Below are 115,343 nucleotides of genomic sequence, written 5' to 3' on the forward strand. Positions count from 1 at the left end.
TAGGTGCTGGCGATTACGATTATCTTGAGTTGCAACAATTGCAAACCGCTGTCAGCGGTGGCCTAGGCATGGGCGCTTCATTACGTAGTAAAGTCGATGATAAAGGCAAAATCAGTGCATGGTTGACTCTAACCACCAAATCATTGAATGAAAAATACGATGCGATTGAATTGCTTAAGCTTGCGTTTGAAAAACTGCGCTTTGATGAAAAAGATCGCATTGTTGAGCTGTTACAACAGCGTGCAACGCGCTGGAAATCACGTCTGTCGGGCTCTGGCCATAGCTATGCAATGCAAGTGGCATCACGTAATGCCAGTGCATTAGCTCAACGTGATTATCATAATACGGGCTTGGGTGCACTCAACTGGTTAAGCGATTTGGTCGACCAAATAGAACAGGATGAGCAGGCCTATACCGCCTTGATCGATGCATTAAAACAGATTCACCTTGCACTTTTGCAAGCCCCGAAACAGTTTTTACTGGTTTGTGAAGAGCAGTTTTCTGAAACGCTGGTCGAGAAAATTCAGACGGTATGGGATCATCTTGACGTAGACACGCAAGCGGCGCAAGTTGAACAGTTTACGCACTCGAATGATGATCAGGATGAAGCTTGGCTGATTCAAACCAACGTACAGTTCTGTGCAACGTCATACCCAGCGGTTGAAGTCACTCACCCAGATGCAGCGCCTTTAATGGTACTTGCAGGTTACTTACGTAATGGTTTCTTGCACAGTGCGATTCGAGAGAAAGGTGGTGCATATGGTGGCGGTGCAAGCTATGACGGTAATGCATGCGCATTTCGTTTTTATAGCTACCGGGACCCACGCCTAACCGAGACCTTTAAAAACTTCGAGGCGAGTATTGAATGGTTGCTGAATACACCTCAGCAAGCGCATCAGTTGGAAGAGGCGATATTGGGGCTGGTCTCGAGTATGGATAAACCAGGCTCACCTGCTGGCGAAGCAATTACGGCTTGCTATGCCTTGCTTCATGGCCGTACACCTGCTTTTAGAAAAACCCTGCGCACACGTTTACTGCATGTCACATTAGAAGATTTGCAACGCGTGGCACGCGAATATCTGATTCAGCAAAAACCAACCAAAGCAGTGGTGGCTCCGGTAGCGAAACGACAGGAACTTGAGCAGCTTGGTTTTACAGTTAAACAAGTGAACTAAAAGAAAAACGGAGAGCGTATATGTCGTTCAATTTTGTTGAACGAACACCGTTACAACTCAGTATGCTGAGCATATTGGGTTGTCTGGGGGTGTCGGCAGCCTATGCAGCAGATGTAAAGAGTACATTTCCACCCAAAGCGGTTGCTTCTACGACAGTAGAAGCATCGCCTAGTCCAGCAAGTGCCAAGGCGTGTGTTGGATTAGATTCAAATGCAGACCGCTTAGCCTGTTATGATGCGCTGTTTAAAACGCCTATCGATACCAATAACATGCTGGCGGCTCAGGCAGCCGCACCTCTGGCTCCAGAAAAAAAGTCAACTCCAGAAACTCTTCCTGAAAAAATTCAGGAAAAGGTTGGGAATGTATTTTCTTTAGATGCCGGTCCGATCGATCCAACGGTTTCTTTGTTGGATAAACGCTGGGAGCTGTCTGAAAAAGCCAAGCTTGGAACGTGGAATATTCGTGGCTACAAACCGGTGTATTTGCTTCCAGTATTTTGGACCAGCAAAAAAAATGAGTTTCCATCAAGCCCTAACCCAAATAACACCGTTACTCAGGATCAAAACTTAAAGTCGCTAGAGTCGAAGTTTCAGTTATCGCTTAAAACCAAAGCGTGGGAAAACATCTTTGGCAATAATGGTGATTTATGGCTTGGCTACACTCAGTCATCACGTTGGCAAGTCTTTAACGGTGAAGAATCGCGTCCTTTTCGTGAAACCAATTACGAACCTGAAGCGAGTTTGATGTTTCGTACCAATTATCGGGTATTTGGTCTAGATGGACGATTGCTTGGTGTCACACTGAATCATCAGTCGAATGGTCGTTCTGATCCATTATCTCGTAGCTGGAATCGTGTGATATTTAATGTGGGTTTTGAGCGCGACAATTTTGCTTTAATGTTGCGTCCATGGATTCGCATTGAAGAAGCTGCTAAAGATGACAATAATCCCGATATCGAAGATTATGTGGGCCGTGGTGATCTAACGGCATTTTATCGCTGGAAACAAAATGACTTTTCGTTAATGTTGCGTCATTCTTTAAAAGATGGTGATAAATCGCATGGGGCCGTGCAGTTTGACTGGGCTTTCCCAATTACCGGTAAATTGCGTGGCAATTTCCAACTATTTAACGGTTATGGTGAAAGTCTGATTGATTATAACCACCGTGCGACTTATGTCGGTCTTGGCGTTTCATTGCTAGATTGGTTTTAATTTGATTTTGAATAAGAAGAGGAAGCATGATGCTTCCTCTTTTTTATCCAATTTGAATATCGGCATTTGGATGTTTCAGGCGACTTTTACGTGGTGTGGCAATCAGGTAGGCCAGCGTGAGTGGGCCTAAACGTCCTGCAAACATCAATAAAGTCAATACAAATAAACTGCTGTTGTTGAGTTCGCCGGTAATGCCTCTCGAAAGACCAACCGTACATGCCGCAGAGACAATTTCGAAAAATAGATCCAGAAAGTTCTTATGTGGCTCTAAAATTAAGATTGTAAAAAAGCCGACAAAAATCAGAATTAAAGTAATAATGGCAACAGCCAAAGCCTTAAATGTACTTTCATAAGAAATCGAATGATTAAAAATGCGTACTTCATCGTGGCGTTTTAAAAAGGCAATCACGCTAAAAAGTAAAATAACTGCCGTACCGACTTTAATACCACCTGCTGTACTGAGTGAACCGCCACCAATAAACATCATAAACATGGTCAGTAAGGTAGAGCTATTGGTCATTGAGCCAATATCAATGGTATTAAAGCCTGAAGAACGTGGGACGGTTGCCTGAAACCATGCATTGATTGCCTGTTCGCCGAAACTCATGTTGTACAAGGTGAGGGGATTATTGGCTTCCAAAAGCCAAATCATCAGAAAGCCAACAAGATTAAGCACTCCAATACTCACAATAATAATTTTGCTATTAGGGCTGAGTTTTCGCCAGCGTTTGTGCTGCTTGATATCCATTAAAACCAAAAAACCCATTCCGCCTAAAATATATAAAAAACTGATGGTGAGGCAGACGATATAATGGTCATAAAAGTTGATTAGATTGTTAGGAAATAAAGAAAAACCCGCATTGTTAAAAGCTGAAACACTATAAAACATGGCGTAGTACAGCGCGTGTAAAAAACCAAATTGCGATGTCCAGACCACAGTCAAGATCACGGTGCCAATAAACTCAAAAATAAGGGTATAAATAAACACGGCTTGTGCCACAAACGTTACTTTAGACAAGCTGGTATGGCCGATTGAATCTTGCGCCATGATTTGCTGTTTAAGACCCAACTGAGGCGCCAAACTAAGTGCGGCCAAGATGGCAAAGGTCATGAAGCCTAAACCACCAATCTGGATCAAAAACAGTAAAATAATTTGTCCCGTAGTGGTTAATGCGTGCCCGATGTTAATGACTGACAGACCAGTAATGGTCACTGCCGAGGTTGAGGTAAACAGGGCATCCATCCAGCTCAGGTGGCCGTTGTTGGCTACAGGCAGCTTAAGTAAAAAAGTACCAAGAATAATAAAACTTAAGAACCCTAAAGCCAGTAGAGAGGGTGGACTTAAATTAAATGATTTTTGCTTAAGTTTTTGTTTTTTCATGAGGCAAAAACCGTACTGAAAGTTTTTTAAGTTGATCGATGTGTCCTTCAACAATCAAGATATCCTTAGATTGCACTGGGCAAGTCGGGTCAGGTTCGTAAATAATATCTTTACCGCGTTTGAGCAAAATCGTTTTAACATGACTCATATCATTGATTAGCCCCAAAAGATGAATGCCATTTAAGTGCTTAGGAATTTCAACTTTTACAATATAGTGATCATCATCGAGTGCCATATAGCGGCTGACCATCGGGTAGTTCAATGCTTGAGCAATTCGGACGCCCATATCCTCTTCGGGATGAATAATTTTATCGACATGTAAATGCGACAAAATCATGCTATGTGCTTTGGTTTTGGCTTTTACCCAAATTTTGGGCACGCCCATATTTTTTAAATGCAGCACACATAAAATACTGGCTTCGATGTCTTCGCCAATTGCAACAATGACTGTTTCACAACTTTGAATATTTAACTCTTCAAGTACATGTTCGTCACTGGCATCGGCGATCACTGCATGGGTAAGTTGATCACTTAAATCTTCAACGTTTCGCTTGATGGAGTCGATGCCAATCACATCATGATTCAATTTCACCAGTTCGGTTGCAACAGTTGCACCGAAACTTCCCAGTCCAATTACTGCAAATTGCGCCATATAAAAAACCTTATTGCTATTTTTCGGCTATAGTTTCATAAAAATCAGTGTAGTAGTTTTTGTTTGGGTTTAAAGCACATAAATGTTACGAAACAGAGTATAGAAGTCGGTCATAAAAAAACCAGCACATACGGCTGGTTTTTTTATAGCTAGATCGCTTTATTTAAGAAAGCGTTTATAGCCGGCATTGTGAGTAATTTCTTCGTATGGATAATTGATTTGTTCGAGCGTCTGAATCAATACGTCAGGATTTTCCTGCACATCAGTTGCCTGTAATCCAACCAGTACGCGACCTTCCGCTGCGCCGTGGTTTCGATAATGAAACAGACTGATATTATGTGATGGACCTAAACGTTCCAAGAAGGTCAATAGTGCACCCGGGCGCTCAGGGAATTCAACACGAAATAAACGTTCATTGGCAATGTTGGCATGACCGCCAATTAAATAGCGAATATGGAGTTTAGCTACTTCATCGTCAGACAAATCATCCACATCATATTGGCTTTTGAGTAATTCATGAATGTCATGACGCTCTTTTTCACCCGATTTTAAGCTAATGCCGACAAAAACCTGAGCGGCATCACTGTCACTGGCACGGTAGTTAAACTCAGTAATATTACGACCATGGAGTGCGCGGCAGAAATTTAAAAATGCACCTTTTTGCTCTGGAATGCTCACCGCAAAAATTGCTTCTTTACGTTCTCCAAGTTCGGTACGCTCTGCGATATAGCGCAGACGGTCAAAATTCATATTGGCGCCGCAAACAATCGAGACAATATTTTTATGACTTAAATTATGTTGCTCGATATATTTTTTGATGCCTGCCAGCGCCATTGCACCTGATGGCTCAACGATACTGCGGCACTCGTCATAAGTATCTTTAATGGCTGCACATATTTCATCAGTATTGACCAAGACCACATCACGCTCAACGATTGGGCCAGAGTTGTCAGATTTTTGCAATTGAATCACTTCAAAGGGTTTTTCACCAATTTGTGCAACTGCGGTTCCATCTGCAAACAGCCCCACCTGTGGAAGCACCACACGCGCATTGTGTTCAAATGCCGCTTTCAAACATGCAGATTCATCATATTCAACTGGAATGACTTTAACATGGGGGGCTACATCGCCCAAATACGCCGCAACACCTGCAATCAGGCCGCCACCGCCCACCGCCACAAACACATATTCGACATCTCGCCACTGGCGCAAAATTTCATTGCCAATCGTTCCTTGACCTGCCATGACCAGCTCGTCGTCATAAGGAGGAATAAACGTCATGCCTTCATCTTGAGCACGCTGAATGGCGTATTTATTGGCAACATCGAACGAATCGCCATGCAACACCACATCGCCACCCAAACGTTTAACCGCTTGAACCTTAATGTCTGGCGTTGTTTTTGGCATCACGATAATGGCGCGAATTCCCAGTTTTTGACCAGATAGCGCCACGCCTTGTGCATGATTGCCTGCCGAAGCCGTAATCACACCGCGTTCAAGCTGTGATTTGGGTAACTGGCTGATACGGTTATAAGCACCTCGTAACTTAAACGAAAAAACGGGCTGTAAGTCTTCACGTTTAAAGCGAATATTGTTGTTTAGTTTTTCACTAATTCGTGGCGCTGCTTCGAGTGGAGTTTCGATTGCAACGTCATAGACCGTTGCTTGTAAAATTTGTCGAACCAAACGAGACAGCATGTTAATTTTCCATGTAACAGTTTAAAATAGCCGCTTATTGTAACAAACCCCTGCACATTTGCGTTTTAAAATTGCGCAAAAGGTGAAAAAAAGTTGAGTGATGTCATGAGTCTATATGCTACCCAAGATGAGAAAAAACAAGCAGCAGCGAAAGCTGCTTTAAAACACTTACCTAAAGGGGGCATTTTAGGAGTGGGAACCGGAAGTACAGTCAATTTTCTGATTGAACTTTTACCTGAACTACAGCTTGAAGCAGCGGTTGCCAGCTCGGAAGCCACAGCTAAACGCCTAAAAGAATTGGGCATTGAAGTACTCGACATGAACCATGTGGGCGGTTTAGACGCATATGTCGATGGTGCCGACGAAATTGATCGTCACATGCACATGATTAAAGGTGGCGGTGCCGCGCTCACACGTGAAAAAATTGTGGCCTCAATTGCAAAGAAATTTGTATGTATCGTAGATGATTCAAAATGGGTTGAACAGTTGGGTCGTGAGTTCCCGTTGCCTGTTGAAGTGATCCCTATGGCGCGCTCTGCTGTTGCGCGTAAACTGGTGAGTCTTGGCGGCGATCCTGTTTACCGTGAAGGTGTAGTCACAGATAATGGTAATGTGATTTTGGATGTATACAACCTGAATATCCTCAATGCGATTGAGCTTGAGAAAACCATTAATGATATTCCAGGTGTGGTGACCAATGGTATTTTTGCCCTAAATGCTGCAACCATTGCAATTGTTGCAACAAATAACGGCATTGAAGAGCGCACAGCGTCTTAATAATGACTGATCTTCCCGAGATCAAAATTGTCAAACACGTAAGGGCAAAACGCTTGCGCTTACGTGTTGAACCAGACGCGGTGCGACTCACTGTTCCCGTTTTTTGTACTCAAAAACAGATTCAAGCGTTTTTAGCGCAATCACAAACATGGCTTGAAAAAACGTGGCAGCAGCAAATGCAGCAACGAAATGCTGCTATTTCCAGTTCATCTGAAGCCCTGACTTTTTTTAATGATTCGACCTATCGAATCGTTGAGCATGAGGCGATCAAACTCTATCGTTTCGATCACGACAACCAGCAATTACTCATTAACGCGGCCCATCGGGCATACGCCTTAAAAGAGGCCACCTTTAATTACGCCAAACAAGTTTTGCCTGACTACTTAATGCAGATCAGCCGCGAGACTACACTTTCTTTCAATGGATGTACGATCCGTCGACCTAAAACACGATGGGGCAGTTGCACCGCTCAAAAAGACATCATGCTGCATGCTGGCTTGGTGCTCATGGATATTGCTGTTGTGCGGTATGTGTGTATTCACGAATTAGCACACACGCTTCATTTTAATCATGGTCCCGAGTTTTGGACAGAAGTACAACATCATGACCAAGCCTTTCAAAAACATCGACAACGCCTGAAACAGACGCAGTTGCCACATTGGTGGTACAGCGCATAACGTAATTTGCTTGGTGGATTGCCAGTAATAAATACGGATTCACTTCAATCATTCCAATAAAAAATCACAGTGCGTTCGATAAATAGTTTTGAAAATCAGTACATCCTGTCATACTAGGCAACATTCTGTTGAACTTTGAGGTAAGACACGTGATTTCTGTCGGAATTGTAGGTGGAACTGGTTATACGGGCGTTGAATTGCTGCGCTTATTGCTTCGTCATCCACAGGTAACTGTTCGTGTGTTAACGTCACGTACAGAGGCAGGAAAGCGCGTTTCAGAGATGTTTCCAAGTTTACGAGGACATACTGACCTTGAATTTTCCGACCTTAATGAAGATCTTTTAAAACAATGCGATGTGGTCTTTTTTGCGACACCGCATGGTGTAGCCATGAAGCATGCCAAAGTATTGGTTGAGTCGGGCGTAAAAGTGATTGATCTTGCCGCTGACTTTCGTTTGCAAAATCTTGAGCAATTCGAAAAGTGGTATGGCCTACAGCACGAATGTCCAGATGTTTTAAAGTCATCGGTCTATGGTTTACCTGAATTAAACCGTGAAAAAATTAAGACGGCGCAGGTGGTGGGTAATCCTGGATGTTATCCGACTACGGTACAGTTAGGTTTGGCGCCACTTTTACAAGCCGATGTAGCACTGATTAAGCCATCAAGTATTATTGTGGATGCCAAATCTGGTGTTTCTGGAGCAGGGCGTAAAGCCAGCCTAGGCATGATTTACACTGAAAATGCAGATAACTTCAAAGCGTATGGAGTTGCAGGGCATCGTCATCATCCAGAAATTGTGGAAGCGCTTGAAAATATCTCAGGGCAAACTGGCGTATTCGATCAGCTTTTGTTTGTACCGCATTTGGTGCCAATGATCCGTGGCATGCTTAGCACCATTTACGTCGACCTGACCGAAGAAGGTGCAAACAGTGATTTGCAATCTTTATACGAAGTGTATTATGCACACGAACGATTTGTCGATGTGATGCCAGCCAATAGCTCGCCAGAAACCCGAAGTGTTCGTGGTTCGAATGAGCTTAGAATTGCGCTGTACAAGCCTCAGCCAAATAAATTGATCATATTGTCGGTACAAGACAATTTAGTCAAAGGGGCTGCTGGCCAAGCAGTACAAAATATGAATTTAATGTTCAACTTCGATGAAGCAACCGGTCTGGACGGGATTGGTTTGCTGCCATAAAAACAGCTTAAGACTTCACACACATTTAATTTTCGATTTAAATGTGTGTCAGGCACTATCTTTAAATCGAGATTGCGATGCAAGACACCGAACACGTGGCGACTTTGTCTGATCAACGATCACCCAAAAAGCCATTTTTGAAAACAAACTTACCTCTGGCGATTGCGGCAGTTGTTTTGATTGCAGGAAGCTTTACCTTGGGGTATACAGTAGGTAACCGCCAGGGCTTGACTGTTGTTGGATACGACGCCGATGCAGCTCAACTGGTGGATGTGGTTCAAAAGCAAAAAACATCACTTGATTCAGTCAATAAGAGCTTGAATGCGGCGGTGCAAGAGCGCGATGTTGCAGTAGACAATGCCAATAATTTGTATCAAGCATTAACACAAGCGAAAAATGACAATGCACAAATGATGAATATGAGTGCATTTTATCGTGAAGTGTTGCGTTTGAGAGGTGGATTGCCTCTGACGATTCAAAATATTGCGGTGAAACCTTTGCCTGAAAATGCCTATGAATATCAGGTAGATTTGGTTCAGGTGAGTCCGGGTAAACAACGTGCGATCGGCAGTATCGAATTGCGCTTGATTCAAGGTACTGAAGTGTTGGTCGTTCCAATGAACGACAAAAACTTCAATTTTTATGATTATGAGCGTTTAACAGGGCGCTGGACAATGCCTAATGGATTTACACCGCAATTTATTGAGGTGCGAATTACAGATAATGGCGCGCCAGTAGTTAAACGGTTTAGCTGGCAGCGAGGGAAACCTGTCGAGTCATCTTCGGCCTTTGTGGGCGAGATCCCACAAGCTGAAGCAAATGCAAATTAATTGTGAATACAAAAGTCTATGCGAACATACAAGCGCCAAATTAGTTTAAATGAAGTCAAAGCATCCTTTTATCAGACAGGATATGTTGACTGGCACATCAATCCACGCTTGGGTGATTCGCAAACCGATGCACCCGATGGTGATCTTGCTGTCAAGACTGCTCCCCCAGAATTAAAGCGTCCACCCCTTTATGCTGTCGTTTTAATGAACGATGACTACACCCCAATGGACTTTGTAATTGAAATTTTACAACAATACTTTGCATTGAATCTTGACCAAGCCACTCAAGTAATGCTAACAGTACATTATGAGGGAAAAGGTGTTGCTGGCGTATATCCAAGAGACATCGCGGAAACGAAAGCAAACCAAGTTAATAACTATGCTCGGTCTCAAGGTCATCCATTACTTTGTCAGATTGAGCCCAAAGATTAAGGGGGTCGTATGCTCAGTCGTCAATTAGAGGTGTCCTTACGTTTGGCTGTAAGCATGGCTCGTCAAAAAAGGCATGAGTTTCTCACTGTAGAACACTTATTGCTGGCTTTGCTCGATAATGATTCAGCAGTCAATGCACTTAAAGCATGTGGCGCAGACATCGTGTCATTACGTAAAGAACTAGAAGAATATGTGGAGCAACATACACCAAAACTTGGGGAAAATAGCGAGCAAGCACCGCACCCCACTGAAAGTTTTGATCGTATTTTGCAGCGCGCGATTTTCCATGTGCAATCAAGCGGTGGAGATCGTACAGTCGAAGGTGCCGACGTGCTGGTTGCGATGTATTCCGAGCGCGATTCCTTTGCGGTTTATTTGCTCAAACGTCATCAAATTAATCGTTTGACCCTGACTCAGTATTTATCTCACGGTACACGTAAAGATGAATCGCAGTCTGAAGAAGAAGTAGAAGACATCGAAGGTGAAAGTTCAGCTTCGTCTAATGCAGGCCCTCTAGAGCAATTTACGCTTAATCTGAACAATGAAGCGCTCAAAGGCAAAACCGATCCGCTGATTGGTCGCGAAAAAGAAATTGAACGCACGGCTCAAATCTTATGTCGTCGTCGCAAAAATAATCCACTTCTAGTGGGTGATCCGGGTGTGGGTAAAACCTCAATTGCAGAAGGATTGGCATGGCTAATTGTAAATGGTAAAGCACCTAAGCCACTAGCTAATGCTGAAGTGTACAGTCTAGATATCGGTGCGTTAGTCGCGGGTACTAAGTACCGTGGTGATTTTGAAAAACGCCTTAAACAGCTACTCAATGCACTCAAGAAAAATCCAAATGCAATTTTGTTTATCGATGAAATTCACATGATTATCGGGGCTGGCTCAAGCATGGGCAGCACCATGGATGCTTCGAATCTCATCAAACCAGCGTTAGCAAATGGAACTTTGCGTTGCATTGGTTCGACCACTTTCCAAGAATATCGTCAGGTATTTGAAAAAGATCATGCTTTATCGCGTCGTTTCCAAAAAATCGATGTAAACGAGCCAAGTATCCAAGAAACGATTGATATTTTACGTGGCCTAAAAACGAAGTTTGAAGACTTTCATCATGTGGAGTATGACGATAAGGCCTTGGTTGCTGCCGTAGAGCTTTCTTCGAAATTTATCAATGATCGTTTCTTGCCAGACAAAGCAATCGATGTGATTGATGAAGCCGGAGCGCAGCGCCGTCTGAAAGCAGAACTTGATGACAGCTTGATTACGGTCGAGAACATCGAAGATATTGTTTCTAAAATTGCGCGAATTCCGCCTAAAACGGTATCGAAAGATGACAAAGCAGTGCTTGAATATCTGGAGCGCGATTTAAAACGCGTGGTATTTGGTCAAGACGAAGCCATTACTGCACTTGCTTCTGCTATTAAACTATCGCGTGCAGGTCTGAAAGCACCAGATAAGCCTGTCGGTAATTTTGTATTTGCTGGCCCAACCGGGGTGGGTAAAACCGAAGTCACCAAACAGCTTGCAAAACTTTTAGGTGTCGAACTGGTTCGCTTTGATATGTCGGAGTATATGGAGCGTCACGCGGTATCTCGTTTAATCGGTGCGCCTCCTGGATATGTCGGTTATGATCAAGGTGGTTTACTGACAGATGCAATTCATAAAAATCCGCACTGTGTATTGCTACTCGATGAAATTGAAAAAGCGCATCCGGATGTCTTTAATCTGTTGCTTCAAGTGATGGATCATGGTTCTTTAACCGACAACAACGGACGCAAATCTGATTTTAGAAACGTGATTATCGTGCTCACAACGAATATTGGTGCTGAAAGTATTTCACGTAACAGTATTGGTTTTACCGAGCAAGACAACAGCAACGATAACCAAGAGGCCATGAAGCGCGCATTCTCTCCAGAGTTCCGTAACCGTCTTGATGGTGTGATTCAGTTTAAAGCATTACCAACCACTGTGATTGAGTCAGTAGTAGATAAGTTTCTTACTGAGCTTCAAGCGCAACTCGATGATAAGAGAGTGGTACTTGAGGTGGATCAGTCTGCACGTGACTGGCTCGCGGCCAACGGGTATGATCGCTTAATGGGTGCACGTCCTATGCAGCGTTTAATCCAAGAGCATTTGAAAAAGCCACTGGCTGAAATGATTCTATTTGGTGAACTGGCCGATCATGGCGGTAACGTTGCGGTATCAGTTAAAAAAGAAGACGGTAAAGAAGTTGGATTACAGCTTTCCGTATTTGAGGACCAAACGGCAGAACCTGCATAAATGTTATTAGAAGACTTCTCTGCAACCCGAATACTCAGTGTATTCGGGTTGTTTTTTGTGACTGCGGTTGCAGAAATTCTTGGTTGTTATTTCCCTTATCTGATTTTAAAAGAGGGCAAGTCGGCTTGGCTCTGGATTCCAATGGCCTTGAGTTTGGCTCTTTTCGTTTGGTTGCTGACGTTGCATCCCGCAGCGTCAGGGCGTATTTATGCGGCTTATGGTGGAATCTATATTTTCACTGCACTCATGTGGCTGAGGTTTGTAGATCAAGTTGCTCTAACGCGTTGGGATCTATTGGGTGGAGCAGTGGTTTTACTTGGTGCAAGCCTGATTATTTTGCAACCAAAATAGCGCTCAATTAAATTTTATGCAAAAAAAAAGCCTGATATTGGAGATCAGGCTTTTTTAAAATTTATGCTTAAGATCGCTTTAAATTTTCATTCAATAAAAATTCCATCAATGCTTTTTGTGCATGCAATCGGTTTTCAGCTTCGTCCCATACCACAGAGCTTTTATGATCGAGCATGTGTTCAGAAATTTCTTCACCACGATGTGCCGGAAGGCAATGCATAAATAGACAATCTGGATGAGCAAGTTCCATCAGTTTTTCATTGACTTGAAATGCGGCAAAAGCTGCTTCACGTAACTTTTGTTCTTCTTCTTGTCCCATGCTGGCCCACACGTCGGTCACGATCAAATCTGCATTTACAGCCGCATCTTCAGCATTATTAAATACTTCAACACAGTGCGCAAATTCAGCCATAAATTCAGGTTTTGGTTCATAACCTTTAGGTGCACCAACCTTTAATTTAAAGCCCATCATGTGCGCAGCTTCAATATATGAATTACACATGTTATTGCCGTCGCCAATCCATGCAACGGTTTTGCCTTGAATACTTCCACGATGTTCTTGATAGGTTTGAAGATCTGCAAGTAGCTGACATGGATGATGATCATCTGTCAGACCATTGATCACAGGGACAGAAGAGTAAGATGCAAAGCGCTGCACAACATCGTGACCAAAGGTGCGAATCATGACAATATCAAGCATGCTTGAAATAACGCGTGCAGAATCTTCGATCGGTTCACCACGGCCTAGTTGTGTATCACGTGGTGAAAGAAAAATTGCACTTCCACCAAATTGAGCTATTCCTGCTTCAAATGAAATTCGAGTTCGTGTGCTTGATTTCTCAAAAATCATTCCCAACACTTTACCTTTAAATGGCTGAAACAGTTCATTATTGTGTTGCTGGCGTTTTAGTTCGCTTGCTCGATCAAGGAGATTCTTTAATTCAGTAGAAGAAAGATCGCGTAAAGTAAGAAAGTGCCGTAGAGCCATGGTTACTCCACAATAATTGTTTTATAACAATTAGTTGCTGGTTGGTGAACGAAAAAAACAATCGAGTAATATACTATATGATACAAAAAATGCAAAAAAATTAGTTTAATTTGTGCGCGTTTAAAAAAAGATCAACGCAATAATTGATGTGTTCGTGAATGTCCTCACAATCGGTCGTTAAAGGAACCCCCATAATAATCTTCCATTCAATATTTCGAAGGATACCAAAGTACATCATGGCTGAATTTAAGGGTTTTTTGCACTCAATCTGTCCTTTTTCTGCTGCATATTGCAGTGCATCAGCAATGCATTTTTGAATATATTCTGGACCTTTTTGGTGCAAGTACAGGGCTAGATCTGGATTACGCTGTGACTGCTCGATTAATAAACGCATAAAAGCAGAATTTTCTGTGCAGGTAATTTTGGCAAAGAAGTTATATAAGGTGCTGGTTAAAAAGGAACGAAGATCATCCTGTTGAGCGTCGTAAGAGGCACAGATATTTTTGAAAAACAGTTCGCGACGATAATCACAAATCGCAGTAAACAAACCTTCTTTACTACCAAAGTATTTATAAATCGAGGCTTTCGATCCACCTGCATGATTTACGACATCATCTAAGGACACCGCATCATACCCTTTTTCAAGAAACAGTTCTGTTGCACTAAGTAATAAAGCCAGCCAGCGCTCATGCCCCCGACGTGTTAAGGGGAGATCGCACTTTGTCGGGCAGGTTTGTCGTGTCATCTGTTTAGACATAAAAAAGGAGGGTAATACTAATCGTGTATTTAAGTATAACAAATTGTTTGATGTTGTGCTTTTGGGGCTGGTGCAGGGGCTGAGAGGTTTTTAAAGTGAGAGCCCACATGTGACTCTCACTTTAAAGTATTTAGATTTCAGATTCTTCTTCTACGTCGTCTTCAGCCGCAATACCGAGCTCTTTGAGCTTTCGGGTGAGGGTGTTTCGACCCCAGCCAAGTAACTCAGCAGCATGGCGTTTTCGACCACGAGTTTGTTGCAGTGCCGCGTTAATGAGTGTTCTTTCGAACATTGGCGTGGCAATATCCAAAATTTTCATCTCACCATTTTTGAGCTTTTGAATCGCCCATTGGCCTAGTAGCTCATCCCAGTGATGTAGAGAAATGCGATCAAAGTTTGGTGTCGCAATATTTGTATCTGCTGATTTCTGGATCGGGATTTGTTTGAGTTCAGAAGGTAAATCTTCCGGATAAACTTCTCGACCAGTAATCATGACCGTCAACCAGCGGCACGTATTTTCGAGCTGACGCACATTACCTGGCCATGGCAGTTGCTGCATATAGTCAGTTGTTTCGGTACGCAAAATCTTGGGACTCACCCCAAGCTCTTTTCCAGCTCGGGCAAGAAAGTGCTGCGCTAGCATTGGAATGTCTTCGCTGCGGTGGGCCAGCTTAGGAATATGAATACGAATCACGTTTAAACGATGATACAAGTCTTCACGGAAGCGTCCTTCATTCACCAGTTTTTCTAGATCTTGATGCGTTGCTGCAACAATACGTACATCGACCTTAACTGGAATATGGCCACCTACACGATAAAACTCGCCATCTGCAAGTACGCGAAGTAGTCGTGTTTGCGTTTCAAATGGCATATCGCCAATTTCATCTAAAAATAACGTACCACCATTGGCCTGTTCAAAGCGGCCTTGACGCTGTGTATTGGCACCAGTGAAAGCACCTTTTTCATGACCGAACAACTCGGTTTCAATTAAGTCCTTTGGAATGGCGGCCATGTTGAGCGCAATAAAGGGTTTGCTGCTACGTGGCGAATGCTTATGCAGTGCATGTGCAACCAGTTCTTTTCCGGTTCCCGATTCGCCATTGATCAACACAGTGATATGCGACTGAGAAAGGCGCCCAATTGCTCTGAATACTTCCTGCATGGCAGGCGATTCGCCAATGATTTCAGTTGATTGAGCAACCGATGCTGACTTGCTGGCTTCTTGTTGTTGTAATTTATTGATATGCAAGATGGCACGATTGACCAGTGCAAGAGCTTCATCGATATCAAATGGCTTAGGTAAGTATTCAAAAGCACCCGTTTGATAGCTAGACACAGCCGATTCAAGATCTGAATGCGCTGTCATAATAATCACAGGTAAATCTGGATTGCTGTTTTTGACTTTACCTAGAAAAGTAAGGCCATCGATACCTGGCATACGGATATCGGTTAAGATCACATCCGGTGCATCGTCGAGTAATTGGTCAAGCGCAGTCTGAGCTTCTTCAAAACTGGTGACATCAAAACCTTCTTCTTTAAAGGTTTTCTCTAAGACCCAGCGCATGGCGCGATCGTCGTCAATTACCCATATTTTATTTCGCGACATGGTCTGTCTCCCAAGGTAGATATAAGCTAAATACAGTTTTTCCGGGTACAGATTGGCATTCAATCATCCCGTTGTGTTGATGCATAATATTTTGAGCAATACTCAAGCCCAGTCCTGTGCCTTTGGCGCGCCCAGTAACCAGTGGGTAAAATACAGATTCAATAATATCTTGCGGAATACCCGGGCCATTGTCTTCTATATCAATTCGAATGGCTGAGCGATTTAATACCCCATTAATGGTCACTAGTCGTTGAATACGCGTACGTAAAGATAAATGTGGCGCTTCTTCAACGAAAAATTCCTTATTTTCTGTCATGGCTTGAATGGCATTTACACTAATATTCAGCATGACTTGAATGAGTTGATCGCGATCTGCTTTGACATCTGGCAGTGAAAGATCGTAGTCGCGCGTAATCTTAATTTTCTTTTTGGTTTGATTGACTATCAGTGAGCGCACACGCTCTAAAGGTTCGTGCACATTGACATCTTCATAACTTGGTAGCTGTCTCGAACCCAGCATGGTATCGGCCAGATTTCGAAGACGATCCACTTCGCTGATAATAATATCGGTAAACTCTTCGTATTTCGGATCGTTAAGACTACGTGCCAGAAGTTGAGTTGCGCCGCGAATACCACCAAGCGGATTTTTGATTTCGTGAGCAACGCCACGAATCAGTTGCCGTGCAACTTGATGTTGCTGAATAAAGTTTTCTTCTTTAGAAATTTTCAGCATCCGATCAATCGGATTTAACTCGATCAATAGCAATGGATGATACGGTTTGCCGGTATTGAGCTGTGAAACGGTGTAGTCGACATGAATGTCTTTGAAATTGACATTAATTACCGCTTCACGCCGCGTATAATGCTGCCCAGAATTCAGGGTGTTTAAAAGCGCCTCGTAGGTATTAAAGGTATCATCAGGTGCATGCATTAAGTTAATGGCAGGTTGACCGGCAGCCCTTAATAGGCTGATGTCGAATAGTGCTTCACAGGATGAGTTCAAATAAAACACATTCAGATTGCTATCGACCAATAAAATAGCAGTGGTCATATTGTCCACTAAAAGTCGGTAGTCGATAGTCGGTTGGTGATCCATTAGCGGAAGTATCCTGTTTTAAAATGGCGCAATGGCATCTTGTTAAAAAATATCTGTCCTTGTTATGAGATATATCCGAAGCAAAATGCACGCCAACTTTGCCAATTAAAGTGCAATAGCAATATTTTTGAGTTAAAAATGTGCTACATGGTCTATTAGTGAATTTTTTTAACACATTCTTAGCGTGATGATCTGTAATTATGCCTTTAATTGGTGCATTTTGATGAAAATATAAATTTTTATGAATTATTTTGGTGCGCTAATGAATCGTTAATGAATCGACCTGTTTTTCTTTTCAGAAACATCATACAATACGCGGATTCTAGTGGAGTGCAGATTCATGAAATCCCCCAAAGTCGGTTTTGTATCTTTAGGTTGTCCTAAGGCATTGGTAGATTCTGAACGAATTTTAACTCAGTTGCGTACTGAAGGTTATGAAGTAGCATCAAATTACGATGGTGCAGATTTAGTTGTTGTGAATACCTGTGGTTTCATTGAATCTGCAGTACAAGAGTCATTAGATGCGATTGGCGAAGCCATGAATGAAAATGGCCGTGTAATTGTGACAGGATGCTTGGGTAAAGACGAAGACAAAATCCGTCAAATGCACCCAAATGTGCTTAAAGTCACTGGTGCAGCAGCCTATCAAGATGTGATGGAAGCGGTACACGAGTATGTGCCTGCGCCGCCTAAACATAACCCGTTTATCGATTTAGTTCCAGAGCAAGGTATTCGTCTTACACCAAAGCATTATGCGTACTTGAAGATTTCAGAAGGCTGTAATCATCGTTGTACCTTTTGTATCATTCCAAGTATGCGTGGTGATTTAGTATCGCGTCCAGTTGGATCGGTGCTTGAAGAGGCCGCAGCGCTTAAGCGTTCTGGCGTTAAAGAAGTTTTGGTGATCTCACAAGATACGTCTGCTTATGGTGTCGATACCAAATACAAGCTTGATTTCTGGAACGGTCAACCTGTAAAAACCAAATTTTACGACATGTGTGAAGCCTTGGGTCAGATGGGTATCTGGGTACGCTTACATTATGTTTATCCGTATCCGCATGTCGATGCCGTAATTGATTTGATGGCTCAAGGCAAAATTTTGCCGTATTTAGATATTCCTTTTCAGCACGCCAGTCCGCGCATCTTAAAATTGATGAAGCGACCAGCCCATAGTGAAAATACTTTAGAGCGTTTAAAAGTATGGCGTGAAAAATGCCCGGATCTCGTCATTCGATCAACCTTTGTAGTCGGTTTCCCGGGTGAAACTGAAGAAGATTTCCAAATTTTATTAGAATGGCTTAAAGAGGCCCAGCTCGATCGCGTAGGTTGCTTTACCTATTCACCTGTTGAAGGTGCGACAGCAAACGATTTGCCAGATCATGTTCCAGAAGAGATTAAACAAGATCGTTACGAGCGTTTTATGCAAGTTCAGCAAGAAATTTCGGCTGCCAAATTGCAAAAGCGTATCGGTCAAACCATGACTGTTTTGGTGGATGATCTTGAAGATGAATTTCCAGTAGCAGTGGCTCGCTCTTATGCTGATGCACCTGAAATCGATGGAAACGTATTTGTCGAAGATATTGATAAGTCCATGATTCAGCCTGGCCAGTTGCTGGAAGTGGAAATTACCGACGCTGACGAATATGACTTATATGCCAAGCTGATCAAGATCAAAGCAGCTTAGTTGCGCGTTAACAAACAGAATTCAATTTAAACATCGCATTTTGGAGCATAATTATGGCTGATACGAACAGTCCTCGTTATTCACGAATTTTGTTAAAGCTGTCGGGCGAAGCATTGTCAGGCAATAAAGATATGGGAATCGATGCTCAAGTGCTCGATCAAATGTCTTTATCGATTGCACACTTGGTCGGCTTGGGTGTGCAGGTTGGTATCGTGGTTGGTGGTGGTAACCTATACCGTGGCAGTCAATTGCAAAAAGATGGTTTGGTAGGCCGTGTAACTGGCGATCAAATGGGCATGCTGGCGACGGTCATGAATGGTCTAGCGATGCGCGATGCACTAGTACGCCGTAACATTAAAACTCGTTTGATGTCTGCTTTGTCGATTGGTACTGTGGTAGAACCATACTCAAGTCGTGATGCAATTCGTTATTTGGGTCAGGGTGAAGTCTGTGTATTTGTAGCAGGTACCGGAAATCCATTTTTTACAACGGATACAGCTGCATGTTTGCGCGGTATTGAGATTGAAGCTAATCTTATTTTAAAAGCCACAAAAGTTGATGGTGTTTATAATAAAGATCCAAGTAAATACGATGATGCTGTTAAGTACGATCAATTGAGCTTTGATCAGGTGCTTGACGAAAAACTCGGTGTAATGGATTTGACTGCGATTTGCTTATGCCGTGATCATAATGTGCCGTTACAAGTATTCGATATGAATAAGCCAGGTGCATTATTGTCGGTTATCATGGGTGAAAAAGAAGGAACCCACGTCACCAACAGATGACGGCGCCTTTAAAGCTCTTTATACTAGCCCACTAATTTAGTTTTACACTTTTTGAATGAATAAGTAAGGAAGATCATATGATTAACGATCTCAAACAAGACAGCGAACAGCGTATGCAAAAAACTCTAGAATCGCTAGAGCAAGGTTTTGCAAAAGTTCGTACAGGTCGTGCACATCCATCAATTTTAAATGGTGTCATGGTTCCTTACTATGGTTCAGATGTGCCTCTTAATCAGGTTGCAAACGTGGGTGTTGAAGATTCACGTACGCTTATTGTTCAGCCATTTGAACGTACGATGGTATCTGCAATTGACAAAGCGATTCGTGAAAGCGACTTGGGTTTAAACCCAATCACTGCAGACGCGATTCGTGTGCCGTTACCCGCTTTGACTGAAGAAACACGTCGTGACATGCAAAAAGTTGCACGTACAGAAGCTGAAAATGCCAAAGTCGCGATCCGTAATATTCGTCGTGATGTACTTGGTGATATCAAAGCATTGTTGAAAGAAAAAGAAATTTCTGAAGATGATGAGCGCCGTGCAGGTGATGATATTCAAAAAATTACCGATAAATATGTTGCTGAAGTTGATAAGCGTTTGGCAGCAAAAGAAGCAGAATTGATGAAGGTCTAAGTTTTTATGACCTTATTAGAAGAGCACCATCTTCCAAAACATGTTGCCATCATTATGGATGGCAACAACCGTTTTGCCAAAAAAAATCAAATGCAAAAAGGAGATGGTCATCGAGAGGGTAAAAATAGTTTAGACCCGATTGTTGAGCATTGCCGTTCAAGAGGAATTCAGGCCTTAACGGTCTTTGCTTTTTCGAGTGAAAATTGGAATCGTCCGCAAATTGAAGTCGATTTGCTGATGAAGCTTCTCGAGGAGGCGATTCATGAGCAATTGCCTCGCATGCGTAAATTCAATATTCAGTTGCAGTTTATTGGTGATCGTTCGCGGTTATCTCCTCATTTACGTGATCTTATGCGAAGTGCAGAGCAAGAAACAGCAAGTTTTAGCTCCATGACGCTAACCATTGCTGTGAGCTATGGTGGGATGTGGGACATTGCAGAGGCGGCAAAACAAATTGCCAGTGATGTACACACGGGTCATCTGGATATTGGGCAAATTGACGCTTCCTTATTTGGTCAGTATGTTAGTCTGAACGAGCTTCCACCAGTCGATTTATTGATTCGAACTGGAGGCGATTATCGTTTGTCTAACTTTTTGCTTTGGCAGGCTGCCTACGCAGAGCTTTACTTTACAGAAACATTGTGGCCAGAGTTTTCAACTCAAGAGTTCGACCACGCATTAGATGTTTTTGCTGGCCGTGAACGCCGTTTTGGTAAAACATCAGAGCAAATCCAACAAGATAAAATTGAGAATTAATAATGTTAGAGCGGATCCTAACCGCGTTGGTGTTAGTGGCAGTGGTGCTGATCTGCATGTTTGCTACCCAATCGCATTATCCTATGTTTGGATTGATGATCTTAGCGGCAGGTGTTGCAGGCTATGAGTGGTTCAAGCTTATGCCAAGAACCACACCACATGTGGTCAAGCCTAAAGCATGGTGCTATGGTGCTGTAGTTGCACTGATTGCAGGGCTGGCGTTATTTTATAATGACGTGGCACTCTTACTATGGTCGGCATCCATTTTGACATGGTTGGTGAGTAGCTTCTGGGTGAAATCTTATCCGGAGTACGATGGCTGGTACAACGCGACATTGTATATACTTGGTCTAATTCTGGTGAGTGCTGCTGTCACTGCGATCTTTGAGGTATGGAAAGCATCTCCGTGGTGGTTGATGTATCTATTTCTTCTAGTTTGGGGTGCAGATACTGGTGCTTACTTTGTTGGGCGTAAATTTGGTAAGCGAAAACTTGCACCAACGGTCAGTCCAAATAAATCAATCGAGGGGTTGATTGGTGGTGTAGTGATCACGGTTGTCGTGATTATTGTGGTTGAGTTCTTTTATCTAGATCTATCCCTTGCACAACATATTCTTTTTCTGATTCTATCTTTATTGACTGTATTTGCCTCTGTTTTAGGTGATTTGTTTGAATCCATGATTAAGCGTCGAGCGGGAATCAAGGATTCAGGACGTATTTTGCCAGGTCATGGTGGTGTACTCGACCGAATTGATTCATTGTTGGCTGCTGCTCCTGTTTTTGCTGCAGGAATTTATCTATTGAAGCTCATTGGTGTAGATTTATAAATGACACAATCTGTTTGTATATTGGGTGTGACCGGTTCGATTGGACAAAGCACTTTAAGAGTTTTAGAGCAGCATCCAGATCAATATTCAGTGTATGCCGTTACCGCATATAGTCGAATTGATGAACTACTGGCGATATGCAAACGGGTAAATCCTCAAGTTGTGGTGATTCCTGCTGAAAAATTTGTTCAGCTTAAGCAGCTTTTTATCGATGCTCAACTTGAACACATTGAGATTCGGGTCGGATCTGAAGGTTTGATCAGTGTGACTTCTGCTCCGGACGTAGACATTGTGATGGCGGCGATTGTAGGTGCGGCGGGTTTGCTGCCAACACTCGCAGCAGTTAAGGCAGGTAAGCGTGTATTGCTTGCAAACAAAGAATCGCTGGTGATGTCTGGTGATATCATGATGCAGGCTGCTCGCGAACATCGTGCCTTGTTGTTGCCTGTCGATTCAGAACACAATGCGATTTTTCAGTCTTTACCACATAATTACTTGAGTCTGTCCCCAACAGGATCTCCTCAGCTTGGTGTATCTCAAATTTTATTGACTGCATCGGGTGGGCCATTTCTGGATTATCCAGATGATTTGTTGTCACAAGTAACTCCGCAACAAGCATGTAAACATCCAAACTGGTCAATGGGACAAAAAATTTCTGTTGATTCCGCTACACTCATGAATAAAGGGCTTGAATTAATCGAAGCCTGTCATTTGTTTTCAATTTCTGAACATTTTGTTACAGTTGTCGTTCATCCACAAAGTATTATTCACTCCATGGTTCAATATGTAGATGGTTCTACGTTAGCGCAAATGGGGAATCCAGATATGTGTACACCAATTGCGCATGCACTGGCGTGGCCTGAGCGTATAGCAACAGATGTCCCAGCTCTGGATGTCTTTGCTCACGCGCAGTTGAATTTTAGACAGCCTGATACACAAAAGTTTCCTTCCTTAACGCTTGCCAGAGAAGCGATGCGATCTGGTGGTTTGGCGCCATGTATACTTAATGCAGCCAATGAAATTGCAGTTGAGGCATTTTTAAATCATAAAATAAAATTCACTTCGATACCGGAAGTGGTTGAGCATGTGCTGAATCACGTGCAAAATGATAAGGCAACCAGTATTGAGCATGTTCTAGAGATCGATGCTGTAGCACGACAGGTTGCAGGTCGTTACATCCAACAGATCAGAGGCTAGAAAGATGAGTGTATTGTATATTGTCATCGCTGCAATATTGCTGCTAGGTCCTCTTATTGCGATACATGAGTTTGGTCATTACTGGGTGGCCCGAAAACTTGGCGTGAAAGTGTTGGTCTATTCAATTGGTTTTGGGCCAACATTACTTAAATGGACGTCTAAAAAATCGGGCATACAGTATCAGCTTTCGGCGTTGCCGCTCGGTGGATATGTCAAGATGCTTGATGAGCGTGAAGGTAATGTTGCCGAGGCTGACTTGCCGTATGCGTTTAATCGTCAATCGCCATGGAAACGGATTGCAATTGTCGCGGCAGGCCCTTTGATTAACCTACTGTTTGCTGTGGTTTTGTTTTGGATTCTCTTTTTACCTTCACAAGAACAGCTCAATACGCGAATTGGGAAAGTTATTCCCAATACACCTGCAGCCGAAATGGGATTAAAAGCAGGTGATCAAGTTGTATCTGTCGATGGTAAAGAAACACCTACTTGGGAGCGTCTAAATTTTGCACTGGTTGATCGTGCAGGTGAAACGGGTCAAATCCGTGTCATGGTCAATGATCAAGGTACAGATAAAACGGTAAATTTGCCGATACAAGATTTTTTGAAAAATCAGAGCCAATCAGCGCTTGATGTACTTGGTTTTCTGCCGTATCGTCCCGCCATGCCAGCAGTCATTCATCAGTTGAGTGAGGATGGTGCTGCAATACGTCAGGGGATGAAGGTTGGAGATCGTATTTTAAGTATAAACGGCTTAAAGATGAACGATTGGTTCGATGTGGTCGATATTGTTCAAAAATCACCTGAGAAATTGCTTAATATAGATGTCTTACGCGAGGGGCAGCTTGTTCATTTACAAGTGATGCCACAAGGTAAACGTGACAGTATGGGTAATGTTACAGGAATGCTGGGTGTTCAAAGTAATCCTGGTAAGGTAACGATTCCTGCTGAATATAAGCAGTTAATTCAATATACTCCTATCCAGGCAATGGGTATGGCTGTTGATAAGACCGTGCAAATCTCTGGCATGATATTGAATTCCATTGTGAAAATGGTTCGTGGTTTGATTGGTCTTGAGAATTTATCGGGTCCGATTACAATTGCTAAAGTTGCAGGTCAAAGCGCAGAAATGGGCTGGCAAACATTTATCTCTTTTATGGCTCTCATGAGTGTGAGTTTGGGGATTTTAAACTTGCTGCCGATTCCTATGCTGGATGGAGGACATTTGGTTTATTACTTTATTGAAGCCATACGCGGTAAACCTGTTTCCGAACAAATACAAATGTTCGGTCTAAAAATTGGTATGGTACTGCTCGGTAGCATGATGCTTTTAGCGCTTTTTAATGATTTTATGCGTCTATAAACGCTGATATGGAAAAATTAACTTACTGGAAAAAACTGGCATGCGGCACACACATTTATTAATGCCTTTGGCACTTGTTAGTGCTATGGCAGCGGTACAACAAGCATATGCAGCAAATGGTTTCATTGCACGCGAAGTAAAAATAGAAGGCTTAGTCCGTCTTACACCTTCAAATGTTTACAATATGTTACCGATTAACAGTGGGGATCGTGTTGATGATCCTACGATTGCCGATGCCATTCGTACATTGTATGCAACGGGTCTTTTCGATGACATCAAAACCTATAAGCAAAACGATGTCCTCACCTTTAGAGTGGTTGAACGGCCAGTCATCTCTAAAATTGAATTTAAAGGCAATAAGCTCATTCCTAAAGAGGCCTTGACTGAAGGTCTGAAAAAAATGGGTGTGGTTGAAGGTGATGTGCTTAAAAGCTCAGCACTGCAGACCATTGAAACGGAACTTGAGCAGCAATATGCCCAGCAAGGTCGCTATGATGCAGACATCAAAGTTGAGACCATCGCGCAGCCAAATAACCGTGTTGCTTTAAAGCTGGATTTCTATGAAGGAAAGCCTGCTAAAGTTGTCGAAATCAATCTGATTGGTAATACTGTATTTAGTGACAGTGATATCAAGCAAGCCTTTGCCATTAAAGAGAGCGGCTGGTCTTCAATTGTTACGCGTAATGATCGTTATGCACGTGAGAAAATGGCGGCAAGTCTTGAATCACTGCGCGCGCTTTATTTAAACAAAGGGTATATTAATTTCAATATTAATAACTCTCAGTTAAATATCAGCGAAGACAAGAAAAAAATTTTTGTTGAAGTATCTGTTACCGAAGGCAGTCAGTTTAAATTTGGTCAAACCAAGTTTCTTGGCGATGCGCTTTATCAGCCACAAGAGTTAGAAGCTCTCAAAATCTATAAAGACGGTGATACTTACTCGCAAGAGAAAGTAAATGCTGTTAAGCAATTGCTTTTGCGTAAATACGGTAATGCTGGTTATTACTTTGCAGAAGTGAATGTTGTTCCGCAAATCAATAATGAAACCGGTGTGGTTGATCTTAATTACTATATCAACCCGGGTCAGCAGGTTAAAGTTCGTCGTATCAATATTACGGGGAATACTAAAACCGCTGATGATGTATTGCGCCGCGAAATGCGTCAGATGGAAGGCGCACTTGCAAGTAACGAAAAAATTGACCTTTCAAAAGTGCGTCTGGAGCGTACAGGCTTCTTCAAAACAGTTGATATTAAGCCAGTTCGTGTACCAAACTCACCAGATGAAGTTGATCTTAATGTCAATGTAGAAGAGCAGCATTCAGGTTCTACAACCTTAGCTGTAGGTTATTCTCAAAGTGCAGGTATTACCTTCCAAGCAGGTTTAAGTCAAACCAACTTGCTCGGTACGGGGAATCGTTTTGCACTTGACTTGACTCGTTCGCAAACTCAAGACTATTACAACTTAAGTGTTACAGACCCTTACTTTACCATTGATGGTGTAAGTCGTGGTTACAACCTTTACTACCGTAAAACCAAACTCAACGACGAATACACTGTTAATAACTATGTCACGGATAGTTTTGGTGGTAGTTTGTCATTTGGTTATCCAATTGATGAAAATCAAAGCTTAAGTGCATCTTTGGGTATTGATTCGACTAAAGTAAAAACTGGCCCGTATGTCTCTACTTATGTACGTGATTACTTATTGGCGAATGGCGGAAAAACGACAGGTACATCGACATATTGTACTGTTGATCTGACCGAAGCGAATAACTTTACGTGTCCTGCAGGATCGACGGTTACTTATGACTCTCAATTTGAGGGTGACTATCTCACTTATATCCTCAACTTAGGATGGTCATACAACACGCTGAATCGTCCGATTTTACCAACCTCAGGTACGTCACATCGTGTCAACCTTGAAGTAGGTTTGCCGGGTAGTGACGTCGATTACCAGAAGTTATCATACGATACGCAAGCCTATTTCCCACTAGGAAAAGACTTTGTACTCAGAGGCTACGGTAAACTTGGTTATGGCAATGATTTACCATTCTATAAAAACTTCTTTGCTGGTGGTTACGGTTCGGTACGTGGTTTCGAAAGTAGCACATTAGGTCCGCGTTATCCGGGTGTTGTTTATCAAGAATCTGGTAAGACTGATCCTGATTGGGAAGCAGTCGGTGGTAATGCACTGGTGCAGTTTGGTACAGAGCTTGCACTCCCTGTACCGTTTAAAGGTGACTGGGCGCGTCAGTTCAGACCAGTGATCTTTGCTGAAGGCGGTCAAGTTTTTGACACCAAATGTGATCTTCCATCTGGGAAATATTCGATTAATGGTGTAGATGCCAAGAAGTATTGTGAAGATAACTACGGCTTCGATCTGGGTAACCTCAGATATAGTGTGGGTGTAGGCTTTACGTGGATTACGATGATTGGTCCATTATCTTTGAGTTATGCATACCCACTTAACAAAAAAGATGGTGACGATACACAATCGATCCAATTTGAAATTGGCCGTACTTTCTAAAGTACGGTTCACTTTTGATCTGTATGTTTTCCTGATTAAGGAACAGTTATGAATAAAATGAACAAAATTTTACTGGTTCTCGGTATTGCATCATCGGGTCTTACACATGCTGCTAGTATTGGAGTGGTTGATCTGGCTCGCGTAGTCGATAACAGCACCTATCTAAAACAGCAAAATGCAAATTTGAACCAGTCGGTAAAGCCAAGTACAACGCGTTTAGAACAGTTGGGTAAAGAGCTTGATGCGCTTCGCCAAAAAGCTGAAACTGAAGGGCGGAGTATGAAAGAAGCTGATATTCAAAAGCTGAATCAACAGTATCAGGCCAAATTAAGTGAGTTCAATTCAACCCAGCAAAGCTTGCAGACCAAAGTTCAGGGTGGGTTGCAGAATATGAACAACACCTTTGAAGCACGTGTCAAACAAGCGGCTGAGCAACTCAGAAAAGAGAATAATCTGGATTATGTATTGAATAAAAATGCAGTGATCGCATCGGATACAAAAGATGATTTAACTGACAAAATGATTCAAAAAGTGAATGCAATTAAATAATCCATGAAAGTTCATCAATATTCTTTAGAAACATTGGCTCATCTTGTACAAGGTGAGCTTTTTGGTGATGCAGCACTGAAATTGTCGGGTTTGGCAAGCCTTGAGCATGCAGATAACCAACACATTGCCTTTGTGAATGGAGAAAAGTATCTTGATGCTGCAATTTCCACACAGGCCGGTGCACTCATTGTTCAGCAAGAGTTGAAAGAAAAGCTGACACAGCATCAGAATTTTATTGTTGTGGATAATCCCTATCTGGCATTTGCTAAATTGACGCATGTTTTTGAAAAAAAGCATACGCAAACTGGAATTGAAGCGACGGTTCAAATACATCCATCAGTCGTTGTTCCTGAAAATGTCTATATCGGCCATTATGTAGTCATTGGTGAAGACTGCAAGATTGGTGAAAATACCGTTATTCTTTCTCATACTGTGTTGGCAGATAATGTATCTGTTGGTCATAATTGTATGATCGATTCACATGTTTCTTTGCTTGAAGGCACCACAATTTTGGATCGTGTACGTATCCATGCCAATACCGTGATTGGCGGGGAAGGATTTGGTTTTGCACCATATCAGGGTCGATGGCACCGTATTGTGCAATTAGGCAAAGTTCGAATCGGTAATGATGTGCGTATTGGTTCAAATTGCTGTATCGATCGCGGGGCACTTGATGACACTATTATTGAAGATGGCGTGATTATTGATAATCTTGTGCAAATCGCTCATAACGTGCATATCGGTGCGAATACTGCAATTGCAGCCAATTGCGGGATTGCAGGCAGTACCACAATTGGCAAAAACTGTATCCTTGCGGGTGCCTGTGGTGTGGTAGGTCACATCAACATTGCAGATAATGTGACGTTAACGGGAATGTCAATGGTCACAAAAAGTATTTCTGAAGCCGGAACTTATTCTTCAGGTACAGGTCTTTTGGACAATCATCATTGGAAACGTACAATTGTTCGCTTTAGACAATTAGCAGATGTGCCATTGACCCAAGTCATGAAACGACTCGATCATATACAAGCTCAAATTGAGTCTCTTGAATCAACTTTTAAATTGCGTAAATAGAATATGATGACTGAGTCAAACACTCCTGCGTTTACGATCCCTGAATTGCCAATGGACATTCAAAAAATTCGTGAATACTTACCGCACCGCTATCCATTTCTTTTGGTCGACCGTGTAACTGAAGTCGGTGAAAATAATATTGTAGGTTATAAAAACGTTTCGATTAACGAAGAGTTTTTTCAAGGCCATTTTCCAAACTATCCAATTATGCCTGGTGTTTTGATTGTAGAAGCACTGGCACAGGTAGCAGGTATTTTGGGTTTCATTATGAATAATGAAACACCAAAGCCGGGTTCTTTGTTTCTGTTTGCAGGCGCAGAGAAAGTACGTTTTAAAAAGCAAGTGGTTGCAGGTGACCAGCTGGTGTTAAAAGCTGAGCTTGTGATGCAAAAGCGTGGTATTTACAAGTACAATTGTATTGCGACAGTTGATGGTAAAGTCGCAACAACCGCTGAAATTATAGTTTCACATTTAAGAACAGAGCAGGCATGAGCAATAACGACCTAATTCATTCTACCGCTATTATTGATCCATCTGCTGTAATTGCAGCAGATGCTCAAATTGGGCCGTATTGTGTAATTGGTCCCAACGTCACGATTGGGGCTGGAACAAAACTTCATTCGCATGTCGTTGTTGGTGGTTTCACCCGAATTGGTGAGCATAATGAAATTTTTCAGTTTGCAAGCGTCGGTGAAGTGTGTCAAGACCTTAAATATCAAGGTGAAGAGACTTGGTTGGAAATCGGCGATCATAACCTGATTCGTGAGCATTCTAGTCTGCATCGCGGTACAGTACAGGATAATAGCTTAACCAAAATTGGTAGCCACAACCTGTTGATGGTGAATACGCATATTGCCCATGATTGCCAAATTGGTGACCATAATATCTTCGCAAATAACGTGGGCGTTGCAGGTCATGTGCAAATTGGCAGCCATGTGGTTGTGGGTGGAAACTCAGGTATTCACCAGTTCTGTAAGATTGACTCGTATAGCATGGTAGGTGGTGCATCTTTAATTTTAAAGGATGTTCCAGCTTATGTTATGGTCTCTGGAAATCCAGCACATGCATTCGGTATGAATGTTGAAGGTATGCGTCGTAAAGGCTGGTCAAAGCATGTGATTCAATCTTTACGTGAAGCTTACAAGCTGATTTATAAGTCAGGATTGACCACTGAGCAGGCCATTGAAAAAATTCGTACCGATATCTTACCCGAAACGCCTGAAGTTGAACTTTTAATCGACTCAGTAACTTCTTCAAAGCGTGGTATTGTGCGTTAAGTCGTTAATAAAAAAAGACACTATCAAGTGTCTTTTTTTTTTGCCTACTTGAAGTATTTTACTTCTTCGGCTTGAGGATAGGTTTTTAATAGTTTGGCCTTGAGTTGGTTGGCTGCTGTCGTGTTGTGTTCAACATCTTTGGCGATACTATACAGCTGGTAAAGTGAACGTGGCGCCTTGCTTGAGGTTGGATAGCGTTTTACGACAATATCATAATTCTTTTTAGCTTCTGAATAGTTCACCGGATCTGTAGCCAAGTTAAATTCTGCTAACCAGAAATAGGCATTCCCTGTATAGATGCTATTGGGGTGATTCTTGATAAAATTTTGCATGGGTGCAATCGCTTTTTTTGCACCGCCTTGTTTATAGGCATCTAAAGCAACTGTGTAAGCGGCCTTTTCAAGTTCTACTGGATCTTGTTGATTAGCAGTAGGGGTAGCGTTATTGCCAGCTGCAGCTGAATTTGAGGCAGTGGTAGGTGCAATAGTGGTATTTGTAGGGGATGCTGTGTTTGTTGGAGAGTTGGCAGGAGGTGCTGTATTCGACTGCGCATCCGGATCAGCAGCACTGCTATCAGGATCAAGTTTCTGATTCAATAACTCCAGTCGTTGATCAAGATCGGTATAGCGATTTTGTAAGTCATTCTTTAGTTTTTCAATTTCGTTGTCTTGTTCTTCTAATTTACCGCGTAAGCTACGAATCTCGTTTTCAAGCTGCTGGTTTTTTTGCATGAGCTCCCAGTTAATATTGATGGGTGCAGCAGGAGATGTACCAGATAAAGAACTACCAGTGTTTTGACTCAGACCGCGCGATTCAATGGGAATATTTGCATATGTTTGTGCGCCAATAGAAAGAAGAACGGCTGTAAAAAGCAAATGCTTGTTGAGCATAAGAGAATTCCATTTAAAAACTTAGAAAAATGCGCTATGCATAAGACGAGCAGAGTCATCTTAAATACTGTTGTCATTTCATGTAGTCATTAAAGCATTGGTATATAGAAATGCAAGATGTACTTACAAACTTGTAGCATTTTAATAAGTGAAAGCATGAAACGATTCAATTGGTTTAAATTTTGCCTTTAAAATGAATGAGCTGATGATGAATTCGCCACTTGAAACTGATTTTGACTTAAAACCTTAATTAGTACTTGCAAGGCTTATAAAAATCTCTATACTCTGTTCTTGCAATGGTAGCCCTGCTGGTGGCTTCGCAATTGTACTCTGTGAACCCCGCCAGGACCGGAAGGTAGCAACGGTAGCAGATCTATAATGTGCCGAGGTTTTGCTAGTAGGGTTACCACCATTCTAATCTTCTGCTGTGTAATTTATCGCTTTCAAAATAATATCCATATCAAAACCTCTATATTGTAAGAACCGAATTTGCTTTGCTTTTTGTTTAGGATCTTTCTCCACAGTATCACCAAACTTCTTTCTTTTTAATTGATATGCCTGTTCAAACCAGTCGATATCATTGAATTCGTCATTAATTAATTCACGATCAAGCGCTTTCTTCTTTAAAGCGTGTTTAATTTGATTAGGACCTTTACCTTTGCGCATTTGACTGGCCAGAACCATTTCTGCAACACGCTGATCACTTTGATAGTTTTGATCTGATAACTCCTCTACCAATTGTATGACTTCGGCTTGATCAAGCGCGTACAGATTGAGTTTCTCAATTAATTCAGCTTTGCTGTATTCTTTTCGCGTTAGAAGTGCAAATGCTAAAGAGCGAAGGCGAGTGCCTGTTAGGGTGGGATTATCGGGTTTCTTTTTTTGGAAATACATATTCAAACTCATGAAAAAACGCCCCAGAGGGCGTTTGATAGTGTCGTGGCTTAACTTTCAATAAAGTCGGGCTGTTCTTCTGGCTCATCATCATGCGCAGCGGCTGGATCTGTATTTTTGGTCAGCAATTGTTCGCGAATAGCGCGTTCAATTTCTGCCGAAATACTTGGATTTTCCTCAAAATAACGAATCACGTTATTTTTACCTTGTCCAATTTTGTTGCCTTGATATGAATACCAAGCACCTGCTTTTTGAACAATATTTTGTTGAACTGCGAGATCGACAAGTTCACCTAACTGGTTAACACCTTTGCCGTACAGGATCTGGAAAATAGCTTCGCGAAAAGGAGGGGCCATTTTGTTCTTAACCACTTTTACTTTGGTTTCAGAACCGACGATTTCGTCACCTTCTTTTACTTGGCCAATACGACGGATATCCAATCGAACAGATGCATAAAATTTAAGTGCATTACCGCCCGTTGTGGTTTCAGGGCTTCCAAACATTACACCAATCTTCATACGAATTTGGTTAATGAAGATCACCATGCAATTAGAGCGTTTGGCATTACCCGTAATTTTACGTAGCGCTTGACTCATCAAGCGGGCTTGCAAGCCCATATGTGAGTCGCCCATTTCACCTTCAATTTCAGCTTTTGGGGTCAATGCGGCAACCGAGTCGACCACGATTAGATCAATCGCACCCGAGCGAACCAGCATATCCGCGATTTCTAGGGCTTGTTCACCATTGTCTGGCTGAGAAACCAAAAGATTTTCAATATCAACACCGAGCTTGCGTGCGTATTGAGGATCTAGTGCATGTTCTGCATCGATAAATGCACATGTACCGCCAGATTTTTGACATTGAGCAATTGCCTGTAATGTCATGGTGGTTTTACCTGAGGATTCAGGACCGTAAATTTCAACAATACGACCCTTCGGTAAACCTCCAATGCCAAGCGCAATATCAAGCGTGAGCGAACCTGTAGAAACAGCTTCAACGGCTTGCACGGTATTGTCGCCTAAGCGCATAACTGTGTTTTTACCAAACTGTTTTTCAATCTGGCTTAAGGCAGCTTGTAATGCCTTACTTTTATTATCATCCATCTCACAACCTCAAAACTGTGTAATATCACTTTCATTCAAAGTGGATGTATTGAATTTCAACCTCGTTCCACTGATGTATAGTGACAGATTTGCTCTTTCTCTTCTATGTCGATAATGTGCTAGTACGACACATTATGACGCTCAAAACGCAAATGAGTTTACTCATCATTGTATGACCACGATTGATCGAACTGCTGATCGTTATCTTGCTTGAACCGATTGATTTGTCTTCTATCTTTTTTGGATGGACGATGATCTGGTCGTGCTAAATTATGCAATTTTCTTTGCGAAGCAATCAACTCTCTTCGTGCAATACTGACAGGCGTTTCTTCGTACAATTGTTGTGCAACTGGAGCAGGGCCACGCATGCTCGATAGTGCTTTAACCACAACAGTTTTACGCTCGATTCCCTGCTGAATGGTAAGCTCCATTCCGATACGCACATCTTTAGAAACTTTTACGCGTTCATTGTTGTGGTGAACCTTGCCACCTTCAATTGCAGCTTTTGCTATTGAACGTGTTTTAAAGAAACGAGCTGCCCATAACCATTTATCGACTCGCATTGAATCGATACTTTTTTCTTCATGTTGCTGTTTTGACATCAAAATCCTTACAAAAGCCACAAAGCAGTTTGATTTTGCCTTTTTACTTTTAGGCACGCTACAGGTTCTAAATATAAGGGCTTTCTGAACAGTTTCAATAGTTCCATTAATTTTTTACACATTCAGTTTTATATTGTTCAAGCGAAACACAATGCTGTAAAGAGTGGGTAAAATAAAATATTTTTAGTTGTAATGAAAGATTAAAAAAGCCACATTAGTGGCTTATTTGGGGCTAATCACATAAAAATAGAGGACTAGAAATAGTAAAACGATTGAGGTCATGAATAGATAAGTATTTGCCGTATTGAAACTCTTTAAAAATTTAATTAAGTTCATGTTAGTTTGATCCAGATTATATTAATTAGTGCTGTAGCGATTCATATTTTAATTTAATTTGAATTTTTTGTCTCATATTATTGCTTATTTGTTATGCATTTGTGTAATTAGTTGATTTTTTAATTAAAACTTAATTTTTAATGTAAATTTTTTAAATATTTTTATTAAAAAAACAAATCTTCTTTCAGATTATTTGAAATAAAATAATTTAAATTCTAAATAAATAGAGAAGATCTAGTTATGTTTGTTATATCTGATCCGGTGTCTCATGATCCATTGTTGTTGAAAATTCTTGATATTTTAGTTCATGCCTCGGAAATACTGGTTCAAGAGTTTGATACTTATGCATCGGGGAAAGTGTTTAAGATTGATCGGAAAGAGGATACTTCTCCAGTCACTCAGGCGGATCTTCGCGTCAATCAGTATATGACTGAGGAGTTGGCAAAACTTGAGCCGTTCTATCCTGTACTTTCTGAAGAAAGTGAAAGTGTGCAGCGATCCGAATGGAAAAGTTTCTGGATGCTTGATCCACTCGATGGGACAAAAGAGTTTTTACATAAACGGCAAGAATTTACGATCAATTTAAGTTTGGTGTGTGGTGATAAAACAAACTTTTCAGCTTTGGTTGTGCCTTGTAAAGGTGTTGTTTATTTAGGATATCTCGATCAACATCCCTATAAATACGAGTTTCAGTCCAAACGCTGGTGGCGTTATCAAGCAGATAGCGATCAGCATTCAAATGTAATTCGAGTTGGCTTAAGTCATAACAATAAAAATGATCAGTATCAGCAACTCATGACGTATCTGGAGCAACACTATACTGTTGAGCGTTTGGAAGCGGGCAGTGCTTACAAATTTTGCTTAATGCTTGAAGGTGAGATTGATCTTTATCCACGTTTTCATCCCACTTCTGAGTGGGATACTAGCGCGGGTCAGGGGCTTTTAGAAAGTATAGGCGGAGGGTTGGTCTCTTTGAAAGGATTGCCTTTTAAGTATAACGTTCGCGATACCTTATTGAATAAAGGCTTCTTAGCATTTGCCAGCCCTAAGTATGAAAAGCTTGCCAAAGACCTGTTGAGTCATATGGACAATTATAATTGAGTGTTTTTTGTTGCGTGGTATAGTGATAACGTAATAAAGAATTAATGATTTTGATCATGACACTTAAATTGCTTCCTCCCAGCATGTTCCGAGCTTTAGATCTACTTCCAGATCCAAACATACCTGTGACTTTGTTTACCCGCCATTCGCTGAGAGAGTTGGTGAATGGGCAAGGGCTGGCTGGATATGATCTACAGTTAACTGATCAAGGACGTGAGTTAGCCAAAGCGTGGGGGGCTTACTTGATTGAAAACACTGGTCGAACCATTCAGCATTGTATTTCAAGTCCCATTCAGCGCTGTGTTGATACTGCTGCATTGATCATTGAGGGTGCCGATGCGGTGGCACGTTGCCCAAATACCCATACGATTGAAATTGTCGAGCAAGGTTTGCTGGTGGAGCCAGGAAGTTTTGTGCTTGATATCAAACAAGCTGCACCTTTCTTTAGACAGCAGGGTGCGCTTGGTTTTATAAATAGTTTTGTAAATAACGCGCTACCCGGTATGAAACATCCGATTACGGGTGTATTCGATGTGCTTGAGTTGATTTATAACACGCACCCTTCTGCACCTTATGGTTTAAGTCTTGCGGTCAGTCACGATACAATTATTGCAGCGATTGTCGCAGTCATGGCTGGGCGCCAACAAATTGATCAAGAAGATTGGCCTGCCATGATGGAAGGTTTATTTGTATGGTTTGAAGGAGATGATTTTGCTGGGAGCGAGCTAAACTGGTTGTGGCGTGGTGAACGACATCATTTGAGGGTTGCTGATTTCTTAAATCGACATGAGTAATGACAAAATCAGATAAGCTAAATAGCAGATATAAAAAAAGCCCCATCGGGCTTTTTTTATGAATTACTTAGTTAGAAGCAAGTGCTTTAACTTGAGCATTCAAGCGGCTCTTGTGACGAGCTGCTTTGTTTTTGTGGATGATGCCTTTGTCAGCCATACGGTCGATTACAGGAACAGCTTTTTTATAAGCTTCTGTAGCAACAGTATAATCACCAGCTGCAATTGCATTTACAGTACGTTTGATGTATGTACGAACCATAGAACGCAAGCTTGCGTTGTGTTTGCGCGCTTTAACGTTTTGACGCGCACGTTTTTTTGCCTGAGCAGAGTTTGCCACTCTTGCACTCCTTGAAATTTGATTGGTCTGGGCGGGCTGAAGCTTTACTTAAAAAATAAAACAATCACCAGCCCGTAAACAAGTGCCATATTTTGATGAATCCCTGTCGGTAAGTCAAGCCTTGAGACGTTTTTGCTACGTTTTTGATGCTGATTAATGCCAAAGAAAACGTTAAATTAGCTATAAAAATAATTCGGTAGTAAAAAACATGTCTAATTTAAAAAATAAAGCACTGGTTTTTGGTTCGACGGGTTTGGTTGGAAGCGCATTACTTGAACAGCTACAAACTTCAGCATTCTTCGATGCGATCACCGTTATTGTACGGCACAAAAATGACGCATTGAATGATACTCCTCGTGTTGAACAATATGTGCTCGATGATTTTTTATTATTAAATGATGAAGATTTGTCTGGATATACCCATGTTTTTAGCTGTTTAGGCACAACTTTAAAAAAAGCAGGATCTAAACAAAAATTCTATGCGGTGGATTACGAGATCAATGCACATGTAGCAGATTTGCTACAGAATCAGCAAACACACTTTCTATTTATCAGTGCATTAGGTGCAAACGTATCTTCTATGTTTTTTTATAACCGCGTGAAGGGGGAGCTCGAAGAATATATTAAATCGCTTGGGCTATATCGAGTATCGATTTTCCAGCCGTCACTTTTAATGGGCATGAGAGACGAACAGCGTTTACTTGAAGGACTTGGACAGCGCGCATTTACTGTTTTTGAGCATTTTGTGAAGAAGCCATTTTTATATAAGCCGGTTCATGCAGATCAAGTGGCTAAAGCAATGCTAACTGCGTCAAAGCAGCAAATACAACCTTTACAGATATATGATAATTTGCAGATTCAAACAATGACATAAATGGAGAATAAAATGACAACAGTGGTACCGTTTGTGACCTGTGATTTACTTGATGATCATCCAGACAAAAATATTCAAGTACTGGTGCCATCGTTAGACGGTAAGAGTTTTAAAAGTTATGGTGCACGCCAAACCTTTGGGGGAGAAATTGTTACAGTGAAATGCTTCGAGGATAACTCCCGGGTAAAAGAGCTGTTAGCAACGCCTGGGCATGGAAAGGTGCTAGTGGTAGATGGCGGTGCATCGATGCGCTGTGCATTAATGGGTGATATGATTGCCGCATCTGCTGTAGAACATGGCTGGCATGGGGTTGTGATCTACGGGTGTGTCCGTGATGTTGACGTACTACGAACACTTGATCTGGGTGTGCATGCATTGGCTGCAATTCCTCAAAAAAGTCATCGCAAAGGGATAGGCGAAACACATATTCCTGTTTATTTTGGAAATGTGACATTTCAGTCTGGCCATTATCTCTACGCCGACAACAATGGAATAATTGTGACAGAAGAACCACTTCATCAATTTTAATAAAGGTTGTTTTATGCTGATTCATCAAGTTAAAGTTTTACAATCCGTTGCTGCCAGTATTATTGAAGGCGGGCGCGGAGTGACTGGAACTGCATTTCCAAAGCAGCCAGAAAAACCGATTAAACTCTATGAGTTTGAAGGATCGCCCTTTTCTCGACGTGTTCGAGAAGTTCTTACCTTATTAAATCTGGATGTTGAAGTCTATCCATGTCCTAAAGGTGGGCAAAAGTATAGGAAACTTGTAAAAGAAAAAGGCGGTAAGACTCAATTTCCTTTCTTAATTGATGAAAATACGGGTGATCAGTTGTATGAGTCAGAGCTGATTATTCAGCATCTATTTAAGCATTATGGACAAACAGGCAAAACACCTGAGAAATATGCTCATTATCCGAAATTGCCTGTTGCAGGGATACTGGCAACGCTTGTCAATACAGCACGTGGTGTATGGGTCAATAAGAAAATTATTGATCGGGCAGCGCCAGAGCAGTTACTTGAGTTGTGGAGTTTTGAGGCGAGTCCTTACTCTCGTTTGGTTCGAGAGACGCTAACAGAATTGGAGTTACCTTATCGTTTGCATAATGTCTCTAAAGAGCGTTGGCAAGATATGGGGCCGGCTGTTTTACGATTGAAACCTGGTAAATATTGCCCACTGAAAGGTGGGAAGCGTGAAAAGCAATTGCCACTCATGCAGGGGAAAATGCAAGTGCCGTATTTGTATGATCCAAATACGCAAACCAAATTATTTGAGTCGGCGCTTATTGTTCAATACTTGAAAAAACAGTATGGACATTCTTAAACACCCAATCTAATCAATTTGGACATAATGCATGAGATTGCCAGAATGCGTGTTACGTGTTCTGGCATGACGAAATCGGGTAAAATTGAACATCCTGATTGAAGCTGAGACAAGACATGTTTAAAAAAATCACGGACTGGATGGGCGGCTCAAAAAACAATCTAGAAGCCCAGTATATGAAAGATCATGACATCTCATATCATCCTGAACAGGGCTACTGTGTAAACGGCATAGTGGTAAACACGCTTTCAGAACGACTCGAATATTTTTCGAATCGCCGTCTGAATCGTTTCGATGATTTGGCAGCGCTTTACCTTGCAAGTATTGTGATTAATGAAAAAATCGATCTTGAAATTGCTACTGGAAACTATGTGCAGCGGCTACAAAATAACGAGAATAACTTACGAGAATTCAAGGCAATTATTGAAAAATTGAATCATTATTATCGAGAGTTTAAACGAGATAAGTAAGGCATAGATCAATTCGGACATGCTAAGATACAGCGCATGTCTACTAGATATGCGACCTCAATGTTCCAACACGAAATTTCACAACTCAAATTACAGCAATTAAAAACAGGCGAGAAACGCTGGATCGGTTCACTCTTGGGTTCATCTGGATCACTTCTATTCAAAGAAATGTCTGCCCAAATCTCCTCACTGATTGTGGTGGTTGCAAAGAATAGCCAGCATCTTGCACAACTTGAAAGTGAATTGGAATTTTATGGCATAAAACCGGTTATTTTTCCAGATTGGGAAATTCTTCCATACGATCGTCTTTCACCGCATCAGGATATTGTGTCTGAACGTCTAGCAATATTGGCCAATATGCCGCAGCAGGGCGTATTATTGATTTCAGCTTCAACGCTCGCACAAAAAATTGCACCAATTTCTTGGATTGTGGGGGAGCATTTTGACATTCAGGTTGGGCAGAAATTTGACTTAGAAAAAGAAAAATTAAGATTGATTCAGGCAGGATATCATTTAGTCGATACTGTATATGACCATGGTGAATTTGCAGTTCGGGGTAGTATTATGGACATTTACGCCTCTGGACAATCACAGCCCATTCGTATCGATTTGTTTGATAATGAAATTGAGACATTAAAGTTTTTCGATCCTGAAACCCAGCGTACGACAGAAAGTTTAAAGCAATTTCGTGTTTTACCTGCTAAAGAGTTTCCGTTAAAAGAAGGTCGATCTGTTTTTCGTGAGCGTTATGCAGAAGCATTTCCAACTGCAAATCCGAAGAAAAATCCGATTTATCAAGATGTTTTAGACGGTATTGCATCGCCTGGTGTTGAGTTTTATCTACCCCTATTTTTTAGTAAAGAAAGTGTACAACAGGGTAGTTACTTTACTTCATACTTACCTAAAAATTGCATTGTCATTACAAATGATACATTGGATGAGATTTTAATCTCATTTTGGAAAGATGTGTCACAGCGTTATGAAAGCCGCCGACACAATATCGATCACCCAATTTTGGCGCCAGAAGAATTATTTTTAACGCCTAATATAGTGTTAGAGCAACTCAATCAACTGCCTCGTATCGAAGTGTCAACTGCACCAGCTCCATCTCGTGCAGGTGCAATTAACTTACCAACAGCAGAACCTGTACGATTACCTGTCGATCCAAAAAAACAGCAACCTTTTGAAGTCGTAAAAAACTATATCGATTCGGCTGGTCATCCAGTTTTACTTGTTGCAGAAAGTGCCGGTCGCCGTGAAACCCTAAAGGATGCGCTACGTCCAAGTTTGGGTGATATCCCAACAATCGACAGCTTTCAAGATTTTCTAAAGCAGCAGCATCCTATTTCAATTACCAGTGCGCCTCTTGATCGTGGTTTGGTGATCGTTGATCAACTGTCGGTTATTTCTGAAAATCAACTTTATGAGCATCGAGTCGTTCAGCGTCGTCGAAAACGCCAGCAAGATGTCTCTGAAGAGTTTCTGATCCGCAGTTTAACAGAACTTAGTATAGGTGCCCCGGTTGTACATATCGATCATGGTGTAGGGCGTTATGCCGGTTTGGTCACGCTGGAGATTGATGGACAGGACTATGAGTTTTTGCAGCTCGATTATGCCGATGCTGCAAAAGTATATGTGCCTGTCACCAATTTACATTTGATTAGCCGCTACAGTGGAGGGGATCCAGATTTAGCGCCATTACACAAAATTGGCACTGATGCATGGAACAAGGCCAAACGTAAAGCACTGGAGCAAATTCATGATGTGGCTGCGGAGTTGCTTCACATACAAGCACGACGTCAGTCTAAGCCGGGATTTGCGTTTGAGCTGGATCATAGTCTGTATATGCAATTCTCAAGTGGCTTTGCTTATGAAGAAACACTCGATCAAGCTAATGCTATTGAGGCGACCTTGCATGACATGCAACTGGCTAAGCCAATGGATCGTTTAGTATGTGGTGATGTTGGGTTTGGAAAAACTGAAGTGGCCATGCGTGCGGCATTCGTCGCGGTGCAAAACAATAAGCAAGTGGCTGTATTGGTTCCCACGACACTATTAGCCCAGCAGCATTATGAATCTTTCAAAGATCGCTTTGCCGACTGGCCGGTACGTATTGAAGTATTATCGCGATTTGGTTCGAATAAAACCCATCAAAAAAATATTGAAGATTTAGAGGCGGGTAAAGTCGATATTGTGATTGGTACACATAAGTTACTTCAGGAAACCGTCAAATTTCATGACCTTGGACTGATGATTGTCGATGAAGAGCATCGCTTTGGTGTTCGTGATAAAGAGCGAATCAAAGCCATGCGTGCTGATGTCGATATGTTGACCCTTACAGCAACACCAATTCCGCGAACTTTAAATATGGCATTTTCGGGCATGCGCGATTTATCCATTATCGCAACGCCACCAGCCAGACGTCTAGCAGTCAAAACGTTTGTTCAAGAACATACCGATGACTCCATTAAGGAAGCCATTTTACGTGAGTTGCTTCGAGGTGGTCAGGTTTATTTCCTGCACAATGAAGTGGATACGATTGAGCGTGCAGCAGAAAATATTCGTAATTTGGTGCCAGAAGCGCGTGTCGCCGTGGCACATGGTCAAATGCGCGAGCGCGAACTTGAGCAAGTGATGCAGCAGTTTTATCACAAAGAATATAATGTTTTGGTTTGCTCAACCATTATTGAAACGGGTATTGATGTACCCAATGCCAACACCATTATTATGGAGCGAGCCGATAAGCTAGGTTTGGCGCAACTCCATCAGCTTCGTGGCCGTGTTGGGCGATCGCATCATCAAGCTTATGCCTATCTATTGGTGCCTTCAATCAAACACCTTAAAGGGGATGCAGAAAAGCGTCTGGATGCGATTCAACGCGCATCAACGTTAGGGGCCGGTTTTATGCTGGCTACAGAGGATTTAGAAATTCGTGGTGCAGGCGAACTATTGGGCGAGCAGCAAAGTGGATCTATGCAGGCGATTGGTTATAGCCTGTATATGGAAATGCTTGAAAAAGCAACCAAAGCGATTCAAAAGGGTAAAACGCCTAACTTTGATGCGCCGCTCACGCTCACAGCCGAAATTAATTTACATATGCCGGCTTTGATCCCGGATGAATATTTGGGCGATGTACATCAGCGCTTACTGTTTTATAAGCGTATCAGTAATACCGACACTCAAGAGAAACTAGACAATATTCGAATGGAATTGATTGACCGATTCGGTACACTACCACCTGCTGTGAAGCAATTGTTTAGTATTCATCACATTCGACTGCAAGCTGAGCAGTTGGGAATCACCAAGATTGATCTCAACACGCAAGGTGGCTACATCGAGTTTGCTCAAGATACACCAGTTCAGGCAATCAGTATTATTCAGCTTATGCAAAAGCAACCGACCTACTACCGTATGGAAGGTGGGCAGCGCCTTAAAGTCATGGTTCAGCTTGAAGCATATGATAAACGTATCCAATTTGCGCAGGATTTATTATCTAAATTTATTAATGAGTTGAATGTATAAAAGCAAATTAGCGTGCTGTATTTAACTCGATTTTTTTGAACAAAATCATTGATATTTGTAAGTAAACACTTGGCTAATAATATTCACATCACAACTGATGTGATAGTATTAGCCATCACTGTTATTGTGTCATTTATAAAGATATGTTTAGTTTGCATCCACAACTTGCTCAAGATACTTTTTTTGTTGGCGACTTTCCGCTTTCAACATGTCGTTTAATGAATGATATGCAATTTCCATGGCTTATTTTAATCCCACGTGTTCCTGGGGTTTCAGAGCTTTATGAACTGAGCCAAGCTGATCAAGAACAATTTTTGAGAGAATCAAGCTGGTTGTCGAGCCAACTGGCGCGCGTGTTTCGTGCAGACAAAATGAATGTGGCTGCACTCGGTAATATGGTGCCTCAATTACACTTTCATCATGTTGTGCGTTACCAAAACGATTCCGTTTGGCCGAAACCAGTATGGGGAACACCTGCGGTCCCGTATTCTAATGATGTTTTAGCGCATATGCGTCAAACCTTAATGCTGGCATTGCGTGGTCAAGGTGATATGCCATTTGACTGGCGTATGGACTAAGTCCAATGTGCTGCATCTGGAATGATGCAGCCTAAGCTGCGAAGTGGAGGATAGGATGCTCACGAGATTGCTTGAGAGAGAGCCTCAACAATTTATGTATTTTCATCGGATGATGGGATACTTCATTCTCTCACTCAATTTGGTGATATATGCCTTCACTTCACCTGATTCAACTGTTCAAATCTTTGTTCCTGCGCTTTTCCTAGCCATCTTAATTGTTATTCCAAAACTTAATCGCTACTTAGAAGATAAGTTTGAAAGAAAAGTTGTTCTCAGCGTTTTTTTTATTATAGATACCATTGTGGTATCAATGTTTCTGGCGGGTGTTCATTTAAATCTTGTTTTAACTTTTGTTAGCCTGTTTGCACTTTTATACAGTGCGATCAACAGCCGAATTCCATTTGCTGTGATGGCTCTGGCTGTATTATCTGGTATTGCCTTTTTTTACTTCAACACACTGTTTATTTTCGGTTTTCATGGTTATCTCGGAGCGACTAGCCAAGAATTAATCGTGATCAGTTTGATTTGCCTGATTATTTTTATCAGTATGGGCAATTACTATCAAAATTTATATATTGAAAAACTCAACTTAGAGCGTCAAGACTATTACAACCAAATGACGCGCTATATGACATTTGCTAATCAGTTAAGCCGTTATGCACCTTTGCAGTTATGGCAGTCGATTATGCGCGGAGAGTCAGAAGCTAAAATTGAATACAAACGTAAAAAATTGACCGTATTTTTTTCTGATATTCAGGGATTTACCGAGCTTTCAGAAACATTGATTCCAGACGATTTGGCTTTTTTGCTCAATGATTATTTGAGTCATATGACTGAAATTGCCAATCAGTACGAAGCAACAATTGACAAGTTTATGGGCGACGCCATTTTAATTTTCTTTGGTGATCCAAATTCTCAGGGTGTTCAGCAAGATGCCAGATCCTGTGTTGAGATGGCCATTGCGATGCGTCAGCAAATGAAACTGTTACGAGAGCGCTGGAAAAAAATGGGATATCCCGCTTTAAATATCCGGATGGGAATTAGTACGGGTTATTGCCACGTGGGAAACTATGGTGCGACATATCGTATGGCCTATACCATAGTAGGTCGTGATGTTAACTTGGCAGCACGTTTGCAATATGCAGCAGAAGTTGATGAAATTTTAATTTCGGATGAAACTTACCAGCTCATTAAAGATGATTTTTTATGTGCGCCGAAAGCGCCAATTTATTTAAAAGGTATTCAAAACGCGGTTAAAACTTGGCAAATTCTTGAAAAATATACGGGAAGCCATGAGGAGTTTCAGCGCTGGTTTGATTATGAGTATAAAGGCTTTCATCTACTGTTAAATTTAGAAGAAGTACAGCGTTATGAATACGCACAGCTGATTGAAGTGATGGAAAAAATGATTCAGCGTATTCAAGATCAGCAGGCAGTCACCAATAGTGAAGGCGTGGTGAAGTTGTCACTTGAAGATGAAGTAAAATCCGAATAATCCGCTAAAGCATATAAAAAAGCCATCGTTGAACGATGGCTTTTTTTTTGATTAATGATTTTCTGAGGCATGATTGATGGTGTATTTTGGAATTTCGACTTCCAAATCTTCAGTCACCACTTTTACTTGGCAAGACAAACGTGAATCTGGCTCTAAGCCCCAAGCACGATCAAGTAAATCTGCTTCAACATCATTCATTTCATCAAGGCTATCAAAGCCTTTACGAATAACCACGTGGCATGTGGTACATGCGCATGACATGTCGCAAGCATGTTCAATCTTAATGCCGTTTGCAAGTAAGCTTTGACAAAGGTTGGCATTTTCTTCTACTTCAAACTCAGCACCATCTGGGCAAATTTGTGTATGCGGAAGAACTTTAATACGTGGCATAGTAATTCACCTGTTTTATTTCTGTGAGTTTGACCAATCTTCAAGTTTGGTGCCTTTAAGTGCATGATCGATATGACGATTCATGCGCATAGCAGCAAATTCATCGCTATGCACCTTAAGCTTGGCGACAGCTGTTTCAATTTGAGCAATATCATTCGATTGTAATTGTTGCTGAAGCGCTTCTTTCGCTTGAACAAGTGCTTTTGCCTGCGATGAATCGAGTAATTCAGCATCGGCTTTCAATGCTTGTTCGAGTGCTTCGAGTTCGCGTTGCGCTTCAACTTTGGTTTCTTGCAAGTGACGAAGATTTTTATCTTCTTCGGCATGCTCAAAACCTTCTAACAATAAGCGTTCTGTATCTGCAGAAGAAAGCCCATAAGACGGTTTAATGTCGATCTGTGCTTTGACGCCGGATGTGGTTTCTTGCGCAGAAACATTGAGTAAGCCATCTGCATCCACTTGAAACGTAACTTCAATGCGTGCCTGACCCGCAGTCATTGGTGGAATACCATGCAGTACAAACTTACCCAGAGAACGACAATGTTCAACCAGATCACGCTCGCCTTGAACCACATGAATCAACATTGCAGTCTGGCCATCTTGATACGTGGTAAATTCTTGGCGGCGTGCCACAGGAATTGCAGTGTTACGAGAAATCAGTCGCTCAACCAAACCACCCATCGTCTCTAAACCTAAAGACAATGGCGTAACATCCAATAGAAGTGATCCATCTTGTGTATTACCAATCAATTGATTGGCAGTGATCGATGCACCAATTGCCACGACTTCATCAGGATTGATTGAACACAGTGGTTCTTGTTTGAATACATCACGCACCACATTTTGAACGGCATACGAACGTGTAGAACCACCCACCAAAACCACTTTCTCAATCTCATCTAAACTGAGTTTTGCATCACGTAAGACACGTTTACAAACACTAATGGTTTTATCAAGTGCAACTTGAATAATCGACTCAAAATCACTACGGGTAAGTACGATCTGATGATCCAGTGCTTTAAAGGTCACTTCAGGCAATTCAGAAAGTTGTTCTTTTGCACTACGTGCAGCCACAATGAAGGCTGCATATTCGTGATCATCGAGCGATTCAATCTGTAACTGTTTTTTCACCCATTTAACAATGAGTCGATCTAAGTCATCACCGCCTAAAGCCGTATGTCCACCAGTGGCCAGTACTTCAAAAACACCTTGTGAAAATCTTAAGATGGAAACGTCGAATGTTCCGCCACCCAAGTCGTAAATCACATAATTGTGGTCTTGAGCTAACTGGTTTTCTTGATCTAAACCGTATGCAATTGCCGCCGCAGTGGGTTCGTTCAATAAACGCAACACGTTTAATCCAGCAAGCTGGGCCGCATCGCGCGTTGCCTGACGCTGTGCTTCATCAAAATACGCAGGCACCGTAATTACAGCACCATTAATCGGATTTTTTAGGCTATCTTCTGCGCGAAGTTTGAGCTGAGTCAAAATGGCTGCAGAAATTTCGACTGGCGTTTTACGTCCTTGCGCCGTTTCAAATGCAGGCATTTCATTGTCATTGCCCACCAGTTTGTACGGGTGCTGAAACTTAATATCCGCTTTTGAGCGCCCCATAAAGCGCTTGACCGAAACAATGGTATTTTGCGGATCAGTAGTCAAAAATGGTTTGGCATCGTTGGCATATTCAATCGACTGATCGGCGTAATGCACAATCGAAGGAAATAAGACATGGCCTTTTTCGTCCTGTAATACTTTGGCTTGCCCAGAAAGAACTGTTGCAACCAAAGAATGTGTTGTTCCAAGGTCAATACCAATCGCAATGCGATGCTCGTGTGGGGCACTTGATTGACCAGGTTCAGCAATTTGCAAGAGTGCCATGTAAAATCCCTTGAGTAAATCTATGCAGTAAAATTAAAAGTCGTCATCAAGATCGAAGCTATCTTCATCAAGTAGCTGATCTTCTGCTTTGTCTATATCGTTTAAGACCCGTTGAAAAAAACGTAATTTTCGTACGGTGTCACGTGCTTCCGACCAGTCTTCATCGTTATAGTCAATTTTAAATTCGCGAATAAGACCATCGATCCATTGATTTACTTCATTTTTGAGTAAATCAAGCTCAGATGGAGTCGAGGCTTCATCAAGCTGCTCTCTAATTTCGAGTGCAGATTGTAAAAATTCAAAATCATGAATAGATTGGTCGAGGTGATGATCTTGTTTTTTCAACGCCAACATATAGGCAGCACGACTATCGACATTACTTAAGGTTTTATAAGCCTGATTAATGTCACTAGATTGAATAAGCGCCTGTTCTTTATCTACAGCTTTATCTGGATGATACTGCTGCTGTAATTTCAGAAAATTATTTTTTAAAGCGACTAAATCAATGTCGAGTGCTACCGGTAAGTCAAACAACTCAAAATGATTCATGGGAGATGAATTCCGAAGTTAATCATAAATTAAAAACAGTGAAGATCACTGTTTTTAATTAAGAAGAAGGGAAGGTTAAGGATTAAACGGTAAAGGATTCACCGCAACCACATTCACCTTTTTTATTTGGATTATTAAATTCAAAGCCTTCATTCAATCCATTTTTGACGTAGTCCATCTCCAAACCTTCGAGATAAACTAGACTTTTTGGATCTACAAACACTTTTACACCATGCTGTTCAAAGATTTCATCGTGCTGATTAACATCATCGACAAACTCAAGCACGTAAGCCAAACCGGAACAGCCAGAAGTTTTCACACCCACCCGTATGCCTTCGCCTTTACCACGGTTAAGCAAATAGTTGCGCACATGAGTTGCTGCATTTTCAGTTAAGTGAATCATGAAAACTCCGTTGTAGTGCTAATTAAGCTTTTGATTGCTTGTTGCGATAATCGACAATTGCGGCTTTGATTGCATCTTCTGCAAGTACTGAACAGTGTACTTTTACAGGAGGTAATGCAAGCTCGGTTGCAATATCGATATTTTTAATCGCTTGTGCTTGATCAAGCGTTTTACCTTTTAGCCACTCTGTTACCAAAGAGCTTGAGGCAATCGCAGAACCACAGCCATAAGTTTTAAAGCGTGCTTCTTCGATAACGCCTTCATTATTTACTTGGATCTGTAAGCGCATTACGTCGCCACATGCAGGAGCACCAACCATGCCAGTGCCTACATTTTCAGCATTTTTGTCTAAAACGCCAACGTTACGTGGGTTTTCGTAATGATCAATTACTTTTTCGCTATAAGCCATGTTGCTTCTCCAAACCTCGGGGTCAGCCTAATATTAAATATGAGGGTTAAAACACCGATTTCAATTAAAATTAGTGTTCAGCCCATTCAACCGTAGAAAGGTCGATACCTTCCTTGTACATATCCCAAAGCGGAGAAAGTTCACGAAGTTTCTCAACAGCGGCTTTGGTTACTTCTAGCACGTGATCAATATCCGCTTCTGTGGTGTATTTACCGAAGCTAAAACGAATTGAGCTGTGTGCAAGTTCATCCGACAAACCAAGAGCACGTAATACATACGATGGCTCAAGGGTAGCAGATGTACATGCTGAACCACTTGATACAGCAGCATCTTTTAATGCCATCATCAAGGATTCGCCTTCTACAAAGTTAAAACTTACGTTAAGGAAGTTTGCAACGTTTTGTGTCGGATGACCATTTAAGAAAACTTGCTCTAGACCTTGCAAGCCATTCCACAATTTGTCACGTAAAACACGTAAACGCGCTTGTTCTATTTGAATGCTTTTTCCTGCAAGTTCAAACGCTTCACCCATGCCAACAATTTGATGAGTTGCCAAAGTACCCGAACGCATACCACGCTCGTGACCACCACCGTGCATTTGTGCTTTCAAACGAACGCGTGGAGTACGACGAACATAAAGTGCACCAATACCTTTAGGGCCATAAGCCTTATGCGCAGAGAAGCTCATCAAGTCAATTTTCATGGTCGAAAGATCGATTTCGACTTTACCTGCTGCTTGGGCAGCATCGACATGAAGGAATGTTTTATTGGCACGTGTAAGTTCGCCAATCGCAGCAACGTCAGTTACCGTACCCAATTCGTTGTTGACCAACATAAGTGAAACAAGAATGGTGTCTGGACGAAGCGCAGCCTTCACCATTTCAGGTGTAATCAAACCTGTACGTGGCTCTGGCTCTAGATAGGTGATCTCAAAACCTTCTTCTTCTAGTTCGCGGCATGGATCAAGCACAGCTTTGTGTTCGATTTTGCTGGTAATAATGTGCTTACCTTTCGAACCGTAGAATTGTGCGATACCCTTAAGCGCAAGGTTGTCAGATTCTGTTGCACCAGAAGTCCAAACGATTTCGCGTGGATCTGCTTTGATTAAATTGGCAACTTGTTCACGTGCATATTCAACTTTTTCTTCAGCTTGCCAGCCATATGCATGTGAACGTGATGCAGCATTACCGAATGTGCCTTCAAAAGTAAGACATTCCATCATACGTTCCGCTACTTCTGGAAGAACGGGAGTGGTGGCTGCATAATCAAGATAAATCGGACGTTTCATGTCAAATACCTGTAACCGAAAGAAGCGGTGAATCGAAATGAACTGAATTTTGACGTAGTGCAACGGTTTGAACGTTGTCGCGTGCGATCAAGTCAGCCAGTGTGATTTTTGCTAAGTAATCGGCAATGTGGTGAGAAAGTTCTTGCCATAAGTCATGTGTTAAGCACATTGCACCGTTTTGGCAATTGCCTTTATGGTCACAACGCGTGGCATCGACAGTTTCATTAACTGCTTCAATGATTTCTAAAACCGTGATTTCGGCAGAGTTGCGTGCCAAGTGGTAACCACCATTTGCTCCGCGAACACTCGAAACCAAGCCATGACGCTTAAGTTTTGCAAAGAGTTGTTCGAGATAGGCCACTGAAATGGATTGGCGAGCTGCAATTTCTGCTAGCGTGATCGTTTGTTCAGTTGGCTGCAAGGCTAAATCAAGTAAAGCAGTCACTGCGTAGCGACCGCGAGTTGTAAGACGCATGATTCGGTACACATGTTGAGACTAGATAATGGAATTTTATGAATCCTGACTAAATTAGTCAAGTTTTTTCACTGTCATTTAAATCGCTTTAGATAATCAGATTTTTCTATTAGTTGTAATTCAGCCACGTAGTATACACCAATAACAAAACCAAAACGATTGTCGTAATACCAAAGCTGATATTAGTGATGCGCTGACGACGCTCCAAGCGACGTAAACGGTTTTTATATTGTTTCACTTCGACAGTTAGCGTATTGATATGGGTGCGTTGCTGATCGATCTTGTCCAAGAGGGGAGCGATTCGCTTTTTTGAACCTAAAATATCATCTGGAGAAGCTGGTTGGTTTAACCATTGTTTCCAGTCTGCAAAAAGCTTAGGTACACTAAAGTGAAGAATGATATCTTTGAATTGTTCTTTAAGTTGTTCGTCGCCTTCAATGCGCATTTTTTTGATGCTATAGCGATTACCCACAGACAACACTTTAAATAAATCCATTAAAGTCGTATTGACGGTAAGATCTACCGGGTGCTCTGGCGCTTTATAATCGAACAAAATGCCTTTTTCACAAAACTGTACATAACAGTCGAAATAAGGAAGATAACTGTTGATGCGGATGGTCACTTTGTTCTGAACAAACTTTTTTGCTTGCAAAGCAATGACACCGTCGTTCTTTAAGATAAAAGTGAAGACAGTTTCAAGGATGATCAAAATAATATTGAGCAACAAATAACTTTGTTCTTTTCTTTGTTGCGCTTCGCTCATAAAAAGTGAATCCTTAGATAACGCATGTGTTGAGTAATACAGCTCGATATAAAAATCAATTTAGTTTGCTTTGTAGAACACTTTTAATAAACGATCAAGTGCTGGCTTGTTATTATAGAAGCATTTTTAATACAAATCCGACAAAGTGATGCGAAAGTAATCAGGAGTAACGACGAATGGAAAAAAAATCAGTCAATGCAGATGATCTAGACAATGAATCAGAAAAAAAATGTGAAAAAATAAAAGCTTCTCGAAAATCGGCGTTAGATTTTAGAAAATATACCAAGCAGATCTGGTTGGCTGGTTTAGGGGCTTTCTCACGTGCAGAGGAAGAAGGGAATAAGCTTTTTGACTCATTGGTCAAAGTTGGAGAAGAGCTTGAGTCAAAAACCCAAGATGTTGCCGATCAAACTGTACATCGGGTAACTGAAAAAGCCAAAGAATCTGTCGTTGATACAAAGGACAAAGTTGAAAAGATGATTGACCATAGTGTCCATCATTCGCTGAATCGGATTGGTCTTGTGACTACAAAAGACGTTCAGCATCTGGAGCAAATGTTAGTACAACTTACGGCAAAAGTTGATTTGTTGATACAAGAAAATCAAAAGTTGCAAGCGAAATTAAATGAAAAGTGAGAAAAAACTGATTTTGGCAAATTTCTTCATAAATTCGTCGTTATTTTAACTAAAACAGCTTAGGTAGTATTGCGTTTCCCCCTAAAGCATTGCTATAAAGGCGTCATGGCCTTTTTAAACTTCAGCCTTGGATCTCAAATAAACGAATTAAGAGGACGTTACCTTCATGAATAAATCAGAATTAATTGATGCGATTGCGGAGAAAGGGGGATTGTCTAAAACTGATGCTGGTAAGGCATTGGATGCGACTATTGCTTCTGTAACAGAAGCGCTTAAAAAAGGTGATTCTGTCACTTTAGTAGGTTTTGGTACATTTAGCGTGAAAGATCGTGCTGCGCGTACGGGCCGTAACCCAAAAACTGGTGAAGAGCTTCAAATTAAAGCGACCAAAGTACCAAGCTTTAAAGCTGGTAAAGGTTTAAAAGATTCTGTTGCTTAATCTTTTAATAAAATTAAACGCGCCATCTTAAGGCGCGTTTTTTATTAAAAAAAGATGCGTCTCTGAGTGTTTCATACATTCATTCAATAGCGTTTTTCAGTTAAAATCCCTCCGAAATAAAATATTGGAATATTTATGGAATCGTTTCGTAAAGTCATTAAGGGTTGGCTTGGAAAAGTCCTGCTGATTTTGTTTTTGACCCCTTTGGCGCTCGTGGGAATTGAAGGCTATTTTGGCGGGGGAAACAAAGCAGATGTTGCTAAAACGGTAAATGGTCAAGATATCTCCAAAAAGGATTTGGAAAATTTAACCAAAACCTATAAAGAACAGTATTTGTCGCTAGTGAAAGGTGATGAAACCTTATTAAATCAATCGTATATTCAAGAAAATGCGCTCAATACCCTTATTGCTCGTAGTCTATTGTTACAGCAAGCAGAAAAATTAGGCATTTCTTTGAGCGATGCACAAATTGAACAAATGCTGGCTCAGCAACCAAGTTTCCAGGAAAATGGTAAATTTTCTGAAACCTTATACAGCAATTACTTGCGCTCGGTTGGCATGACCAGTCAGGCATTGATCGCAAGTCTTCGTCAAGATCATGCTTTGAAAATGCTGACGTCAAGCATCGTCGATACAGCACTGGTGAGTAAACATGATCTCCAGCAAGTTGCTGTCTTACAAACAGAGCAGCGTACGTTGCATTTGGCTAGCATTAAGCTTGATGAATATAAGAAGAATATCAGTGTAACCAATCAAGAAATTGCTGACTATTACAATGCACATAAAAACAGCTTCAAACAGATTGCAAGTGTAGATGTCGACTATATTGTGGTTTCACCATCACAGGTAACGACGGCACCGGCGGCGGTTACTGAAGCAGAATTGCAACAGGCTTATAGCACTTTTGTAGAAAATCAAAAGAAAGATGCCAAACGAAATGTAAAGCACATCTTGATTACTTTGGATAACCGAACTGATGCACAAGCATTGAAACTGGCTAATGATGTTTATGCCAAGATTCAGGCTGGAACTTCATTTGCTCAGGCCGCGCAGCAGTATTCAGATGACACCAGCTCAAAAGCTAATGGTGGTTTAGTCGATGCTTACCAACCGGGTGTCTTCTCGGTAGATTTCGATCAGGCAGTTCAGTCATTGAAAAATGGTCAGATTTCAAAACCTGTGAAAACGCAATATGGTTATCATATTATTCAGGTTGAAACGGCTCAGCAAAATGTGCCTTCGTTTGAGGCAGAAAAAGCCAGATTAACTGCTGAATTACAAAAGTCTAAAGCAGCAAATGCATACTCAGACACCATCAATCGTTTAAATGAAATGGTGGTGAGTAGTGATGCATTAGATTCAGTTGCTCAAGAAGTAAAAGGCAGCAAAGTTGAAGCACTCAACGGCGTCACAGTTGGAACGCAACACCCACTATTGAGTCAAGCCGGTGTCAAGGCAAAACTCTTTAGTGATGATGTAAAGAACGGTGACCGTAATGCATCGACCAACATTCAGTTGGCCAATGGTGATACGATTTGGGTGAAAGTCCGCAATTATCATGCAGCAGGTGTAAAACCTTTAGCCGCTGCAACTGCCCAAGTGCGTGCTAAACTCATCGAAGATAAGGCCTTTAAAGCTGCTCAAGCAAAAATTCAAACGATTCTGAATGACTTTAAAACACAACCTGCGGCACAAGTTGTTGCAAAAAGTGGTTTACGTTTTGAAAATGCAGGAGTGTTTGCTCGCTCTCAAGGCCTAAAACGCGAAATTGAACGTACAGCATTTAGCCTAAGCGCACCAAAAGCTGGTATGTGGTCTGTAGCTGCGACTAAGCTACCCGACGAAATGGTTGTGGTTGCCGTATCTGATGTCAATTCAAAAGCAGTTGATGCATTGAATCCAGAGCAGCTTCAAGAGTTGAATAAGCTTTATCAACGTTTCCGCGGACAACAGGAGTTGGATGATTACACCCAATATCTGAAGTCTCATGCAAAAATAAAATAAGTTTCAATTAAAAAAAGCGCCGAAATGGCGCTTTTTTTACTCGATATTTACATTAATACTTTGTCGATACTGTTTGGGTGTTTGTTCAAACTGTCGCTTAAAGGCTTGACTAAATGCAGTTTCAGAAGCATAACCCACCTTATGGGCAATTTGCTGAATATTGAAGTTGCTGGTTCTGAGTAGTTGGACCGCGAGCCGTAAACGATGTTGCTGTAAATAAGCCAGTGGCGTTTCGCGTAGCACACTCTGAAACAAACTGGCAAATTTTGAACGCGACATACAGCATTGATCTGCGAGTGTTTCGACCGTCCAAGGCTGTTCGGGATATGCATGAATTGCCGCTAGAGCGCTAGACAATTCTGGATGTTTCAGTGCAGTAAGCCAGCTTTCTTGATCGTCAAGCTGTGCAATATAATCGCGAACACATTCAATAAAAAGAATACTCATCAAATGATCAAAAATTTTATCTCGACCTGGTTGAATCCGCTGCGTCTCGAGTGCCACAAAATACAACCCGACGCGTAGCCATTCAGGCCCAGTCGAACTCATGGCATGATGAATATGAAGAAATGCAGGTAAAGCATCGAGTAGTGGCCCAGCCATATGCATATCAATATGACTACGCACAGTAAAGATCAGGGCGTGTTCATTTGATCCAGAGCCGAATTCAATCGCGTCATTGAGATGACCATTGAATAGATGATCAATACTCATGCTGTCAATCAGCTTACTCTGCCTATCATTCGAGACGTGATGTGCTTTTCCAGAGGGAATCAGCACAATATCGCCTGCCTGTGCTTCGACCTGCGTGCCATCGGTGATGTAAAATGTTGCACTTCCCATCAAGATGATATGAGTCACCAATGCATCTTGTGCACCGCAATGAAAAGCCCATTCACCTTGGGTTTTAAGGTATAAATATTCAGACTTATTTAAATGAATATCATCAAAGATTTTACTCAGTGCATCCATACCGCGTTTCAGATTCTTTTTATGTCTTGATTATATTACGTGATTTTCTCATCTACATGTGATTTTAGGTCATTGAAATGGATGAAAATGCCAAAGACGTTTAAATAGGTTTTTTGGACGCCTACGACTGTTTTAACAGCGCAGAATACATAATCATAGCTTTAACACAAGGCAAGAAAAAGAAAGGATGCACAATGAACGCACCAGTGAAAGTGGACCCGTCTTTAGAAGACGCCATTCAGGCAACTAAGTCGATGCGTGAGATTGATCGCAAACGCTACTTATGGATGATCAGTCCTGCGCTTCCAGTTTTGGGTATCGGAATTTTGGCAGGCTATCAATTTTCTCCTCGTCCGATCAAAAAGATCTTTGCATTGGGCGGTCCATTACTTCTGCACGTAATTATTCCGACGATTGATACGCTGATTGGCAAAGATGCCAGTAATCCGAGTGTGGAAGAGATCAAACAACTCGAAAATGATCCATATTATGCTCGGTTAGTCAAAACATTCATTCCTTTGCAATATATCGCTAACGTATATGCTTGCTATCTAACGAGCCGCAAACAAACATCGTTTTTAGATAAAATCTTACTCGGCATTTCAATGGGGGCGATTAATGGCATTGCCGTGAATACAGCACACGAATTAAGTCATAAACAGGATCGCATTGATCATCTTTTATCGCATCTGGCTTTGGTTCCGACTGGCTATAACCATTTTAGGATCGAACATCCTTACGGGCACCATAAACGTGCGGCAACCCCAGAAGATCCCGCGTCATCGCAAATGGGAGAAACCTTTTATGAATTTTGGCCACGCACCGTATTTGGTTCACTTAAATCTGCGATCGAAATTGAAACAACGCGTCTAAAACGTAAAGGCAAAAAGTTCTGGTCGAAGGAGAATGAACTGTTGCAAGGCTGGGGTATGAGTGCTGCTTTTCACAGCAGTATGCTGGGTATATTTGGTAAGGGGACACTGCCTTATTTGGTGACTCAGGCATTTTATGGCATTAGTTTATTTGAAATTATTAACTATATTGAGCATTACGGTCTATTACGGCAGAAAAAAGAGAATGGTCAATACGAACGAACCATGCCTGAGCATAGCTGGAACAATAATAATATTGTGACCAATTTATTTTTGTACCAGTTACAGCGTCATTCTGATCATCATGCTTATCCAACACGACCATTTCAGGCGTTACGCCATTTCGATGAAGCACCTGAGTTACCAAGCGGATATGCCAGCATGTTATTGCCAGCCATGATTCCACCACTTTGGTTCAAAATGATGGATCAGCGTGTGCTGGCGCATTATAAAGGCGATTTATCTAAAGCCAATATATATCCTAAACGCCGAGCCAAATTGTTTGCAAAATTTGGTCTAACCGATCCAATGCAATCATCTGAATAAATAAAAAAGCCTCTTATGAGGCTTTTTTTAAACTTAAAAAATTGAATTACTTGAGCTCGCTGGACGATTTACCGAGTTCTCGCCGTGCAATAATGAGTAACTGAATTTGTTGAGTTCCTTCAAAAATATCCAGAATTTTTGAGTCACGCGCCCATTTTTCGAGTAGTTCATCTTCGTTATAACCCAAACCTGCCGCGAGTTCGACGCATTTTAGGGTGATTTCATTACAAATCCGTGCAGCTTTGGCTTTTGCGATTGAGGCTTCTTTCGAGTTGGGTTGTTTATTGTCAGCCATCCATGTCGCTTTAAGGGTCAATAAACGGGCCGCTTCCCATTCAGCTTCCATTCGATAAACCTGCGCCGCCAAATGAGAAGTCTGTAAGTAGGGGGTGCTGTAATGCGGATCGAGATGATCTTTTAACAGTATTTTAATGCGCTCAAGTGATGCCTTGGCACATCCTATGGCCATAGCAGCAACCAGTGGGCGGGTGTTATCAAAAGTTTCCATAACACCTGCAAAGCCTTTGGCAACATCGATCTCGGCATTGCCAAGCAAATTTTCGGCACCAATTCGACAATCGACAAAACTAATTGCAGCGGTATCTGAGGCCTTAATTCCAAGTTTATGCTCCAGACGTTCAATGGTCATGCCCGGCGTACCTTTAGGTACCACAAACGACTTAATTGCAGCTCGACCCAGCTTTCGATCCAGTGTTGCCCAAACCACCACGGCATCAGCACGAGCACCCGATGTCACATATATTTTCTCACCATTTAAAATATAGTCATTACCGTCTTTTACTGCGGTGGTTCGAATGGCAGCGGAGTCGGAGCCACAATTGGGTTCGGTAATGGCCATTGCAGCCCAGATGCCTTTAAAGCGTTTCAGTTGTTCGTCATTTGCTACCGCTGCAATGGCAGAGTTACCAAGTCCCTGACGCGGCATACTGAGCAATAATCCGGTATCGCCATAGCACATTTCTATAATACCGAGTGCGGTTGACATATTGGTGCCGTTTCGAATGCCTTCTCGATTTTCATCGCCGCGTTTGCTCGCACCCGCTGCGCCTGCATTGATTCCGTCACCACCTTCATTCATGCCGTCAATCAGTGAGGCAATCATATCGAGTTCTTTAGGATAGGCGTGCTCAGCTTTGTCATATTTGCGTGAAATGGGGCGTAAAACATTGACTGCGACATCATGCGCCTGACTGACCATCATTTTAAATTTTTTGGGAGTTTGTAAGTTCATGGCATATCCTTTATTGTGCTTGTCGTGTATTTATGCATGTAAGCCCGAGTGAACAATCGCAGTTGCGCGCAAATCTCGATACCAGCGTTCGACAGGATGTTCTTTGGTAAAGCCATGACCGCCCAGAATTTGCACGCCATCTGTGCCGATCCGCATGGATTTTTCGGCACACAATAAACGAGCCAAGTACGCTTCACGATGAAAGGATTGGCCAGCTTCTGCAAGACTGGCCGCATTCCAAACCAGCATCCGCATTGCATCAATCTCTATCGCCATATCGGCCACCATAAATGCCACACTTTGACGATGCGAGATAGGTTCGCCAAAGGCGATCCGATCATTGGCATAGTCAATACAATAGCGTTTAACCGCCTCGCAAGTGCCAACTGCCATGGCACACCACATCAAGTTACCCAAATCGACAAATGCACTGTAGTCAAAATCATCGTCACCTAAGCGCTGGGCAGGGGTCTGCTGAAACTCAAGTGTTACCGTTTCAGTCGCTTTTAAACCCATCGCTGGTGATGACTTTATGGCAATCGTGTCACTTCGCTCAACTACAAATACATCGGGCTGGCCCTCAAGCATGGCACTGACGAGGTAAAGATCGGCATGCTCACCTAAAAGCACCAATGTTTTTTGTCCATCCAAGTAAAAATGGTCACCTTCACGCTTGGCTGTCGTTTTAAGCTGAAACGGATTAAATGCGGCAGTATTCTCTTGCGTTGCAAAAGTGGCTTTTAACTGACTATCTTCAGCAAAAGCGGATAAATAACGTGATTGAATGCTTTGTGATCCCCAGCGAGTGATCGCATTGATGGCACTAAAGCTGCTTAAAATCCCTGCGGCTAGACTAAAATCACCTTGCGCCAGATCTTCTGCAATTAAAATATTACTCACAATATTTTGCTCACTGGCTACACCTCCTGCAGCTTCGGGAAGGGCGTAATAATTCAGGCCAAGTTCATCTAGATATTGCCAAATAGTTTCGGGAAATTGTGCATCATGATCGGCTTGATGTGCATGTGTATAGAGCACTTCCTGTGCAAATTTGCGCATGGCTTCGCGAGTCATGGTTTGTTCTTCGGTCAAACTCAAATCAAATAAATCTTTGTTTTGCCGAGGCAGGCGCTGTCGATCAATTGAGTTGGATTTAAACGTTTTCTGCGCTTTTGAAAGTGCCTTAAAGCCTGTTTTTGAACCTTGATAAAGTGATCGTTCTACAAACTTTCTAAGTCTGAGTTGATCAAGTACGTCACTTCCTGCAAGTTTGGTAATCAATGATAGTCCTAAACCTTGCGCCTTACTCACCATATTTGACATTGCAAACTCCGTTGCCCTGAAGGGAATACGAACTATGCTGACATGCTGTAAAAGTAAAGACTATGTCATGGATGACAGGGGGAAAAATTTCGACTAACGGTAAAAGACAATTTTTTATATTTATAAGTGTATGAATATTATGGAATTTAATTGATTTTTGAAAATGGGCTTTTAACGGAATTGACTAGGATGACAAATGTCATCCTAGTCAATTGAATCATTGAACAAATTTTTGAATCATACGACGAACATTGGTTTTGGCTTCAATCACGGTCATAAAGGTGTATGCACCAATGAATTTGCGGCTGATAAACATAAATTCTTTTGGCGGTACAGAAAAATAACGCGAGGCCATCGATTTGCTGGCTTGTTGCATCACACGGCTATGTAGCTGGCTTTTTTTCCAGTCATAGCGGTTATCCTGATCCATCAGACCCTCTGGCATGTCTGGATTATTTTGTGGTGAACTGAAAGCTTCAGTTGCCAGCAAGAAAACCTTGGCCATATCTGGCTTGATGCTTTGCGGGATTGAGTCAAAGAAACCGTAACCTGTCATGGCTGCAACCATTTCTTCACTGCTGTGATGATAGCCAGCCTGAATCAAATTACGTGCAACGTTGAGCAGATGATCATCGAATTGGCGGATCGCACCAAAATCGAGTAAAACAATTTTGTCGTTGATGTCCTCGCCATTGCCCAAACGTACCAAATAGTTGCCGAAGTTTGGATCGGTCTGCATTTCTCCCCACTCAAAAATCTCGCGGACAGCAATTTCAAGAGAGGCTTCACCCAGTTGATTACGGCGTTCTTGTGGCAAAGACAACATTACGGGGCTATTAATTGGGACGCCACGTTCATAGGTCATGCATAAGATTTTGCTGGTACAGTAGCGATCGACAATTTGAGGAACAACATAACGTGGATCGTTTTTTAAGCGCTCTGCAAAGCGACGCGTAGTTGCAGCTTCAATATCGTAACTCACCTCACGGTGCATCATTTCTCTGACTTCTTCAAACCACTGATCAAACTCACGTGTTTGCGGCACCATGCGGGTGAGTTTCAGCATGTTTTTAAACAGGCTCATATCCGAGTCAATAGCTTCGGCCACACCTGGATACTGAATTTTTAATACCAGCTCTAGACCGTCAGATTTACGTGTTGCGCGGTGAACCTGTGCCAATGAAGCGGTACCGATAGGTTCATGATCAATAATAAGATCATCAAGCTTACTGCCCAGTTGCGTTTGTAAATGCGATTTGATTGCAGGCCAAGCCAATGCGACGGTCTGGTTATTGAGAGTATTGAGTGCCTGAGTAATTTCCTCAGGTAGAAAGTGCTCGCCGTAGAGTGCCATCATCTGGCCGATTTTGACGATAGAGCCTTTCAGCTTGCCAATTTCCGAAACCAAATAATTGGCTTGTTCGGTCATGGCTTTTTTTCTTTTCTTTTCCTTTTCTGCTTCACTTGAAAACATTGAGCTTGCACTTGCAGTGGCCCAGCGCGTGCCTGCGAGGAACGAGGCTTTTGCGATCGATAAGCGTCGATCCATCGAAGAAGTTTTTAAATTCTTAAGCTTATCGTTCTGATTTGACATATAAAATCCTTTGCTGAAACACGCAGAAAAGTAATGAAGACAATTGTAACGAATACTACAGGCTCTAATCGTATTAAAACAGTCATAGGCTGTTTAAAAGATGAAAAGTATTGCTGCAATCAGACGCTGAAATTGAGGGTATCGTATTTTAAGGCAATTTTGTAAGTGAATAAAACTGAATTGTGATGAACTGCAGTCGATTTATCTGAATTCATTCAACTTTTTCACCAAGTATTGTTATTCAGTATCCAGCTTGACTACATCGCATACTGAATCTTGATCTGGTGACGCTGTTTGAGTTGAACCTTGTTGGCTTCAATATGCTTGGCAATCATGCTCTTGACCAAATCGTGAGTAAAACCCAAGGCGTATCCTTTTACAATCACAATACTAGGGAGTGTAAAAAAGAAGTATCGCGCATCGTCGAGTGAAGGCTGATCAAAAATTTTGTGTTCTTGCAAGGTTTCGCAAAAGAACGTTTTTTCATTTTGCACATGATGTGAAGCGTGGTCACTCCAGTACTTTTCACGCATTGCCATAAGATTATTATGCTTATAACTCATATCGAATGTACCTCTAGATGGATCAATCAAAACTTATCACATTATTCGCTCAGATGAGTTTAATCAACTCAATGTGAAATCTTTGCGAAGCGTGTTGGTCCGCTGTTGATGGAAGTCTACAAGTAAATGAACAGACTATAATGAGTAAATTACAAAGAAAAAAATACAGTGATGAAGATTAAGCCATGAACATGGTCAGGTTTAAGCTACATCACTGTATGGCTGAAATCATGAATTATTTTAATCGTTGAGTAGTTTTTCTGTATTACCGCGTTTGACCGAATAGCGGCTATAAAAATAAATCACGAGCCCGAGCAGGTACAAAATACCAGACAACAATAACAAAGACAGACCTGCAGCATATAACAGCCACAACGCATATAAGGTTGCGATACCGGCAATAAAAATATGTTTGCCACGTTTGTGGCGTGCAGATTCTTTCAGATAAAAAGCAGAAACCAAAAAGTAAGGCAACAGGATCATGACCGATGAGATCAGTAAAAGCTGGGTGTAGTTTTTATTGAAAAAACATACTGCAATCAATGAAAGCTGTACCACAATCGAGGTCAGCCACAATGATGTAATCGGTACATTATTGGTATTGGTTTTTAAAAAACTTTTTGGAAAGGCGCCATTTTTTGCAGCCAAAAATGGAATTTCGGTTGCAAACAAGGTCCAGCTTAAATAGGACGAAGAAACTGAAATAATCAGCCCCAATGTAATGACAATGGTACCCGGTAAACCAATCAATTGCGCAAGGATACTGGCCATAGACGGATTATGCATGCCTGCAATCTCTGCACGCGTATTGATACCGTATGACAACACCGTCACCATGACATAAAAGCCCAGTGCCAATAACACACCCAGTAGAGTTGCTTTACCGATATCGTTTCTACGTTTGGCGCGTGACGACAGGACAACGGCGCCTTCGATACCTGTAAATACCCAGAGCGTAATCAGCATGACATCACGCACTTGTTGCCATACTGGCATTTGTAAGGATGTATCGAGAAAATTTAATTTGAATAGTTCAAGCTTGAACGCCACAAACGAAAACAAAATAAATACGACAAGTGGCACAATCTTGGCAATTGTTGCCAGCAAATTGACCAAAGCCGCTTCTTTAATGCCTCTACTGACCAGCCAGTGCACAAGCCAGACAAAAATGGATGAGCCTATAAGCGCATATAGGGTATTGCCTTCACCAAAGTAGGTATGTTCAGGCGTATCGGTAAACATACCCACCGCAGAAAAAGCAATGACCACATAGCCAACAATCCCGACAGTGGTACAGAGCCAGTAACCCCAGGCAGAACAAAAGCCGATCAAATCGCCAAAGCCTTCACGTGCATAGTTGTAAATCCCGCCGTCCAGATCTGGACGTTGACGGGTCAAATGTAGCAAGGATATCGCCAGAAAAATAATACCGACGCCAGTGATCAGCCATGCAAACAGTAAAGCAGAACCATTGGCAACAGCAGCCATATTTTGTGGCAGACTAAATACGCCTGAACCGACCATGGAACTAAACACCAAGGCGGTGAGGGAGAGTAAACCAATTTTAGAAGTGGACATGCGGCTTAGTCTTGAAAAAATTGAGAGAGTTTCTGAATATGTTCAGGACCAATACCACAGCATCCCCCAATCATGCTGGCGCCTGCCTCTTGCCATTGTTTGGCAAATTGTAAATACGCGTCTGGATCTAAGTCTTTTCTGATTTCATCTAGACCATCATTGGCTGTGGCTTCACTGTTTTGTGGCGGAAATGCATTCGCATAGGCACCAATTTTAATGGTGTCTGGAATGAGTTCACGAATTTCTTGAATCGCTTGAAGAATGACTTCTGGCTGACAGCAGTTGAACAGTACGGCACTGACATTTAGTGATTTAACCAGTTCGGCAGTTTCTGCGATGCTTTCGCCTGAACGTAGCTGTGCAGCAGGAAGCGCCTGATCATCTTGGAGGGTAAAGGAAACCCAGAATTCACGACTGTCTTGAGGTAAAAGCTCACGAACAGTACGAACTTCTGCCAAACACGACTGAGTTTCTGCAAGCCATAAGTCAACGTCAGGCGACAATGCTTCAATAATAGGGCGTGCCAAAGTGGCTGCTTCATCTGCCTGAAATAAATCGGCGCGGTAAGAACCAAAAAGTGGAGGAAGACAGCCCGCAATCTGCACCGCAGCGCCACTTTCTTCAACTGCACGTTTGGCCTGAGTAGTGGCAACCTTGACTAAATCAGTGCCCTCTTGATCAAAACGGTCTTGACCAATATGAAAAGGTACAACTGCATAGTTGTTGGTGGTAATGACTTCAGCGCCTGCACGAATAAAATCTAGATGAACCTGCTTCACAATATCAGGTGCTTCGGTAAGTGCCAAAGCTGACCATTCAGGTTGTCTAAAAGGTGCACCACGACGAGCCAGCTCGCGCCCAAATCCGCCATCTAAAATTTTCATAAGATCTCGAATACAAAAAAAGTTGATTATAGAGGATATAAGCACCGCCACCTGTGTAAAAAATTGACAACTGGGGGTATGCTTATAAAAAAATAAGCAATTTATATGAATATTTTAGATAAAGAAAGATTAATTTGGTTCAATCCTCTTAATGAAAGATGGTCCAGATTCATCGATCAATTTCAAGTGCATGACCTCGGCAATTGAGATACAACTGCTGATTGTGCCACGCGATTTGTCCCGATACGATGGTGGTGGCGACGCGATACTGAAAACTTTTATGCTGAAAAGGGGTCCAGCCACAGTGCATGTAAATCGGCTGCTCGGCAACGGACCATGGATTTTTTTCGACTAAAACCAGATCGGCCCAATAACCTTCTCGAATATAGCCGCGCTCTTTAATTTTAAATAAATCGGCCACGCGGTGTGAGGTTTTGCTGACCATATCTTCGATACGTAATTGGTCTGCCGCAACCAGCTCAAGCAACGCAGGCAGGGCATGCTGAACAAGGGGTAAACCTGCTGGTGCATTGAAGTAATTGTTTTGTTTTTCATCCCAAGTGTGCGGAGCATGATCTGTACCAATAATATCTAACAAATCACTTGATGAAACAGCTTTAATCAAAGCTTCTCGATCAGTTTTTGTTTTGATTGACGGGTTACACTTGATCAGATGACCGAGCTGGTCGTAATCTTGGGCATCAAAATGTAAATGATGAATACATACTTCAGCTGTTATGTGCTTTTCATGAAGCGGTTTATTTTCAAAAAGTGATAACTCTTTGGCTGTGGTCAGGTGCAGTACATGCAATTGCGTCTGATATTTTTTTGCCAGCTCGACTGCCATTTTTGAGCTTGCATAGCAGCAAGCTTCATCGCGAATCAGTGGGTGAAAATGCGCAGGAACATTCTCACCATATTGCGCCCGATACAGCGCCTCATTGGCAGTAACAATGGGGCTAGATTCACAGTGCGTGAGTAAAATAGTGGGAACATGAGCAAATAAAAACTCAAGCGCTTTGGGATCATCTACCAGCATATTGCCAGTAGAAGAACCCATAAAGACTTTCACGCCGCTGACCAGCTTTGGATCGAGCTGCTCAATGATCGACAGATTGTCTGCACTTACACCAAAATGAAATGCATAATTGCCATGACTCGAGCGGGCTGCAATTGCTTTTTTGGCATTCAAGGCATCTAAGTTTAGCGTAGCGGGCTTGGTATTGGGCATGTCCATGAAGCTGGTAATGCCACCTACAGTTGCTGCTGCCGACTCAGAGGCAATAGTGCCTTTATGTGGCGCACCCGGATCACGAAAGTGAACCTGATCGTCAATCATGCCCGGCAGTAGCCAAGCGCCATTGGCCTCGATCTCTTTTGCGCGATATATGCCTGTAATCGAGGACTGTATTTTGGAAATACGACCTTGCTGAATCAAAACATCACAAAATTGGCTATGACCTTCATTGACCAGATGCGCGTTACGAATAATCAGGTCGGGTAAGGCATTAAAACTCATTGGATAATGCCTTATATCCTTGAACCAATTCAATGTTGGTGGTCACTACGCTTTCTGAAAATTCGGTAATCGAGACATCAATTGGGGGATACGCCGCCAAGTCGGTTTTGGCGTTGATATAACTCATGGCAGGGACATAAAAGTTAGGCGGTAAATCACGACCATCGACAACGGCATTATGACGAATGGCACTGTTGTTACCGATTTTGCAATTGAATAGCACACTGTTAAAACCGACAAAAACACGCGCACCGATGACGCATGGCCCATGAATAATCGATCGGTGCGCAATTGATGAGTTTTCACCAATTTGAACGGCTGCACCGGCTTTTGAATGAATAACCACACCGTCTTGAATATTCGAATTTGCACCAATCACGATCGGTTCCATATCACCGTTTTCATCGGTTTCATCTGCGCGAATGACAGCGTAAGGCCCAACAAACACATTGGCGTGAATGATGACTTTGCCACAAATGATGGCAGTCTGATCAATGTAGGCAGATTGATGAATTTGCGGCAAATGGCCTGATGGGTTTTTACGAATCATAGTCAATATTATTAAGCAGTGAATGAATGGGAGTTACAGTGGTCTGTATTATTGTTATGTTATAACATAACAATAAATTCAATCAAGTCATTCAATCCTTAATTTTTGGCCTAAAATGTTGTTGATTCGTCCTTTGATTCAGGAATAGGCTTGAATTGTAATTGCACGCATAATCCATTTAAAAGATTAGACGTCTTAAATTGCATAGATGCATCGAGTGACTGCAATGCGGTATTGACAATCGAAAGCCCTAAACCACTTCCTATTGCATTATGCTGAGTTTTTTCTAAACGAACAAAACGTTGCAACACATGATTGTATTGATGCTCTGAGATTCCCGGGCCATTGTCGTGGATATCGACACAGATCATTTCATGATCGTATGAAACTAAAATACAGACCTGATTTTTGGGTGGGCTGTATTTAATGGCATTATCAATGAGGTTGATAAATATACTTTGCAAGGTATTGGGGCGCGCCAAAATCATCACTTGCTCGAGAGCGGGCTCAATACTGACTTGAATTTCGATTTGTTTTTTACGCGCATTGGCCAATAACTGACCGACACTTAAGCGAAGTGCATTGACCAGATTGAGTGACTGTAGTGGCTCATCTTGCTGAATTTCCTGATGTGCCAAACTCATGAGCTGATCGACCAGATGTGACATGCGTTTCAGACTCAGAGATAGATCATTCAGATTTTCTTGATAAAACGGATGATCTTGTGGTGTTTTAAGTAAAAGTGAGGTTTGTAGCTTTAAAGCAGTCAGTGGTGTTCGAAGTTCATGAGCAGCATTGGCAATAAACACTTGCTGCTGATTTTTTGCCTCATCAATGCGCTTAAACAAATAGTTGAGTTCATCTATGGCTGGACGGATTTCCATCGGCAAATGATCAATTTTGACCTCTGACAGATCGGTGTAATTGCGCTCTGAAAAAGTACTACGAAGTTTGGTGAGCGTTTTGAGGTGATGACGAATCAAACGATATACGCCATAAATACCAAATGGCATAAAAAAGATATACGGAATCAGCATGTTAAATGCCAATTCTTTGGCAAGATGTCGCCGAACTTTGATTAACTGACTAATCTGAATTTGCTTGTCTTTGGCAGGATACACATAAATTTTAAGTTCGCCGCGGATGGTTTTTTTTCTTGTGAAATATGGGGTAGAGGAGTATGGCAAAATATAGTCGTATTGTTGGCTTAGTTTTGCAAGTTCGGTATCTTTAATAATATCAATAAAGACATCGGTTTCATCATACTCAGCTTTAGGATCATAAGTAGATAAGCGTAATGACAAGTCGTTTTTATCGAGAAATTCCGCCATTTCCTGCATTTGGCGATCGATTACCTCCTGAGATTCTTCCAATGCAATTCGATACGCCGCAATTCCGATAAAAAAAAGCAAAAAAATACTGAAAAGCGAAATGCTCCACGTCATACGTTGGCTGAGTGGTTTTTCGCGATAAAAGGATCGAAGCTGACTGAACCTGAATTTCAGGCCTCGGTGGTCATTTGTCTGTGCTTTCAACACAATAGCCTAAGCCTCGCACATTTCGGATAAAATCTTTCCCTAACTTTTGTCTTAAATTATGAATATGGACCTCAATGGTGTTGCTGTTCACTTCATCATCACAATCGTAGAGTTTTTCTTCGAGCATATTTTTAGAAAAAATCTGATTGGGATACATCATCATCGGTTCTAAAATGGCCCACTCTTTATTTGAAACATTAATGGGCTGGCCTTCTTTGAGTAGTCGATGTGTATTTGGAAAAAGCTGAATCTGACCCACTTTAAAACTAATTTCACTTAAAGAGGAATAATTACCGCGTCGCAAAACGGATTCAATCCGTGCCACTAACTCATCAAAATCGTAAGGCTTGACGATATAATCATCTGCGCCGAGCTTCAAACCCTGAATCTTTTCTTTACTCTGATCGCGGGCACTGATAATAATCACTGCCAGCTTGTTTAGCTCCATTTTTTTACGAATGTGCTTGAGTACGTCTAGGCCGTCAAGTTCCGGCAAGCCCAAATCGAGTAAAACCAAGTGATAAGTCTGGCGAAATAAAAAATCGAGTGCCTCGATGCCATTTTTGGCCCAATCGACTTCAAACTTCTCATGCTGAAGCAGCTTGAAAGTCGTTTTACCGATCATGACATCGTCTTCTATGTATAAAATTCTGATCACGCTACAGTTTACCTCTGCATTGAGCGGTCAAATCCAAGCTTGAGTCCAATACCTGTGTTCGAATATGCAACAAGCCCAACACGGTTGGAAACAAATTATCTTGACTGACCGGATTATTTTTTTGTCCGTTTAAGCACTGCTTGATTGTTTGTTGCTGTGGCCATGTCGTTGAAAACCAGAATAACATAGGAATGTGCGTTTGTTCTTTCGGCGCCATAAAATAAGGCGTACCGTGGAGATACAATCCATTTTCACCAGTCGATTCACCGTGATCCGATAAATACATCAGACCTGTCGAGACCGGTAAAGCATCGAGGGTATGAATCAATGTACTCAGTACGTGATCGGTATACAAAATGGTGTTGTCGTAGCTATTGATCAAGCTTTCGCGTGAGCAGTTTTGAATGTTGTTGGTGTCACAGGTCGGCGTAAATTTTTTAAAATCAGCAGGATAACGTTTGTAATAGGCTGGCCCATGGCTCCCTAGTTGATGCAATACAATCAATTGATCTTTTTTGAGCTGTTTTAAGTCAAGCGCTTTAAGATAATCCTTTAAGGCATCGATTAAAATTCCGTCATAACATTCGCCGTCTTTACACTCGTTTTTGTAGCGTGGGTCGTCTTTAGGCGAGATGTAATGTTGTATACGATCACATGCGCCTTTGCAGCCCGAATTGTTGTCAATCCATGTCACTTCATAGCCTGCGTGCTGCACAATATCTAACAGGCCTTCACGATGACCCGCCAATGCTTCGTCATACGCGCTGCGCTTCATGCCTGAAAACATACACGGCACTGAAACTGAGGTTTGCGTACCACAAGAGGAGGCTTGAGTAAAATTTACCAGATCAAGTTTACTTAGCTCTGGATTGGTCGGTTTGTGATAACCATTTAGGCTAAAGTTTTCTGCACGCGCTGTTTCACCCACCACCAGCACCATAATTTTAGGTGCATGTGCACCCACAGTATGTACGATGTGTGCATCTTCACCGTATTTGACCAAAGGCAGATCGCGTTTTTTATATTGCCGGCGGGAATAACTCCAACTACTCGAGATCACATTTAGCGGTGAAATCTGTGCTTTAAGCTCTCTATTTTCGCGAAAGATCGGCGCATATTGGCTATAAAAAGAAAAAAGTCCAGCACCTATGATAAAAAGTGCTACAGCCAAGCTGCCGAATTTACCAATCAACAAATGCTTAAGGTTATTGGCTGGCTTGATTTGAATAAATAAAAGACCAATTAAAGGTACCACAATGATTTTAAGTACCCATAACAACAGCGGTATAGAGAGCAAATCCAAAGCTTCACGCGTATCGGTTTGCATGACATTTTCAATCTGCGCGGTATTGACATTTACACCGAGTTGATTGACAAAGTAAGAGGTTAACCCCGTTAATACAATCATGATCACAGCGACAGTTTTGGCAGATGCTCGCCAACTGATCAATTGTAAAAAGATAAAATTTACGCCAGCAATCAGTAAAAATGTGGCACTCATAAACAGTACTTGCATCAAACCGTCAAATGCACTGAGCTGCAAAACTTTATGATAAAAACTGCCATTGGTAAAACTGGCCAACCAGCAAGCCAGAATAGCATTAAAGGTGTGTATCGAGACACGCCATTGTTTGTTTGGTGTTAAAGCGGCAAACATATTTTGGTCTTTAAATGTTCATTGAGATTCTAGGTATATTAGAAAACTCAAAAATTAAGAAAAAATTAGATTTAGAATGAATTCACGATCTTCTGATTGTTAGAAGTTACATATTTTCAAGTGCTTAATATAAGAAAATGGCCATTTTGATCGATCTTTTGTCTTGTAGAAAAGATATTTGAAAATTTTTTAATGATCATTTGTTTTTATGTTTTTGTTTTTTTTAGATTATTTAAAATATTGATGTCTGTCATTGAGATCTTTTAATTGGATAAGTTTTGTGCGCTAACGCAAGATGAAACTAGATAAAACAACACTCAAAGGAATTGTGTGATGAAAAAAGTTCGTATTGCATTGGTGGGTGGTGGTATTGCGGGAGTCGCGCTTGCAGCCAACTTATTTAAACAGCCGCATTTAGATGTTTGCTTATATGAAGCAGCACCTCAATTTTCTGAAATTGGTGCCGGAATTTCATTTGGCGCGAATGCGGTTCGTGCCATTGAGCTACTTGGTTTGGCTTCGCAATATACCGCGATTGCAGATCAAGTATCTGCGCCATTTCAGGATGTATGGTTTCAATGGCGAAATGGCTATAACGATGATTATTTGTCGAGTTCAATTTCTCCTCAGGTTGGTCAGTCTTCGGTGCATCGTGCCGATTTCTTAGATGCTATTTTAGGAAATATTCCACAGCACCAGTGTAAGTTTAATAAAAAACTCAAATCGATTCAGGAGTACGATACGCATATTGAATTGAGTTTTGAAGATGGGACACGCGCCGAAGCCGATTATGTCATCGGTGCAGATGGTATACACTCCGCCACGCGTGATTATGTGCTGCAAACCCATCAGTTTGCTCCAGTACGTCCTAATTTTACTGGCACGTGGGCTTACCGCGGTATCATCAAAGCGACAGAATTTAGACAGGCCATTGTGGCAGCCGGCCTAGATGTAGAAATTGCCGACGTACCACAAATGTTTTTAGGCAAAAACAAGCACATTTTGACCTTTCCGATTCGTCAAGGTGAAGACATTAACATTGTGGCGTTTAAGACAAACGCTGAGCAGCTTACGCTTGCAGAACATACCCCATGGACACGTGCGGTAGACAAACAGGAAATGTTGGACGATTTTCAGGACTGGAGCGAAAGCTGCCGAATTTTACTCGGTTTGATTGAGCGTCCGACCTTGTGGGCACTGCACGAACTGGCCGAATTGCCGACTTATCAAAGTCACTCTGGCCGCGTCATATTAATGGGAGATGCTGCACACGCTATGTTTCCACATCAGGGTGCCGGAGCAGGACAAGGGCTTGAAGATGCACTTACGCTAAAAGTGTTGTTTGAGCACACTGAGCTGACTGTTGAAGATTTACCGCGAGTTTCTGCAATTTATGAACAGATCCGAAAAGAACGCGCCTGTAAGGTTCAGCGTACTTCGCGTGAGTCTGGGCAAATATATGAACTTAACTCAGCGCTGTATCCAAGCTTTGAAGCAGTGGGTGCACATTTGCAAAACCGTTTTGACTGGTTATGGCAGCATGATTTAGCACAAGACATGTTAGCGGCCCGAGCAGCGCTATCGCCTGTTGCAACGATTTAAACACTAACAATTTGGCACAAGAGTGTTTTAAACGACTTGTGCCTTTAGCACAATTCTATTTTGAAAAAGTTAAATAAAAGTGTTTATGATAGGATTAAATTAAAATCATGGAAGATCTTAAAACGTGGACTTAAGTCTGATCCGTATTTTTATTTGTGTTTATGAAAATAAAAATATCAGTAAAGCCGCTGAGATTTTAAATCTGAGTCAACCTTCTGTTACCTATAATTTAAATCGATTACGTAAGCATTTAAATAATCCTTTATTTGAACGCACGCAATATGGTGTGGAAGCAACTAAATTATCGCATGAATTATATCCTGTATTTAAAGAGTCGATTTTAAAAATTGAAATAGCAGTCGATGAGGCATTAAATTTTAATCCACTCACTTCCAATAAAATCTTTCGAATTGGTTTATCAGATATTGGTGAAATTTGCTTGTTACCGACATTAATCGAATACTTAAGAGCACATGCCCCAAAAATAAAAATAGAAGTAGAAGAGATTAAAATTGATCAAGTCGAAAAATGGTTAATCGAAGGATTTATTGATGTGGCTATTTTTAATAGTACACATTTGGAGTTTAAGCATCTTGAATATGAGACTCTTTTTTTAGAGCGATATGTTGCACTGGTGAATATGAATCATCCGCGAATAGGAAGTACGCTCAGTTTTGATGCGTATTTGAATGAATCTCATGTGGCGATAAAGTCATCTACCGGGCATACTCAGGTCGATCATGTATTAAAATTAATGGGGCATCAGCGTAAAATTGCTTTGGAAGTGCCTCATTTTGGAGTTTTACAAGGTGTGCTGGATAAAACAGATTTGATGGTGACGCTGCCCAGTCGTGCTGCACAGCAATATTTAAATCAATCCCATGTCCGTGTTTTGGAATTGCCGTTTCAAATGTCTGAATTTTATGTGGGCTTACATTGGTTTGCCCAAACCAATGAACCTCTTGCTCGGACATGGTTGATTCAAACCTGTAAAAAGGTTATTTCAGTTTTGTAAGACCGCGGGCTAAGCCCGGCAGTCTAAACAATTAATCATGACTGGCTTCAATAATTTTAGTCGCCAATTCCTGAGGGCGGGTAAACATTGCTTCATGGCTTCCACCCATTTCAACCAACTTGAATTCTCCAAGTCGGCTCGACATTTTAGGGTGCCAAAAGCCAGCAGGTAAAGCCTGATCTTCGGTGCAGTTCAGGTAGCTTTTGGGGATATTCAGCGTATAGAATTTTTTTAGATCCAGTCGATCATGAAAGGGTTGACAAGGCTCAGGCGTCAGCATCTTATAAGTTTCCTCGGCCATTTGATCATCTGCATCATTGATGAAAGCATGACGCCATACTTCATAAGGCAGTAAAACGGTATTATCACCCGATGCTGCGGCCAAACTCGTAAACAGCTCGTAGTAGGCTTCCGGCATGTTATCAAACATATTTTCGCCGTCTTGTAAAACAAAAGCATTCCAGTAAATCAGCCTTTGGATGCGCTCGGGAATGACCTCGGCGACTTTGGAAATAATGGTGCCACCATAGCTGTGCCCAAGCAGTACAATCTCGCTGAGATCATGCTTTACGATATAATCCGCAATCGATTGACTGCACTGCGTGTGAGTCACATTCCGGTCGGCATTTGGGCCATGGCCTGCCACAGTCGGACAGTGCACGGTATGGCCTTGAGTACGTAAATGAGTGGCTACAGGTTCCCAGAGAGAGCCATCGTGCCATGAGCCATGAACAAGTACATATGTTGTCATTTTGATCGTCCTTTAATGTATTGATCGCGTTTAAAAGTCTTTTGAAATTCCGAGGGTAATCACATGGTTCTGATTACTTAAATGGGTACCTGTGCTGTTTCCAGTGCCATTTAAGGTTTTGTTCACCGCATATTCATAGCTAAGATTGAGTGTTGCAAAACCAAGATCACGGCCGTAGCCAATAGTCCATGATTGATTGGCGACGGCATTGGCATAAAAATTCACCAATGTGTCTTGAGTATCTACGACTGAGTCTGCATGGCTATAGCCAAAACGCAAATGATCATGAGGTGTGAGTTGATAATCCACGCCAGCTCGATAAATCGTTTGATTTTGCCAGTTAAAAGAACCTTTTTTCCCTAATCCATCAGCATCTTGCCAATTAAAACGTACGATATCGGCTGCTAGAGTAAGTTTTTGATTTGGTTTGTGTTTAATCCCGATTCCATAACGTTCTGGCAAATTAATTCTGCCTTCACTGCGTGCCAATAAATCATTTTTATAGTCATCGAGCTTCGAAAATTTCATTTCAGTGCTATAGCTCGCGCCAAGCCACCAATTGGGTTGAAATTCCCAAGTCGTACCTACACTTGCACCAATCCCATAGGCCCATTGATTACCATGGCTTTCTAGAAAAATAGGCGTGCCTTGTCCATCGACTCCTGCAAGTACACCTTTTGCCCTAAATTGCTGAATGCCTAAATCTAAACTCGCCCCCAAACTGAGATTCGGTAAAACCTTGTACGATACCGTTGGACTTGCCTTTACAATCGCCAGATTATCTTTGGCTTTATCGGCTGGAAACCCATGGATTGCAGGTTCATCATAGTCTACTGAAGCACCTGCACCCGTGAGACTTAAACCCCAACTTAAGCGGTCGTTATAATGCTGCACCAAAGCCAGACTTGGAATCGGAATGACTTTATTGGAATAAAAGCCTTCTGGTTGATTCAGTAAGGTTGCTTTAGAACGAATATTTAATAACGAAAGTTGGGCATCTGCACCACTGTTTTGAAAAGACAGATTGGCAGGATTATCATGAATCGAGGTTCGATCCATACCTTGAGCAAGACTTACACCGCCCATAGCGCTTGAAACTTGTCCAGATCCAGTATTATAAACGCCATTAAATGCATAGCTTGATAACGGCATACAGCCGATCAGAACCAGAGATAATTTATGAGGAAACATACTCAAAATCCTTGTATTGGATAAGTCAAACCATTTGACTTTTATTTATCTAAAATTATTTAGAGTATTTTAAATTTTAAATGATTGGTTTTATATTTTTAGTCATGTGAGAGTATATATTTATACATTATTGATATAATAATTTTATGGGTAAATTAAAAAGGTTCTTAATAAGAACCTTTTTAATTAAAAATGATTATTTGGCTTGTGTATTGTTTTTTAACCATGCTCTTATTATATTGATTGTCTCTTTCGTTTTATTGAGTACGCCATACATTTCAAAAAAACCATGTACCACACCTTTTATTTCATGATATTCAGTATTTACTAAACTGCTTTTTAATTTTTCAAAATAAACACGACCCTGATCACGTAAAGGATCAAATTCGGCTGTTATAATTAATGTAGATGGAAGATATTGGTGACTTTGAGCGAGTAGTGGCGAGGCAAGCCATTGATAAGCAAAATCTTCATTTTTCAAATAGATTTGTATCATCTTTGACATTTGTTCGGCAGATAGAGGAGGGGTGTGTTTCTGTTCTTCAAAGGATGGATATTTATTGTCATGTATTACGGTCAGATCAATACATGGGTAGATTAAAATTTGCCCTGCTAAAGAAGTTCTATACGTTTGTTCTTTAAAAGTGAGAGCAGTGATTGCTGCCAGATTGCCTCCTGCGCTGTCTCCTGCAACATATAAATGGTCTAGATGAATGCCAAGAGCAGATGCATGTTCAAAAATCCACTGTGTGGCATGAATCGCATCATGAGCAGCTTGAGGGTATGGGTATTCAGGCGCAAGACGATAGTCGACACTAATGACATTAACATCTAAATCGTTCACCAAATGTCGACAAAGTAAATCATGCGTTTCGATACTCCCTATACACCAACCTCCGCCATGGAAGTAAATCAGTGTTTCACATGATTCACTATGCTGGCGTTGAGTTTTGTACAATCTTAAGCGTAAGTTACCATCGTCTACTTGTATCCATAAATCTTCTACGTCTTGAAGTTCAGTGAATTGCCCCGCGACGTGAGGACCAAAATTGAGATACCAGTTTCTCATTTCATTGATATTTGGATCATTTAGAGTACCAATATCAAATGCAGGTGCACCTTGAGCTTCAAGCATTGCAAAAAAACTTGCCAGTTGTGGATCTAAACTCTGTAACATGTATTAAAAATCCTTTTTAAATCATTTTGATTTATTTACGATTTGAGAAGTGATGTCTTGTTCAAGACATCACTTCTCAATGCTTAACCAATTTTTAAAATGGGTTTGAGCGTGATGCCTTTATGGCTATCTATTGCCGCCTGATTAATATCTTTAAAATCATAGAACTTAACCAGTTTGTCGAACGGAAACTTACCTTGCTGATACAGCGAAACCAAAGCCGGAATAAACTTTTTCGGTACGCCGCTACCTTCTACAACGCCGATAATCGATTTTCCGCCAAGCAATAAATCATTCACGTCAAACGCTGCGGTCGTTCCTAAAGGAGGAGCACCCACCACTGCAATGCTGCCAAGAATACCGAGCGCATCGATCCCTTGTTTCAAAATTTCTGGGCGTCCAGTCGATTCAAGAGCAAACTTTACACCACCGCCTGTGATTTCCTTGATGGCTTCGACAGGATCTTGCGTTTTACTGTTGATGACATGAGTCGCACCAAGTTCTTTGGCTAACGCCAAACGAGACTCGACAATATCCACTGCAATAATAGTGGTCGCACCACATACTTTTGCAGCAAGAAGTGCACTGAGTCCGACTGCGCCTGCACCCCAAGTGACAAAGCTACTGGCAGGCGCGACTTTCAGCGCATTGATTGCAGCACCTGCACCAGTTTGTATGCCGCAGCCGAGTGGCCCCAAAAGTTCAAGCGATACATCTTTACTCACTTTTACGGCATTATTTTCACGGCTGATGGCGTAGGTTGCAAATGAAGATTGCGCAAAGAAATGATCATGAATTTTATGATGATCGTGCGTGCATACGGCAGAATGCCCATCTGGATCTCCACCACTGAAGTTTCGTCCAAAAAAATCCTGACAGTAGGCAGGTTGTCCGCTGCTACACTGCTCACAGCTTCCACAAAAGCCATAGCTGAGCACCACGTGATCACCTACAGCCAAATCTTTGACATTCGGGCCAATGGCTTCAATGATGCCTGAACCCTCGTGACCAAGTACCGCTGGTAATGGAACAGGATAATACTGATCGCGCACAATCAGATCGGTATGGCACATTCCCGTTGCTACAATTTTAACCAATACTTCATCGTTTTGAGGTTCACGAATCTTGAGCTGTTTGAGCTCAAAGTCTGCGCCTTTGCATTCGGTCACTGCTGCTGTGATTTCGGTAAACTTTGTCATTTCTGTACATCCTGTATGAGAAAAAAATTAAAATGGATAGTGTGGCGCCTCAGCCTGAATGGTCATCCATTGCCACTGAGTAAATTCATCTGGATTTGCTGGCCCACCAATTCGTGTTGCATTGCCAGATGCGCCAAATCCGCCAAATGGATTAATCGTTTCATCATTTACGGTCTGATCATTGATATGTAACAAACCGACATTTAGCTGTGCACCGAGTTGCATGGCACGCCCCACATTGGATGAAATAATGCCAGCCGAAAGCCCATAATCTCCCATATTGGCCAGTTCAATCGCTTGTTCATCGCTTGCAAAAGGAATCAGTACGGCCACTGGCCCAAAGATCTCTTCACTGAAAATTGGATTATCTGCTTGCACCTGTGAAAGTACGCTTGGCTCAAAGAACGGGCCATTCGCTTTACCTCCAACTTCAAGGGTCGCGCCGTGTTCAACCGCGGCTTGAACCAATGCTTCTACGCGCTTGCTTTGCTTTTCATTGATCAAAGGGCCAATGGTCACGTTTTGCTCTAAAGGATTACCCACCACAAAGCGTTTGACCTTTTCGATCACGCGTGCTTTGAGGGCATCGTAAATTTTTTCATGTATCAAGATTTTGCCAGATGTCATGCAAATCTGCCCAGAATGCAAAAATGCACCCCATGCAATATTCTCGGCTGCTAAATCGAGATCGGCATCGTCGAGAATAATCAGCGAGTTCTTGCCGCCAAGTTCTAACGAGACTTTTTTCAAAGTTTTGCCGGCATTGGCACCAATGATACGGCCCACCTGCGTTGAACCCGTAAACTGAATGCTGGCAATATGTGGATCGAGTGTGAGTGCCTCACCTGTATCGGCGCCACCTGGTAATACATGCAGTAATCCCTTTGGTAAGCCAGCCAGTTCAAAAATGCGGGCAATTGCGTAACCACTACACACCGCCGTTCGTTCATCTGGCTTAAGTACCACCGCATTACCAAATGCCAAAGCTGGCCCAACCGCACGAAGCGCCAAATAAAGCGGAAAATTAAAAGGTGAAATCACGCCGACCACACCCAACGGTAAGCGTTTGGCCAAGCTTAATTTACCGTTGCGACTCGGTAATATGTTCCCCTGATCTAGCTGCGGAAATGCAATACAGTTTTTAAGCATTTGAATGCTTACTTTCACTTCAAACTGAGCTTTGAGTGCCAGTGAGCCACTTTCACGTATCAGCCAATTGACCAGTTCATCTTGGTGCTCTGTGGCAATCTGTACGGCTTTTTCAAATACGGCTTGGCGTTCTAAATAATCGAGCGCCCACCACTGCCGCTGCGCCTTTTGCGCTTCTTTCGCTGCTTGAGCAACATCTGTAGGCGATGCAGAGCCTGTCTGGCCGAGCTGCTCACCTGTGGCAATTTCTACCACACCATAGGGTTGTCCGCTTTCAAACCAACCACCGTTAAATAATTTTTTGTTCCAAATTGAAGCATCAAGTAATGTCATATAGACCTCGTAACGTCCTGTTCGTGCTTTTTCGATAATTTCGTTCTTACGATTGTTTAAAATCACACAGACTAAAATCGTATGTGTAGTATCGATATCTCACCTATTGCAGGGAATGTGCCAATATTTAAATTATTGTTTTTATTTAATTAATTTTTAAATTTTCGGGTGGTTGTTCAGGGGCTGAACACTATTGAATTGTACATTGTCCAGAATCTGAACAATGTACAGTACTACTTTTAGGATTTATTACTGTAAATACTTATACAGTGTTGTTCTTGAGATATTGAGTCGCTTAGCGGCTTGAGAGATGTTGCCTTTTTCTTGTTGCAAAATGTCTAAAACGAGCTGTTTGGTCATCTGATTCAGTGAAGTTTGAGGCTTATTTGCTAGGTAGGATTGGGGCGTAACTTTTCGTTGCTGTGGTACATGTAAATGTTCAAGATGCGCATGTTCAAGAGAATCATGCGATATAAGCGCCGCAGAAAGTTGAATCACATGAGCCAATTCTCGAATGTTTCCGGGCCAATCGTAGCGCTCGAACTGTTCTTGAACATTGACCGACCAACTGTAAATTTTGGCTTTGGCCAGCAGTGTCTTAAAAATATCAATTTTATCTGGACGGTCTTTGAGTTGCGGTAACTCGATCTGATAGCCACATATTCTGTAATACAAATCACTTCTGAAGTCATGGTTGTCAATCATTGCCAATAGATCTTGATGGGTGGCAGAAATTAATTTGAACTGACTTTGAATCGGCTTATGACCGCCTACACGATAAAAAAACTGATCTTGTAAAACGCGTAATAATTTTGCCTGTAAATGTTTGGGTAAATCACCAATTTCATCTAAAAACAAAATGCCCTGATGAGCAAGTTCGATCAAACCACGTTTGCCTTTGGCACTTGCTCCTGTAAAAGCACCTGCTTCATAGCCGAAAAGTTCAGATTCAAGTAAGTGTTCAGGAATAGCTGCACAGTTAATCGAAATAAATGCCTGATCTTTTGCCGCAAATTCGTGAATTTGACGTGCCAAATGATCTTTACCTGAGCCTGTGGCACCCGTAATTAAAATGGGTACATCGGAATGCAAGATTTTGCTTAATTTGGCAATATCTTTGAAATCGGGTGTAGATGTGCTGAATAGGTGGCTTGTTTTTTTAGTTATTTGAGGCGTGTATAAACGTGCATAAAACAGCGCTTCGTCTTGACTACGTATAAATTGCGTCTGCTGCTCAAGTGAGCCGAGGGTACTGATCGAACTGAAATAGTTCGAAATGGGCTTATACAATAATTGATCGATAGACGTATTGAGTAAAGTTAGTGCCATTTGATTGGCTTTTTGAATCTGCCCCGTGGCATCAATTTCAATCATGCCAGTATAGGCTGTTTTTAATAAATCTTCTGAATGCTGAAAATAAAGTAGTTGATGCTGTGCTGGCATGTTCTTTTTTATTATTTCATTTTCAACCACATACCCCTGATAAAGCAGGTGTCTTAGCCAGTTACTGGCCAGTTGTTCACGATACGAGGTGATGTCCAGCGCGCCCAGTATTTTGCCCTGACCATTGAACACAGGTACAGATGCGCAGTAAAAGTCTGAGAATTCATTTAAATAATGCTGGTGGCCCATCATAATGATCGGCATCTGACTCAAAATACTACACGAGGGCGCAATACTGCCAAACTGTGCAATATCCAGAACTTGACCTTGCTTTAAAAAATGATAGGGCGAATGAGGGTCAGGATTTTGATATTCGGCAATAATTTTAAATTGGGTATTCAGGAAAAATGTACAAATATTCTGATGTTTAAACAGCGCCCAAATATCTTTCAAAATAGGAAAAACCGTTTCAGATAGACGAATATCCTCAGTGGTTAGGGGCTGCTGTGTCGAGGCTGGAACTGGCGTGAACGGGCTCAAGCCCGCTGCTTTGGCTTTATGCCACATCTGTAAAATGGTGGGATCAAGCTCGGTTTGTTCTGGAACTTGACCCGTTTTATAAAAATAATCTTTAACTTGGCACCAGTCACGACTTGATGAAATTTGCATAGTTTGAATCCTTCAAAAACAAAGAAACGTTGCTCGCGACTACATCCGAAACAACATCATCTTTTCATCGTCCATTGAATCATTTTTGACTATAGCAAAGATACTTTTTGAGTTGTGTATAAAAGTTGATTTTATAGATTTCAGGCGTTTCATCCGCATTAACATATCCTAAAGGTATGAATATATGTATTTTTGAATATCGACACACGTGATTAAAAAAAATAAATTAGCGATCAATAATTATTTTTATTACATGATCAGGATGATCTTTTGGGAAGGACCTATGCAATATTCAACAACGCGTCTTTATCAGTTTATGCTACGAATGGGGGTTACTTTTGGCATGGTAGGCTGTATCGGTGTGATACCGACAGTGGTCAATGCTCAAGATAACTGGACACTTAGCCTCAAAAACGCTTATATCGATCGTGATTATGAGGGCAATGCTGTCAAGGACACCGGTAGCTGGTCGCAAGGCGCTTCTTTATTTTATAAATCTGACTATTACAAAACACCCATCGATGGACTTGAAATTGGTGTGGATGGTTCAGTGCAATATGCGGTTCGTTTGAGTCATGACAAGGGTGTGGCAGATACCATTTTACCTTTTGATCCGGTAAGCCAAGAGCAGGCGCGTGATTATTTAAAATATGGTGGAACACTTAAACTTAAATATGATCAAACCGAACTTCGTGTGGGCGAGCTTTGGCCAGATTTACCCGTCACTGCGGTAGACCGTAGCCGTCAGTTACTGACTTCGTATCAGGGGGTTAGCCTCAATTCGAAACTGACCAGTAAGCTTACGGGTGAAATTGGAATAATTTCTAAAGTATCGCCACGTAACGAAGAAGATTTTCGTAAACTGACCTTCACCAAAAATGGCATCAAATACGTTTCGGACGGTTTAAATTACATCGATTTAAAGTATCAGGTTTTACCGAATTTAAAGCTTGAATATTATTTTGGTAATTTAGAAAATCTTTATAACAAACATTATCTTGGCGCAGATTATAGCTACAAGCTTTCGCCTGAGGCCTCGTTGCATACCAAGCTTAAATATTTTAATGCCAGTGAAGACAATAAAAATTACAACATCGATAGCCAAAACTTCGGAATTTTAGAAACTTTAAAGTACCGAAATCATACTGTTGGCTTGGGTTATCAGCAAATTGTGGGAGATGCTTACCCACTGCCAGATGGCTTTTTACCTGAAACCTATTTCATCAACTGGAACACCACAGGCTTCTTTAAATCTGATGAAAAATCAGTTCACTTTATCTATGGCTACGACTTTAAAGATTATGTACCGGGTTTAAATTTTACCTTTAAGCATGTGTATGGGTACGACTTTAAGACCGCAACAGGTCTGAAAAACAAAGAGCAAGAAAGCAACTTTATTTTGAATTATGCCTTTCAAAATCCAAAGCTAAAAGGCGTCGGATTCCAGTGGTTGTATATCCCGTATAAAGTCCGTTATGGAACGGATTTTAACGAAAATCGTTTATTTCTAACTTACACCAAAAAATTCTGAGTGCTTGGTGCTAAATCCTTATGGATGGAGGAATGTTATGTCTAGAGAAATTAATGTCAATCAGATGATTGACGACTCAAAGCTCACGCCGTTTCATTGGCGAGTGATTATACTCAGTACCCTCATTATTATTTTTGATGGCTACGATCTGGTAATTTACGGGGTGGCACTACCGCTTTTAATGAAAGAGTGGGCCATTGATCCGGTCACCGCGGGCTTTATTGGCAGTATTGCATTGTTTGGTATGATGTTTGGTGCCCTGATTTTTGGCACCATCGCCGACAAGCTTGAACATTTGGGTGTGAGCCGTAAAAAAGTCATTGCGGTCTGTATTATTTTATTTAGCTTGTGCACGGTATTGTGCGGTTTTTCTGAAACCACCACGCAATTTTCCATATTTCGCTTTTTGGCAGGTGTAGGCATTGGTGGTGTAATGCCAAACGTAATTGCACTGGTCAGTGAATATGCACCGAAAAAATTTAAAAGTTTTTTTGTGACCTTGATGTTTAGTGGTTATGCCATTGGCGGCATGACGGCAGCTTTTCTGGGCTCGATTTTAGTGCCGCTTTATGGCTGGAAAATCATGTTTATGATTGCCGGAATTCCATTGGTGTTGTTATTGCCTCTCATGAAAGTTTTGCCTGAATCGATTGACTATTTGGTTCGTAAAAAGAAAGATGAAACGGTTCGTTTTATTATGACCAAAATGGTGCCGTCGTATCAGTATCAGCCCGATCATGTTTTTGTACTGAACTCATCGAATCAAAATCAGGCACAAGCACCAGTCAAAATGATTTTTCAGGAACAGCGTGCGTTTAGTACAATGATGTTCTGGTGCTCAATTTTTATGACACTGATTATGGTTTATGCACTGGGGAACTGGTTGCCAAAACTGATGATTGAAGCAGGTTATAACCTCTCGAAGAGTCTCATTTTCTTGTTCTCTTTAAACGTGGGCGGAATGATCGGCTCTATTTTGGGTGGATATCTGGCGGACCGCTACAACGTCAAATTTGTGACCATGGGCTTGTTATTGCTGGGTGCGATTTCACTGAGTCTGTTGTCTTTCCAGTTTAGCAGTGTGATTTTGTATATCTTAATTGCATGTGCGGGCGCAGCCTCAATTGGTGCTCAAATTATGCTGCTGGCCTATATGGCAAAATTTTATGCCCCAAATGTTCGCTCTACTGGAATTGGCTGGGGGCTTGGCATGGGGCGTGTCGGCGCAATTTTAGGGCCAATCTTGACTGGGTGGTTATTGTCTTTGCAACTGCCGCACTTCTATAACTTTCTGGCACTGAGTATTCCTGCGGTTCTTGGTATTGTCACGGTATTTTTAATCAATGACCGACGTATGTATCAACCTGAACCGATCAGCCCGATTGCCAATCAAAACGACACCACTACGGTGAAAGTGAGCGAAGCAGTCTCGCATTAATCTAAAAAATTATAAAAACCCATCAGCACCTCACAGTCTGATGGGTTTTTTGTTACCAGTTCGGTGGCTCAGTAAAACCTTCATAGGCATATATCTGCCGAATCGTTTCGTACAACGAATAAATATAAGTGCTTTCCTCCATATTGCGCACGGCAATATAGATGGGCGTGATGGCATCGGGATCTAGAAGCGGCACATAGCTCAGATTAAAAAGCTGGATACTTTGCGTACTGGCCGGTACCAATGAAATTCCTTCACCCGCTGCCACTAATCCAAGCGCCAGTTGAACTTCACGGACTTCATTAACTTTGGTGGGTTCTAAGCCATGATCAGAAAAGATATTCATTACATGGGTAGAAAAATTAGGCTTAGGCGAGCTTGGATAAAGCAAAATTTTTTCATCAATCAAATCATTTAAATGCACGCCTTTATCTTTCATTTGATTAAGCGGATGGCTGGCATGTACGGCCACCATCAAACGTTCATTACGCAATAAGGTACGTTTAATGGCGGGATCACTGATTTTAAGTCGACCAAATCCGGCATCGATACGGCCTTCTTTTAATGCTTCGGTTTGTGCCTTGGTGCCCATTTCGTAAAGTTCAATGCGTAAGTTGGGGTGTGCCTGACGATACAAATGAATAATCCGTGGCAGTAAACCAAATAGGAGCGAACCCACAAATCCGATACGAATGGTTTTTTCAACCGAGGCAATACGCTTGGTCATGGAAACCATTTGATCGACATTCGACAATAGTTTGATGGCGTACTGATAAAAAAAGTGACCTTCAGGTGTTGTCTTGACGGGTCTGCTGCCGCGCTCTAAAAGCTGAATCCCCAATTCTTCTTCGAGATTTTGAATTTGTCGGCTTAAGGGCGGCTGTGCAATGCATAATTTGTCTGCGGCTTTGGTGAAGCTTTGCTCCTCAACCACCGCCACAAAATAGCGGAGATGTCTAAGTTCCATTTAAAAATACTCCATAGGTATTTTATTATACAAATAATGTGTTTGAACTTATTAAAACATTCTTTTAAGGTATAAACAAGCAAGAAAGACAAGAAGAAGGCAGGGGCTTGACCCATTAAATGCTTTCTTCAATTTGGAAAATTGAAAGCTGAAATGGATATTCGTTTTATTCGACGGTTCTGCCGTTAAGTAAACATTTTATGCGTTGCGTTGTTTAATTGAATGTTTGACTAAGCACAGCGTTTTGCTCTGGCCTAGACAAGTTTCTTATTTTGGAATGTTGGAGAAAGGATATGCCACGTATTCCCGTCATTAATACTAGCCATCTTGACCGAATTGATGAACTGCTTGTAGACAATACCGAAACAGGTGAATTTAAGTTACATCGTTCTGTATTTACAGATCAGGCACTTTTTGATCTTGAAATGAAATACATTTTCGAAGGAAATTGGGTTTACTTGGCTCATGAAAGCCAGATTCCCAACAACAACGACTATTACACCACCTATATTGGCAGACAACCGATTTTGATTGCGCGTAATCGCAACGGCGAACTTAACGCCATGATTAACGCATGTTCACATCGTGGTGCACAGCTGTGTCGTCATAAGCGTGGTAATAAGGCCACTTATACCTGCCCATTTCATGGCTGGACCTTCAATAACTCAGGAAAACTGTTGAAGGTGAAAGATCCAAGCGATGCCGGTTATTCAGATTGTTTTAATCAGGACGGTTCCCACGACTTAAAAAAGGTGGCGCGTTTTGAAAGTTATAAAGGTTTTTTATTTGGCAGTCTGAATCCTGATGTACCGTCACTGCAAGAGTTTTTAGGGGAAACCACCAAAATTATCGACATGATTGTCGGGCAATCCGATCAGGGTCTTGAAGTACTACGTGGTGTTTCGACCTACACCTATGAAGGAAACTGGAAGTTGACCGCAGAAAACGGAGCAGATGGCTATCACGTTTCGGCGGTGCACTGGAACTATGCAGCCACCACGCAGCATCGTAAAGAAAAACAGGCAGGTGACACCATTCGCGCGATGAGTGCGGGCTCGTGGGGGAAACATGGCGGTGGTTCATATGGATTTGAACATGGTCATATGTTGCTCTGGACACAATGGGGTAATCCGGAAGACCGACCAAACTTTCCTAAAGCAGCGGAATATACCGAAAAATTCGGTGCCGCAATGTCGAAATGGATGATCGAACGCTCACGTAACTTGTGTTTATATCCAAACGTGTACCTGATGGATCAGTTTGGTTCGCAAATTCGTGTTTTACGTCCAATTTCGGTCAATAAAACCGAAGTCACCATTTACTGTATTGCGCCTGTAGGTGAAGCACCCGAAGCGCGTGCACGCCGTATTCGCCAGTATGAAGATTTCTTTAATGCATCTGGAATGGCGACACCAGACGATCTTGAGGAGTTTCGTGCCTGTCAGGCTGGTTATGCAGGTATTGAACTGGAATGGAACGACATGTGCCGCGGATCAAAACATTGGATTTATGGACCAGACGATGCCGCTAATGAAATCGGATTAAAACCGGCTATTAGTGGTATTAAAACTGAAGATGAAGGCTTGTATTTGGCACAGCATCAATACTGGCTCAAAAGTATGAAACAAGCGATTGCTGCGGAAAAAGAATTTGCATCGCGTCAGGGAGAGAACGCATGAATGCTACAGCACTTTTAGACACCATCAGCATCGAACAGATTAGCCAGTTTTTGTATAGCGAGGCCCGTTTTTTAGATGATGAGCAATGGGATGACTGGCTTGAATGTTACGCACCTCAAGCCTCATTTTGGATGCCCGCGTGGGACGATAACGACCAGCTTACTGAAAATCCTCAAACTGAGATTTCGCTGATTTATTATCCAGATCGCCAAGGTCTTGAAGATCGAGTGTTTCGGATTAAAACCGAGCGTTCATCGGCGACCATGCCAGATACGCGTACGGCACACAATATTAGCAATATCGAAGTTGAATCACGTGATGGCCTTCAAGTCACAGTACGTTTTAACTGGAATACGCTCAGTTTCCGCTATAAAAACAGCTACAGCTATTTTGGCATGTCACGCTATGTAATCGATTTTTCAGGTGAACAACCAAAAATCTTGAGCAAGTATGTGGTGCTTAAGAATGATTACATTAATCAAGTCATTGATATTTATCATATCTAAATCAGTTGTACCTCAGTCAAACGGACACTTGACTGAGGGTTTATGAGTTTATATTTGAATAGGATTCCTGCCATGTCAAACCATCAAGTAGCACTTCAATTTGAAGATGGCGTTACCCGTTTTATTCGCGTCGCTCAAGGTGAAACCTTATCCGATGCCGCATACCGTCAGCAAATCAATATTCCAATGGACTGTCGTGAAGGCGCGTGTGGTACCTGCCGTGCCTTTTGTGAATCTGGCAACTATGACATGCCTGAAGACAATTACATTGAAGATGCACTCACCCCAGAAGAAGCGCAGCAGGGTTACATTTTGGCATGTCAATGTCGTCCAACTTCGGATGCTGTATTTCAAATTCAGGCATCTTCTGAGGTATGTAAAACCAAGATTCATCATTTTGAGGGCACGTTGGCGCGGGTTGAAAATCTGTCCGATTCCACTATCACCTTTGATATTCAGCTCGATGACGGTCAGCCCGATATTCATTTTCTGGCAGGGCAGTATGTCAACGTGACACTGCCGGGCACCACGGAAACGCGCTCGTATTCGTTTAGCTCACAACCAGGCAATCGCTTAACCGGGTTCGTAGTTCGTAATGTGCCGCAAGGTAAAATGAGCGAGTATTTAAGTGTGCAGGCCAAAGCAGGCGACAAAATGAGCTTTACTGGACCATTTGGTAGTTTTTATCTGCGTGATGTCAAGCGCCCTGTGCTCATGCTGGCTGGCGGTACGGGAATCGCACCGTTTTTATCGATGTTGCAAGTACTTGAGCAAAAAGGCAGTGAGCATCCGGTACGACTGGTGTTTGGCGTAACCCAAGATTGTGATCTGGTGGCGCTTGAACAACTCGATGTACTTCAGCAGAAACTACCATGGTTTGAATATCGTACCGTGGTGGCACATGCAGAAAGTCAACATGAACGTAAAGGTTACGTCACAGGTCATATCGAAAATGACTGGCTAAATGGCGGTGAAGTTGATGTGTATCTGTGCGGACCGGTTCCTATGGTGGAAGCGGTGCGAAGCTGGCTGGATACACAAGGGATTCAACCGGCGAACTTTTTATTTGAAAAATTCTCTGCCAACTAACTCAAAACGGAGACCGATATGAATTCGACACAACGTTTTGAACATAAAGTTGTCATTGTAACAGGTGCAGCTCAAGGCATTGGTCGTGGTGTTGCACTACGGATTGCCCAAGAGGGAGGGCGTCTGATATTGGCCGACCGTTCTGATCTGGTTCAGGCGGTATTGACTGAGATCAAAGCCTTGGGCGCATTGGCAATTGCTGTTGAGACAGATTTGGAAACTTATGCTGGCGCAGAGTCGGTGGTATCACACGCAATTGCCGAATACGGACGCATCGACGTGCTGATCAATAATGTCGGTGGTGCAATCTGGATGAAACCCTTTCAGGAGTTTTCAGAAGAGGAAATTATTCAGGAGGTTCATCGCTCCCTATTTCCAACGCTCTGGTGCTGCCGTGCAGTTCTTCCAGAAATGCTAAAACATCAACAGGGCACTATTGTGAACGTGTCGTCAATTGCGACACGAGGTATTCACCGAATTCCATATTCGGCTTCTAAAGGCGGTGTAAATGCCTTAACGGCTTCACTTGCCTTTGAGCATGCCCAGCATGGTATTCGTGTGAATGCGGTTGCAACGGGAGGAACTGAAGCGCCGCCGCGTAAGATTCCACGTAATGCTCAGCCTTTATCGGAAAATGAACAAGTCTGGATGCAACAAGTGGTTGACCAAACCATTGATCGAAGCTTTTTAGGGCGTTATGGCAGTATTGATGAACAAGTCAATGCGATTACTTTTTTAGCCTCAGATGAATCTTCTTACATCACGGGCAGCGTGCTTCCGGTGGGTGGAGGCGATCAGGGATGATCTGATGGTCATTATTTAAAGGGAGACTGCAAGGAGGCATCATGACAACCCTGTTAAAAACATTGAAGCAAGATTGGTCGTTATCGGCCACGATTGCAGGCTTTTTAGCGGTCCTGATTTCATATTCAGGCCCGTTAATTATCTTCTTTCAAGCGGCACAAAAAGCACATGTCTCGACAGAGATGATGATCTCATGGATTTGGGCTATTTCAATCGGTGCCGCTGTGACAGGCATTTTTTTATCTATTCGGTTTAAAACACCTGTAGTGACCGCGTGGTCGGCACCCGGGACGGCATTGTTGGTTACTTTGTTTCCCAACATTAGTTTAAATGAAGCCGTTGCCGCCTATATTACCGCGGCAATTGTGATTTTTCTGGTCGGCATTACCGGCTATTTTGACAAATTACTCAAATGGATACCGCAGGGAATTGCTGCTGGCATGATGGCCGGCATTTTATTCCAGTTTGGTCTTGGGCTATTTCTTGCCACCGATACTTTACCGCTGATCGTGTTTAGCATGTTGCTGTGTTATCTGATCAGTCGACGCTTTTCACCGCGTTACTGTATGCTTTGGGTGCTTATTTGTGGTGTAGCGTTTAGTTTTTTTCTTGGAAAAATGAATCCGGTGCCGCTAGATTTTCACATTGCACGCCCGCAGTTTATTGCACCAGAGTGGTCATGGTTTTCAACCTTAAATTTGGCGCTGCCGCTAATTTTGGTGAGCTTAACAGGGCAGTTTCTGCCTGGTATGGCCATTTTAAAACTCAGTGGGTATAACACACCCGCCAAACCAATTATTACCGCCGCAAGCTTGGCCTCGTTGTTTGCTGCCTTTGCAGGTGGAATTACCATTGTACTGGCCTCCATTACAGCCACCTTATGTATGGGTAACGATGCACATGAACTCAAAGACAAACGCTATATTGCTGGAATAGCAAATGGTTTGTTTTATATCTTGGGAGGTGTGTTTGCAGGCAGTATTGTAGCGTTGTTTAGCTTATTGCCCAAAGAGCTGGTTGCTGCACTGGCCGGACTTGCGCTTTTGGGTGCAATAGCAAGCAATATTAAAATTGCCATGCAAGAAGATCAGCAACGAGATCCTGCACTGATTACCTTTTTGGCAACCGTTTCGGGTATGCATTTCTTGGGCTTGAGTTCGGTGTTTTGGGGGATGTGTATTGGCATGCTGGCCTATTTCATCTTACTAAAACCCAAAGCCAGTTAAATTAAATTTGTCATTTAGACTATTCGATTATTTCTATCATATTCGCTTTATTCTAAGGCGAATTTTGTTTTTTAACAGATGACATATCACTCAGCTTAATGTGTTTCTATTTCATTCCTGTTGAAACCACCATGGGTTTGAGTAGTTCATGCATGACAATTTTTTAACTCCTGAATATTCCTTTTATGAAGGTATTTGGCGATATTTGCTCGGCCATAGCAATGATCATATTATGAGCTAAATTTACTTTTTAAAATTTAAATATATTATATATATTTGAATTTTATTGTTTTATTTTAAATTTTAGTCTGAAAATTTTTATTAAGATTTATTTTTAAATCAGATGTCGAAAAAATTAGTATACCAAAAAAGCATGAAAACATACTCTCTTAGGAATTGGACTCCCCATAAGTTTCAGATACAGTTGATCAGTATGGAAGGTATAGAAACGACTATCGAAATAAATAAGTTTGTGGTGTGTGAAGCAAGGTAAAGCTCAAGGCTGAGGCAAACCAAGCAAAGGTTAATTGAACCAATATGCACAACACATTCAACGATAGCGTCGACAGATAAGTTTATCAAATGATGTTTTGGCGATTTCAAGGAGAAAGCCATGGAAGTTAAAATATTCAATACTCAGGATGTGCAAGATTTTTTACGTGTTGCAAGCGGACTTGAGCAAGAAGGTGGCAATCCGCGTGTAAAGCAGATCATCCATCGTGTGCTTTCAGATTTATATAAAGCCATTGAAGATTTGAATATCACTTCAGATGAATACTGGGCGGGTGTGGCATATTTAAACCAGCTAGGTGCCAATCAAGAAGCTGGTTTACTCTCGCCAGGCTTGGGTTTTGACCATTACCTCGATATGCGTATGGATGCCGAAGATGCCGCACTAGGTATTGAAAATGCGACACCACGAACCATTGAAGGCCCGCTATATGTGGCAGGTGCGCCTGAATCGGTAGGTTATGCGCGCATGGATGACGGAAGTGATCCAAATGGTCATACCCTGATTCTACATGGCACGATCTTTGATGCAGATGGAAAACCTTTACCAAATGCCAAAGTTGAAATCTGGCATGCCAATACCAAAGGCTTTTATTCACACTTCGACCCGACAGGCGAGCAGCAAGCGTTCAATATGCGCCGCAGTATTATTACCGATGAAAACGGTCAGTATCGCGTTCGTACCATTTTGCCTGCGGGTTATGGTTGCCCACCAGAAGGTCCAACGCAACAGTTGTTGAATCAGTTGGGCCGTCATGGTAACCGTCCTGCGCACATTCACTATTTTGTTTCTGCCGATGGACACCGTAAACTAACTACGCAAATTAATGTGGCTGGCGATCCGTACACCTATGACGACTTTGCTTATGCAACCCGTGAAGGCTTGGTTGTTGATGCAGTGGAACACACCGATCCTGAAACCATTAAGGCCAATGATGTTGAAGGCCCATTCGCTGAAATGGTTTTCGATCTAAAATTGACGCGTTTGGTTGATGGTGTGGATAACCAAGTTGTTGATCGTCCACGTCTAGCGGTGTAATACACCAAAATGGTTCAAAATTATCAGGCGAGTGATCAAGATCACTGGCCTGTTTTTATTTCAGGGAAGGGTGGAGACAATTACGTGGACAATCAAATCATTCAGGAAACCGTAGATAAAATTTTAAGCGTATTGCCGAATCAGGCTGGGCAATTGGCACGCTTGGTTCGTCTGATGCAGTTTGCTTGTGACCCCACCATTACCGTCATTGGTAAATATAATCATGGTAAAAGCCGACTACTCAATGAGCTGATCGGGACAGATATTTTTTCTGTTGCCGATAAACGAGAGACGATTCAACTGGCCGAACATAAACAAGATCAGGTGCGTTGGTTAGATGCACCCGGACTCGATGCAGATGTTGCGGCAGTGGATGATCGTCACGCTTTTGAAGCAGTCTGGACACAGGCAGATATTCGCCTTTTTGTGCATTCAGTCCGAGAAGGCGAACTCGATGCAACCGAGCATAATCTTTTACAACAACTTATTGAAGATGCAGACCATAGCCGGCGCCAAACCATACTGGTCTTGACCCAGATAGATCAGATACCGGATCAGACAATTTTAACCCAGATTAAAACCTCAATTGCACAGCAGGTACCCAAACTCGATATTTTGGCTGTTTCGGCCACTCGCCACCGTCAGGGCATTGAAAACGGAAAAACCTTGCTGATCGAAAAAAGTGGAATCGGTGCATTGCGACATACACTTGAGCAGGCACTTGCTCAGGTTCCATCGGCACGAGCGTATGAAAAGAATAGATTGCTGTCTGGTTTGCATCATCAACTTAATCAGTTATTACTCGATCAAAAACGCGTACTTCAGCAACTACAACAGACACAGCAGCAGCAACTACATGACTTTGATACAGGACTCATCAACATACTCGATAAGATTCGAGTAGATCTTGAGCCCATTGTAAATATAGATGGTCAAGACCAAGCACTCAATCCAGATTCATTTGCCACGATGTTTAAAAATACAGCAGCCAAGCAGCAACGTGCCAAAGTGCAGATTGCTTACTCACGTGCCTGTATCGAGATCAATAGCCATCTCATACGTCACGGTGTGGTAGGTTTACCTACAGAGCAGCAAACTACGATTAAAAGTATTGATACGGTCATTGTTGCGGTTTTTGGAATTTCAGTGAAATTTCGCGATCAGCTACGTGCATTGTTTTATACCGATACCGAACGACAACGCTTGCAAAGAGAGTTTCGATTTTATTTTGAAAAGTCAGCAGGCCGAATGATTTTAGCTGCCAAGATTGAGCAGACAATGCGGCAGCAAGGGTGTATTCAAAATGCAATGATGGCGTTGCAACAGATGGAGAGTGCAGCATGACTAGCGGCGGACACATTCAATTGTTTATCGAACACACCCGGCAGATTGCGACTGCCCAAGGGGATATACAGTTGGCATTGCAATCGATGCAGCAATGGCGCGAAGCATTTGCTACAGCATTAAAACAAAATACATTTGATTTAACGGGCTGGTCACCGCAGGCAAAAATCGCCAATCAACTTAAGCAATTTAACCATAAGCTTACAACGCATGTGTCGAATTGGGATACCGAATGGCATACTTTTAGTGCTGCTCAATCGGTTGCAGAAGTATTTCATGATCGGGTGATGTTGCTTGTATTCGGTAAGTTCAATGCTGGAAAGAGTTCATTGTGTAACTTACTGGCCGAATGCTTTCGTTCTCACGGACAAACCGTGCAATATTTTCATGTTCAAAATGAACAGATATTTTATACCGAATCTCGTTTACGCGAAGGTGCAACCGAGACGACAGCGCAACTACAGGGTGTATGTCTGGGTGAAAAACTTATTTTGCTAGATACCCCAGGTTTGCATTCTGGTACTCAGGAAAATGCAGCGCTCACACAAAAATTTATCGACAGTGCAGATGGTGTGCTGTGGCTCAGTAGCGCAACTTCACCGGGTCAGGTGCAAGAGCTAGATGCACTGGGGCGCGAATTAAAGCGTCATAAACCTTTATTTCCTGTTATTACCCGAAGCGATTTTGTCGAAGAAGATGAAATTGATGGTGAGCTATGCGCAGTGCTTTGCAATAAAAATTCAGAACAACGCGCGTTACAAGAGTCTGATGTATTGATGCGTGCGCAAGAAAAACTGCACAGTATGCAAGTGGACGTGAGTTTATTAAAGCCGCCCGTGTCCGTTTCAACTCAAATGGCGCGTGAAGCAGATATGACCCCACAAGCCATGAATGAGGCTGGTTTTGAGCGATTATTTGCAGCACTTTTGGCTCTTATTGAGCCTGCTTTGCGCTATAAGCAGCGTAAACCTGCCGAAGTATTGTTGCATTTTTTGCAAGAACACATCATTGAAGGTTTAAGGTTTTACCTGCAACCCGATCTAGAGCAAATACAACAGAACCTCAAACAGGCTCAAGATGATTTACGACAGCGACACACCGATTTAGCTGATGCAGTCTGGCGTAGCGTATTGCCTGAGCTGCCACAGCTTCTTGAGCAACATGCAAGTACACAAGATATTGAAGCCGTAGTGAACAGTTTGAACGAGTGGATGAACGTCGCATTCGAACAACAGCTTTCAATTCAGCTTGATGCTTATGGTTTAAATTTGGATTCGCTTAGCAAGATCGAAAAAACCGAAAAAATGCAGTATGAACGCATTGCGGGAATGGTGGTGCATGATGGCTTGTACACGACTCTCACGCAGCAGATTCAACAAGCTGTCAAAGCTTCCACAAGTGAATTGATTGAGCAGTGTCAGGCTCAGCTTGAGCAGTCAATCAAACATGTTCAAACACTCGATGAAACGTTCATCGATTACAGCGCAGCACTCGATCAACTCAGCCAAGCGCTACGCGTTGAATAAATAGTAGAAATTTTTCAGACATATTTTATTCGATGAGTGGTCTGATATGGTGTGTTGCAAACACCTCCTGTACACAGGCGAGAATTTTAGGAATGTAATTACTGTGGTCCATATTTCGCACCGCGAGTGAAATTGGGCTATAGGCATCATCATCTAAAATTGGAATATAAAGTAGATTCTTCACCCCAATATCCATGGCAGACGCCGGGACGATGCAGACGCCTTCACCTGCTGCCACCAAGCCGAGCGCCAGTTGAATTTCGCGTATTTCGGTGAGTTTGGATGGTACTAGGCCCAGTTCGGTAAAGAGTGACTGAATAAAGGTCGCAAAATTAGGTTTTTGAGAGACAGGGTACAGCAGCATCGGTTCATCAATAATTTGAGAGAGATGAACTCCTGTTGCTGCAAACTGATTGAGGTGATGATGCTTATGGATTGCAAGTTTGAGCTGTTCTTTATGTAACACGATACGTCGAATTGCAGGATCGGTAATTTTGAGCCGACCAAAACCCAGATCGATTTTTCCCTGCTTAAGCGCATTGATTTGATCTTTGGTACCGCATTCGATGAGTTCGATGTGAATTTCAGGATTTTGCTGACGAAACAGATAAATAATTTCAGGCAACAAACCATATAATAAGGAGCTGACGTAACCAATTCTCAAGGTTTGACTGACCGTTGCAATCCGTTTTGCCATTGAGGATGCTTGTGCAGTATGAGTCAAAATCTGCACAGCATGCTGATAAAAAAACATACCTGCTTCAGTCACTTTAGCCGGTCTGGAGCCGCGTTCAAATAGCTGAATTCCCAATTCTTCTTCGAGTTTTTGAATTTGTCGGCTAAGGGGCGGCTGGGCAATACACAACTTTTCAGCAGCTTTGGAAATGCTTTGCTCTTCAACCACGGTCACAAAATATCTGAGGTGTCTTAGTTCCATTTATACGCCCTAATCGATTTTATATACCTTTTTAGTATGCAAAAATACCAAATTGTTTATCGTTTTTATTATTACATTAATTTAAGGTATGTAAATAGTATTTATTGAAAAGAAGATGGACCGATGTATAAATCAGTGGAAACTATTTTAGTCGATATTCCAACTATTCGTCCGCACAAGCTTTCGGTCACCACGATGCAGACGCAGACATTAGTTTTGATCAAAATCATCACGGAAGATGGCATTGTAGGCTGGGGCGAAGCGACCACGATTGGTGGATTAAACTATGGCGAAGAAAGTCCAGAAAGTGTTAAAGCCAATATCGACACCTATTTCAAGCCATTGCTCTTGTCCATCAAGACGTCTTTAAATGTAGCCCAAACCCTAAAATTAATTCGTAAAAGTATCAATGGCAACCGCTTTGCCAAATGTGCAATTCAAACTGCACTTTTAGAGATACAGGCTAAACGACTGAATATACCCGTGAGTGAATTGCTGGGTGGACGTATTCGTGATCGATTACCTGTGTTGTGGACATTGGCTTCAGGTGATACCGATAAAGATATTGCCGAAGCCAAAAAAATGATCGAATTAAAGCGCCATAATACCTTTAAATTAAAAATTGGTTCAAATCCGCTACAGCATGATGTCGATCATGTAATTGCCATTAAAAAAGCACTTGGCCCGGAAATCAGTGTACGTGTAGATGTGAACCGTGCATGGTCTGAGCTTGAATGTGTTAAAGGGATTCAACAGCTACAAGATGGTGGAATCGATCTGATTGAGCAGCCCTGTGCGATTGAAAATACAGATGCTTTAGCACGTCTAACCGCACGTTTTGATGTGGCCATTATGGCAGATGAGGTCTTGACTGGTCCAGACAGTGCCTATCGAATTGCCAAAAAATCGGGTGCCGATGTGTTTGCAGTAAAAGTCGAACAATCGGGTGGTCTGATTGAGGCCTGTGAAGTGGCAAAAATTGCGCGTCTTGCGGGAATCAGTTTATATGGTGGCACCATGCTTGAAGGGCCTGTTGGCAGTATTGCATCGGCACATGCCTTTAGTACCTTTGAAACACTGGAGTTTGGCACTGAACTGTTCGGGCCTTTATTGCTGACGCAAAGCATTTTGAAGACACCTTTGCAATATGAAAACTTCGAGCTGGTGGTTCCCAATACGCCAGGTCTGGGAATTGAGGTCGACGAAGACAAACTCGAACAGTTACGCCGTCATTAAGGAAGAGGAAATTTACTATGTTGTTTCAAGTTCGTATGGATGTGCATTTACCTGTTAGCATGCCTACTGATCAGGCCAATCAGATTAAATCGGTCGAGAAGGCTTATTCACAAGAGTTGCAACGCCAAGGCAAATGGCGTCATATCTGGCGTATTACCGGACAATATTCCAATATCAGTATTTTTGATGTCGAAAGTAATGAAGAGCTACATACGATTTTACAAGGCTTACCGCTATATCCGTATATGAAAATCGAAGTCATGGCGCTCAATCGTCATCCGTCTTCTGTGCGTGATGACGATAGCTGATATGTCAGTAGAGATGACACTTCATCAGTGTTCATCTCTTACGTTTATGGTATTTCTTTATTTTCCGTTTTCATCCAAAGGTTGATGACATGATAGATAAAAGTGCAGCGACCCTAACGGAAGCGCTCTCCCAGATCCACGACGGTGCCACCATTCTAATTGGTGGTTTTGGAACAGCCGGTCAACCTGCCGAGCTGATTGACGGACTGATTGAACTAGGTCGCAAGAACCTGACCATCGTCAGCAACAATGCCGGCAATGGAGACTATGGACTGGCCAAGCTGCTAAAAACTGGCGCCGTTAAAAAGATCATCTGTTCCTTCCCACGTCAGGCCGACTCCTACGTATTTGACGAGCTATACCGTGCGGGCAAAATTGAACTCGAAATCGTGCCGCAGGGCAATCTGGCCTGTCGTATACAGGCCGCCGGCATGGGGCTGGGGCCGATCTACACCCCAACCGGTTTTGGCACCTTACTCGCAGAAGGTAAACCCACTCTGAACTTTGATGGCAAAGACTACGTACTGGAAAATCCGATCAAGGCCGATTTTGCCCTGATCAAAGCCTACAAGGGCGACCGCTGGGGCAATTTGGTCTATCGCAAATCAGCACGAAACTTCGGCCCGATCATGGCCATGGCCGCCAACGTAACCATCGCACAAGTGAGCGAAGTGGTGGCACTAGGAGAACTCGATCCGGAAAATGTGGTGACCCCAGGCATCTTTGTTCAACACGTTGTACCAGTCCAATCTACCCCAGCAAGCGCTGCACCATAAGGAGATCGAGATGAGTTATCACAAACTGACCCGTGACCAGATCGCCCAGCGCGTTGCCCAAGATATTCCGGAAGGCTCTTATGTCAATCTAGGGATTGGCCTGCCTACCAAGATTGCCAGCTATCTGCCTGCCGACAAAGACGTATTTCTACATTCAGAAAACGGACTGCTGGCTTTTGGTCCACCACCAGCGGCCGGCGAAGAAGATCCGGAACTGATCAACGCAGGTAAAGAATACGTGACCATGCTCGAAGGCGGTTGCTTCTTTCACCATGGCGACTCCTTCGCCATGATGCGCGGTGGACATCTGGATATCTGCGTACTAGGCGCATTCCAGATCGCCGCCAATGGAGACTTGGCCAACTGGCACACTGGTGCACCGGATGCCATACCGTCGGTCGGTGGAGCCATGGATCTTGCGGTTGGGGCAAAAAAAGTCTTTGTAACCACCGATCATGTCACCAAAAAAGGTGAGCCGAAGATTGTCGCTGAACTCACGTACCCAGCCACGGGCCAGAAATGTGTCGACCGGATCTACACCGACCTGTGCATCATCGATGTGGTGCCAGAAGGACTGAAAGTGATCGAGAAAGTCGAAGGCTTAAGCTTTGAAGAACTACAACGCCTGACCGGTGCAACACTGATCGATGCGACACAAGGCTAAGGATAACCGAATATGAAACATGCATACATCGTCGATGCGATCCGTACCCCGTTTGGCCGCTATGCTGGCGGATTGGCAGCAGTACGTGCGGATGACCTCGGTGCAATCCCGATTGCTGCCCTGATCGAACGCAACCCAAGCGTAAACTGGGTACAGGTCGATGACGTGATCTACGGCTGTGCCAATCAGGCAGGAGAAGACAACCGTAACGTTGGCCGTATGTCGGCACTGCTGGCAGGCCTGCCGGTCGAAGTACCGGCAACGACGGTCAACCGCCTGTGTGGCTCATCTCTGGATGCAATCGCCATGGCAGCACGTGCGATCAAAGCAGGCGAAGCCCATCTGATCATTGCAGGGGGTGTCGAAAGCATGAGCCGCGCACCGTATGTGATGGGGAAATCAGAAGGGGCGTTTGGACGCACCCAGAAGATAGAAGACACCACCATGGGCTGGCGCTTCATCAATCCGAAGCTCAAAGCCATGTATGGTGTGGATACCATGCCGCAAACCGCAGAAAATGTGGCCGAGCAGTTTGGCATCCAGCGTGAAGACCAAGACCAGTTTGCCTACACCAGCCAGCAACGCACCGCGGCGGCACAGGCCAAAGGCTACTTTGCAAAAGAAATCGTGCCTGTCACGATTCCACAGCGCAAAGGAGAGCCGGTGGTGATCGACACCGACGAACATCCACGTGCCTCAACCACACTAGAGGGACTGGCCAAGCTAAAAGGCGTGGTCAAGCCGGAAGGTAGCGTGACAGCGGGCAATGCGTCAGGCATCAACGACGGTGCAGCAGCAGTTTTAATTGCATCAGACGAAGCGGTTGCACAATACCAGCTTAAAGCACGTGCCAAGATCATTGCATCCACCACGGTGGGCATCGAGCCACGCATCATGGGCTTCGCACCGGCACCGGCGATCAAAAAGCTACTCAAGCAGGCCAATCTGACGCTTGATCAGATGGATGTGATTGAGCTGAACGAAGCCTTTGCTGCACAGGCACTGGCCTGTACCCGAGACTTGGGGCTGGCAGATGACGATGCACGGGTGAATCCGAATGGCGGTGCAATTGCACTGGGTCATCCATTGGGTGCATCAGGTGCGCGTCTAGTGACGACGGCTTTAAACCAGCTTGAACAGTCGGGCGGTAAGTATGCGCTGTGTTCGATGTGTATCGGCGTGGGTCAGGGGATTGCGCTCATTATTGAGCGGGTTTAAGGAATAAATATGCCAGTATTTCACTTTAAAGACACACTAACAGCGCAGGATGTTGCTCTCAATTATGCAACATTCGGTCAGGCGGATCGTCCTGCACTGATCTTTTCAAATTCGTTGGGTACCAACCTGAGTATGTGGCAACAACAGGTAGCGTATTTTCAGGACAAGTATTTTGTCATTTGCTACGACACGCGTGGTCATGGTGCATCATCGACACCTGTTGGCCCTTATCGCATTGATCAGCTAGGTACCGATGTAATTGCATTGCTTGATCATTTGCAAATTCCTCAAGCTACGTTTTGTGGAATTTCGATGGGTGGGTTAACTGGACAATGGCTGGCAATACATTTTCCTGAGCGTTTTAATCAGGTGATTGTAGCCAACACCGCAGCAAAAATTGGAGAAGCTCAAGCTTGGCAAGCACGTGCGCAATTGGTACGTGAGCAAGGGTTAACGCCGATTGCCCAAACTGCGGCAACACGCTGGTTTACGCCAGGCTTTATTGAAGACTCACCAGAAATTGTAGAAAAGCTGAGTCATGATTTAGCTCAAGGTAGTCCCGAAGGCTATGCCAGTTGCTGTGAAGCGTTGGCAGAGGCCGATGTGCGCCCTCAACTGCAACGTATAAGCATACCGGTACTGGTGATTGCTGGTGCACAAGATCCAGTGACTACAGTGGCCGATGGTCAGTTTTTATGTGAGCACATTGTACATTCAACACTTGAAGTGCTGGAGGCATCGCATATTTCGAATGTGGAACAGCCACAGGCATTTAATCATGCAGTCGAAGCAGTAATGAAGCGCTTCAATTGATTTGATCTTTTTGACTGATAGAGGTTTTAAACCTTTATCTATGAATTTTCAAAACGCCGCGCGTTCATGCACGTGGCGTTTTTTTGTATCGGCTCAGAAAGCGATTTTATATGAAAGCAAAAACAGATAGTATTCCCGTTCAAGAATCACACAAGCAAAATTCAGGTAGATCATTCGCTTTTTTGCCGTGGATTTTACTGCTTCAGACACTGCTAAACTCACCAGTACTTCAGTGCGTACTATCAATACAACTTATATCAAATTGCGTAAAAAATACTATTTAGTATGAACAAATATCTCTTTTCAATGATGTTGTTGAACTGGATGAATTCTATTTCTGAGTCAATCGTGTACGAGGTAAGCACGGTCGAGGTGCATTAGGTAAAACCGTTGTTTTTGGACTACTCAAACGGGGTAGGAATTTATATAAAGGAATTGTCCCTCACTGCTCCCAAGCTACGCTAAAAGGTATTATTCGTGGACATATTGAGCTTGTTCAGTGACTTATGCAATAGGCTGGAGAGGCTATGATGGTCTAGTTGAAATTGGTTTTGGTAAATATCTAGGAGTTAATCATGGAGACAATGAATTTGCTAATGCTGAGCGTCATATTAGCGGCATAGAATCATTCTGGAACTATGTTAAAAAGCGACTCAGTAAATTTAATAGAATTGACAAAAAGATATTTTATTTGCATCTTAAAGAAAAGGAGTATTGCTTCAATCATTGGTATTGTAATTTATACCTCGATTTGCTTAAATTAATTCGTAATAATTTTCTTTAACTTCCTGATCCCCAAAATTAAAATAGGGAAAATTATGAAATATAAGAGTTTATATTTAGTATTATTATTATCTATACCATCATTTAGTTTTGCTGGAAATTTAAATTTAAATCCATATCTAGAAAATCCATCTACGTTATCTAAGATTGATAGTGACTCACATATTCAGAATGAATTAGCGGCTGTATTAGGCGAAGATTACATTAAATTTTCGAAAAATTTTGAAGTTTTATCAACACCATATAAGTTAAAAATGGCAAAAGCTATTTATTCTGAAGGTAGAACAAAAGCAGGTAGTGATGCTTCTGCAATGACTTTGTATGCAGATGGTCGTATTTACGCAGCTCACTATAATTCACAAAAACACACTGTCAGATATTTTACAAATGATAAGTCGTGTTCAACGGTACTTCATCCCACAATCCAAGTCTTTACAAAGCATTATCCGAATGTAAAAGTTGAGTTTATAAGCTCGAATAATAGTGTTCTGAAATATAATGGTGGTAATGGGTTAGGGTGTTCTAGCCCAACATCCCGTACAGTTCAAACATATGCCATTGCGTCCGATAATCCAGCTCAAGCTGCTGCACGTGAGGTTGCCTCTAAGATATGGACACAAAGTATAGCTAACTCATTAGATATGAATAATGACGTGGGGGTTGTCATTTCTAATACAGTAAAATCAATTCTTACCTGTTCTGCAAATTTTAATTTGGTTCCAAAACCACCTGGTGTTGGAGACATAATTCCTGGTACATCATATTTTGTAAAACCAGGATTAGATTATTTGAAAGATTATTTTTATGAAATCATTCCTTATTTAGCTGGATTAAGCGGTGCTCAACCAGTTTATAAAGCTTGTATAAATGTAGCAGCAGCAAATAATAGATCTGCATTAGAGATGGCATCACTAGGAATCTAACGAATGTCTACTTCTCTATGGATATTAATTTATTTATGTTTTAGCTTGGTTTGTAAGTGGATTCTTTCATGGGGTGGGGCTAGTTATATTAAGGGTTGGAAAAGTATCTTTTTTTTAGATACAGAATCTAGCTCATGGAATGAAGAACAAGTAAAAATGATGACCTTGTTTTTATGGGTTGGTTTTTCTATCTTATTTGTAATTGGTTTAATTTATCCAGAATACAGATTCTATAAGCTTAAAAATAATTTGTAGATTACTAGTAAAATAGAAAAATAAGTTTTTATCTAATTTAAATGCAAAGTCCTTGTTTCCATAAGGGCATTCAACTTACATTTCTGGCGTTACACTTAAATGATGGTTAGAAGAGTTGTTTAATGAAAGCTCTGTAGAGTTACCAACTCGTAAAGATATTCACACAAAGCCTTATATATAGCAGTCAAATCTTATGCTAACCCGAATCGCGGATAAGAAATTGACTTGAAAAATAAGAGGACTAGAGCTATCAGTTGAGTTACCACACCAAACTCACAACTCTAGTCCTGATGTTTAATAGTACCGAATTATTCTGCATAATTGATGATTTTTTTCTTAAATTTGAAGCAACTTATTAGGAGTTTCTCAAACAAAATCGTGGTTCCTTAAGAATCAGAACTGCTCAACTTACAATTTCAGAAATCTGCTTTATTGTTATTTGGTACAAATGCTCTCATTTCAATAATTTCAAAGCCTTTTTTACTTGGTTAAAAGAAGATAAAAGCCATTTATTTAAGTACTTGCCTTGCTATCAAAGGATGATTCATCTGATCAAAAGGCATGAATTAGCTCTACACGCTTTAAATGTGGCATTGATGAAAGGCCAAGATACACAATATTTATGGATTGATTCAACCACTCTGCCAGTTTGTAAAAATCAACGTATTCAGCGTCATAAATCATTAGTCCAAATTGCATCACGTGGTAGAAGCTCAATGGGCTGGTTTTATGGCTGTAAATTACATATTGCGATGAATCAATTGGGTGAAATTGCCTGTTCTGCTTTATCGAATGGACATGTTGCTGACATGAAAAATGGTTGAGCAATTAGTTGATGGTCTAAACGGAAAACTTTACGGGGATCGAGGTTACATCAGCCAAGAATTAAAAATTAGATTGAAAGATCAAGGTATTGATTTAATTACTTATCATCGTAAGAATATGCAGGCTATTCAACTCTGTGCATCAGATGAATATCACTTAAGACAACGCAATAAAATAGAAACATTATTCAGTTTATTGAAGGGGCAATATAATTTAGTGACGAGTAAAGCACGTAGTCTTCATGGATTTCTGAGTGGAATTTACGCCTCACTATGTGCATATCAATTAACCCATCGAAATAAGCCAACAATTCAAATTATGAAATCATCGGCTTAAACAGGATTCGGGTTAGTTAATATGTTTAAGTACTTATGTGATGGTTAAAATTTAAACTATGTTGTTAAATATCTTTTTGGTATATAAAATCTAAAAATTCAAAAAAATTATACACTTTAGTCAATCAAAAGGTAAAATTATGAAGAAGTTCTTCTTATCAAGCATTCTAATAGCTCAAAGCTCACTAGTTTTAGCAGCAGGCAATCCTGTTGCAGTAGGTGATGTTTTAGGTCGAGATCTATCTGTTTCAGGATTTGGGTATTTAGGACACTTAGGTGTTTTAGCTGCAAAAGATAATGTGGCTCAAGTAATGAATGCTACGCCGTATGTTAATGTAGTCCAGAATGTAACAGTTAACGGATTTAAAGTTGATACGTATTGGGGTGCTAAAGCTAAATCAAGCTTTACTTGGAAGTCTCCATATACTTCAGCAACAAGCCAAATTAATACGCTTTCAAACCAACAAAAACCTCACGTATCTTATAACTTGTGGTCTTCAACACCGAACCCAGCTATTCAAGTTTGTTCATCTTATAATTCATCAGGAGCTTGTACGGCGTATACTTGGCAAAAAGGCTCGTTCAGATGTGATGCATTCGTTAAATGGATATTTACACAAACAGGCAATGGAAATTTAGGTGGTAGTCTTCCAAGTTCGACTTATGGTAGTTCATTATTAACAATTACCAGAACATAGTTTAATATTTTAGTACATGCCCTTAATTAAAATAGATTAAGGGTATTTTAAATTTTTAAGAAGGCTTTATGAAAAATAGTAGAAATAAAATAATCCTTGTGATTATAGCACTTGGCCTTGGTTTAGTTGGTTTATATCTTTTTACTAATAATGATGATAATCAAGTAAAAGAAGAGGGTACTAAATCTGAGTATCAAACAACGCAACAATCAGTTGCTTCTGATACTAGCGATATAAAATTTAGTCAGGAATTACCTGATAATATATCACCGCCGAGATGGGCTCAAAAAATGTTGAATATTTTAAATAATTCAGCTTTACCAAGAGAGCAAAAGATTGATCAATTAGTTGGATTGTTGAAAGAAAATAATTCTGATCCACAGGCTTTAACTGACATTCTGGTGTCACTTACTGCATTAAACCCTATTGAGGCAGCTGACGAAATTATACCTTATTTAAAGAATGGAAGTCCTCGGGTTCAAAGTGCGGCTTTGGGTGCTTTAAATAATGCATCATTATTAACTGAAGAAGAACACCAGCTTAAAAAAGCTTTACCAAAAAATGATCTTGTTCGTAAACGAATTGCTGATGCGGTCAATGATATCAATGCAGATCCACACACCTCAGAGGAAGTTAGACAGGCATTGATCTCAACTTATTCTTCAACAAATCCTTCAGCAGAAGATTCAAAAAAAATGAATCAAAATATATTGAGTAAGGATAATGTTTCACTTAATGAAGCGAGTTATGTAGCTACTTCAGTGCTAAATGGAAAAGAAGTATCAACAACACTCGCTACATTAGGTTCAAAGGATAGAGAAATGAAGGATAGTGTCATTAGTAGTATAGGAGCAAACCTACTAGACAATCCTAATGTGGTTTCTTTATTGTCAAAAGAACAACGTAAACAAATATATACCTTCATTTCAAATAATCCACCATCTACAACTAACCCAAATGATTTTAGTTATCAAAATGATCAATGGAAAAATACATTGAATCTGTTAAGTAATGAATAAGCATAGATATATCGAATGTACTAGGTGAATAGCCACCAAAATTCTAGATACACATAGCCCGTTTGAAATGGGCTTTTTCATACTCTAATGGAGAACGCTGACCATTGGAACCATGTCTGCGTTTTGAATTATAAAACATCTCAATATATTCAAAGATATCGGTTCTAGCCTCGGATCTGTTTGAATAAATTTTCTTCTTGATGCGTTCGCGCTTTAACAACTGAAAGAAACTCTCAGCAACAGCATTATCATGACAGTTTCCTCTGCGACTCATACTACATTCCAGATTATGTTGTTTAAGGAATACTTGCCATTCATGGCTGGTATATTGGCTGCCTTGGTCAGAGTGGATCAGAACCTTATTCTGTGGTTTTCTCCGCCATAGCGCCATTAATAATGCAGTTAGCACAAGATCTGTAGTCATTCTCGATTTCATAGACCAGCCAACAACAAGACGTGAAAATAAATCAATCACCACAGCAAGATATAACCAACCTTCATGTGTACGAATATACGTAATGTCAGTTACCCACCGCTGATTAGGCTGAGTTGGGTTAAACTGTCGTTCCAAGGTGTTTGCTGAAACAATACTGGGCGTACCTGCATAAGTTCTAGGCTTGCGATAGCCGCGCTGTGATTTAAGCCCATTCGCTTTCATTAACCGATGTACAAGATTGATACCGCAATTTTCGCCAGCGTCTTTCAAATCACAGTGAATCTTGCGATAGCCGTAGACTCCTCCAGATTCCAGCCAAAACTGTTTAATTAAGCCTGCAAGCTGTTGCCGTTTCTTTATAGTTTTACTCGTGGGTTGCTTTAGCCATGCGTAATAACCACTATGATGAACATGTAAAGTCGAACATAAACGACGAACAGACCATATGTGCTGATGGTCCTGAATAAAGGCATACCTCATTTGGACTGGCTTGCGAAGTACACCGCGGCTTTTTTTAATATGTCCCTTTCTTCTGTAACCCGTTGCAGCTCTTTTTTTAGTTTTGCCAATTCTGAAACTGCATCCCTAAAGTCTATGATTTTAGGTTCTTGAGGATCATAACGCTTGATCCAGGCATAAAGACTATGCGTGGTTGTACCTAAACGTGTGGCCACTTCAGACACACTATGACCTTTTTCAGTCACTTGCTTTACTGCTTCAATTTTGAATTCTTCAGGGTATCGTTTACTGCTCATAAGCACCTCGTTAATTAGCCATTTTATCTAACTAAAAGGTGTCTACAAAATCGGTGGCTATCCATCTTTTATAAAAAATATGAATACGGTTAAAATAATAAAGGATAATAAGACATACAGAATATTTTTTTCATAAGCAATCTATCAATGTTAAAAGAATTCCTCATTATGATTTAATAAGGAGTATATTAAAAATTATGCACGAGTTATCGTTAGAAGAGCGCTATTAAAAGTACCATTAGGAGTATTTCCACTTAAGTTCCCATTTCCTGTCTCTGTATAAAGCCATTTTGTAAATCTGTCACAACGAAAGCTACCTTTTTGCCAAGTATAGGCTATACATCTACCGCATGAATTATAAGATGAACAAAAGTGCACTTGTTTTTGCTTTGTTATAAAACACATTTTTATCTTTAGAATTAAGATAAAAGAATTGCATACGAATATCCTCACGATTTAATTCATACCATTATTTGTAAGATAGTTATTTTGATTAGTATGACATTCTAGTGTTAGATGCGATACGTAGTAGTTTGCTGAAGCATACAGCAATCCGAGCATACATTGAATTCGCTAATTTGACATCAAATGACAACTTTCGCGCTTTAGTGTCAAGTTTCTTTTCTCAAACTTGAACAATATAAGTCAAACAGCGATATATACATTCGAAAGAACATGGCCCGATTTGATTCAATTTCAAGTGTGCCATTTTGAATTATTTAAATACAGGAGTCATTCATGGTTACACGTTCAACCATCATGGATACCAACAGTTTCCGCGCAGAACATGCAGCCGCACTGGATGCTGAAACCCGAAAATTAACAGATAAACGCAGCCAAGTGCTCGGTGAGTCTTATCGATTATTTTATCGTAATCCTGTGCATTTGGTAAAAGGGCAAGGACAGTATCTTTGGGATGCTGCGGGCCATAAGTATCTCGATGTATACAATAATGTAGCCAGTATTGGGCATTGTCATCCTGCTGTCATTGAGGCAGTGAATGAGCAGATGAAAATGCTCAACACACATACACGCTATTTGCATGAAAATATTCTGAATTACACCGAAGAGCTTTTAAAAACAACACCAAGCGAAATTGACCGTGCCATGTATATGTGTACAGGTTCTGAAGCCAATGATTTGGCCATTCGAATTGCCCGTGAATATAGTGGCGGAACAGGTATCATTGTTTCGCAAGAAGCTTATCACGGCACCAGTGAGTTAACTTCAGGCTGTTCTCCTGCATTAGGTTCTGGTCAGGCTTTGGCAGCTACAACTCGTTTGGTTCCTGCACCGGATGCATACCGAATTGCAGCAGATGATTTAGGTGATTGGTTTGCAGCGCAAATTCAACAGCAAATCGATGACATGAACGCCAACGGTATTAAGTTTGCAGGCTTTCTGGCAGATTCAATTTTCTCTTCAGATGGTGTAATGCCAAATCCGGTTGGATTTTTGAAAAAAGCAGTAGATGTGGTTCATGCCAATGGCGGAATATTTATTGCCGATGAAGTACAACCTGGGTTTGCACGTACTGGAGACTCATTTTGGGGATTCGGTCGCCATGGTGTAGTGCCAGATATTATTACCACAGGTAAACCGATGGGCAATGGAATCCCGGTATCTGGTCTACTTGCCAAAAGCGATGTATTGGCAGCATTTAGCGATAATATTCCATATTTCAATACTTTCGGTGGAAACCCAGTATCGATGGCGGCAGCTCAAGCTGTTCTCAAGGTAATTCATGATGCAGACTTACAAGCACACAGCAAATATGTGGGTGCTAAACTTCAGGCCGAACTTAGCAAACTCATGGATATACATGAATGTGTGGGCGATGTACGCGGTGCGGGCTTGTTTATCGGATTTGAACTGGTGAAAGATCGTGACAGTAAATCGCCAGATAAAGCCTTGGCACTGAATCTGATTGAAGAATTACGTAATACTCACCGCGTATTGACTTCGGTTGCTGGCCCATATGGCAATGTACTGAAATTACGTCCACCGCTGGCATTTCAGGAACACGATATCGACTGGTTGGTTAGCGCACTCGATCAATCTATTCGTAAACTCAAAGATTAAAACTCAGCTAATCTTTAAGCCTTATCACTCGATAAGGCTTTTTTATCCTACCTGAGCTGTAATTTCTGTGTGCTGCTCACGCTCATTATGGTGCTCAGTTTCACTTTGATGTGGTTTTCCATACAAATCGATATGCTGATCGCCCCATTCTTTTAAAGCAACTAAAATAGGCTTTAAGGTTTGGCCCAGCGCAGAAAGCTGATACTCAACCTTAGGCGGCACTTGTGGGTAAACCGTTCGAATAATGAGTCCGTCTTGTTCAAGCTCGCGAAGCTGATTGGTGAGCATACGCTGAGTTACATTTGGAATACGGCGCTTTAGCTCATTAAAACGTAATATTTTTTCGGTAAGTAAATTCCATAAAATTAAACTTTTCCATTTACCGTCGAGTAGGCCAATCGCAGCCTCGACCGAGCAGCCCGGATTACAATTAAAGCGTGAATGTTTTACCTTACTCATAACAGTATCCTTTTTGACACTATGTGCGAAATTTGTCTGTATATACGGGGATTAAGCTTAAGGTATGCTACCACGCAATACAAGTGAGGAACGTCAAGATGAAAGCGGTAGGCTATAAAGAACAAGGTGAGATTACACGTCCAGATGCATTGGTGGATATTGAGATTGAGCAGCCCGTGGCGCGCGGTAAAGATATTCTGGTCGAGGTAAAAGCGATTTCAGTGAATCCGGTTGATACCAAAGTTCGCAAACGTGCAGCAGCAGAAGCAGGACAGTGGAAAATTTTAGGTTGGGATGCAGCTGGCGTTGTGGTCAGTGTAGGCGACGAAGTCACCGAATTTAAAGCAGGCGATGAAGTCTGGTATGCAGGTGATTTAACCCGTCCGGGCAGTAATGCACAATTTCAATTGGTCGATGCGCGCATTGTGGGGCATAAACCGAAACGCCTTTCTTTTGCAGAAGCGGCTGCTATGCCTCTGACCACCATCACTGCATGGGAAATGTTGTTTGATCGTTTAAAAATTGAAGATCCAGTACCAGGTGGAGACCGAAGTATCCTAATTATTGGTGGGGCTGGCGGTGTCGGCTCAATCACGATTCAATTACTCAAAGCAAAATCAGATTTGAAAGTTATTGCGACAGCATCACGCGCAGAGACACAAGCGTGGGTGAAACAGCTCGGAGCGGATTACGTGATTGATCATTCAAAACCACTTAAGGCGCAAATGGATGAACTGGGTTTAAAGGCACCTAGTTATGTTTTTTCTACCAATTATACCGATCAATATATAGAGCAGATTGCTGCATTAACCGCACCTCAGGGGCGTTTGGGCCTGATTGATGATCCAGCCGAACTGAGTATCAGCCCACTCAAAACCAAATCGATCTCTTTACATTGGGAGTTTATGTATACCCGCTCAATGTATCAAACTGAAGATATTGCACAGCAGCGTGAACTGTTAAATGCAGTGGCCAAACTGGTCGATGATGGCGTTATTCAAACCACATTGACTGAGGTCTATGGCAAGATCAATGCCGAAAATCTCAAAGAGGTGCATAGCCTGATTGAAGGTGGTAAAGCCAAAGGCAAAATTGTGCTTGAAGGGTTTTAAATCGAATCAATCAACAAATAGCCGGAACCGCTTAATTGCGTGTTCCGGTTGTATTAGTTACGCCATTGTCTTGGATTAACACCAAACCAGCGCTTAAATGCACGAGAAAATGCACTCACCTCTGAGTAGCCCAATAAAAATGCCATTTCGGAAATCGGGATATTTTTTTGTTTCATGTAATGCTCTGCAAGCTCACAACGCACTTTATCGACCAGTGAACTAAAGGTTAATCCTTCAAGTTTAAGCCGACGGGTGAGTGCACAGCTGCTCAAATCCAAATCGTGTGCAATTTTTTCCAGATTAGGTTCACCTGTGTTCAGCTCAATTTGAATATGTGAGCGCACTTGATCGGTTAGGCTTTGTCTGTGTACATGGGTATTGAGCAAGCGAAGAGTATCTAGAATTACGGTTAATAGCAGCGGATCATGATTGGGCATCGGATGCTGCAAATCTTTTTTTGACAGTAAAATTGAGTTGAATGGCTGATCAAAATAAACAGGTGCGTTAAACAATTTGCTATGTTCTTGCCAAAACTCAGGCCGCGTATGCTCAAAATGAATTTCACGTGGTGAATAATGCCCGCCCAGCACGCCACGAATCACATTCATGAACATGCCTAAGGTCAATTCGGCATCTTGACGTCGGGTTAAGATCGCACCGTGATGCACCTGATAGTCTAAGCGCCAGCAATCTCCTAAATCGACCATGCGGTTCAGCGTGTCTTTCTGGTGCAAATAAAAGTGATTGGTCATATTGACTAATGCGCTTTCAAGCGTTGCAGAGCATAGTCCGATGTAGCCAATTAGACCTAAAGATTTGGGCTGAAATTGCTGACCATAATGTAAACCGAAATTGTCACATCCTGAAAGTTCAGCGGCCTGTTCTAATACATGACAGTAATTCGGAAGTTGTAAACTTAATGTCGGACTGGCCAGTAACTCGGGATTGATACCACTGATACCAAAGACACGATCGACGTCTGCACCTTTGCTGCTAATGAAATCACTCAAGCCTGATGCAGCTGCTGACAACACGCCCTGATTGCACATGCTGGTGCCCAATAGTTGTGCCGTATTCATCTGAAACATGTGAAGATCTCACTTAATACCGATATATAGAAGAGATGAAGCAAGATGCATACCAGCTATAGCGTAGTTTTTATATGTACGGCTAAAATTAAAAAACCTGCGCCGGAATGGATCAAGCACAGGTTAAAACATAACTCAGTGGATTGGATTTATTGAGATTTCAATGCTTTTGGTGTGCTCGATCCATAACTGATACTGTTGATTGACCCTGTAAATTGTCCTGTATTTGCATCACGGCCCTGTAGTAAAAATTTCGGATTAGTCTGTCCATAGCTTTGAACAGCCAAAGCTGAAAACTTCCCAATATCTGTGGTGGGTTTGCGCAGACGATTTACAATCAGCACCTTTTTCGTATCTGTAAAATCCTGCATCATGTTTTGATCGCCTTCGCTGTCGCCAGCAATGAAGAGCGGCCCATAACCATATTTAGATACCAAAAATTTTTCAATTGTGCGCGTTTTGCCTTTGCCTTGGGTCTGATCATATCCTTTACGAAATTCAGGCAAAATGCGTCCTTGTGAATCTCGCTCAAGTTCCATGGCATAAGCATGGCTGTCTGGAATGTTAAAGCCCACATTGGGATTAGAAATAATTTCTTTAATCACATCGATATATGAAGCCGAACACACATAAACATCGATGCCGTTATTTTGAAATGCTTGAAATAAGTCCTGCATTTCGGCATAAGGGCGTAAACCACTTTCCCACGTTACACTGACCACACCGGCCTGACCTTTTAAATCAGATGGGGATGTCCATGTCACCGGGCCAATGGGCTGAGATTTTTGCCAAGCAACTGTTTTTTGAACCAAATCACGTACTTCTGCTTCGGTCATTCCGGCAAATAAATAGGTTACCCATGGATAAGACACATCATGATCAAAAGTATCTCCAATAGCCGCATACAAATAACGCATTTTGCTGATAAAGTTTTGATAGTGCGGGCTCGTTTGGATTTGCGCTAAGGATTGATTGCCTTTTAAGCCTGAATAGTGCGTATATAGCCATGCATAGCTTTGCACAATATCGGGTGCAATCTTGTCGATATTAACTGCTTGACCTTGGCTGTTATTGTAATCTGCAACAAAATTTTGCTTACTGATTCCCTTACGAATAATCGTATTGAGCTGTTCTGGCGTTACGGCAAATGCAAGCTGTTGAAGTTGATAAATTAATGTCGCTTCCTCGATATCTAAAAAAACCGAGGTATTGTCAAAATCAGTCACAATATAGGGCCGTTTTAACGGATTATAGTTAGGACTGTCTTTGCCGTATTGTGCAATTAATTGATTAAGCTGATCGCGATTAAACGCATCCCAGTGACCTTGTGCCAGATACTCCTGCTTGATCGCGGATGCCAACACCTGTGTATCGTGCTTTGGCATTTGGGCACAGCCTCCCAAAGCTAAAACACCTGCGATTAAAGCTCCAATTCCGAGTAAATGCATGTTTCTTTTCATATCTAATTTAGCCCCAAATTACGAAATACAACTCAATGAAAAAACAGATAAAGTGAACAAGTGCTTTGTTTTACTTAAGCGTTGCTACGTCCGACTGGCATTTCACCATTTAAGTACTTCTTACATAAGCGCACGGTTTCATTTGACCATTGATCGCCTAAGCTAAGCGCCATTTCGGTATGTGCATGTGAACCATTCCACGCCATCATTTGAATGCGACGTTGCATAATAAATGTAGGAATCATGACGTAATCATGATTTTGAACATGACCTGTTTTTTCATAACCTCTTAGCCAGTGCTCTACCCATTGCGGTGCAGCATCTAAATGTTCATTAAAACTAATCGCGGCAGCCAGATCATGCATAAACCAGCTCATACCGCAGTCGTCAAAGTCAATCACACCAATTTGCTGATCTTGCAGTAGTAAGTTGGTGAGTCTTAAATCGGCATGAATCAGACCATAGCGATCTTCATCGGCACCGTACTGGCATAGTTCAGTTGAAATCCGTGCAATGGCTTCTTCCACCACAGCGTGGTCGGCTTGATCTAAATGCGGTGCATGTTTCCAGTTGCCCCAATGGCCTTGAGCACCGACCATGGTGTCATGATTCCACACAATTCGATTAAACTGTTCTGGGCGTTTCCAGCTTTTACTGTGTTGATGTAGTGCGGCGGTAATTTGTCCCAGTTGTTGAAAAGCGGTCGGATCGACATCGGTGGTGGGCATGCTGCCATTGACCCAATTGAAAAGCACTGCGTAGCGCGAAATGCCTTCGGCCAGTTTCAGGGTGATCACACGTTGACCATCCTGATCGGCAATCGCCAGTGGAACTTCGATTCCACTTTGATTAAGCGCATCTAACCACGCCAGCTCACTTTCGATATCTTGCAAGTGATGATAATTCGGTCGATGGATTCTAAGTGCGTATTTTGCCTGCGCTGTGGTCACTAAAAAAGTGGCATTTTCTGACTGACACAGGAGTTTAACTGAACCTTGATATTCGTTTGGATATTGCTTGATGGCTTGTTCTGCAAGAATTTGAAGCTGAACTGAGCTTAAAAATTCGTTTTGTTCGACCGTCATGATTCGACTCCTTCACTCTAATTTTAGATACGTCGTAAGTACCGATTGGCCTGATCTTATAAAAGAAAAAATGAATCAACTTGACTTCAAATGACCTTGCTCACAATTTGCGGTCAAGTTTTGAAATGGGCTTTTACGCAACATGAATGAAGTCGGTTGGATCAATAGAGTGATTGAATACAATGAAAGATTCAGAATTAAGCCTAGACAATGGCGCAACTCGTGATGTTGATTATTTTGCAAAACGCCAGCTCAAAAAGGGTGCAGTGGGCTGGTTATTATTGGTGGGTTTAGGAGTCTCTTATGTGATATCTGGAGACTTTGCGGGGTGGAACTTCGGTCTGGCTCAGGGCGGCTGGGGCGGTTTATTTATTGCTACGGTCATTGTCGCCTTAATGTACCTGTGCATGAGTTTGTCTATGTCTGAAATGTCGACCATGTTGCCTACCGCAGGTGGTGGCTACAGTTTTGCTCGTGTCGCGTTTGGCCCATTAGGAGGCTACCTCACCGGAACCGCTATTCTAATTGAATATGCCATTGCACCTGCGGCGATCGCGGTCTTTATTGGTTCATATTGTGAGTCACTGTTTGGGATTGGTGGCTGGAGCGTTTACTTACTGTGCTATCTGGTCTTTATGGGTATTCATCTCAAAGGTGCGGGAGAAGCCCTTAAAATCATGTTCATCATTACCGCAATTGCCTGTGTGGCTTTACTGGTATTTATTGTGGCCATGATTCCGCATTTTGAAAGCGGTAAATTATTTGATATTGCGGTCAGCAATAACGTTGGGGCCAGTGCATTTTTACCACTCGGTTATTTAGGAATTTGGGCAGCGGTACCTTATGCCATTTGGTTCTTTTTAGCTGTGGAGGGCGTTCCACTGGCGGCAGAAGAAGCCAAAGATCCAGTTCGTTCTTTGCCGCGTGGCCTCATTGGTTCGATGCTGATTTTGGCGGCATTTGCGCTATTGATTTTGTTTTTAAGTGCTGGTGCTGCGGGGTCAGATGCGTTAAAAGCCTCAGGTGCACCTTTGGTTGATGCCTTGATTGCGGTGTATGGGCAGCATACATGGTTGGCCAGTTTTGTTAATTTTGTTGGATTGGCTGGGCTTGTAGCGAGCTTCTTTTCGATTATTTATGCGTATTCGCGTCAGATTTTTGCACTTTCACGTGCCGGATATTTACCAAAAAGCTTGTCATTGACCAACAAAAATAAAGCACCTTTTCTTGCGATTATTATTCCGGGGATCATTGGCTTTTTGATGTCATTGACTCATGAAGGTGATTTACTGATTTTAATGGCTGTCTTTGGTGCAACCATCTCTTATGTGCTCATGATGCTGTCACATATCAAATTGCGGATTTCTCATCCAAACCTTGCACGTCCGTATAAAACGCCGGGTGGTGTGGTTACTTCAAGTATTGCATTGGTTCTGGCTGCAATTGCAGTAGTGGCTGGGTTAATGGTCAATCCGAAAGTATGGTTGCTCACCGCAATGATTTATGTGGCTTTTATTCTGTACTTTATTTTGTATAGCCGCTTCCATCTGGTGAAAGGAACGCCCGAAGAAGAGTTTGCGCGAGTGAACGAAGACTAACCACATTTAAGTGAAACCCAAAGGCATGGTATCTACTGATTCCATGCTTTTTTTATATCTGTCGCCTGTACTAGAAGATGTGTTTTTCTTAAAATTATGCTATTTTCGCCGCGCTTAGGTATTAATTTTTTTGTGATGCATAAATTGGGTGTGGCCTTTGGCCTTTTGGTGATCTTGTTGCAGAATCTTGTATTCTGGCAAGCGCTATTGCCTGTATCGATGCAGCAAAATCCGGTCTGCGTGGAAATTATGCAGATGACTGAGCACAGTGCAATGCATCATGATGCATCGCATACCACAATGTCTGCTGTCAAATCGTCTGCAATGTCATTACATAGCGATTTCAAAGCGGATCATCAGCATTCGATGCATCCAACTCTGGATTGTCATTTTTGTCATCTGTTTCATCATATTGCACCTACGCCGACAACGGATATCACGCTGATCGAGATCGGTCAGGTTTTTAAACTGATTTTCTTATCGGCGATGGCATATATTCTCTTTTGCCTTCGCCGTCTCTTTCTTTGTCCGCAAGGTCGAGCCCCGCCCGTAAATCCTGTTTTGATCTAAATTCCGACATTTTTGTCCAATTTTTGTCTTACAGAGTTTTACTATGTCTAAATTTTATGTTCATCCACTTGCGTGGAGTATTTTACTTGCCCAGTGTTCAATGGTATCGGTGGCTTTGGCGGCTGAAACAGGCACTCAAGTTCAAACTGCGCAGCTTTCAACCTTGACGCTAACCGCAGAAAAGCAAGATGAGCGTCATGCATCTTCTCAGGCAATTACCCAGTTTAATCACGATCTGATTGATGTGCCGTTCACCAAATCGCATGTGTCCGAACAAGATATCAAAAATCATAATATTCAGCGCGTGAGCGATGCATTGGCCTTGGTTAATGGCGTGGTTTATCAAGACAGTTATGGCGGTGGCTTTTGGGACAATTACTCGTTTCGCGGTTTTAGTACCGACCCAAACATGGGCACGATTTACATGCGTAACGGCTTAAGCTCTTTAAGCGGCATCCATGCGCCACGCGATATGGTCAACATCCAGTCGATTGATTTTCTGAAGGGGCCAATGGCTGCCATGTATGGCCAAGGCGCTATAGGGGGGATTATGAACATCACCACCAAACAGCCCGAATGGCAACGTAAGAGTGAATTGACCTTAAGTGGCAGTACACTTGAAGAATACCGGACAGCACTCAATACCACTGGCGCAATCAATGATCAGCTTGCGTACAGACTGGGGCTCGCTTATGAAAACAATCAAAGTTTTAGAGATCAGGTCGATAGCCAGCATTATTATATTGCGCCACAGCTGGCTTGGAAAATTTCAGATCGTACTCAGTTAAATCTGGATACAGAATTTGCCAAAAATCAAGGCGTGTTTGACCGTGGCGTACCGATGGTCAACGGTCAATTTGTGGTTAATAAAAAAACCTTTTTAGGTGAACCAAGTGATGGCGATATTAAAATCAACGACCAGATGTATCAACTGCGT

At 42.0% G+C, this 115,343-nt stretch carries 106 protein-coding genes, 1 other RNA gene and 2 pseudogenes (2 of these 109 only partly in view); 64 read left to right on the forward strand and 45 right to left on the reverse strand.

Going from position 1 to position 115,343, the window contains the following annotated elements:
- Both KCV09_RS02595 and KCV09_RS02600 read left to right on the forward strand, forming a co-directional pair.
- Positions 1 to 1,175 carry the final stretch of an insulinase family protein gene (locus KCV09_RS02595; protein ID WP_212515481.1) on the forward strand. Its footprint begins 1,765 nt before the window's first position, so the window shows 1,175 of its 2,940 coding nt (coding positions 1,766-2,940); the start codon falls outside the window, past its left edge; the stop codon is at positions 1,173 to 1,175.
- 20 nt (positions 1,176 to 1,195) lie between these two features.
- Entirely contained in the window at positions 1,196 to 2,386 is a 1,191-nt protein-coding gene (locus KCV09_RS02600) for a phospholipase A (protein WP_004946588.1), read from the forward strand.
- Between the two features lie 43 nt (positions 2,387 to 2,429).
- Here the strand turns inward: KCV09_RS02600 and KCV09_RS02605 are convergent, their stop codons facing one another.
- The 3 genes from KCV09_RS02605 to ilvA all read right to left on the reverse strand — a co-directional run bounded on the left by KCV09_RS02605 (position 2,430) and on the right by ilvA (position 6,117).
- Positions 2,430 to 3,767 carry a TrkH family potassium uptake protein gene (locus KCV09_RS02605; protein ID WP_151815210.1) on the reverse strand — a complete coding sequence of 446 codons (1,338 nt, stop codon included), beginning with the start codon at positions 3,765 to 3,767 and terminating at the stop codon, positions 2,430 to 2,432.
- Complete coding sequence (locus KCV09_RS02610) at positions 3,748 to 4,419, reverse strand: potassium channel family protein (RefSeq protein WP_076032702.1); 672 nt, start codon at positions 4,417 to 4,419, stop codon at positions 3,748 to 3,750. Before KCV09_RS02610 ends, KCV09_RS02605 begins: the two co-directional genes overlap by 20 nt.
- A 159-nt stretch (positions 4,420 to 4,578) precedes the next feature.
- The gene (gene ilvA, locus KCV09_RS02615) at positions 4,579 to 6,117 is read right to left on the reverse strand and encodes a threonine ammonia-lyase, biosynthetic (protein WP_004936741.1); all 1,539 of its coding nucleotides are present in this window, start codon (positions 6,115 to 6,117) and stop codon (positions 4,579 to 4,581) included.
- A gap of 105 nt (positions 6,118 to 6,222) precedes the next feature.
- Between ilvA and rpiA the strand changes: the two genes are divergently transcribed.
- The 7 genes from rpiA to KCV09_RS02650 all read left to right on the forward strand — a co-directional run bounded on the left by rpiA (position 6,223) and on the right by KCV09_RS02650 (position 12,669).
- Entirely contained in the window at positions 6,223 to 6,894 is a 672-nt protein-coding gene (gene rpiA / locus KCV09_RS02620; RefSeq protein WP_004936744.1) for a ribose-5-phosphate isomerase RpiA, read from the forward strand.
- A 2-nt stretch (positions 6,895 to 6,896) separates the two neighbouring features.
- Positions 6,897 to 7,571, forward strand: coding sequence for a YgjP family zinc-dependent metalloprotease (locus KCV09_RS02625; protein ID WP_212515482.1), 675 nt, complete (start codon positions 6,897 to 6,899; stop codon positions 7,569 to 7,571).
- A gap of 149 nt (positions 7,572 to 7,720) precedes the next feature.
- Positions 7,721 to 8,770: an N-acetyl-gamma-glutamyl-phosphate reductase gene (gene argC, locus KCV09_RS02630; RefSeq protein WP_212515483.1), complete on the forward strand. Its 1,050-nt coding sequence runs from the start codon at positions 7,721 to 7,723 to the stop codon at positions 8,768 to 8,770.
- A gap of 77 nt (positions 8,771 to 8,847) precedes the next feature.
- The gene (locus KCV09_RS02635; protein ID WP_004936753.1) at positions 8,848 to 9,600 is read left to right on the forward strand and encodes a DUF6776 family protein; all 753 of its coding nucleotides are present in this window, start codon (positions 8,848 to 8,850) and stop codon (positions 9,598 to 9,600) included.
- Between the two features lie 18 nt (positions 9,601 to 9,618).
- Positions 9,619 to 10,032 (forward strand): ATP-dependent Clp protease adapter ClpS, encoded by a 414-nt coding sequence (gene clpS, locus KCV09_RS02640; protein WP_004936756.1) that lies wholly within the window; start codon positions 9,619 to 9,621, stop codon positions 10,030 to 10,032.
- 9 nt (positions 10,033 to 10,041) lie between these two features.
- On the forward strand, positions 10,042 to 12,318 hold the full coding sequence (gene clpA, locus KCV09_RS02645) for an ATP-dependent Clp protease ATP-binding subunit ClpA (protein WP_004936759.1): 2,277 nt from the start codon (positions 10,042 to 10,044) through the stop codon (positions 12,316 to 12,318).
- Complete coding sequence (locus KCV09_RS02650) at positions 12,319 to 12,669, forward strand: YnfA family protein (RefSeq protein ID WP_212515484.1); 351 nt, start codon at positions 12,319 to 12,321, stop codon at positions 12,667 to 12,669.
- Between the two features lie 67 nt (positions 12,670 to 12,736).
- On the opposite strand, the gene argF is transcribed toward KCV09_RS02650, so the two are convergent.
- The 4 genes from argF to glnL all read right to left on the reverse strand — a co-directional run bounded on the left by argF (position 12,737) and on the right by glnL (position 17,116).
- Positions 12,737 to 13,657 carry an ornithine carbamoyltransferase gene (argF, locus tag KCV09_RS02655; protein WP_004936766.1) on the reverse strand — a complete coding sequence of 307 codons (921 nt, stop codon included), beginning with the start codon at positions 13,655 to 13,657 and terminating at the stop codon, positions 12,737 to 12,739.
- A gap of 100 nt (positions 13,658 to 13,757) precedes the next feature.
- Positions 13,758 to 14,414, reverse strand: a complete 657-nt coding sequence (locus KCV09_RS02660) for a TetR/AcrR family transcriptional regulator (protein WP_288378901.1) — start codon at positions 14,412 to 14,414, stop codon at positions 13,758 to 13,760.
- 130 nt (positions 14,415 to 14,544) lie between these two features.
- The gene (gene glnG, locus KCV09_RS02665; protein ID WP_004936774.1) at positions 14,545 to 16,020 is read right to left on the reverse strand and encodes a nitrogen regulation protein NR(I); all 1,476 of its coding nucleotides are present in this window, start codon (positions 16,018 to 16,020) and stop codon (positions 14,545 to 14,547) included.
- Positions 16,007 to 17,116, reverse strand: a complete 1,110-nt coding sequence (gene glnL, locus KCV09_RS02670; RefSeq protein WP_004936777.1) for a nitrogen regulation protein NR(II) — start codon at positions 17,114 to 17,116, stop codon at positions 16,007 to 16,009. Before glnL ends, glnG begins: the two co-directional genes overlap by 14 nt.
- Before the next feature lie 340 nt (positions 17,117 to 17,456).
- Between glnL and rimO the strand changes: the two genes are divergently transcribed.
- The 12 genes from rimO to lpxA all read left to right on the forward strand — a co-directional run bounded on the left by rimO (position 17,457) and on the right by lpxA (position 29,784).
- On the forward strand, positions 17,457 to 18,800 hold the full coding sequence (rimO, locus tag KCV09_RS02675) for a 30S ribosomal protein S12 methylthiotransferase RimO (RefSeq protein WP_055414566.1): 1,344 nt from the start codon (positions 17,457 to 17,459) through the stop codon (positions 18,798 to 18,800).
- A 53-nt stretch (positions 18,801 to 18,853) separates the two neighbouring features.
- Positions 18,854 to 19,585 carry a UMP kinase gene (pyrH, locus tag KCV09_RS02680; RefSeq protein WP_004936781.1) on the forward strand — a complete coding sequence of 244 codons (732 nt, stop codon included), beginning with the start codon at positions 18,854 to 18,856 and terminating at the stop codon, positions 19,583 to 19,585.
- Between the two features lie 77 nt (positions 19,586 to 19,662).
- Positions 19,663 to 20,217, forward strand: coding sequence for a ribosome recycling factor (gene frr / locus KCV09_RS02685; protein WP_004936784.1), 555 nt, complete (start codon positions 19,663 to 19,665; stop codon positions 20,215 to 20,217).
- Between the two features lie 6 nt (positions 20,218 to 20,223).
- A complete protein-coding gene (gene uppS, locus KCV09_RS02690; protein WP_025094866.1) occupies positions 20,224 to 20,973 on the forward strand; it encodes a polyprenyl diphosphate synthase in 750 nt (249 codons plus the stop codon).
- 2 nt (positions 20,974 to 20,975) lie between these two features.
- Positions 20,976 to 21,800 (forward strand): phosphatidate cytidylyltransferase, encoded by an 825-nt coding sequence (locus KCV09_RS02695; RefSeq protein ID WP_004936791.1) that lies wholly within the window; start codon positions 20,976 to 20,978, stop codon positions 21,798 to 21,800.
- Positions 21,801 to 22,997 carry a 1-deoxy-D-xylulose-5-phosphate reductoisomerase gene (gene ispC / locus KCV09_RS02700; protein ID WP_212515486.1) on the forward strand — a complete coding sequence of 399 codons (1,197 nt, stop codon included), beginning with the start codon at positions 21,801 to 21,803 and terminating at the stop codon, positions 22,995 to 22,997.
- A gap of 4 nt (positions 22,998 to 23,001) precedes the next feature.
- Positions 23,002 to 24,357, forward strand: coding sequence for an RIP metalloprotease RseP (rseP, locus tag KCV09_RS02705; RefSeq protein WP_004936798.1), 1,356 nt, complete (start codon positions 23,002 to 23,004; stop codon positions 24,355 to 24,357).
- A 40-nt stretch (positions 24,358 to 24,397) separates the two neighbouring features.
- Positions 24,398 to 26,884: an outer membrane protein assembly factor BamA gene (bamA, locus tag KCV09_RS02710; RefSeq protein ID WP_004936801.1), complete on the forward strand. Its 2,487-nt coding sequence runs from the start codon at positions 24,398 to 24,400 to the stop codon at positions 26,882 to 26,884.
- A gap of 48 nt (positions 26,885 to 26,932) precedes the next feature.
- Positions 26,933 to 27,433 carry an OmpH family outer membrane protein gene (locus KCV09_RS02715; protein ID WP_151815218.1) on the forward strand — a complete coding sequence of 167 codons (501 nt, stop codon included), beginning with the start codon at positions 26,933 to 26,935 and terminating at the stop codon, positions 27,431 to 27,433.
- A 3-nt stretch (positions 27,434 to 27,436) separates the two neighbouring features.
- Positions 27,437 to 28,507, forward strand: a complete 1,071-nt coding sequence (gene lpxD / locus KCV09_RS02720; protein ID WP_212515487.1) for a UDP-3-O-(3-hydroxymyristoyl)glucosamine N-acyltransferase — start codon at positions 27,437 to 27,439, stop codon at positions 28,505 to 28,507.
- A gap of 6 nt (positions 28,508 to 28,513) precedes the next feature.
- The gene (fabZ, locus tag KCV09_RS02725) at positions 28,514 to 28,999 is read left to right on the forward strand and encodes a 3-hydroxyacyl-ACP dehydratase FabZ (protein ID WP_025094871.1); all 486 of its coding nucleotides are present in this window, start codon (positions 28,514 to 28,516) and stop codon (positions 28,997 to 28,999) included.
- On the forward strand, positions 28,996 to 29,784 hold the full coding sequence (gene lpxA, locus KCV09_RS02730) for an acyl-ACP--UDP-N-acetylglucosamine O-acyltransferase (RefSeq protein WP_004936813.1): 789 nt from the start codon (positions 28,996 to 28,998) through the stop codon (positions 29,782 to 29,784). Before fabZ ends, lpxA begins: the two co-directional genes overlap by 4 nt.
- Before the next feature lie 44 nt (positions 29,785 to 29,828).
- Here lpxA and KCV09_RS02735 read toward each other — a convergent pair whose 3' ends face one another.
- The gene (locus tag KCV09_RS02735; RefSeq protein ID WP_119026196.1) at positions 29,829 to 30,674 is read right to left on the reverse strand and encodes a YbgF trimerization domain-containing protein; all 846 of its coding nucleotides are present in this window, start codon (positions 30,672 to 30,674) and stop codon (positions 29,829 to 29,831) included.
- 306 nt (positions 30,675 to 30,980) lie between these two features.
- Between KCV09_RS02735 and ffs the strand changes: the two genes are divergently transcribed.
- An RNA gene (ffs, locus tag KCV09_RS02740) (signal recognition particle sRNA small type) lies at positions 30,981 to 31,077 on the forward strand.
- Positions 31,078 to 31,088: 11 nt separating this feature from the next.
- On the opposite strand, the gene KCV09_RS02745 is transcribed toward ffs, so the two are convergent.
- From KCV09_RS02745 to KCV09_RS02755, 3 genes are all read right to left on the reverse strand, one after another.
- On the reverse strand, positions 31,089 to 31,568 hold the full coding sequence (locus KCV09_RS02745) for a regulatory protein RecX (RefSeq protein ID WP_111812341.1): 480 nt from the start codon (positions 31,566 to 31,568) through the stop codon (positions 31,089 to 31,091).
- A gap of 50 nt (positions 31,569 to 31,618) precedes the next feature.
- Complete coding sequence (gene recA, locus KCV09_RS02750) at positions 31,619 to 32,671, reverse strand: recombinase RecA (RefSeq protein WP_025094874.1); 1,053 nt, start codon at positions 32,669 to 32,671, stop codon at positions 31,619 to 31,621.
- A gap of 158 nt (positions 32,672 to 32,829) precedes the next feature.
- Positions 32,830 to 33,273 carry an RNA-binding S4 domain-containing protein gene (locus KCV09_RS02755; protein WP_004936824.1) on the reverse strand — a complete coding sequence of 148 codons (444 nt, stop codon included), beginning with the start codon at positions 33,271 to 33,273 and terminating at the stop codon, positions 32,830 to 32,832.
- Positions 33,274 to 33,849: 576 nt separating this feature from the next.
- Here KCV09_RS02755 and KCV09_RS02760 point away from each other — a divergent pair.
- Positions 33,850 to 34,710: a 3'(2'),5'-bisphosphate nucleotidase CysQ family protein gene (locus KCV09_RS02760; RefSeq protein WP_151815506.1), complete on the forward strand. Its 861-nt coding sequence runs from the start codon at positions 33,850 to 33,852 to the stop codon at positions 34,708 to 34,710.
- Between the two features lie 56 nt (positions 34,711 to 34,766).
- A complete protein-coding gene (locus KCV09_RS02765; protein ID WP_151815507.1) occupies positions 34,767 to 35,504 on the forward strand; it encodes a histidine phosphatase family protein in 738 nt (245 codons plus the stop codon).
- Between the two features lie 67 nt (positions 35,505 to 35,571).
- On the opposite strand, the gene rpsT is transcribed toward KCV09_RS02765, so the two are convergent.
- Entirely contained in the window at positions 35,572 to 35,841 is a 270-nt protein-coding gene (rpsT, locus tag KCV09_RS02770) for a 30S ribosomal protein S20 (RefSeq protein ID WP_004925626.1), read from the reverse strand.
- A gap of 208 nt (positions 35,842 to 36,049) precedes the next feature.
- Here rpsT and KCV09_RS02775 point away from each other — a divergent pair, with 208 nt between their 5' ends.
- From KCV09_RS02775 to KCV09_RS02805, 7 genes are all read left to right on the forward strand, one after another.
- Positions 36,050 to 36,715 (forward strand): NAD-dependent epimerase/dehydratase family protein, encoded by a 666-nt coding sequence (locus KCV09_RS02775; RefSeq protein ID WP_151815508.1) that lies wholly within the window; start codon positions 36,050 to 36,052, stop codon positions 36,713 to 36,715.
- Positions 36,716 to 36,727: 12 nt separating this feature from the next.
- The gene (gene rraA, locus KCV09_RS02780) at positions 36,728 to 37,243 is read left to right on the forward strand and encodes a ribonuclease E activity regulator RraA (RefSeq protein WP_004936834.1); all 516 of its coding nucleotides are present in this window, start codon (positions 36,728 to 36,730) and stop codon (positions 37,241 to 37,243) included.
- 13 nt (positions 37,244 to 37,256) lie between these two features.
- Positions 37,257 to 38,039 carry a glutathione S-transferase N-terminal domain-containing protein gene (locus tag KCV09_RS02785; protein ID WP_104124785.1) on the forward strand — a complete coding sequence of 261 codons (783 nt, stop codon included), beginning with the start codon at positions 37,257 to 37,259 and terminating at the stop codon, positions 38,037 to 38,039.
- A 116-nt stretch (positions 38,040 to 38,155) separates the two neighbouring features.
- A complete protein-coding gene (locus KCV09_RS02790) occupies positions 38,156 to 38,509 on the forward strand; it encodes a hypothetical protein (RefSeq protein ID WP_025094880.1) in 354 nt (117 codons plus the stop codon).
- 60 nt (positions 38,510 to 38,569) lie between these two features.
- Positions 38,570 to 42,031 carry a transcription-repair coupling factor gene (mfd, locus tag KCV09_RS02795; protein WP_212515747.1) on the forward strand — a complete coding sequence of 1,154 codons (3,462 nt, stop codon included), beginning with the start codon at positions 38,570 to 38,572 and terminating at the stop codon, positions 42,029 to 42,031.
- A gap of 143 nt (positions 42,032 to 42,174) precedes the next feature.
- Positions 42,175 to 42,609 carry an HIT domain-containing protein gene (locus KCV09_RS02800; RefSeq protein WP_004936845.1) on the forward strand — a complete coding sequence of 145 codons (435 nt, stop codon included), beginning with the start codon at positions 42,175 to 42,177 and terminating at the stop codon, positions 42,607 to 42,609.
- Positions 42,610 to 42,664: 55 nt separating this feature from the next.
- Positions 42,665 to 44,104 carry an adenylate/guanylate cyclase domain-containing protein gene (locus tag KCV09_RS02805; RefSeq protein ID WP_151746172.1) on the forward strand — a complete coding sequence of 480 codons (1,440 nt, stop codon included), beginning with the start codon at positions 42,665 to 42,667 and terminating at the stop codon, positions 44,102 to 44,104.
- A gap of 51 nt (positions 44,105 to 44,155) precedes the next feature.
- On the opposite strand, the gene fdx is transcribed toward KCV09_RS02805, so the two are convergent.
- The 8 genes from fdx to KCV09_RS02845 form a co-directional block, all read right to left on the reverse strand.
- Positions 44,156 to 44,494, reverse strand: a complete 339-nt coding sequence (fdx, locus tag KCV09_RS02810; protein ID WP_004936847.1) for an ISC system 2Fe-2S type ferredoxin — start codon at positions 44,492 to 44,494, stop codon at positions 44,156 to 44,158.
- 15 nt (positions 44,495 to 44,509) lie between these two features.
- The gene (gene hscA / locus KCV09_RS02815) at positions 44,510 to 46,372 is read right to left on the reverse strand and encodes a Fe-S protein assembly chaperone HscA (RefSeq protein ID WP_151815510.1); all 1,863 of its coding nucleotides are present in this window, start codon (positions 46,370 to 46,372) and stop codon (positions 44,510 to 44,512) included.
- 33 nt (positions 46,373 to 46,405) lie between these two features.
- On the reverse strand, positions 46,406 to 46,921 hold the full coding sequence (gene hscB, locus KCV09_RS02820; RefSeq protein ID WP_004936852.1) for a Fe-S protein assembly co-chaperone HscB: 516 nt from the start codon (positions 46,919 to 46,921) through the stop codon (positions 46,406 to 46,408).
- Positions 46,922 to 47,003: 82 nt separating this feature from the next.
- On the reverse strand, positions 47,004 to 47,324 hold the full coding sequence (gene iscA, locus KCV09_RS02825; RefSeq protein ID WP_004936854.1) for an iron-sulfur cluster assembly protein IscA: 321 nt from the start codon (positions 47,322 to 47,324) through the stop codon (positions 47,004 to 47,006).
- 22 nt (positions 47,325 to 47,346) lie between these two features.
- Positions 47,347 to 47,733: a Fe-S cluster assembly scaffold IscU gene (gene iscU / locus KCV09_RS02830; RefSeq protein ID WP_004936858.1), complete on the reverse strand. Its 387-nt coding sequence runs from the start codon at positions 47,731 to 47,733 to the stop codon at positions 47,347 to 47,349.
- 70 nt (positions 47,734 to 47,803) lie between these two features.
- Positions 47,804 to 49,021: an IscS subfamily cysteine desulfurase gene (locus KCV09_RS02835; RefSeq protein ID WP_212515488.1), complete on the reverse strand. Its 1,218-nt coding sequence runs from the start codon at positions 49,019 to 49,021 to the stop codon at positions 47,804 to 47,806.
- A gap of 1 nt (position 49,022) precedes the next feature.
- Positions 49,023 to 49,496 carry an Rrf2 family transcriptional regulator gene (locus KCV09_RS02840; protein WP_004946658.1) on the reverse strand — a complete coding sequence of 158 codons (474 nt, stop codon included), beginning with the start codon at positions 49,494 to 49,496 and terminating at the stop codon, positions 49,023 to 49,025.
- Positions 49,497 to 49,605: 109 nt separating this feature from the next.
- A complete protein-coding gene (locus KCV09_RS02845) occupies positions 49,606 to 50,259 on the reverse strand; it encodes a hypothetical protein (protein ID WP_212515489.1) in 654 nt (217 codons plus the stop codon).
- Between the two features lie 176 nt (positions 50,260 to 50,435).
- Here KCV09_RS02845 and KCV09_RS02850 point away from each other — a divergent pair, with 176 nt between their 5' ends.
- The 3 genes from KCV09_RS02850 (at position 50,436) to KCV09_RS02860 (ending at position 53,337) form a co-directional block, all read left to right on the forward strand.
- Entirely contained in the window at positions 50,436 to 50,894 is a 459-nt protein-coding gene (locus KCV09_RS02850; RefSeq protein WP_048763749.1) for a phasin family protein, read from the forward strand.
- Between the two features lie 166 nt (positions 50,895 to 51,060).
- Positions 51,061 to 51,333 carry an HU family DNA-binding protein gene (locus KCV09_RS02855; protein ID WP_004936869.1) on the forward strand — a complete coding sequence of 91 codons (273 nt, stop codon included), beginning with the start codon at positions 51,061 to 51,063 and terminating at the stop codon, positions 51,331 to 51,333.
- 135 nt (positions 51,334 to 51,468) lie between these two features.
- A complete protein-coding gene (locus tag KCV09_RS02860) occupies positions 51,469 to 53,337 on the forward strand; it encodes a SurA N-terminal domain-containing protein (protein WP_151746169.1) in 1,869 nt (622 codons plus the stop codon).
- A gap of 36 nt (positions 53,338 to 53,373) precedes the next feature.
- Here the strand turns inward: KCV09_RS02860 and KCV09_RS02865 are convergent, their stop codons facing one another.
- Positions 53,374 to 54,309, reverse strand: a complete 936-nt coding sequence (locus tag KCV09_RS02865) for an AraC family transcriptional regulator (RefSeq protein ID WP_212515490.1) — start codon at positions 54,307 to 54,309, stop codon at positions 53,374 to 53,376.
- Between the two features lie 194 nt (positions 54,310 to 54,503).
- On the opposite strand from KCV09_RS02865, the gene KCV09_RS02870 reads away from it, so the two are divergent.
- On the forward strand, positions 54,504 to 55,727 hold the full coding sequence (locus KCV09_RS02870; protein WP_212515491.1) for an alkane 1-monooxygenase: 1,224 nt from the start codon (positions 54,504 to 54,506) through the stop codon (positions 55,725 to 55,727).
- Positions 55,728 to 55,773: 46 nt separating this feature from the next.
- On the opposite strand, the gene KCV09_RS02875 is transcribed toward KCV09_RS02870, so the two are convergent.
- The 11 genes from KCV09_RS02875 to KCV09_RS02925 form a co-directional block, all read right to left on the reverse strand.
- Positions 55,774 to 56,979, reverse strand: coding sequence for an acyl-CoA dehydrogenase family protein (locus KCV09_RS02875; RefSeq protein WP_119025057.1), 1,206 nt, complete (start codon positions 56,977 to 56,979; stop codon positions 55,774 to 55,776).
- Positions 56,980 to 57,009: 30 nt separating this feature from the next.
- Positions 57,010 to 58,293 (reverse strand): acyl-CoA dehydrogenase family protein, encoded by a 1,284-nt coding sequence (locus tag KCV09_RS02880; protein WP_212515748.1) that lies wholly within the window; start codon positions 58,291 to 58,293, stop codon positions 57,010 to 57,012.
- Positions 58,294 to 58,519: 226 nt separating this feature from the next.
- Complete coding sequence (locus KCV09_RS02885; protein ID WP_004936883.1) at positions 58,520 to 59,896, reverse strand: ABC1 kinase family protein; 1,377 nt, start codon at positions 59,894 to 59,896, stop codon at positions 58,520 to 58,522.
- Positions 59,897 to 60,153: 257 nt separating this feature from the next.
- The gene (locus KCV09_RS02890) at positions 60,154 to 60,459 is read right to left on the reverse strand and encodes a hypothetical protein (protein WP_151795184.1); all 306 of its coding nucleotides are present in this window, start codon (positions 60,457 to 60,459) and stop codon (positions 60,154 to 60,156) included.
- Positions 60,460 to 60,699: 240 nt separating this feature from the next.
- Complete coding sequence (locus KCV09_RS02895) at positions 60,700 to 62,037, reverse strand: basic amino acid/polyamine antiporter (RefSeq protein WP_212515492.1); 1,338 nt, start codon at positions 62,035 to 62,037, stop codon at positions 60,700 to 60,702.
- 5 nt (positions 62,038 to 62,042) lie between these two features.
- A complete protein-coding gene (locus tag KCV09_RS02900) occupies positions 62,043 to 62,921 on the reverse strand; it encodes a homocysteine S-methyltransferase family protein (RefSeq protein ID WP_212515493.1) in 879 nt (292 codons plus the stop codon).
- Between the two features lie 169 nt (positions 62,922 to 63,090).
- Positions 63,091 to 64,440 (reverse strand): dihydroorotase, encoded by a 1,350-nt coding sequence (locus KCV09_RS02905; protein WP_151746163.1) that lies wholly within the window; start codon positions 64,438 to 64,440, stop codon positions 63,091 to 63,093.
- A complete protein-coding gene (locus tag KCV09_RS02910) occupies positions 64,430 to 64,990 on the reverse strand; it encodes a gamma carbonic anhydrase family protein (protein WP_004946685.1) in 561 nt (186 codons plus the stop codon). Before KCV09_RS02910 ends, KCV09_RS02905 begins: the two co-directional genes overlap by 11 nt.
- A 110-nt stretch (positions 64,991 to 65,100) precedes the next feature.
- Positions 65,101 to 66,435 (reverse strand): sensor histidine kinase, encoded by a 1,335-nt coding sequence (locus KCV09_RS02915; protein WP_004936898.1) that lies wholly within the window; start codon positions 66,433 to 66,435, stop codon positions 65,101 to 65,103.
- A gap of 70 nt (positions 66,436 to 66,505) precedes the next feature.
- Positions 66,506 to 67,186 (reverse strand): response regulator transcription factor, encoded by a 681-nt coding sequence (locus KCV09_RS02920; protein WP_025094897.1) that lies wholly within the window; start codon positions 67,184 to 67,186, stop codon positions 66,506 to 66,508.
- 1 nt (position 67,187) lies between these two features.
- Positions 67,188 to 68,843 (reverse strand): phosphoethanolamine transferase, encoded by a 1,656-nt coding sequence (locus KCV09_RS02925; RefSeq protein WP_212515494.1) that lies wholly within the window; start codon positions 68,841 to 68,843, stop codon positions 67,188 to 67,190.
- 330 nt (positions 68,844 to 69,173) lie between these two features.
- Between KCV09_RS02925 and salA the strand changes: the two genes are divergently transcribed.
- Positions 69,174 to 70,445 (forward strand): salicylate 1-monooxygenase, encoded by a 1,272-nt coding sequence (salA, locus tag KCV09_RS02930; RefSeq protein WP_212515495.1) that lies wholly within the window; start codon positions 69,174 to 69,176, stop codon positions 70,443 to 70,445.
- A 124-nt stretch (positions 70,446 to 70,569) separates the two neighbouring features.
- A complete protein-coding gene (locus KCV09_RS02935) occupies positions 70,570 to 71,460 on the forward strand; it encodes a LysR family transcriptional regulator (protein ID WP_055414538.1) in 891 nt (296 codons plus the stop codon).
- A gap of 31 nt (positions 71,461 to 71,491) precedes the next feature.
- On the opposite strand, the gene KCV09_RS02940 is transcribed toward KCV09_RS02935, so the two are convergent.
- The 6 genes from KCV09_RS02940 to areR all read right to left on the reverse strand — a co-directional run bounded on the left by KCV09_RS02940 (position 71,492) and on the right by areR (position 79,312).
- Positions 71,492 to 72,211 carry an alpha/beta fold hydrolase gene (locus KCV09_RS02940; protein WP_212515496.1) on the reverse strand — a complete coding sequence of 240 codons (720 nt, stop codon included), beginning with the start codon at positions 72,209 to 72,211 and terminating at the stop codon, positions 71,492 to 71,494.
- Between the two features lie 30 nt (positions 72,212 to 72,241).
- Positions 72,242 to 73,402 carry an OmpP1/FadL family transporter gene (locus tag KCV09_RS02945; protein WP_104124801.1) on the reverse strand — a complete coding sequence of 387 codons (1,161 nt, stop codon included), beginning with the start codon at positions 73,400 to 73,402 and terminating at the stop codon, positions 72,242 to 72,244.
- Between the two features lie 196 nt (positions 73,403 to 73,598).
- Positions 73,599 to 74,579 carry a benzyl esterase AreA gene (gene areA / locus KCV09_RS02950; RefSeq protein WP_212515497.1) on the reverse strand — a complete coding sequence of 327 codons (981 nt, stop codon included), beginning with the start codon at positions 74,577 to 74,579 and terminating at the stop codon, positions 73,599 to 73,601.
- 83 nt (positions 74,580 to 74,662) lie between these two features.
- Positions 74,663 to 75,778, reverse strand: coding sequence for a benzyl alcohol dehydrogenase AreB (areB, locus tag KCV09_RS02955; RefSeq protein WP_212515498.1), 1,116 nt, complete (start codon positions 75,776 to 75,778; stop codon positions 74,663 to 74,665).
- A 27-nt stretch (positions 75,779 to 75,805) separates the two neighbouring features.
- Positions 75,806 to 77,260 (reverse strand): benzaldehyde dehydrogenase AreC, encoded by a 1,455-nt coding sequence (areC, locus tag KCV09_RS02960; protein ID WP_212515499.1) that lies wholly within the window; start codon positions 77,258 to 77,260, stop codon positions 75,806 to 75,808.
- Positions 77,261 to 77,509: 249 nt separating this feature from the next.
- Complete coding sequence (gene areR / locus KCV09_RS02965) at positions 77,510 to 79,312, reverse strand: sigma 54-interacting transcriptional regulator AreR (protein ID WP_212515500.1); 1,803 nt, start codon at positions 79,310 to 79,312, stop codon at positions 77,510 to 77,512.
- Positions 79,313 to 79,595: 283 nt separating this feature from the next.
- On the opposite strand from areR, the gene benP reads away from it, so the two are divergent.
- Both benP and benK read left to right on the forward strand, forming a co-directional pair.
- Entirely contained in the window at positions 79,596 to 80,843 is a 1,248-nt protein-coding gene (benP, locus tag KCV09_RS02970; RefSeq protein ID WP_212515501.1) for a benzoate transport porin BenP, read from the forward strand.
- Between the two features lie 37 nt (positions 80,844 to 80,880).
- Positions 80,881 to 82,281, forward strand: a complete 1,401-nt coding sequence (benK, locus tag KCV09_RS02975; RefSeq protein WP_119026484.1) for an MFS family benzoate transporter BenK — start codon at positions 80,881 to 80,883, stop codon at positions 82,279 to 82,281.
- 52 nt (positions 82,282 to 82,333) lie between these two features.
- Here benK and benM read toward each other — a convergent pair whose 3' ends face one another.
- On the reverse strand, positions 82,334 to 83,248 hold the full coding sequence (gene benM / locus KCV09_RS02980) for a benzoate utilization transcription regulator BenM (RefSeq protein WP_212515502.1): 915 nt from the start codon (positions 83,246 to 83,248) through the stop codon (positions 82,334 to 82,336).
- Positions 83,249 to 83,541: 293 nt separating this feature from the next.
- Here benM and benA point away from each other — a divergent pair, with 293 nt between their 5' ends.
- The 8 genes from benA (at position 83,542) to KCV09_RS03020 (ending at position 92,971) form a co-directional block, all read left to right on the forward strand.
- Positions 83,542 to 84,927, forward strand: coding sequence for a benzoate 1,2-dioxygenase large subunit BenA (benA, locus tag KCV09_RS02985; RefSeq protein ID WP_004946713.1), 1,386 nt, complete (start codon positions 83,542 to 83,544; stop codon positions 84,925 to 84,927).
- Positions 84,924 to 85,433 carry a benzoate 1,2-dioxygenase small subunit BenB gene (gene benB / locus KCV09_RS02990; RefSeq protein ID WP_004936940.1) on the forward strand — a complete coding sequence of 170 codons (510 nt, stop codon included), beginning with the start codon at positions 84,924 to 84,926 and terminating at the stop codon, positions 85,431 to 85,433. The genes benA and benB overlap by 4 nt, the downstream gene beginning before the upstream one ends.
- 72 nt (positions 85,434 to 85,505) lie before the next feature.
- Positions 85,506 to 86,522 carry a benzoate 1,2-dioxygenase electron transfer component BenC gene (gene benC / locus KCV09_RS02995; protein WP_212515503.1) on the forward strand — a complete coding sequence of 339 codons (1,017 nt, stop codon included), beginning with the start codon at positions 85,506 to 85,508 and terminating at the stop codon, positions 86,520 to 86,522.
- 18 nt (positions 86,523 to 86,540) lie between these two features.
- A complete protein-coding gene (gene benD, locus KCV09_RS03000; RefSeq protein WP_025094910.1) occupies positions 86,541 to 87,326 on the forward strand; it encodes a benzoate diol dehydrogenase BenD in 786 nt (261 codons plus the stop codon).
- Positions 87,327 to 87,367: 41 nt separating this feature from the next.
- Complete coding sequence (benE, locus tag KCV09_RS03005) at positions 87,368 to 88,552, forward strand: benzoate/H(+) symporter BenE (RefSeq protein WP_119026482.1); 1,185 nt, start codon at positions 87,368 to 87,370, stop codon at positions 88,550 to 88,552.
- Positions 88,553 to 89,165: 613 nt separating this feature from the next.
- Positions 89,166 to 90,101: a catechol 1,2-dioxygenase gene (gene catA, locus KCV09_RS03010; RefSeq protein WP_004936949.1), complete on the forward strand. Its 936-nt coding sequence runs from the start codon at positions 89,166 to 89,168 to the stop codon at positions 90,099 to 90,101.
- Positions 90,102 to 90,185: 84 nt separating this feature from the next.
- On the forward strand, positions 90,186 to 91,445 hold the full coding sequence (locus KCV09_RS03015; RefSeq protein WP_228198402.1) for a GTPase: 1,260 nt from the start codon (positions 90,186 to 90,188) through the stop codon (positions 91,443 to 91,445).
- Positions 91,442 to 92,971, forward strand: a complete 1,530-nt coding sequence (locus KCV09_RS03020; RefSeq protein ID WP_119026480.1) for a dynamin family protein — start codon at positions 91,442 to 91,444, stop codon at positions 92,969 to 92,971. Before KCV09_RS03015 ends, KCV09_RS03020 begins: the two co-directional genes overlap by 4 nt.
- Positions 92,972 to 92,996: 25 nt before the next feature.
- On the opposite strand, the gene catM is transcribed toward KCV09_RS03020, so the two are convergent.
- Positions 92,997 to 93,908 (reverse strand): cis,cis-muconate-binding transcription regulator CatM, encoded by a 912-nt coding sequence (gene catM / locus KCV09_RS03025; RefSeq protein WP_004946733.1) that lies wholly within the window; start codon positions 93,906 to 93,908, stop codon positions 92,997 to 92,999.
- A gap of 123 nt (positions 93,909 to 94,031) precedes the next feature.
- Between catM and KCV09_RS03030 the strand changes: the two genes are divergently transcribed.
- The 12 genes and pseudogenes from KCV09_RS03030 (at position 94,032) to KCV09_RS03085 (ending at position 103,761) form a co-directional block, all read left to right on the forward strand.
- Positions 94,032 to 95,144 (forward strand): muconate/chloromuconate family cycloisomerase, encoded by a 1,113-nt coding sequence (locus KCV09_RS03030; protein ID WP_076032663.1) that lies wholly within the window; start codon positions 94,032 to 94,034, stop codon positions 95,142 to 95,144.
- Between the two features lie 17 nt (positions 95,145 to 95,161).
- On the forward strand, positions 95,162 to 95,452 hold the full coding sequence (catC, locus tag KCV09_RS03035) for a muconolactone Delta-isomerase (RefSeq protein WP_004925455.1): 291 nt from the start codon (positions 95,162 to 95,164) through the stop codon (positions 95,450 to 95,452).
- Between the two features lie 89 nt (positions 95,453 to 95,541).
- Positions 95,542 to 96,228, forward strand: a complete 687-nt coding sequence (locus KCV09_RS03040; protein WP_004925451.1) for a 3-oxoacid CoA-transferase subunit A — start codon at positions 95,542 to 95,544, stop codon at positions 96,226 to 96,228.
- Positions 96,229 to 96,238: 10 nt separating this feature from the next.
- On the forward strand, positions 96,239 to 96,892 hold the full coding sequence (catJ, locus tag KCV09_RS03045) for a 3-oxoadipate CoA-transferase subunit B CatJ (RefSeq protein ID WP_004925445.1): 654 nt from the start codon (positions 96,239 to 96,241) through the stop codon (positions 96,890 to 96,892).
- A gap of 12 nt (positions 96,893 to 96,904) precedes the next feature.
- Positions 96,905 to 98,110 (forward strand): 3-oxoadipyl-CoA thiolase, encoded by a 1,206-nt coding sequence (gene pcaF / locus KCV09_RS03050; RefSeq protein ID WP_212515504.1) that lies wholly within the window; start codon positions 96,905 to 96,907, stop codon positions 98,108 to 98,110.
- Between the two features lie 9 nt (positions 98,111 to 98,119).
- Complete coding sequence (pcaD, locus tag KCV09_RS03055; protein WP_212515505.1) at positions 98,120 to 98,923, forward strand: 3-oxoadipate enol-lactonase; 804 nt, start codon at positions 98,120 to 98,122, stop codon at positions 98,921 to 98,923.
- A 169-nt stretch (positions 98,924 to 99,092) separates the two neighbouring features.
- A pseudogene (locus KCV09_RS03060) lies at positions 99,093 to 99,707 on the forward strand (IS1595 family transposase).
- 34 nt (positions 99,708 to 99,741) lie between these two features.
- Positions 99,742 to 100,629, forward strand: coding sequence for a hypothetical protein (locus KCV09_RS03065; protein WP_004936974.1), 888 nt, complete (start codon positions 99,742 to 99,744; stop codon positions 100,627 to 100,629).
- A 3-nt stretch (positions 100,630 to 100,632) separates the two neighbouring features.
- Positions 100,633 to 100,884 carry a hypothetical protein gene (locus KCV09_RS03070; RefSeq protein ID WP_004936978.1) on the forward strand — a complete coding sequence of 84 codons (252 nt, stop codon included), beginning with the start codon at positions 100,633 to 100,635 and terminating at the stop codon, positions 100,882 to 100,884.
- A gap of 290 nt (positions 100,885 to 101,174) precedes the next feature.
- Positions 101,175 to 102,045: pseudogene (locus KCV09_RS03075) on the forward strand (IS982 family transposase).
- A 139-nt stretch (positions 102,046 to 102,184) separates the two neighbouring features.
- Complete coding sequence (locus KCV09_RS03080; protein WP_004936988.1) at positions 102,185 to 102,742, forward strand: hypothetical protein; 558 nt, start codon at positions 102,185 to 102,187, stop codon at positions 102,740 to 102,742.
- Between the two features lie 68 nt (positions 102,743 to 102,810).
- Positions 102,811 to 103,761 (forward strand): HEAT repeat domain-containing protein, encoded by a 951-nt coding sequence (locus tag KCV09_RS03085; RefSeq protein ID WP_004936991.1) that lies wholly within the window; start codon positions 102,811 to 102,813, stop codon positions 103,759 to 103,761.
- Positions 103,762 to 103,804: 43 nt separating this feature from the next.
- Here the strand turns inward: KCV09_RS03085 and KCV09_RS03090 are convergent.
- Positions 103,805 to 104,952 (reverse strand): IS3 family transposase gene (locus KCV09_RS03090; RefSeq protein ID WP_370685178.1). Its coding sequence is split into 2 segments (ribosomal slippage): positions 103,805 to 104,706 and positions 104,706 to 104,952, totalling 1,149 coding nucleotides; the frame shifts between segments, so codons are not numbered across the junction.
- Between the two features lie 738 nt (positions 104,953 to 105,690).
- Between KCV09_RS03090 and KCV09_RS03095 the strand changes: the two genes are divergently transcribed.
- Entirely contained in the window at positions 105,691 to 107,034 is a 1,344-nt protein-coding gene (locus KCV09_RS03095) for an aspartate aminotransferase family protein (RefSeq protein WP_151746407.1), read from the forward strand.
- Between the two features lie 42 nt (positions 107,035 to 107,076).
- Here the strand turns inward: KCV09_RS03095 and KCV09_RS03100 are convergent, their stop codons facing one another.
- Positions 107,077 to 107,493, reverse strand: a complete 417-nt coding sequence (locus KCV09_RS03100) for a winged helix-turn-helix transcriptional regulator (RefSeq protein WP_104124387.1) — start codon at positions 107,491 to 107,493, stop codon at positions 107,077 to 107,079.
- Positions 107,494 to 107,591: 98 nt separating this feature from the next.
- On the opposite strand from KCV09_RS03100, the gene KCV09_RS03105 reads away from it, so the two are divergent.
- Complete coding sequence (locus KCV09_RS03105; protein WP_212515506.1) at positions 107,592 to 108,605, forward strand: zinc-binding alcohol dehydrogenase family protein; 1,014 nt, start codon at positions 107,592 to 107,594, stop codon at positions 108,603 to 108,605.
- A 53-nt stretch (positions 108,606 to 108,658) separates the two neighbouring features.
- Here the strand turns inward: KCV09_RS03105 and qhpR are convergent, their stop codons facing one another.
- The 3 genes from qhpR to KCV09_RS03120 all read right to left on the reverse strand — a co-directional run bounded on the left by qhpR (position 108,659) and on the right by KCV09_RS03120 (position 112,238).
- A complete protein-coding gene (gene qhpR, locus KCV09_RS03110; RefSeq protein ID WP_004925421.1) occupies positions 108,659 to 109,693 on the reverse strand; it encodes an AraC-like transcriptional regulator QhpR in 1,035 nt (344 codons plus the stop codon).
- Between the two features lie 149 nt (positions 109,694 to 109,842).
- Positions 109,843 to 111,078, reverse strand: coding sequence for an HAD family hydrolase (locus KCV09_RS03115; RefSeq protein ID WP_228301583.1), 1,236 nt, complete (start codon positions 111,076 to 111,078; stop codon positions 109,843 to 109,845).
- Between the two features lie 149 nt (positions 111,079 to 111,227).
- Entirely contained in the window at positions 111,228 to 112,238 is a 1,011-nt protein-coding gene (locus tag KCV09_RS03120) for a phosphotransferase enzyme family protein (RefSeq protein ID WP_151746404.1), read from the reverse strand.
- 182 nt (positions 112,239 to 112,420) lie between these two features.
- Here KCV09_RS03120 and eat point away from each other — a divergent pair, with 182 nt between their 5' ends.
- The 3 genes from eat to KCV09_RS03135 form a co-directional block, all read left to right on the forward strand.
- Positions 112,421 to 113,836, forward strand: a complete 1,416-nt coding sequence (eat, locus tag KCV09_RS03125; RefSeq protein WP_004925410.1) for an ethanolamine permease — start codon at positions 112,421 to 112,423, stop codon at positions 113,834 to 113,836.
- A gap of 135 nt (positions 113,837 to 113,971) precedes the next feature.
- Positions 113,972 to 114,406: a hypothetical protein gene (locus tag KCV09_RS03130; protein WP_228154064.1), complete on the forward strand. Its 435-nt coding sequence runs from the start codon at positions 113,972 to 113,974 to the stop codon at positions 114,404 to 114,406.
- Between the two features lie 43 nt (positions 114,407 to 114,449).
- On the forward strand, positions 114,450 to 115,343 hold the 5' end (the start) of the coding sequence (locus KCV09_RS03135) for a TonB-dependent receptor (protein ID WP_212515508.1). The gene runs 1,212 nt beyond the window's last position; only the first 894 of its 2,106 coding nucleotides appear in the window; the start codon lies at positions 114,450 to 114,452; the stop codon falls past the right edge of the window.

The organism is Acinetobacter soli (assembly GCF_018139125.1).
Taxonomy (GTDB): domain Bacteria; phylum Pseudomonadota; class Gammaproteobacteria; order Pseudomonadales; family Moraxellaceae; genus Acinetobacter; species Acinetobacter soli.

Coding starts and splice junctions, on each gene's coding strand:
- KCV09_RS02915 (WP_004936898.1), bottom strand. CDS start 66,435: ATGACGTGGAGCATTTCGCTTTTCAGTATTTTTTTGCTTTTTTTTATC.
- KCV09_RS02910 (WP_004946685.1), bottom strand. CDS start 64,990: ATGATTCGTAAAAACCCATCAGGCCATTTGCCGCAAATTCATCAATCT.
- frr (WP_004936784.1), top strand. CDS start 19,663: ATGATTAACGATCTCAAACAAGACAGCGAACAGCGTATGCAAAAAACT.
- KCV09_RS02625 (WP_212515482.1), top strand. CDS start 6,897: ATGACTGATCTTCCCGAGATCAAAATTGTCAAACACGTAAGGGCAAAA.
- KCV09_RS02865 (WP_212515490.1), bottom strand. CDS start 54,309: ATGGATGCACTGAGTAAAATCTTTGATGATATTCATTTAAATAAGTCT.
- fabZ (WP_025094871.1), top strand. CDS start 28,514: ATGACTGAGTCAAACACTCCTGCGTTTACGATCCCTGAATTGCCAATG.
- catJ (WP_004925445.1), top strand. CDS start 96,239: ATGAGTTATCACAAACTGACCCGTGACCAGATCGCCCAGCGCGTTGCC.
- KCV09_RS02785 (WP_104124785.1), top strand. CDS start 37,257: ATGCTGATTCATCAAGTTAAAGTTTTACAATCCGTTGCTGCCAGTATT.
- pyrH (WP_004936781.1), top strand. CDS start 18,854: ATGGCTGATACGAACAGTCCTCGTTATTCACGAATTTTGTTAAAGCTG.
- mfd (WP_212515747.1), top strand. CDS start 38,570: ATGTTCCAACACGAAATTTCACAACTCAAATTACAGCAATTAAAAACA.
- KCV09_RS03065 (WP_004936974.1), top strand. CDS start 99,742: ATGAAATATAAGAGTTTATATTTAGTATTATTATTATCTATACCATCA.
- KCV09_RS02835 (WP_212515488.1), bottom strand. CDS start 49,021: ATGAAACGTCCGATTTATCTTGATTATGCAGCCACCACTCCCGTTCTT.
- eat (WP_004925410.1), top strand. CDS start 112,421: ATGAAAGATTCAGAATTAAGCCTAGACAATGGCGCAACTCGTGATGTT.
- benE (WP_119026482.1), top strand. CDS start 87,368: ATGACAACCCTGTTAAAAACATTGAAGCAAGATTGGTCGTTATCGGCC.
- KCV09_RS03115 (WP_228301583.1), bottom strand. CDS start 111,078: ATGCCAAAGCACGATACACAGGTGTTGGCATCCGCGATCAAGCAGGAG.
- recA (WP_025094874.1), bottom strand. CDS start 32,671: ATGGATGATAATAAAAGTAAGGCATTACAAGCTGCCTTAAGCCAGATT.
- bamA (WP_004936801.1), top strand. CDS start 24,398: ATGCGGCACACACATTTATTAATGCCTTTGGCACTTGTTAGTGCTATG.
- KCV09_RS03105 (WP_212515506.1), top strand. CDS start 107,592: ATGAAAGCGGTAGGCTATAAAGAACAAGGTGAGATTACACGTCCAGAT.
- KCV09_RS02940 (WP_212515496.1), bottom strand. CDS start 72,211: ATGACAACATATGTACTTGTTCATGGCTCATGGCACGATGGCTCTCTC.
- catA (WP_004936949.1), top strand. CDS start 89,166: ATGGAAGTTAAAATATTCAATACTCAGGATGTGCAAGATTTTTTACGT.
- benD (WP_025094910.1), top strand. CDS start 86,541: ATGAATTCGACACAACGTTTTGAACATAAAGTTGTCATTGTAACAGGT.
- qhpR (WP_004925421.1), bottom strand. CDS start 109,693: ATGTTTCAGATGAATACGGCACAACTATTGGGCACCAGCATGTGCAAT.
- KCV09_RS03130 (WP_228154064.1), top strand. CDS start 113,972: ATGCATAAATTGGGTGTGGCCTTTGGCCTTTTGGTGATCTTGTTGCAG.
- areB (WP_212515498.1), bottom strand. CDS start 75,778: ATGACAAAGTTTACCGAAATCACAGCAGCAGTGACCGAATGCAAAGGC.
- KCV09_RS02895 (WP_212515492.1), bottom strand. CDS start 62,037: ATGTCCACTTCTAAAATTGGTTTACTCTCCCTCACCGCCTTGGTGTTT.
- KCV09_RS02850 (WP_048763749.1), top strand. CDS start 50,436: ATGGAAAAAAAATCAGTCAATGCAGATGATCTAGACAATGAATCAGAA.
- glnG (WP_004936774.1), bottom strand. CDS start 16,020: ATGTCGCGAAATAAAATATGGGTAATTGACGACGATCGCGCCATGCGC.
- KCV09_RS02905 (WP_151746163.1), bottom strand. CDS start 64,440: ATGAGTTTTAATGCCTTACCCGACCTGATTATTCGTAACGCGCATCTG.
- KCV09_RS02945 (WP_104124801.1), bottom strand. CDS start 73,402: ATGTTTCCTCATAAATTATCTCTGGTTCTGATCGGCTGTATGCCGTTA.
- KCV09_RS02860 (WP_151746169.1), top strand. CDS start 51,469: ATGGAATCGTTTCGTAAAGTCATTAAGGGTTGGCTTGGAAAAGTCCTG.
- KCV09_RS02845 (WP_212515489.1), bottom strand. CDS start 50,259: ATGAGCGAAGCGCAACAAAGAAAAGAACAAAGTTATTTGTTGCTCAAT.
- KCV09_RS02755 (WP_004936824.1), bottom strand. CDS start 33,273: ATGTCAAAACAGCAACATGAAGAAAAAAGTATCGATTCAATGCGAGTC.
- areC (WP_212515499.1), bottom strand. CDS start 77,260: ATGACATTACTTGATGCTTCAATTTGGAACAAAAAATTATTTAACGGT.
- benC (WP_212515503.1), top strand. CDS start 85,506: ATGTCAAACCATCAAGTAGCACTTCAATTTGAAGATGGCGTTACCCGT.
- KCV09_RS02805 (WP_151746172.1), top strand. CDS start 42,665: ATGCTCACGAGATTGCTTGAGAGAGAGCCTCAACAATTTATGTATTTT.
- clpS (WP_004936756.1), top strand. CDS start 9,619: ATGCGAACATACAAGCGCCAAATTAGTTTAAATGAAGTCAAAGCATCC.
- KCV09_RS03120 (WP_151746404.1), bottom strand. CDS start 112,238: ATGACGGTCGAACAAAACGAATTTTTAAGCTCAGTTCAGCTTCAAATT.
- KCV09_RS02875 (WP_119025057.1), bottom strand. CDS start 56,979: ATGAACTTACAAACTCCCAAAAAATTTAAAATGATGGTCAGTCAGGCG.
- rseP (WP_004936798.1), top strand. CDS start 23,002: ATGAGTGTATTGTATATTGTCATCGCTGCAATATTGCTGCTAGGTCCT.
- benP (WP_212515501.1), top strand. CDS start 79,596: ATGCAATATTCAACAACGCGTCTTTATCAGTTTATGCTACGAATGGGG.
- KCV09_RS03100 (WP_104124387.1), bottom strand. CDS start 107,493: ATGAGTAAGGTAAAACATTCACGCTTTAATTGTAATCCGGGCTGCTCG.
- rimO (WP_055414566.1), top strand. CDS start 17,457: ATGAAATCCCCCAAAGTCGGTTTTGTATCTTTAGGTTGTCCTAAGGCA.
- KCV09_RS02790 (WP_025094880.1), top strand. CDS start 38,156: ATGTTTAAAAAAATCACGGACTGGATGGGCGGCTCAAAAAACAATCTA.
- catC (WP_004925455.1), top strand. CDS start 95,162: ATGTTGTTTCAAGTTCGTATGGATGTGCATTTACCTGTTAGCATGCCT.
- KCV09_RS02610 (WP_076032702.1), bottom strand. CDS start 4,419: ATGGCGCAATTTGCAGTAATTGGACTGGGAAGTTTCGGTGCAACTGTT.
- ilvA (WP_004936741.1), bottom strand. CDS start 6,117: ATGCTGTCTCGTTTGGTTCGACAAATTTTACAAGCAACGGTCTATGAC.
- ispC (WP_212515486.1), top strand. CDS start 21,801: ATGACACAATCTGTTTGTATATTGGGTGTGACCGGTTCGATTGGACAA.
- benA (WP_004946713.1), top strand. CDS start 83,542: ATGCCACGTATTCCCGTCATTAATACTAGCCATCTTGACCGAATTGAT.
- KCV09_RS02760 (WP_151815506.1), top strand. CDS start 33,850: ATGTTTGTTATATCTGATCCGGTGTCTCATGATCCATTGTTGTTGAAA.
- benK (WP_119026484.1), top strand. CDS start 80,881: ATGTCTAGAGAAATTAATGTCAATCAGATGATTGACGACTCAAAGCTC.
- KCV09_RS02885 (WP_004936883.1), bottom strand. CDS start 59,896: ATGTCAAATCAGAACGATAAGCTTAAGAATTTAAAAACTTCTTCGATG.
- KCV09_RS03080 (WP_004936988.1), top strand. CDS start 102,185: ATGAAGAAGTTCTTCTTATCAAGCATTCTAATAGCTCAAAGCTCACTA.
- KCV09_RS02635 (WP_004936753.1), top strand. CDS start 8,848: ATGCAAGACACCGAACACGTGGCGACTTTGTCTGATCAACGATCACCC.
- KCV09_RS02840 (WP_004946658.1), bottom strand. CDS start 49,496: ATGCGTCTTACAACTCGCGGTCGCTACGCAGTGACTGCTTTACTTGAT.
- KCV09_RS02880 (WP_212515748.1), bottom strand. CDS start 58,293: ATGGTGAGTAAGGCGCAAGGTTTAGGACTATCATTGATTACCAAACTT.
- iscU (WP_004936858.1), bottom strand. CDS start 47,733: ATGGCTTATAGCGAAAAAGTAATTGATCATTACGAAAACCCACGTAAC.
- KCV09_RS02600 (WP_004946588.1), top strand. CDS start 1,196: ATGTCGTTCAATTTTGTTGAACGAACACCGTTACAACTCAGTATGCTG.
- lpxD (WP_212515487.1), top strand. CDS start 27,437: ATGAAAGTTCATCAATATTCTTTAGAAACATTGGCTCATCTTGTACAA.
- KCV09_RS02695 (WP_004936791.1), top strand. CDS start 20,976: ATGTTAGAGCGGATCCTAACCGCGTTGGTGTTAGTGGCAGTGGTGCTG.
- areA (WP_212515497.1), bottom strand. CDS start 74,579: ATGTTACAGAGTTTAGATCCACAACTGGCAAGTTTTTTTGCAATGCTT.
- KCV09_RS02715 (WP_151815218.1), top strand. CDS start 26,933: ATGAATAAAATGAACAAAATTTTACTGGTTCTCGGTATTGCATCATCG.
- KCV09_RS02870 (WP_212515491.1), top strand. CDS start 54,504: ATGAACGCACCAGTGAAAGTGGACCCGTCTTTAGAAGACGCCATTCAG.
- KCV09_RS02660 (WP_288378901.1), bottom strand. CDS start 14,414: ATGTCTAAACAGATGACACGACAAACCTGCCCGACAAAGTGCGATCTC.
- iscA (WP_004936854.1), bottom strand. CDS start 47,324: ATGATTCACTTAACTGAAAATGCAGCAACTCATGTGCGCAACTATTTG.
- catM (WP_004946733.1), bottom strand. CDS start 93,908: ATGGAACTAAGACACCTCAGATATTTTGTGACCGTGGTTGAAGAGCAA.
- benM (WP_212515502.1), bottom strand. CDS start 83,248: ATGGAACTTAGACATCTCCGCTATTTTGTGGCGGTGGTTGAGGAGCAA.
- KCV09_RS02900 (WP_212515493.1), bottom strand. CDS start 62,921: ATGAAAATTTTAGATGGCGGATTTGGGCGCGAGCTGGCTCGTCGTGGT.
- hscA (WP_151815510.1), bottom strand. CDS start 46,372: ATGGCACTCTTGCAAATTGCTGAACCTGGTCAATCAAGTGCCCCACAC.
- KCV09_RS02650 (WP_212515484.1), top strand. CDS start 12,319: ATGTTATTAGAAGACTTCTCTGCAACCCGAATACTCAGTGTATTCGGG.
- KCV09_RS02765 (WP_151815507.1), top strand. CDS start 34,767: ATGACACTTAAATTGCTTCCTCCCAGCATGTTCCGAGCTTTAGATCTA.
- KCV09_RS02735 (WP_119026196.1), bottom strand. CDS start 30,674: ATGCTCAACAAGCATTTGCTTTTTACAGCCGTTCTTCTTTCTATTGGC.
- uppS (WP_025094866.1), top strand. CDS start 20,224: ATGACCTTATTAGAAGAGCACCATCTTCCAAAACATGTTGCCATCATT.
- rraA (WP_004936834.1), top strand. CDS start 36,728: ATGACAACAGTGGTACCGTTTGTGACCTGTGATTTACTTGATGATCAT.
- KCV09_RS02775 (WP_151815508.1), top strand. CDS start 36,050: ATGTCTAATTTAAAAAATAAAGCACTGGTTTTTGGTTCGACGGGTTTG.
- KCV09_RS02605 (WP_151815210.1), bottom strand. CDS start 3,767: ATGAAAAAACAAAAACTTAAGCAAAAATCATTTAATTTAAGTCCACCC.
- clpA (WP_004936759.1), top strand. CDS start 10,042: ATGCTCAGTCGTCAATTAGAGGTGTCCTTACGTTTGGCTGTAAGCATG.
- KCV09_RS02925 (WP_212515494.1), bottom strand. CDS start 68,843: ATGTTTGCCGCTTTAACACCAAACAAACAATGGCGTGTCTCGATACAC.
- KCV09_RS03070 (WP_004936978.1), top strand. CDS start 100,633: ATGTCTACTTCTCTATGGATATTAATTTATTTATGTTTTAGCTTGGTT.
- KCV09_RS02745 (WP_111812341.1), bottom strand. CDS start 31,568: ATGTATTTCCAAAAAAAGAAACCCGATAATCCCACCCTAACAGGCACT.
- areR (WP_212515500.1), bottom strand. CDS start 79,312: ATGCAAATTTCATCAAGTCGTGACTGGTGCCAAGTTAAAGATTATTTT.
- fdx (WP_004936847.1), bottom strand. CDS start 44,494: ATGCCACGTATTAAAGTTCTTCCGCATACACAAATTTGCCCAGATGGT.
- pcaD (WP_212515505.1), top strand. CDS start 98,120: ATGCCAGTATTTCACTTTAAAGACACACTAACAGCGCAGGATGTTGCT.
- KCV09_RS03020 (WP_119026480.1), top strand. CDS start 91,442: ATGACTAGCGGCGGACACATTCAATTGTTTATCGAACACACCCGGCAG.
- pcaF (WP_212515504.1), top strand. CDS start 96,905: ATGAAACATGCATACATCGTCGATGCGATCCGTACCCCGTTTGGCCGC.
- glnL (WP_004936777.1), bottom strand. CDS start 17,116: ATGGATCACCAACCGACTATCGACTACCGACTTTTAGTGGACAATATG.
- argF (WP_004936766.1), bottom strand. CDS start 13,657: ATGGCTCTACGGCACTTTCTTACTTTACGCGATCTTTCTTCTACTGAA.
- lpxA (WP_004936813.1), top strand. CDS start 28,996: ATGAGCAATAACGACCTAATTCATTCTACCGCTATTATTGATCCATCT.
- KCV09_RS03095 (WP_151746407.1), top strand. CDS start 105,691: ATGGTTACACGTTCAACCATCATGGATACCAACAGTTTCCGCGCAGAA.
- KCV09_RS03085 (WP_004936991.1), top strand. CDS start 102,811: ATGAAAAATAGTAGAAATAAAATAATCCTTGTGATTATAGCACTTGGC.
- KCV09_RS02890 (WP_151795184.1), bottom strand. CDS start 60,459: ATGAGTTATAAGCATAATAATCTTATGGCAATGCGTGAAAAGTACTGG.
- KCV09_RS03040 (WP_004925451.1), top strand. CDS start 95,542: ATGATAGATAAAAGTGCAGCGACCCTAACGGAAGCGCTCTCCCAGATC.
- KCV09_RS03030 (WP_076032663.1), top strand. CDS start 94,032: ATGTATAAATCAGTGGAAACTATTTTAGTCGATATTCCAACTATTCGT.
- rpiA (WP_004936744.1), top strand. CDS start 6,223: ATGAGTCTATATGCTACCCAAGATGAGAAAAAACAAGCAGCAGCGAAA.
- benB (WP_004936940.1), top strand. CDS start 84,924: ATGAATGCTACAGCACTTTTAGACACCATCAGCATCGAACAGATTAGC.
- hscB (WP_004936852.1), bottom strand. CDS start 46,921: ATGAATCATTTTGAGTTGTTTGACTTACCGGTAGCACTCGACATTGAT.
- KCV09_RS02855 (WP_004936869.1), top strand. CDS start 51,061: ATGAATAAATCAGAATTAATTGATGCGATTGCGGAGAAAGGGGGATTG.
- KCV09_RS02800 (WP_004936845.1), top strand. CDS start 42,175: ATGTTTAGTTTGCATCCACAACTTGCTCAAGATACTTTTTTTGTTGGC.